The following is a 115,343-nucleotide window of genomic DNA, read 5'->3' as shown; positions in this document are numbered from 1 at the left end:
GCGGACGGCGTCCGGGACGAGCCGGGTCTCGTAGCCGCTGGTGCAGTCGGCGGCCACGATCGCCACCTCGGCCCCGCACGCGCAGACGTGGTTGGCCCCGGCCCGTCCGTGCGGTCCGCAGCAGCCGGTGAGGCGGCGCCCGTCGGGGTGCGGAACGACGTCCACGACGTCGTCCGGGTGCAGCACGTACGTGCCGCGCGGTCCCGCCGAGACCAGGAAGCCCCGCTCGTCGGACATCCACATGCCGCCGGGCACGATCCCGTCGTACTCCTCGTCGGGGGCGGCCGGCTCGAACGGCGCCCCGAAGGGCAGCGGGTCGACCGCGTACGTCCCGCGCGGCACGCTCGGCGGGCCGTGCCGCCGGCCGTCCGGGCCCGGGAGCCCGTCCCAGCCGGGGTACTCGGGCATCTCGTCGAGCCGGCGGACCGGCTCGGTCAGCCGTGTTCCGCAGGTGGCGCAGAGCAGTACGTTCACCCGTACGTTCTACCCGACGAGGGCCTTCGGCTGCTGCTGGGTGATGCAGTGGACGCCCCCGCCCCCCGCGAAGACGGCCCGCGCGTCCACCAGGGTCACCGTCCGTTCCGGGAACAGCCGCCGGAAGATCCCGGCCGCGGTCTCGTCGCGCGGGTCGTCGAAGCCGCAGAGCACCACACCGCCGTTGCAGAGGTAGTGGTTGATGTAGGAGTAGTCGGCCCAGTGCCCGTCGGCCTCCAGGACGGTCGGGGCGGGGACCTCGACGACCTCCAGGCGGCGGCCGCGCGCGTCCGTCTGCGACCTCAGCAGGCCGACGGTCTCCTTGGTGACCTCGTGGTCGGGGTGTGCCGGGTCGGGCTGCACATGGGCCACGACCACACCGGGGCGGGCGAAGGCCGCGACGATGTCCACATGACCGAGGGTGCCGAAGCCGTTGGGGGGATAGTCGCCGGTGAGGCCGCGCGGCAGCCAGATCGCCTTGCGGGTGCCGAGGTGGGCGTGGATCTCCGCCTCGACCCGCTCCCGGGACCAGCCGGGGTTGCGCTCCGGGCCGAGCTGGACCGTCTCCGTGAGCAGCACCGTCCCCTCGCCGTCGACGTGGATCGCGCCGCCCTCGTTGACCAGCGGCGAGGCGTACGTCCGGGCCCCCGCGAGGTCCGAGACGCACGCGGCGATCTTCGCGTCGTGCTCCCAGCGGGCCCACTCCTGGGCGCCCCAGCCGTTGAACGTCCAGTCGACGGCGGCCAGCCGGCCCGCGCCGTCGGTGAGGAACGTCGGCCCGATGTCCCGCATCCAGGCGTCGTCGAGGTCCCGCTCGACGGTGTCGACGCCGGGGCCGAGCAGTGCCCGCGCCCCGTCCGACTGCCCGGTGCCGCACACCACCGTCACCGGCTCGAAGCGGCGGACCGCGCGGGCCACCGCCGCCCAGGCGGCCCGGGCGGCGGCCAGCTCACCGGGTCCGGCGAAGGTGGGATTGGGGCCGGGCCAGGCCATCCAGGTGCGCTCGTGCGGGGTCCACTCGGCGGGCATGCGGAAGCCGTCGGACGCGGGCGTGTTCATGTGGGTCCTCAGAGGAAGTAGAGGCGGTTGAGGGAGACCGAGTCGGCGGGCCGGGAGCTGAGCGGTTCCCCGTCGAGGGTGACGAGGCCGGTGCGCCGGTCGACGTCGACGGCCCCGGTGCGGGAGTTGAGGCGCAGGTCCGCCGGGCCGATGCCGCGGGTGCCGCGCACGGCGACCCTGCGGCGCCGGGTCGGCATGGTGTCGCGGCCCTGGTCGAAGGCGGCTTGGGCGACGAAGGCGACCGAGAGGTCGGCGGGTGTGGCGCCGTACGCCCCGAACTGCGGTCCCAGGACGAGGGGTTCGCAGGTGTCGGTCGCCGCGTTGGGGTCGCCGACCACCCCGTACGCGGGGAAGCCGGCCTTGAGCACCAGCTGGGGTTTGGCGCCGAAGTACTCCGGCCGCCACAGCACGATGTCGGCGAGCTTGCCGGTCTCGATCGAGCCCACCTCGTGGGCGAGGCCGTGGGCGATCGCGGGGTTGACGGTCAGCTTGGCGATGTAGCGCAGGACCCGCTCGTTGTCGTGGTCCCCGGGCGCGCCGGACTCGGCCTTCATCTTCCCGGCCATGGCGAAGGTGCGGCGGACCGTCTCACCCGCGCGGCCCATGCCCTGCGCGTCGGAGGAGGTGATGCCGATGACGCCCAGGTCGTGCAGCACGTCCTCGGCGCCCATGGTTCCGGCGCGGATGCGGTCGCGGGCCAGGGCGGCGTCGCCGGGCAGGTCGGTCTTGAGGTCGTGGACGGAGACGATCATGCCGTAGTGCTCGGCGACCGCGTCCCGGCCGAAGGGCAGGGTGGGGTTGGTGGAGGAGCCGATGACGTTCGGCACGCCCGCCATCTTCAGCACGTTGGGGACGTGTCCGCCGCCGCAGCCCTCGATGTGGAAGGCGTGGACGGTGCGTCCCTCCAGCACCTTCAGGGTGTCCTCGACCGACAGGCACTCGTTCAGTCCGTCGCTGTGCAGGGCGACCTGGACGTCCTGCTCCTCGGCGACCCGCAGCGCCGTGTCCAGGGCCCGGGTGTGGGCGCCCATGTCCTCGTGCACCTTGAAGCCGGACGCGCCGCCCTCGGCGAGCGCCTCGATCAGCGGCGCCTCGTGGGACGAGGAACCCCGGCCCAGGAAGCCGATGTTGACCGGCCAGGCGTCGAAGGCGCCGAAGGCGTGCTTGAGCGCCCAGGGCGAGTTGACGCCGACGCCCCAGACCGGGCCGAACTCCTGCCCGATGACCGTGGTCACCCCCGAGGCCAGCGACGCCTCCATGACGCGCGGGGACAGCAGGTGGACGTGGGTGTCGACGGCCCCGGCGGTGGCGATCAGTCCCTCGCCGGACACGATCGAGGTGCCCGTGCCGACCACGACGTCCACGCCGTCGAGGGTGTCGGGGTTCCCGGCCCGCCCGATCGAGTGGATCCGCCCCTGCCTGATCCCGATGGAGACCTTCCGGATCCCCAGCACCGCGTCGATCACCACCACGTTGCTGATGACGACGTCACAGGTCTCCCGTACGGCGGCGGCCTTCAGATGCAGCCCGTCGCGGGCGGTCTTGCCGAAGCCGGCCAGGAACTCGTCGCCGTGGCGCTGCGCGTCGGACTCGACGCGGACGATCAGCCCGGAGTCGCCGAGCCGGACGCGGTCCCCGGCGCGCGGGCCGTGGGTGGCCGCGTAGGCGTGGGGGTCGATCCGGACGGACTCGCTGATCGCGCGTCCCTTCGAGCGGCTCACCGCCCACCTCCTTCGGGTGTGTCGTGGGCGGCACCGAGGTATCCGCAGGCCGCCGCGCGGCGCAGCGCCTCCTCCTTCGCCCCCGGCGCGTCCAGCGGTCCGTCGACCAGTCCGGCGAAGCCGACGGCGACCCGTGCGCCGCCCATCGGCACGAGTCCGACCTCACGGGTCTCGCCCGGTCCGAAGCGCACGGACGACCCGGCGGGCACGGCGAGCCGCATGCCGTAGGCGTCGGCGCGGCGGAAGTCCAGGCGCGGGTTGGCCTCGAAGAAGTGGAAGTGGGAGGTCACCGAGACGGGCACGCCGGCGGTGTTGGTGACCGTCAGCCGCACCGCCGCCCCGGGCTCGGTGTGCCGCGGGCCGGGCAGCAGTGCTCCCGGGGCCCGCTCCCCCAGCCCGCCGCCGATCGGGGCGGAGACGACCGCGAGCCGGGAGCCGTCGTCGAAGACCGCCTCGACGTGCACCTCGGTGACCACGTCCGCCACTCCGGGCAGCACGTCGTCGGGTCCGAGCACCGACCGGGCGCGTTCGACGGCCTCGGCGAGGCGCGCGCCGTCGCGGGCGGCCTCGCACACGGCGTCGGCGATCAGGGCCGTCGCCTCGGGGACGTTCAGCCGGAGCCCCCTGGCCCGGCGGGTCCGGGCCAGCTCGGCGGCCCCGAAGAGCAGCAGCCGGTCACGTTCCGTGGGGGTCAGTCTCACGACGCGGCACCTCCTCACCTTCCCTTGTTTAGAGCATCACTCTAAACGTGAAATTCCCGCAACGGAACCGTTGACGACGGCCGAGGTCAACCGTCAGATTGAACGTCGCTCTAACCCCAGGCGGCCGTTCGGAGGAGACCAGTCATGCCGATGGAACAGCGCGGAGTCGACACCGTCCCCGAGGCGGAACGCACCAGCGGGCCGCGGGACCTCGTCTCGATCCTGGTGGGGTCCAACCTCTGCCTGGGCGTGATCGTCTTCGGCTGGCTGCCGCCGTCCTTCGGGCTGGACTGGTGGTCGTCGGTCAGCTCGGTGATCGCGGGCACGGTCGCCGGCACGCTGTTCACCGCCCCGCTGGCGCTGGTCTCGCTGCGCACGGCGACCAACCTGTCCACCTCCTCCGGCGCCCAGTTCGGCGTGCGCGGGCGGCTGGTGGGCTCGGTGGTCGGACTGCTCCTGGCGCTCGGGTACACCGCGCTGACCGTGTGGATCGGCGGGGACGTGGTGGTGGGCGTGCTCGGGCGGCTGGTCGGACTGCCGTCCGGCGAGGCGTCGTACGCCGTCGTTTACGGGCTGCTCGTCGCGGCGACCGTGGCGGGCGCGGTCTACGGCTACCGGGTGCTCCTCGCGATGTCGCGGGTGCTGGCGTTCGGCATGACGGCCCTGCTGGTCCTGGGCGTGATCGCCTACGCGCCCGGCTTCACCACCGCCGCGCTGCCGGAGGCCGGCGGCTATCTGCTGGACGGGTACTGGCCGACCTGGCTGCTGTCCGCGGTGGCGGCCGGGCTGTCCGGGCCGATCGCCTTCATCACCCTGCTCGGCGACTACACCCGCTACGTCTCCCCCGCCCGCTCCTCCTCCCGCCGGGTGCTGCACGCGACCTGGCTGGGGCTGATGCTGGGTCTGCTGGTGCCGCAGCTCTTCGGCACCTTCACGGCGTACGCGGCGCGCGCCGCGCTGGACTACGCCGGTCCGCTGGTCGACGCCGCTCCCGGCTGGTACCTGGTGCCGCTGCTGCTGGCCGCCTCCGCGGGCTCGGTCGGCAACGCGGGTCTGATGCTCTACTCGATGGGTCTCGACCTGGACGCCATCGTGCCGCGCGCCTCCCGTGCGACGGCCACGTACGTCGTCGCCGCGGTCGCCACGGTCTGCGTGTTCACCGGGCACTACCTGTCGACGGCCCAGGACGCGATGACGTCGTTCGTGCTGCTGCTCACCGCGATCGGCACCCCGTGGGCCGTCATCACCCTCATCGGCTTCGTCCGCTGCGGCGGGGTGTACGACGCCGACGCGCTCCAGGTCTTCAACCGCCGTGCACGGGGCGGGATCTACTGGTACACCGCCGGCTGGAACGTCCCGGCCACGCTCTCCTGGGCGGCGGGCGCGGTGGTCGGCGTGCTGGCGGTGTCCCTGCCGTCGTACGAGGGTCCGCTGGTGGCGCTGACCGGCGGGGTGGACTGCAGCTTCCTGCTGTCGGGGCTGGTGGGAGGCGTGATGTACACGGTGTCGGCACCGGGTTCCGCCCGGCGGAACCCGGTGCCGGCGGACACGGCCCGCCCGGCGTTCGAAGACCGGGCCGTCTAGGCCGGAGCGGGGGCCGGGGGCGGCGGCCCCCAGCGACGCCCGCACGACGCCGGGGTGTGTCACCCCAGGCGGTGCATCCAGCCGTGCTTGTCCTCGGCCGTGCCGCGCTGGATGTCGAGGAGGGCCTGGCGCAGGCGGAGGGTGACCTCGCCGGGCTCGCCGCCGCTCTGCCGCCACTCGGCGCCGGCCCGCTTCACCGTGCCGACCGGGGTGATGACGGCCGCCGTACCGCAGGCGAAGACCTCGGTGAGGGTGCCGTCCTCCGAGTCGCGCTGCCACTGCTCGACGGAGACGCGCTCCTCGACGGCCTCGTAGCCGAGGTCGCGGGCGACGCCCAGCAGGGAGTCACGGGTGACGCCCTCCAGGATGGAGCCGCTGAGGGTGGGGGTGACGATCCTGTCCCCGTAGACGAAGTACAGGTTCATGCCGCCGAGTTCCTCGACCCACCGGTGCTCGACCGCGTCGAGGTAGCAGACCTGGTCGCAGCCCTTGGTGGCGGCCTCGGCCTGGGCGAGCAGGGAGGCGGCGTAGTTGCCGCCGGTCTTGGCGTCGCCCATGCCGCCGGGGACGGCGCGGACGCGGTCCTCGGAGACCCAGATGGAGACCGGCTTCACGCCGCCCGGGAAGTAGGCGCCGGCCGGGGAGGCGATGACCAGGAACAGGTACTCGTTGGCGGGCTTCACACCCAGCCCGACCTCGGTCGCGATCATGAACGGGCGCAGGTAGAGGGACTCCTCGCCGCCGTGCGCCGGCACCCACGCCTTGTCCTGCGTGACGAGGGCGTCGCACGCCTCGATGAAGGTCTCGACCGGCAGTTCGGGCATCGCGAGGCGCTTGGCGGAGCGCTGGAAGCGCTCGGCGTTCTTCTCGGGGCGGAAGGTGGCGACGGAACCGTCGGGCTGGCGGTAGGCCTTCAGGCCCTCGAAGATCTCCTGCGCGTAGTGCAGGACGGTGGTCGCGGGGTCGAGGGAGATCGGCGCGTACGGAACGAGCTGGCCGTCGTGCCAGCCGCGGCCCTCGGTCCACTTGATCGTCACCATGTGATCGGTGAAGTGGCGGCCGAACCCGGGGTTGGCCAGGATCGCCTCGCGCTCTGCGTCCGAGAGCGGGTGCGCCGAGGGCTTGAGCTCGATCGTGGGCGTCGTCATGAGTGGTTGTCCTTCACCGGTTGTAGTGACGGGCCGCGCACACGCCCGTACGGCCGGTGGCCAGTGCTGGGACGTCCGAGCATTCCCTCATTCCGCGGCTCCGCGTTCGATTATCGCCCGGAGGCGACGGCGGACGGAACAGGGTGGATGCGGCCCGGGGGTCGATGGTGGCACCCGGCGGGGGACAGGGGAAAGCCGCCGGGTGCGGATGCGACCCGGCGGCTTCGAGTGTTCTCGACGGAGCGCCGGGTCAGCCGGCTACTCGTGCGGCGAGCGCGTCGCCGATCTCCGAGGTGGAGCGGGCGGGCAGGCCGCCGCGCTCCGCGAGGTCGGCGGAGACGGCGTCCTCGATGCGGGCCGCCTCGGCGTCGTGGCCGAGGTGGCGCAGCAGGAGGGCGACGGACAGGACCGTGGCGCTGGGGTCGGCCTTGCCCTGGCCGGCGATGTCCGGGGCCGAGCCGTGCACGGGCTCGAACATGGACGGGTAGGCGCGGTCCGGGTTGATGTTGCCGGAGGCCGCGACGCCGATACCGCCGGAGACGGCCGCGGCGAGGTCGGTGATGATGTCGCCGAAGAGGTTGTCGGTGACGATGACGTCGAACCGGCCCGGGTCGGTGACCAGGTAGATCGTCGCGGCGTCGACGTGGATGTAGTCGGTGGTGACCTCGGGGTACTCCTCGGCCACCTTGTTGAAGACGTTCGTCCACAGGTGGCCGGCGAAGGTCAGCACGTTGTTCTTGTGGACCAGCGTGAGCTTCTTGCGCGGGCGGGCCTGGGCGCGGGCGAAGGCGTCGCGGACCACTCGCTCGACACCGAAGGCCGTGTTGACGGACACCTCGGTGGCGACCTCGTGCGGCGTGCCCTTGCGGATGGTGCCGCCGTTGCCCGTGTAGGGGCCCTCGGTGCCTTCGCGGACGACCACGAAGTCGATCTCGGGCTGCCCGGCGAGCGGCGTGGCGACACCCGGGAGGAGCCTGCTCGGCCGCAGGTTGACGTGGTGGTCGAAGGCGAAGCGGAGCTTGAGCAGGAAGCCGCGCTCCAGGACGCCGGAGGGGACCGACGGGTCACCGATGGCACCGAGCAGGATGGCGTCGTGCCGCTTCAGCTCGTCGAGGTCGGCGTCGGTGAGGGTCTCACCGGTGGCGTGGTAGCGCTTGGCGCCGAAGTCGTACTCCTTGGTCTCCAGCTTCACATCCTGCGGAAGGACGGCGGAGAGGACCTTCAGACCTTCGGCCACGACCTCCTGGCCGATGCCGTCACCGGGGATCACTGCGAGATTGAGGCTGCGAGACATGCGGGCACCCTACTCCTCGTCCCACGGGATGACATGCGGCGTCCGGCATACGGACGCCGTCGGCGTGTCAGTGGCCGGTCGAGCCGCCGTTGTCCCTGCGGTCGAGGGCGCGCTGGAGCGCCGCGGTGGCGTTCTTGCGGTCGGATTCACTGGTGCGGGAGGTGTGACGGACGCGGCGGCGGACGGTCGTCTCGGCCATGGGTCATCGACTCCTTCGGCGTACGGGAGTGCGGAAAGGGGTTGCGAGACGCCGAGTGGGGCGGGGAGCGGCGGGCCGCAGGGGTTGCCTGCGCGGGGCCCGGCTCACGACCGCCGTTCGCTTGATCGAGCGATTCGTTCGGCTCCTACAAAACTAGAGGAGCGGACTGCTTCTGTCTGCACAATTACTCGGACTTCCTACTATCTGAGACGGCAGCCCGGGTCACACCGCTCCCACCTGCGAAAACACCGAACGGGCCAGGTCGGGGGGTGACCTGGCCCGTCCGGGGTCGGGGTGGGCGTCAGCCCATGTGCGGGTAGCCGTAGTCGGTCGGCGGGACCAGCGTCTCCTTGATGGCGCGGGTCAGCGTCCAGCGCATCAGGTTCTGCGGGGCGCCGGCCTTGTCGTTGGTGCCGGAGGCACGGCCGCCGCCGAAGGGCTGCTGGCCGACGACGGCGCCGGTCGACTTGTCGTTGATGTAGAAGTTGCCGGCCGCGTAGCGCAGCTTCTCCATCGTGTACGCCGCCGCCGCGCGGTCGTTCGCGATGACCGAGCCGGTGAGGGCGTAGTCGGACACCGACTCCATCTGGGTCAGCATCTCGTCGTACTTCTCGTCGTCGTAGACGTGCACGGCGAGGATCGGGCCGAAGTACTCGGTGCGGAACACCTCGTTCTCCGGGTCGTCGCACTCGATGACGGTCGGGCGGACGAAGTAGCCGACCGAGTCGTCGTAAGAGCCGCCCGCGACGATCGTGCAGGAGGCGTCCTCCTCGGCGCGGTCGATGGCGGCCTTGTTCTTGGCGAAGGACCGCTCGTCGATGACGGCGCCGATGAAGTTGGACAGGTCGGTGACGTCACCCATCTTGATGCCGTCGACCTCGGCCGCGAACTCCTCCTTGAAGCCGGAGTTCCAGATCGACGCCGGGATGTACGCGCGGGAGGTCGCCGAGCACTTCTGACCCTGGTACTCGAAGGCGCCGCGGGTCAGCGCGGTCTTGAGGACCGCGGGGTCGGCGCTCGGGTGGGCGACGACGAAGTCCTTGCCGCCGGTCTCGCCGACCAGACGCGGGTAGGTGCGGTACTTCTCGATGTTCTGGCCGACCGTCTTCCACAGGTGCTGGAAGGTCTTGGTCGAGCCGGTGAAGTGGATGCCGGCCAGGTCGCGGTGGTTCAGGGCGACCTCGGAGACCTCCAGGCCGTCGCCGGTGACCAGGTTGATGACGCCCTTGGGCAGACCGGCCTCCTCGAGGAGCCGCATCAGCAGCACGGCGGCGTGGGTCTGCGTCGGGGACGGCTTCCAGACCACCACGTTGCCCATGAGGGCCGGCGCGGTGGGCAGGTTGGCGGCGATCGCGCTGAAGTTGAACGGCGTGATCGCGTAGACGAAGCCCTCCAGCGGGCGGTGGTCGAGGCGGTTCCACACGCCCGGGGAGTTGGCCGGGGGCTGCTCGGCGAGGATGCCGCGCGCGTAGTGGACGTTGAAGCGCCAGAAGTCGACCAGCTCGCAGGGGCTGTCGATCTCGGCCTGCTGGGCGGTCTTGGACTGGCCCAGCATGGTGGAGGCGGCGATGGTCTCGCGCCAGGGGCCGGCCAGCAGCTCGGCGGCGCGCAGGATGATCGCCGCGCGGTCGTCGAAGGACATCGCGCGCCAGGCGGGCGCGGCGGCGAGGGCCGCGTCGATCGCGTCCTGGGCGTCCGCCTGCGTGGCGTTGGCGTAGGTGCCCAGGCGGGCCTTGTGGTTGTGCGGCTGCACGACGTCGAAGCGCTCGCCGCCGCCCATCCGCTTCTCGCCGCCGATGGTGCAGGGGAGGTCGATCGGGTTGTCGGCCAGCTCCTTGAGCTTGGCCTCCAGCCGGGCGCGCTCGGGCGTCCCGGGGGCGTAGCCGTGCACCGGCTCGTTGACGGGGGTGGGGACCTGGGTCACAGCGTCCATGGGTGGCGTAACTCCTTGTCGTGAGCGGTGTGGTGTCAGCCCTTGGTGATCATGCTTCGGGCGAAGAACCGCAGGTTGGCGGGCTTCTCCGCGAGCCGTCGCATGAAGTAGCCGTACCAGTCGGTGCCGTAGGCCGTGTAGACGCGCATGCGGTGGCCCTCGGCGGCCAGTCGCAGGTGCTCGTCGCTGCGGATGCCGTAGAGCATCTGGAACTCGTACTCGTCGAGCTTGCGCCCGGCGGTGCGGGCCAGTTCCTGGGTGATGGAGATCAGGCGCGGGTCGTGGGACCCGATCATCGGGTAGCCCTCGCCCTCCATCAGCGTCCGCAGGATGCGCACGTACGCCTTGTCGATCTCGTGCTTCTGCTGGTAGGCGACCTCGGCGGGCTCCTTGTAGGCGCCCTTCACCAACCGTACGCGACTGCCGGCCGCGGCGAGGCGGCGCGCGTCCTCCTCGGTGCGGAAGAGGTAGGCCTGGATGACGCAGCCCGTCTGCGGGACGTCCTTCCGCAGCTCCTCGTGGATGGCGAACATCGAGTCGAGGGTGGTGTGGTCCTCCGCGTCCAGCGTGACCGTGGTGCCGATCTCGGCGGCGGCCTCGACGACCGGGCGGACGTTGGCGAGGGCCAGCTCGTGGCCGCCGTCCAGCGCCTGGCCGAACATCGACAGCTTGACGGACATCTCCGCGCGGGTGCCGAGCTCCAGCGGCCCCAGCCGGTCGATCAGCTCCAGGTAGGCGTCGCGGGCGGCGGCGGCCTGCTCGGGGGTGGTGATGTCCTCGCCGACGACGTCCATGGTGAGTTCCAGGCCGTTGCCGGTGAGTTCCCGGACGATCGGCAGGACCTCGTCGACGGTCTCCCCGGGGATGAAGCGGTCGACGACCTGCTTGGTCACCGGGGCCGCCGAGATCAGGCGTCGCATCCGGTCACTGCGCGACGCGGCGAGAATCACGGGACCCAGCACGGGGCACCTCCACAAGCTGCACGAGGCCGTCACCCGACGATTCGGATACGGCACGGAGAACCACCGTGAAACCTACGGATGCCCCCGATCGTGGGCCATCGACAGCTGTCACGCATCCGCGCCGAGGTTCTCAGACAGATGTATGAAGAGCCCGGGGCTTTGCGGCAGAATGCCCGTGTGACGTCGGAACACAGGGACGACTACCAGGAGCTGGTGGACGAGATCTCGGAGCTGCTCGGCGCTCCGGCGACCCTGGAGAACCGGGATTTCGAGCTGATCGCCTTCGGGGCGTACGACAGCGAGGGCGACCTCGATCCGTCCGCGCTGGACCCGGTGCGCACCCGCTCGATCCTGACCCGCCGTTCGACGGCCGCCGTCCGCGCCTGGTTCGAGGGCTTCGGCATCACCCGGGCGACCGGCCCGGTCCGCATCCCGCGCACTCCCGAGGCGGGTGTCCACCGGGGACGGATCTGTCTGCCGGTGCGCCATCGGGGAGTCGTCCTCGGCTACGTCTGGCTGCTCGACTACGACCCGGGCCCTTCCGAGCGGCAGCTGGGCGCGGCCATGGGGGTGACGGCCCGGATCGGGGCGCTGCTCGCGGACGAGGCGCAGCACGGCGCCGACCTCACGCGCGAGTTGCGGGCGGTGCTGACGGCGGAGCGGGACTGGCAGCGGGAGATGGCGGTCGCCGAGCTGCGCACCGCCCTCGGCAACCGCGCCGACGGTCCGTACACGGTGGTCTGTGTCGCCCCCTGGCCCGCCATCGATCCGGACGACGCCCCCTCGGTCCGTACGGTGCCGGGGGCGACGGCGCTGTGCACTCTGCCGTGGGGCGCCACCGCCCTGTCGCTGGCCCTGCTGCTGCGGCTGCGCTCGACGGACGTGCCGGCCCCGGCGACGACGGCGGCCTCACGGCTGCTGGAGCGGGTGGGTTCGAGTGGTCCGGGAGGGCGGAGCGGCCCTCCCGCGGCCGCCGGGATCGCCGCGCCCCGCGCGGGTCTCGCCGAACTGGGCGCGGCCTGGACGGAGGCGTCGGCGTCGGCGCGCGCGGCACTGGCCGAGCCACGGCTCGGGCCGGTCGCCCGGTGGGCGTCGATCGGCCCCTTCCGGCTGCTGACCGCACTGCCCCCGGGCGCCGCCCACGACCCCGCCGTCGGCCCTCTGCTCTCCCCCGCGCACACCGAACTGGCCCGCACCGCCGAGGTCTACCTCGACCGCGCGGGCCAGGCCGGCCGCACGGCGGCGGAGCTGGGCATCCACCGACAGACCCTCTACTACCGCCTGTCCCGCGTCGAACAGCTCACCGGCCTGGACCTGGACGACGGCGAGGACCGGCTGCTGCTGCACATGGCGCTCAAGGCGCACCGTCTGTAACGGCCTCGATCACCCGGCGGAGCCCGGCCGTCAACTGCTCGCCGTCGGGCGCCGACTTCGGATCGAAGGTCCACTGGGCGATGAGGCCCGTCATCAGGGTCACATAGAACTGGCCGAGGGTGTCCGCGTCCTCGTCGGACACGTCCTCCTCACGGCCGCCCATCAGCAGCGGGATCAGCCCCCGTCCGGCCTCGCGCTGCGCTGCCGCCAGCCGATCGCGCACCTCGGGGAGCCGGTCACCGAGGGCGAGCACCTCCATGCTGAGCCGCCAGACGGAGCCGGGGTCCTTCATGGTGCCGATGATGTTCGACCACACGCGCTCGAACCGCTCCAGGGAGCCCGGCGCGGCGGCGTCCACCGTCCCGTCGCCGTCGAAGGCGCCGCCCATCCCCTCGACCAGCGCGACGTAGGCCTGCGCGAGCAGGGCGTCCTTGGACCCGTAGTGGTAGCCGATGGACGCCAGGTTGGTCCCCGACTCCTTGACGATGTCGCGCGCCGTGGTGCGCACGAACCCCTTGGCGAGCAGGCAGCGCTTGGCGCCCTCGAGCAGATCCTCACGGTGTCCCATGGAGCCACCTTACCCACCTGTCCATACACGCGTATTATACAGTCGTTCTAGACAGTCGTATAAGACATGCGTACAGTCCCCGGCATGACACCGAATCCGCCCCGTGCCGGCCGCCGTGAGTGGACCGCGCTCGCCGTGCTGATGCTTCCGCTGCTGCTGGTCTCGATGGACGTCTCCGTCCTCTACTTCGCGGTCCCGGAGATCAGCGCGGACCTGGAACCGAGCGGCACCCAGCAGCTGTGGATCTTCGACATCTACGCCTTCGCCGTGGCCGGCCTCCTGATGACCATGGGCTCGGTGGGCGACCGGATCGGCCGCCGCAGGCTGCTGCTGATCGGCGCCGCCGCGTTCGGCGCCGCCTCCCTGGTGGCGGCGTACGCGCACAGCGCCGAGACCCTGATCGCGGCCCGCGCGCTGCTCGGCATCGGTGGTGCCACCCTGATGCCCTCCACACTGGCCCTGGTGCGCTCGCTCTTCATGGATCCCGCCCAGCGGGCGAAGGCGATCGCGATCTGGTCCGCCGTGATGACGGCGGGCGTGGCGCTCGGCTCGGTGCTGAGCGGGTTGCTGGTGGAGTTCTTCTGGTGGGGCTCGGTCTTCCTGGTGAACCTGCCGGCGATGGCTCTGCTGCTGGCCCTCGGCCCGGTCCTGCTGCCGGAGTCCAAGGACCCCGATCCGGGCCGCTTCGACTGGCCGAGCGTCCCGCTGTCCATGGCCGCCGTGCTGCCGGTCATCTACGGCTTGAAGGAGATCCCGTCCGAGGGATGGAACGTGCGGTACGTCATGTCGGTCACCGTCGGCCTGCTCTTCGCGGCCCTGTTCGTGTACCGGCAGCGGACGACCGCCTTCCCGATGATCTCCCCGGTCCTGTTCCGCGGTCGCGGCTTCGGCCCGGCCGCCGCCCTCAACCTGGTCACCATGTTCGGGATGATGGGTTCGGCGTTCTTCACCACGCAGTACATCCAGTCGGTGCTCGACAAGAGCGCTCTGGAGGCGGCCCTGTGGGCACTGGCGCCGTCGGTTCCCGTCGGCTTCGCGGCACCGTTCGCGACCCATCTGGTGCAGAAGGGCGTCAACCGCGCTCATGTGGTGACGGCGGGCTTCGCCACCGCCGTGTGCGGTTACGCGCTGTTGTCGTTCGTGGACACGGACGACCTGGTACTCGTCCTGGTCGCCTGCGGTGTGCTCGCCATGGGCGTCACCGCGGTGATGTCCCAGATCATGGACCTCGCGCTGAGCGCCGCTCCGGTGGAACGGGCGGGCTCCGCCTCCTCCCTGATGGAGACCGGAGCCGAGTTCGGCGGGGCGCTGGGCATGGCGTTCCTCGGCTCCATCGGCACCGCCGCCTACCGGAGCGGGATGCCGGACTCCGCTCCGGCGGCGGCCCACGAGACGCTGGGCGGCGCGCTCGCCGTCGCCGAGCGACTGCCGGGGCAGACGGGAGACGCCCTCGCGACGGCGGCTCGGGACGCCTTCACGCGAGGGATGAACGCGGCGGCGATCGCTGGTGCCGCGGTGTTCGCCGGGGCGGCGGTCCTGGCATCGGTGGCGCTGCGCCGGGTGCGGGTGCGGGAGGAAGCGGACGCGGAAAACGCCGGACGGGCTGATCGAGTCAGCCCGTCCGGCGTCTGAGAACGAGCCCGTTCGCGGCGAACGGGGGCCGGGGCGGAGCCCCGGAACAGGTCAGACCAGGTTCACCGACCGCGCCGACGTCGCCCCGATCTCCGCGGCGAGCTCACCGAGCACCCCGGCGGCCACCGTGTCGTCGACCGTCAGCACCGCGAGCGCCTCGCCGCCGACCGTCGCGCGGGCGACCTGCATGCCGGCGATGTTGATGCCCGCCTCGCCGAGGATGCGGCCCACTGTGCCGACGACACCCGGACGGTCCTCGTAGCGCAGGACGACCATGTGGTCGGCGAGCGCGAGGTCCACGTCGTAGTCGCCGACCGCGACGATCTTCTGGACGTGCTTGGGGCCGGCCAGCGTGCCGGAGACCGAGATCTCCTCGCCGCCGGAGAGGGTGCCGCGCACGGTGACGACGTTGCGGTGGTCGGCCGACTCCGAGCTGGTGGTCAGCCGTACCTCGACACCGCGCTCCTGGGCGAACAGCGGGGCGTTGACGTAGGACACCGTCTCGTCGACGACGTCCTCGAAGACGCCCTTGAGCGCGGACAGCTCCAGCACCTTCACGTCGTGCTGGGTGATCTCGCCGTACACCTCGACGTCGAGGCGGGCCGCGACCTCACCGGCGAGCGCGGTGAAGATCCGGCCGAGGCGCTCGGCGAGCGGCAGGCCCGGCTTGACGTCCTCGGCGATGACACCGCCCTGCACGTTCACCGCGTCCGGGACCAGCTCACCGGCGAGGGCGAGGCGCACCGAGCGGGCGACGGCGATACCGGCCTTCTCCTGCGCCTCGTCCGTGGAGGCGCCGAGGTGCGGGGTGCAGACGACCTGGTCGAACTCGAACAGCGGGGAGTCGGTGCACGGCTCCTTGGCGTACACGTCCAGGCCGGCGCCGGCGACGCGGCCCTCCTTGAGCGCCGAGTACAGCGCCTCCTCGTCGACGATGCCGCCGCGCGCGGCGTTGATGACGCGGACGCTCGGCTTGACCTTGCGCAGTGCCTCGTCGCCGATCAGGCCGAGGGTCTCGGGGGTCTTGGGCAGGTGGACGGTGATGAAGTCGGAGACCTCGAGCAGTTCGTCCAGCGAGAGCACCTTGACGCCCATCTGCGCGGCCCGCGCGGGCTGCACGTAGGGGTCGTAGGCGACGACCTTCATGCCGAAGGCGGACATGCGCTGCGCGACAAGGGCGCCGATCCGCCCCAGACCCACGACACCGAGGGTCTTCTCGGCGAGCTCGACGCCCGTGTACTTGCTCCGCTTCCACTCGCCGTTCTTCAGCGCGGCGTTGGCCTGCGGGATGTTGCGCGCGGTGGCGACGATCAGACCACAGGCGAGCTCGGCGGCGGTCACGATGTTCGAGGTGGGGGCGTTGACGACCATCACGCCGGCCTTGGTGGCGGCGGAGACGTCGACGTTGTCCAGGCCGACGCCGGCACGGGCGACGACCTTGAGCCTGTTCGCGGCGGCGATCGCCTCGGCGTCGACCTTGGTGGCCGAGCGGATCAGGATCGCGTCCACCTCGGCGATGGCCGGGAGCAGCTCGGCGCGGTCCGCACCGTTGCAGTGGCGGATCTCGAAGTCCGGGCCGAGTGCGTCGACGGTGGCGGGCGACAGCTCTTCAGCGATGAGTACGACGGGTTTCGAGCTCACGTGAGTCCTCACAAGTCCAATGCGGACGGCCGTCCCGACGGCCGCAGGCGGTGAAGAAGTGCTAGCCGCGTGGAAGACGCACGACACTGTGGGCCTGACGCGTTTGTTGTGCAGCAGTCTAGTGGCGCGGGGCGGGTCGTCTTGCGCCTCTGCGGAATGATCACCCGGAAGAGGCCGGGTCAGGGCCGGAGCCCCGCGGCGGTGCCGGCGAACGGCACCGCCGCGGGGCGCGAGGGCTTACGCCTCCTCGTCGACCCAGCTCATGAGCTTGCGCAGCTCCTTGCCGGTGGTCTCAAGCAGGTGCTCGGAGTCCTGCTGCTTGTACTCGTTGTACTTCTTCAGGCCGCCGTGGTACTCGTCCATCCAGTTCTTGGCGAAGGTGCCGTCCTGGATCTCGGCGAGGACCTTCTTCATCTCGGCCTTGGTGGCGTCGGTGATGATCCGCGGGCCGGTGACGTAGTCGCCCCACTCGGCGGTCTCGGAGATCGACCAGCGCATCTTCTCCAGGCCGCCCTCGTACATGAGGTCCACGATCAGCTTCAGCTCGTGCAGGCACTCGAAGTAGGCGATCTCCGGCTGGTAGCCCGCCTCGGTCAGCGTCTCGAAGCCCGCCTTGACCAGCGCCGCGGTGCCACCGCACAGGACGGCCTGCTCGCCGAACAGGTCGGTCTCGGTCTCCTCGGTGAAGGTCGTCTTGATGACGCCGGCGCGGGTGCCGCCGATGCCCTTCGCGTACGACAGGGCCAGCGCGAAGCCGTTGCCCGTGGCGTCCTGCTCGACGGCGGCGATGCAGGGAACGCCGCGGCCCTCCTCGTACTGACGGCGCACCAGGTGGCCCGGGCCCTTGGGGGCGACCATGCAGACGTCCACGCCGGCCGGGGGCTTGATGAAGCCGTAGCGGATGTTCAGGCCGTGGCCGAAGAACAGCGCGTCGCCGTCCTTCAGGTTGTCCTTGATGTGCTCCTCGTAGACCTGCGCCTGGATCGGGTCCGGGACCAGGATCATGATGACGTCGGCCTCGGCGGCGGCCTCGGACGGGCTCACCACGCGCAGGCCCTGCTCCTCGGCCTTGGCCTTGGACTTGGAGCCCTCGTGCAGACCGACACGGACGTCGACGCCCGAGTCACGGAGCGACAGGGCGTGGGCGTGGCCCTGGCTGCCGTAACCGATGACCGCGACCTTGCGGCCCTGGATGATGGACAGGTCGGCGTCGGCGTCGTAGAACAGCTCGGCCACTGGGTTCTCTCCTTGTGTGCGGGTGTTGCGTCCCACCGTATGCCGGTGAGGGGAAGGGAAGTTTCTCGGTCTCGGAATACGGGCGGCCGGGTCGTCGCCGGCCGCCCTCTCCGGGTCTTACGCCGACCGGTCCAGGGCGCGCAGCGACCGGTCCGTGATGGAACGGCCACCGCGTCCGATCGCGATCGTGCCGGACTGGACGAGCTCCTTGATGCCGAACGGCTCCAGCATCTTGAGCATGGCGGACAGCTTGTCGCTGCTGCCGGTGGCCTCGATGGTCACGGCCTCCGGGGAGACGTCCACGGTCTTGGCGCGGAACAGCTGGACGATCTCGACGATCTGGGAACGCGTCTCGTTGTCGGCGCGCACCTTCACCAGAACGAGTTCGCGCTGGACGGCCTGCCCGGGTTCGAGCTCGACGATCTTCAGCACGTTGACGAGCTTGTTGAGCTGCTTGGTGACCTGCTCCAGCGGGAACTCCTCGACGCTCACCACGATGGTGATGCGGGAGATGTCGGCGTGCTCGGTGACGCCGACGGCGAGCGAGTCGATGTTGAAGCCGCGGCGGGAGAACAGGGCGGCGATCCGGGCCAGGATGCCCGGGGTGTTCTCCACCAGGACGGAGAGCGTGTGCTTGGACATGATCTGCTTCCTCTGCTTGAAAGTCCTGACGGCTCTCAGTCGTCTTCGTTGTCGCCGAAGTCGGGGCGGACGTCCCGGGCGGCCATGATCTCGTCGTTGGAGGTGCCGGCGGCGACCATCGGCCACACCATCGCGTCCTCGTGGACGATGAAGTCCACGACGACCGGGCGGTCGTTGATGGAGTTCGCCTCCTCGATGACCTTGTCGAGGTCGGCCGGGTCCTCGCAGCGGATCGCGTAGCAGCCCATGGCCTCCGACAGCTTCACGAAGTCGGGGACGCGGGTGCCGGCGCTCTTCTCGGTGCCGTCCGCGCCGGGGCCGGAGTGCAGCACCGTGTTGGAGTACCGCTGGTTGTAGAAGAGGGTCTGCCACTGGCGGACCATCCCGAGGGCGCCGTTGTTGATGATGGCGACCTTGATCGGGATGTTGTTCAGGGCGCAGGTGGTGAGCTCCTGGTTGGTCATCTGGAAGCAGCCGTCGCCGTCGATCGCCCAGACGGCGCGGTCGGGGGCGCCGGCCTTGGCCCCCATGGCGGCCGGGACCGAGTAGCCCATGGTTCCGGCGCCGCCGGAGTTCAGCCAGGTGGCGGGCTTGTCGTACTGGATGAAGTGCGCGGCCCACATCTGGTGCTGGCCGACGCCGGCCGTGAAGATCGTGCCCTCGGGCGCCAGCTGCCCGATGCGCTCGATGACCTGCTGCGGGGAGAGCGAGCCGTCCTCGGGCTGGTCGTAGCCGAGCGGGTAGGTCTCGCGCCAGCGGTTCAGGTCCTTCCACCAGGCGGTGTAGTCGCCCTTGCCGCCCTCGGCGTGCTCCTTCTGGACGGCCTGGATGAGGTCGGCGAGGACCTCGCGGGCGTCACCGACGATCGGCACGTCGGCGGCGCGGTTCTTGCCGATCTCCGCCGGGTCGATGTCGGCGTGGACGATCTTGGCGTACGGGGCGAAGCTGTCCAGCTTGCCGGTGACGCGGTCGTCGAAGCGGGCTCCGAGGGCGACGATCAGGTCGGCCTTCTGCAGCGCGGTGACGGCGGTGACCGCACCGTGCATGCCCGGCATTCCCACGTGCAGCGGGTGGCTGTCGGGGAACGCGCCGAGCGCCATCAGGGTGGTGGTGACGGGCGCTCCGGTGAGTTCGGCGAGCATCTTCAGCTCGGCGGTGGCCCGCGCCTTGAGGACGCCGCCGCCGACGTAGAGGACCGGCCGCTTCGCGGTGGTGATCAGCTTGGCGGCCTCGCGGATCTGCTTGGCGTGCGGCTTGGTGACGGGCCGGTAGCCGGGCAGGTCCATGGTGGGCGGCCAGGAGAAGGTGGTCTTCGCCTGGAGGACATCCTTGGGGATGTCGACCAGGACCGGACCCGGGCGGCCGGTGGAGGCGATGTGGAACGCCTGGGCGATCGCCCTGGGGATGTCCTCCGCCTTGGTGACCAGGAAGCTGTGCTTGGTGATCGGCATGGTGATGCCGACGATGTCCGCCTCCTGGAAGGCGTCCGTGCCGATCGCCTTGGAGACGACCTGCCCGGTGATCGCGACCAGCGGCACGGAGTCCATGTGCGCGTCCGCGATCGGGGTGACCAGGTTGGTGGCGCCCGGACCGGACGTCGCCATGCACACCCCGACCTTGCCGGTGGCCTGGGCGTAACCGGTGGCCGCGTGGCCGGCGCCCTGCTCGTGGCGGACCAGCACGTGGCGCACCCGCGTGGAGTCCATCAGGGGGTCGTACGCCGGCAGGATGGTGCCGCCGGGAATGCCGAATACCGTGTCGGCGCCGACCTCCTCGAGAGAGCGAATGAGGGACTGTGCGCCCGTGACGTGCTCGACGGGGGCGGACTGTCCTCCGGATCGGGGCCGGGGCTGCGGGTGATGGGCCCCGGTGGCCTGCTCGGTCATCGGCATTCTCTTCTCGATGCTGAGGGTTTTTGCGAAGTTTGTACGGGTCACGCGTGCTGCTCGGCAGGTGCCTGTGCAACAAAAAACCCCTCGTGCCGTAAGGCAAGCGAGGGGAGCGCGCCGGGTGGTGGTCGCTGAGCGGTGGAGGCTCAGCGTCAGCCGACGCGCTTTCCAAGTACGAGAATTCGGGTGCGCATGGCACTGACCCTCCACCCGGCGCGCACCCAGTGTCAAGTGGGTGGGACGGGAGTCTCATTATGTGAGCGCAGCACCGGACCTCCCTGGAGTACGGCGGTCACCCCGGTGGAGTACACCCCGGAACCCCGGCCGACGAACACGGGTTCGGCCGGTCCCGGCGGCACCGGACAGTGCCCGGCGGCCAGCGCCCTGCGCAGCCGGTACTCGTCCAGCGGCCCGGAGAACGCCTTGCCCTGGCCGTGCGTGCAGCCCATCGCGCGCAGGGCCACGACCTGCTCGGGCAGATCCACGCCGTCGGCCACGGACTGCATCCCGAGGTCGGAGGCGATCCGCAGCAGACCACTGGTGATCTTGTGCAGCCGCGCGGACTCCGCCACGCCGTCGACCAGAGCCCGGTCGAGCTTCAGCACGTCGACGGGGAGCCGCCTCAGAGCCATGATCGTCCCGGGTCCGCTGCCGAAGCCGTCGAGCGCGATCCGGACGCCGAGCCGCTTGAGCACGGTCAGCCGGCGCTCCAGCTCGTCGAGCGACACCCTGGGGCCGGTGTCGGCCAGCTCGACGACCAGGGAGCCGGACGGCAGCCCGTACCGGGTCAGCAGGGCCTCGATCGAGCCCAGGGGCAGTGACCGGTCGAGGAGCCGGTGCGCGCTCAGCCGGACGGCCACCGGGACGGGCAGACCGGTCGCGTGCCGTTCGGCGGCCTGTTCCACGGCCTCCTCCAGCACCCAGCGGCCCAGCTCGGCGGTCTTCTCGCTGTCCTCGGCCACGCGCAGGAACTCCGCGGGAGTGAACAGCACGCCCTGGGAGGAGCGCCAGCGCGCCTGGGCGCAGACCGACGTGATCCGGCCGTCCTCCAGGGACACCACCGGCTGGTGCAGCAGGGCGAACTCGCCGTGGTGCAGCGCCGCGCGCAGCCGGGTGGCCAGCTCCGCCCTGCGCACCACGTCCTGCTGCATCTGCGGTTTGTACAGCTCCACGCGGCCCTTGCCGGCGGCCTTGGCCCGGTACATGGCGAGGTCGGCGTTGCGCAGCAGTTCGCCCGCGCCGAGGCCGGGTTCGGCGAAGGCCACGCCGATGGAGGCGTTGACCCGGACATCGTTGCCGTCGATGACGTAGGGCTGGGAGAGGGTCACTCTCAGACGGTCGGCGAGCTCCAGGATGTGCCGCTCGCGGGCGTCCCGGTCCCGGGCGCCGTCGCCGACGATCAGGGCCGCGAACTCGTCGCCGCCCAGCCGGGACGCGGTGTCGCCCTTGCGGACCGCGTCCTGGAGTCTGCGGGCGGCCTGGACGAGCAGCTCGTCCCCGGCCTGGTGCCCGATGGTGTCGTTGACGCCCTTGAAGCCGTCCAGGTCGATGAAGAGCACCGCCGTGCCCCTGAGGGCGGCCCCGCGGTCCGAGGCGCGGCGGCCGGACAGGGCCTGCTGGACGCGCCGGGTGAACAGGGCGCGGTTGGGCAGGTCGGTGAGCGGGTCGTGCTCCGCGTTGTGCTGGAGCTGCGCCTGGAGCCGCACGCGTTCGGTCACGTCGCGGCTGTTGAAGATCAGGCCGCCGTGGTGCCGGTTGACGGTCGACTCGACGTTCAGCCAGCCTCCCCCACCGCCGGAGCGGAAGCGGCACTCGATCCGGGTGGTGGGTTCCTCGACCGGGTCGGCGGCGAGGAAGCGGCGTACCTCGTGCACGACGCAGCCCAGGTCCTCCGGGTGGATGAGACTGGCCAGTTCGGTCCCCTCCAGCTCCTCCGCGGGCCTGCCGTACACCCCGGCGGCGGCCGGGGAGACGTAGCGGAGGATGCCGCTGGGGGCGGCGATCATGATGACGTCGCTGGAGCCCTGCACCAGGGAGCGGAAGTGGTTCTCCTGCCGCGCCAGTTCCTGGGTCAGGGTGATGTTGTCGAGCAGCATGATGCCCTGGCGCACGACGAGCGCGAGCACCACGGTGCCCCCGGTGAGCAGGACCACGCGGTCGACGCTGCGGCCGTTGAGGACGTTGTAGAGGATGCCCAGGGTGCACACGGCCGCGGCGAGGTACGGCGTGAGTGCGGCGAGGGAACCGGCGATGGGCCGGGAGAGCGGATACCGGGTGGGCCCGTCGGGCGGCGGCCCGTGGTGGTGGTCCGGCGGGCCGCACCGGCCGGGCAGGTGCTCGCGGACCACGCGTGTGTGCCCGTCCGGCTCGGGCCGTCCGCCGCGGGGCGCGGTCCAGGGGGCGTACGCCAGGAGCAGCGAGCCGGCGAACCAGCCCGCGTCGAGCAGCTGTCCGGAACGGTAACCGGCGTGCAGCAGCGGAGAGGTGAACAGGGCGTCGCACATCACGGTCAGCGCGAGCGCGCCGATCGCGGTGTTGACCGCGGACCGGTTGACCTCCGAGCGCCGGAAGTGCAGCGCGAGCACCATGCTGACCAGGGCGATGTCGAGCAGTGGGTACGCCAGTGACAGCGCGGTGTGCGCGACGTCCGGCCCCTCGGCCCGGGCGGCCTGGGCGAGTGCGAGGCTCCACGCGAGGGTGAGCAGGGAGCCGCCGATCAGCCAGGCGTCCAGGGAGAGACAGACCCAGCCGGCCTTGGTCACGGGCCGTTTGGCGAGCACCAGCAGTCCCACGATGGCGGGTGGCGCGAAGCACAGGAAGAACAGGTCGGCGTAGCTGGGGCTGGGCACGGGAAGCCCGAGGACGACCTCGTACCACCCCCAGACCAGGTTGCCCAGGGAGGCCATGGCCGAGGAGAGGCCGAACATCACCCAGGCGGGCCGGAACCGGGTGTGGGGGCTGCGTGCGTAGACGAAGCAGGACACGGCGGCGGCACCGGCCGCGGCGCTCAGTCCGAAGTCGCCCATGATCAGCGCGAGGCGCTCCGAGCCCCAGCCGAACGCGGCGCCGACGGCGTAGGCGGCGCAGACCAGGGCCAGGACGAGTTGGGCGGCCGGACCGGGCCGGCGGCCGGCGGCCGGTGCGCCGGACGGCGGCGCCGTCGGCGCGGGCTGCTGCCGCAGTGCTCCGTCGAGCGTGGGGGTGGGGGTCGGCGCGCTCACCGGCACCTCCCGGTCCGCTCCGCCCCCGGGCCCTTCGGTCCCCGGTGCACCAGGTGGGCGTGTCCGCGGCGGCCGCCGTGCCCGGGGCGGTGACGGCCGGGACCGTCGTGAGGGCCGCGGTGCCGGGTGTGGTGGCCGCTGTGGTGGCCGCGGCTGCGCGCGGCCGTGCGCAGCGGTCGTCGCCGACGGCTCCGCCGCGTCGGATCGCTCGTCCATGGGCCGTGCATCGTCCGTCGCCCCCCTCACTGTCCGCACTGTCCTGCCCCCCGCGCCGTCGGTCAGCGGCGCGGCCCCTGTCGGGACGATACACCAGTATCGTCACTCAGGGACATAGTTTCTCTACGCTCCGTAACGATCAACTGATATATGAGTACCCACCGCGCCCGGAGAAACGCGGACGGTACTCGAAGCGGACTACGGGGCCTCCGCTCCCGTCACCAGGATCACGTTGCCGAGCTCCTCCCGGTTCAGATAACGACGCAACTGACTGACCAGCAACCGCTCGGCGCGCGGCCGGAAGGCGGAGGTGGGTCCGCCGACGTGCGGGCTGATGAGGACGCCCGGCGCCCGCCACAGGGGATGTTCCGAGGGCAGTGGTTCGGGATCGGTGACGTCGAGGGCCGCGGTGATGCGGCCGCTCTCCACCTCGGTGAGCAGCGCCTTGGTGTCGACGACGCCGCCGCGGGCCACGTTCACCAGCAGGGCGCCGTCCTTCATCCGGGCCAGGAACGCGGCGTCCGCGAGGTGCCGGGTGGCCTCGGTCAGCGGCGTGGACAGGACGACGACGTCCGCCTCCGGGAGCAGGGCGGGCAGTTCGGTGAGCGGGTGCACCGGTCCGCGCTCCGTGGTGCGTGCGGAGCGCGCGACGCGCGCCACCCGCGCGAGCTCGAACGGAACGAGCCGGTCCTCGATGGCCGCGCCGATCGAGCCGTAGCCCACGATGAGCACGTTCTTGTCGGCGAGCGCGGGCCGGAACCCGCCGCGCCACTCCCCCTTGTCCTGCGCCCGCACGAAATCGGGGATGCCGCGCAGGGAGGCCAGGATCAGCGCGAGCGTGAGCTCGGCGGTGCTGGCCTCGTGCACACCGCGCGCGTTGCACAGCCGTACGCCGGCGGGCAGGTCCTTCAGGCCGGGCTCCACGTGGTCGGTGCCGGCCGACAGGGTCTGCACGACGCGGACGGAGCGCATCAGCGGCATCGGGCGCACGCCGATCCCGGCGGGCTTCATGTAGGGCACGACGTAGAAGGCGCAGTCGGCCGGGTCGGCGGGGAACTCCTCGGCGCCGTCCCAGAAACGGTAGTGCGGCCCCTCGGGAAGGCCCTCGATCTCGTCCGGCGGAATGGGAAGCCATACGTCAGCAGCAGTCATGGTCCGGAGGCTAGTTCAGGAGCGCGGGGACGCAGAGGTTAGGTTGGGGGGCCGGAGAGGGAGGGTCACGACCAGGTGGAGCGCAGGACGATCGGCGCGGGGGCGCTCGCGGTGGGGGCCGTCGGACTCGGGTGCATGCCGATGAGCTGGGCCTACAGCACGTCCCGGCAGCGCGGCGAGGAGTCGCTCAGGGCGGTGCACCGGGCGCTGGACGCGGGCTCGACGCTCCTCGACACCGCCGACATGTACGGCCCGTTCACCAACGAACTGCTGCTCGGGCGGGTGTTGAAGGAGCGGCGCGCCGACGCCTTCGTGTCCACGAAGGTCGGACTGCTGGTGGGTGATCAGCACATCGTGGCCAACGGCCGCCCCGGATACGTGAGAAGGGCCTGCGACGCGTCGCTGCGCCGGCTCCAGACCGACGTCATCGACCTCTACCAGCTGCACCGCGCCGACCCGGAGGTCCCGGTCGAGGAGACCTGGGGTGCGATGGCCGAGCTCGTGCAGGCGGGCAAGGTGAGGGCGTTGGGGCTGTGCGCGGTGGGGGCCCGCTCGGCGCGGCGGCAGGGGGCGCGGCTGCACGACACGACGATCCGGCAGCTGGAGCGGGTGCAGCAGGTCTTCCCGGTGAGCGCGGTGGAGGCAGAGCTGTCGGTGTGGTCGCCGGAGGCGCTCCGGGCGCTGCTGCCGTGGTGCGCGTCGCGGGGCATCGGTTTCCTGGCGGCGATGCCGCTGGGCAACGGCTTCCTGACCGGGACGCTGACGCCCGGCGTGGGCTTCGAGGCGGACGACCTGCGCGCCCGGCACCCCCGCTTCACGGCCGAGATGATGGCCGCGAACCAGCCGATCGTGGCCGGTCTGCGCCGCGTCGCCCGCCGGCACGGCGAGCACGTCACCCCGGCGCAGGTGGCGCTGGCCTGGGTGCTGAGCCGGGGCCGCCAGGTGATCCCGGTCCCCGGCGCCAAGCGGGAGCGGTGGGTCGCGGAGAACGCGGCCGCGGTGGACCTGCGCCTGACGGAGCGCGATCTCGCGGAGATCGCGGAACTGCCCGCGGCGCAGGGGTCGTGGGACTGAACGGCGGACCGGCGGCGGCGATCCCGCGGTTCGGGGGTCCGCGATCGGGAACTTCGGGAGCACGAGCGGTGTATGACAGGTAGGACCCCGCCGCGTCGAAGGGACGAGATCGTGCAACGACGAGCCGTGACGGCCGTACTGGCCGCCGCTGCGCTCCTGCTGACCGCCGGCTGCTCCTCCGACGACGGAGGACCGCCGGGCGGAGACGGCAGCGCCTCCCCGACCGGTACGGCGACGTCGCCGTCCTCGTCGCCGGAGGGGAGCGCGGAGGAGACACCGCCCGCGAAGGGCTCGGTGAAGGTGGTCCGCACGGTGACCACGGGCCTGAGCTCCCCCTGGGGCCTGGCCCCGCTGGCCGACGGCGACCTGCTGGTCTCCTCCCGGGACGAGGCGACGATCACCCGGGTCGACGGGAAGACCGGTGAGAAGACCGAGCTGGGCGAGGTGCCCGGGGTGTCGCCGTCCGGCGAGGGCGGCCTGCTCGGCATCGCCCTCTCCCCCGCGTACGCCTCGGACCGCATGATCTACGCGTACTTCACCTCGGCCTCCGACAACCGCATCGTCCGCATGATCTACGACGAGGGGAAACCGGCCGGTGAGCAGCTGGGAGCGCCGGACACCGTCTTCCGGGGCATCCCCAAGGGCGAGGTCCACAACGGCGGGCGGATCGCCTTCGGCCCGGACAGGATGCTGTACGCGGGCACGGGCGAGAGCGGTGACACGGGTCTGTCCCAGGACAAGGAGTCCCTGGGCGGCAAGATCCTGCGGCTGACCCCGGAGGGCGAGCCGGCCCCGGGCAATCCGTTCCCCGACTCCGCGGTGTACTCGTACGGCCACCGCAATGTGCAGGGCCTGGCGTGGGACGGCAAGCAGCGGCTGTTCGCCGCGGAGTTCGGCCAGAACACCTGGGACGAGCTGAACGCGATCAGGCCGGGCGACAACTACGGCTGGCCGGAGGCGGAGGGCGAGTCGGACGACGGCGGCTTCCACGACCCGGTCGACCAGTGGAGCACCGACGAGGCCTCCCCCAGCGGCATCGCGCACGCCGAGGGCTCGGTCTGGATGGCGGGCCTGCGCGGCGAGCGGCTGTGGCGCATCCCGCTGAAGGGCACGGAGGCGTCGGCGGCCCCGCAGGCGTTCCTGGAGGGCGAGTACGGCCGGCTGCGCACGGTGGCGGCGGCGGGCGGCAACAAGCTGTGGCTGGTCACCAGCAACACGGACGGGCACGGCAACCCGAAGGAGGGGGACGACCGGATCCTGGAGCTGGAGGTGAGCTAGTCGTTCAGTCCGCCTCGGGCTCCTCCTCCGGCGCCGTCGGCCGGCGCACGGTGACCTTTCCGGAGGCGAGGTCTATCGGTCCGCGTCCGGGGTCGGCGTCACCGACGTCCTCCCGGGTCAGTTCCAGGCGGTTCTGCTCGTCGCGGGTGTGTTTACGGCCAGGGGCGAACAGTTCCTCGAAGGCGTTGAACACCGCTCCCCTTCCCAAGGACGACTGGGTCGTACACCTATTGTCCCGCCACCAGCCGCTCATCCGTCTCCGCCGCGAACAGACCGAGCCGGTGCGCCACCGCCGCCGCCTCACCCCGTCCGGAGACGCCCAGCTTGGCGAGGATGTTGGAGACGTGGACGCTGGCCGTCTTCGGGGAGATGAACAGTTCCCCGGCGATACGGCGGTTGGTGTGGCCGGCGGCCACCAGGCGCAGCACGTCGCGCTCCCGGCTGGTGAGTCCGAGCGCCTCGGCCGGATCGGCCGGCCCGGGAGCCGCGTCCCGGACGGCGGGGGTCAGCGCGAGGCGTGCGCGCTGCGCCAGCAGGGCGGCGGAGCGGGCCAGCGGTGCGGCGCCGAGGTGGCCGGCGACGGCGTCGACCAGCCGCAGCAGTTCCGTGGCGCGGGCCCGCTCGTCGTCGCCCGCTCCGGTGGCGAGCAGCGCCTCGGCGAGCCGGAGCCGGACGCGTGCGAGGTCGTAGGGCCGCCCCAGTGGCTCCACCGCCTCGACGGCCGCGGACCACTCGTCCGGTTCGAACCTGGCCTCGGCGCGCAGCAACTCGGCACGCAGCCACTGGTCGTAGGCCTGCCACACGGGCACTCCGGTCGCCAGGTTCTTGGCCGCCCCGCGGATCCGTTCCAGGATCTCCGGGCGGCCCGGCTCGGCCGCCGGGTCACCGTGGGCGTCCGCCTCGGCGGTCGTGGCGGCGAGCAGCAGGGGCCAGCCGTAGCGCTGGGTGCCGGGCGGGAGGCCGGCGTCGAGCACGGCGAGCAGTTCGGCGCGGACGTCGGCCAGGCGGCCCTCGGCGGCGGCGATGCCGATGGCGACCCGCTTCATGGGAAGGGCGTACTGCGGCATCGGGTCGTGGGTGCCGAAGACGGTGCGGGCGTCGGCGAGCCGGCGGGCCGCCGTGGCCGTGTCCCCCCGGTCGTACGCGAGATACGCCAGGCGCATCGAGCCCCCGGCACGCTGCTTGGCGCTCTGTTCGAGACGCCGGGCGTCGGCCGCGGCGCGGGCCGCCTCGTCCCAGCGGCCGAGGGAGTGGAGGGACTCGGCGAGGTTGCCCCACACCCAGCTCTCGGAGTCCAGCAGCCCGAGCCTGCGGGTGACGTGGACACCCTCCTGGAGGAGGTCCGCGGCCTCCTGGGAGCGGCCGACGCCTTCGAGGACGGACGGGAGGTTGACATGGGCGCGGGCCACCACCATGTCCACGCCCAGTTCGGTCGCCCGGTCCTTGACCTCGTACATCTCGGCGAGCCCGGACTCGATGTCACCGGCGTCGACCATGAGGCCGCCGAGGGTGAGCCGGGCGTTGAGCTCGATGTCGTGGGCGCCGACCATACGGGCGTACTCGACGGCGCGTTCGGCGGCGGCCATGGCCTCCGGGCCGGGTTCGTGCAGCATCGACCAGCTGGCCGCGGAGGCGAGGACCTCGGCGTGCACCTCGGAGGGGGGCAGTCCGCGCACCAGGTCCTGTGCGGTGCCGAGTTCGGCCCAGCCGTCGCCGCGGGCGAGGGCCTGGGTGAGCCGGGAGCGCTGCACCCAGAACCAGGCGGCGCGCAGGGGATCGGGGTCCTCGTCGAGGAGGCGCAGCGCCCGCTTGGTGATCTTCATCGAGCGTTCGCGTTCCCCGCAGAGGCGGCCGGCGACGGCGGCCTCCGCCATCAGGTCGAGGTAGCGCAGCGGCGTCGTCCCGGGGTCGCAGCCGCTGGGGGTCACCCCACGCCCTTCAGGCAGTGGGGGAGGGTAGACCTCGGCGTAGTCGAGGGGGCGCAGGGTGGCCCGTACGGTGTCGGGGACGGTGTCCCACAGCTCCATCGCCCGTTCCAGCAGGCCCAGTTGCTCGGAGTAGGCGTGGCGCCGGCGGGCCTCGACGGAGGCGTCGAGGACGGCGGGCAGGGCCTTGGCCGCGTCGTGGGCGTGGTACCAGTAGCTGGCCAGGCGGGTCACCCGCTCGTCGGCGGGGACGAGGGTGGGGTCGGCCTCCAGGGCCTCGGCGTAGCGGCGGTTGAGGCGGGAGCGTTCGCCGGGCAGCAGGTCGTCGCTGACGGCCTCGCGGACCAGGGAGTGGCGGAAGCGGTAGCCGTCGCGGTCGGGTGCGGGGGCGAGGATGCTCGCGTTGACACCGGCCCGCAGGGCCTCGATGAGGTCGTCCTCGGTGAGCCGGGCGACCGCGGCGAGCAGTCGGTCCTCGACGGTGGAGCCGCCCTCGGCGACGATCCGGGCGACCCGCTGGGCGCTCTCCGGCAGTCCCTCGACGCGGACCAGGAGCAGGTCGCGCAGGGAGTCGGTGAGGCCGGTGCAGCAGCCCTCGTCGGCGGCGACGGCGAGTTCCTCGACGAAGAAGGCGTTGCCGTCGGAGCGTTCGAAGATGTCGTCGACGCGGTCGGGGTCGGGTTCGCGGGCGAGGATGCCGGCGATCTGCCGGTGCACCTCCTCGCGGTTGAAGCGGCCGAGTTCGACGCGCTGGACCGTGCGGAGCCGGTCGAGTTCGGCGAGGAGGGGGCGCAGGGGGTGGCGGCGGTGGATGTCGTCGGAGCGGTAGGTGGCGAGGACGACGAGGCGGCCGGTGTGCAGGGTGCGGAACAGGTAGGCGAGCAGGTGGCGGGTGGAGGCGTCGGCCCAGTGCAGGTCCTCCAGGGCGAGGACGACGGTGTGGTCGGCGGCGACGCGCTCCAGCAGCCGGGCGGTGAGTTCGAAGAGGCGGGCCACGCCCTGTTCGTCGCGGCGGGCCCCGCGGGCGGCGGCGGTGCCGATCTCGGGGAGCAGGCGGGCGAGTTCCTCCTCCTGTCCGGAGGCGGCGGCGGCGAGCTGGTCGGGCAGTTCGCGGCGGAGTTGGCGCAGGGCGGTGGAGAAGGGGGCGAAGGGAAGTCCGTCGGCGCCGATCTCGACGCAGCCGCCGAGGGCGATGATCGCGCCGCGGCGGCGGGCCGTGGCGGCGAACTCCTCGACGAGGCGGGTCTTCCCGACGCCGGCCTCGCCTCCGATGAGCAGTGCCTGGGGCTCGGCGGCGGCGCGGGTGAGGGCGGTGTTCAGTGTGTCGAGTTCGGTGCTGCGGCCCACGAACACGGGACTGACGGACTTGGTCTCCACGGTCCTGAGCATGTCATGCCCTTCCGGCAACGGGTCACCGGTTTTCCAGGTGCGCGGGAGTGGTCCTGCGGACCGGCGCTTGGGCGGTGCCCGGTGTGAGGGCTGGGCGGGGGGTGGTTGCGCGGCCCGGCGCTCGCGGGGTGCCGTCGCGCCCACCCGTGCCGCCCCAGCGGCACGACTGCCCGCGGGAGCGGCGGGAGCAGCGGCATGCGGCTGCCCGCGGAGGACGAGGGCGGCGGCCGACCCCCGTGCGGTCGCCGCCCCGCGGTTACGCGGCTCGGGCGAACCAGTGGCGGCGGGGATGGCTTTCCGCCTCGGTGTTTCGGGGGGCGGCGGTGCGGCGGAGGCGGAGGGCCTGCCGAACCTGGCGCTCGTGCTCCGCGCGGCGGAGGAGGTCGTCGTGACGGAGCTGGTGGAGTGCGTACTCGAACATGGTGGGGTCCTCCGGAGGAGTCGGTGTCGGTCATCGCTTTCCGCGATGCCTCCACCTTCGTCTCCGAGGCGGGCCCGCCACATCGGGAGGGTTCCGTATCTTCCGGCCGGGTCGGGGCCTTAGAAGGTACTTGGGTCTCCTAAGGCCTCAGTTGCTGCGCCACCAGCCCCGCCGCACCGGCGACCGCGAGCGCCATGGCCGCCGTACGCGTGTGCCGCGCGTTCAGCCGCCGGGTCAGCGGACCGGCGAGCAGCACGCCGGCGACCGCCGCCGGCGCGAGCAGCACCGTGTGCTGCAGGGTGTGTGCCCCGACCGCCCCCGCCGCCGCCAGCGCGACCAGGCTCATCAGCGAGCCGGCCAGGAAGAACGCGCTCATCGTGGCCCGCAGCCGCGGCCCGCTCAGCCGCTGCCACACCATCGCCATCGGCGGGCCCCCGATGGAGGTCGCCGTGCCCATCAGCCCCGACGCCATCCCGGCCAGGAACACCGAGGAGCGCCGCGCCCGGGGTGCGTACCCCGCCGCGCTCACCGCGACGCCGGTGAGCACCACCCCGGCGATGAGCAGTGCGAGGTGCTTCGCCGGCAGCACCACCACGAGCAGCGCGCCCGCGGCCGCGCCCGGTACCCGTCCGACGAGGGCCCAGCCGCAGCCGCGCAGGTCCGCCGCGTCCCGTTCCCGCGCCAGCACCGCCGCCGTCACCCCGGCGGCGAGCAGCAGCACGACCGGTGGTGCCAAGGTGGGGTCGACCAGGGAGAACACCGGCGCGGCGATCATGCCCAGGCCGAAGCCGACGGACACCTGGAGCACCGCGCCGACGCCGACCGTGAGGGAGAGCAGGGCGAACTCCGTGCCGGTCATGCCCACGCGGGCCGCGCCTCCAGGGGGAAGTGGCACAGGGCGGTGTGGTCGTCGCCGTCGCCCTCGGCCTTCCGGACGACGAGCGGGGGCACCTCGGTGGCGCACGTGTCCTCCGCGCGCCAGCAGCGGGTGCGGAAGCGGCAGCCGGAGGGGATGTCGAAGGGCGAGGGGATCTCGCCCTTGAGCCGGATCTCCTGGTCGTGGGCGGCTCGGGTGGCGTCCAGGACCGGGGCGGCCGACATCAGCGCGGCGGTGTAGGGGTGCCGGGGACGGTCGAAGACGTCCTCGGTCCCGCCGTGTTCGACGACCTTGCCCAGGTACATCACCGTCACCCGGTCGGAGATGTACCGCACCACGGACAGGTCGTGGGAGATGAACACGTACGCGACGCCGAGCCGGGACTGGAGTTCGGAGAGCACGTTGAGGACCTGGGCCTGTACCGACAGGTCCAGGGCGGAGACCGGTTCGTCGCACACGATGAGGTCGGGGTCCAGGGCCAGCGCGCGGGCGATGCCGATGCGCTGGCGCTGCCCGCCGGAGAACTCGTTGGGGTAGCGGTGGGCGTCGCTGTCCCGGAGCCCGACCAGGGAGAGCAGTTCGCGGATCCGCTTCTCGCGCGCCTTCGCGTCCGGGACGACGTCCTTGTGGGTGCGCCAGGGCTCACCGATCAGATCGGCGGCCGACATGCGGGCGTTGAGCGAGGCGAAGGGGTCCTGGAAGACCATCTGGACGCGGCGCCGCCAGTTGAGCAGTTCCTTGCCGCGCAGGGCGAACGGGTCGACTCCGTCGTACCGCACCGTGCCCGCGTCGGGGCGTTCCAGCCCGAGCAGCACCCGGGCGAGGGTGGACTTGCCGCAGCCGGACTCGCCGACGAGCCCGAGGGTCTCTCCCCGGCCGAGCCGCAGGTCCACCCCGTCCAGGGCGGTCAGCCGGCGGCGGCCGCTGCCGAAGCTCTTGGTGACACCGCGGACCTCCAGCAGCGGCGGGTGTCCGTCGGCCCGGGGCCCGGCGGTCTCGGTGGTGGTGCGGGACTCAGTCACGGTCGAGCTCCTCGGAGAAGTGACAGGCGGCCGACCGTCCGTCGCCGGTGGCGCGCAGGGACGGCCGTTCCCGTACGCAGCGCTCCCGCACCAGCGGGCAGCGGGCCTGGAAGACACAGCCGGACGGCACCGCGCTCAGCTCGGGCGGGCTGCCGGGGACGGCGGGCAGCGGCTGTCCGCGTTCGGCGTCCTCGGGGACGGAGTCGAGCAGTCCGCGGGTGTAGGGGTGGCGGGGTGCGGAGAAGACGTCGCGCACCGTGCCCTGTTCCACGACCGTTCCGGCGTACATCACGACGACGTCGTCGGCGCGTTGGGCGACCACGGCGAGGTCGTGGGTGATCAGGACGACGGCCATGTCCCGCTCGTCCTGGAGGTCCCGCAGCAGCCGCATGATCTGGGCCTGCACGGTGACGTCGAGGGCGGTGGTCGGCTCGTCGGCGATGAGCACGTCGGGGTCGAGGGCGACGGCCATCGCGATCAGCAGCCGCTGGCGCATGCCGCCGGAGAACTGGTGCGGGTAGGACTTGGCCCGCTGCCTCGGTTCGGGGATGCCGACGCGGGTCATCAGCTCGATCGCCTTCTCCCGGGCCTCGCGCCGGGAGAGTCCGCGGTGGATGCGGAACGGCTCGCCGATCTGCCGGCCCACCGGCTGCACCGGGTTGAGGGCGGTCAGGGCGTCCTGGAAGACGATGGACAGGACGGGTCCTGCCAGTCTGCGGCGCTCGGCCGGGCTCATCCGCAGGGTGTCCTCGCCCCTGACCCGTACGGCGCCTCCGGTCACCTCGGCCGCGGGGTCGAGCAGGCCCACGACCGACAGCGCGGTCATCGACTTGCCGCAGCCGGACTCGCCGAGGAGGGCCAGGGTGCGGCCGCGGTGGACGCTGAAGCTGACGCCGTCGACGGCGCGTACCGTCCCGGAGGCCGTGCTCAGGTCCACGCACAGCCCTTCGACGTCGAGGGCGGGGCCGGGGGCGGACGGGGCGGATGCGGATGCGGTCGTCACGGGATCATCTCCGGGGGAACGGCGGCGGAGGCTCCGCGGCGCTTGCGGGGCAGCGTCAGACGCCAGCGCTGGGCGGGGTCGGTGGCGATGCGGGCCCAGGCGGCGAGCACCGTGGCGGACACGGTGGTGAGCACGATGGCCAGCCCGGGCAGCACGGTGATCCACCAGGCGGTCTGGAGGTACTGCCGGCCCTGGGCGACCATCAGGCCCCAGCTGACGTCCGGGGGCTGGATGCCGATGCCGAGGAAGCTCAGCGAGGACTCGGTGAGCATCACGAAACAGAAGTCGAGGGTGGCGACCGTCAGCAGCGTCGGCAGGGCGATCGGCAGGATGTGCCGGTGGATGATGTGCCGGCCGGGGGTGCCGAAGGTGCGGGCCGCGTCGACGAACAGACGGCTCCTCAGCTCGGCCGCCTCCGCGCGGGAGGTGCGCAGATATACGGGGATGCGGGCCACGGCGAGGATCAGCACGATGTTGAGCGCGGAGGGCGAGAAGACGTACAGCACGACGACCGCGATGAGCAGGGAGGGGAAGCTGAGGATGACGTCGGCGACGCGCATCGCCACGCTTTCCCGGCGGCCCCCGTGGTAGCCGGCCCACAGGCCGATCGCCGATCCGATCACCAGGGAGCAGAGCACCGCGGGGACGGCCACGGACAGGGTCGTCGCGGCCGCGTCGATCAGCCGGGCCAGCACGCTGCGGCCGAGGACGTCGGTGCCGAGCAGTCCGTAGAAGCCGTCGCTCAGGGAGGGCGCCCGCAGGGAGGCGTCCAGGTCCTGGCGTTGTGCGCGGTCGCCGATGAACAGCCGGCCGAAGAGGGCGACCAGGACGACCACGGCGAGGACGACGGCTGCGACGGCGGCGGCGCGGTCCCGGCCGAGCAGCCGCCACCAGCGCGGCGGGCTCTTCCGGGCGGGGGCGGACTCGGGGGCGTCCGCACGGCCGTCCGCGGCCGCGGTCTCTTCTTCGGTCATGATGCCTCCTTCGCTCACGCCGGCACCGCCTGACGTACTCGGCGGTCGGTCAGCGCGTGGCAGACGTCGACGAGGATGTTCAGCGCGAAGATCGTCACGGCGGTCAGCAGGACGGCCGCCTGGAGGACCGCGAAGTCGCGCTGGAGGATGGAGTCGATCATGAGTTTGCCGATGCCGGGCCAGCCGAAGATCGTCTCCACGATGACGGCGCCGTTGACCAGGCCCACCGTCAGGTCACCGGCGACGGTCAGCACCGGCGTCACGGCGTTGCGCAGGGCGTGGCCGAAGATCACCCGCTGGGGCGTGGCGCCCTTGCTGCGGGCGATCTTGACGTAGGGCGCGGAGAGCGCGGAGACCATGCTGCCGCGCACCACCTGGACGAGCACGCCGAACGGGCGGATGAGCAGGGTCGCGACGGGCAGCACCCAGACCTCGGGTCCGCCCAGGGTGCCCGAGGTGGGCAGCCAGGCGAGGCTCACGCCGAAGACGAGGACGCCCATGACGGCGAACCAGAAGTCGGGGATGCTGGCGGCCGTCATCGACAGCAGGCTGGCGATCCGGTCGACCAGGGAGTTGGGCCGGTAGGCGGCCAGGCTGCCGATCAGCACCGCCCCGGTGATCGCCAGGAGCATGGTGACGCCGGCGAGCTGGAGGGTGACGGGGAAGGCGTCCAGCACCATCTCGGTGGCGGACTGCCCGGTCCGCAGTGAGGTGCCGAAGTCCAGGTGCGCGGCGTCGACGAGGTAGTTCCACAGCTGGGCCGGGACGGAGAGGTCGAAGCCCTGTGCGGCGGAGAACTCCGCGCGCTGTTCGGCGGTGGCGCTCAGCGGGAGGTAGAGGTCGACCGGGTTTCCGGTCATCCGGGCCAGGAAGAACACGCCCAGCACCACGCACACCAGGGGGACGGCGCTGGAGAGGATGCGTTTGCGCAGAAAGGTGACCATGTCAGTGCTGTCCCGCCTTCGCCGGGCCGACCTCTGCCAGCCGCATCTCGTCGCCGGTGGCGGAGTTCGGCTCGTACCGGATGGACGGTGACAGGCCGAGCAGTCCGCTCATGTGGGCCAGGTGGGCGTACTGGACGACCGACCTGTTCTGGTCCGCGAGCAGGCCGGCGAAGGCCTGCTGCCGCTGCTCGCCGGAGAGCGCGCCGGCGGCGGCGATGCGCCGGTCGAGTTCCCCGGTGCCGAAGGTGGACTGGGGGCCGTCGCTCAGCAGGTACTGGCTCGTGGTGAAGGCCGCGTCACCGGCCTGGTTGCCGTGCATGATCAGCAGGGCGATGGGGCCGACGTCCTCGGGCAGCGGCCGGAGCTGGTACTGGAGCTGGGTGGCGGTGTCCGCCATCCGGACCTTGACGTTCAGTCCGATCCGCTGCATCTGGTACTGGAGCGCCTCCGCCGTCTCCGACACCCCGGAGAACATGCCGTTGCGGGCGACCAGGGTGATCTGCCGGCCGACGGGTACGCCGTCGGCCTCGGCCTCCTCGATCAGGGCCTTGGCCTCCGCCACGTTCTGCGGGACCGGTTCGATCTCCTCGCTGTGTCCCACCACTCCGGGCGGGACCAGCTGGCCGGCCGGTTCGGCGAGTCCGCCGAGCAGGGCGTCGATGATGCCGTCCCGGTCCACCGCCAGGTCGACGGCGCGGCGTACCCGGATGTCGTCGAGCGGCGCCTCGCGGCCGTCCAACCGCAGCGCGGTGGTCTCGTTGTTGGGGTAGGCGACCGTGGTGTCCTTCTCCGCCTCGACGGGGTCGAGGGCCACGGCGATCTCCGCCTCGTCCTTGTCGATCATGGCGGCGCGGACACTGGCGTCGCTGCGCCACACGTAGCGGGCGCGAGGGAAGTCGGGTGCCTCGCCCCAGTAGCCGTCGTGGCGGCTGAGGTCGATGGCCGCTCCGGGCTGCCAGGAGCTGACGGCGTAGGGGCCGGTGCCTACGGGGACGCGGACCTTGGCCTCGGCGTCCGTCGTGCGCGGCACGATCTCCACGAAGCTCAGGCGCAGCGGCAGGATCGGGTCGGGCTGCTCGGTGGTGACGGTGAGCCGGGTGTCGCTCTCCGCCTTCACCTCCAGGTCCTCGTCGCCGAAGACATAGCCCTCGACGTTGCAGGCGAGGTCGGAGTTGACGGCCCGGTCGATGGAGAAGGCGGCGTCCCGCGCGGTGAACGGCTCGCCGTTCTGGAAGGTCACCCCCTCGCGCGTGTCGAAGGCCCAGGTGCGGTCGCCGGTCCGTTCCCAGCCGGTGGCGAGCAGCGGGTGCAGTTCGCCGGAGTCGGGGTCGCGTTCGACGAGGGGCTCGGTGATGTTGGACCGGACGACCACGCCGGTGCCGGTCAGCGACGCCTCGCAGGGTTCCAGGGTCGGTGGTTCCTGGGTGAGCACCACCCGCAGGGTGCGTCCGTCGGCACGGCCGGCGTCACCGGCGGCGCTGCCCGCCACGGCGCAGCCGCTGGACAGCAGCACCGTGCCCGCCAGGAGTGTCGCCGTCGGCGCGCGGCGGCGCCTTCGTCCGGTGGGCGGGAGGGAGGAAACGGAGAACTTCATCGTCGGCCTGTCTCCGGTGAGTGCTGGTGTGTCGCGTTCCACGTACGGCGACTGCGAGAGGCTGTCTACACTTGCGTACCCGGTCCGCATCTGTGAACGCCGAAGCTAAACCGGCACCGTGGCAGCGTCAAGACGTGCGCGGGAACGGATTCACCCCGCTCCACCCCCGCCCCCGGACCCTCCACCCCCGGTCCCGAGACCCTCCGGGCCCGGCCGGGCGCCCGCGCCGGCCCGTCGCGACGGCCACGAGATCCCGCCCCAGCGGGCGGAACACAGCATTCCGGAACCTCGCCGACGACAGGAGAACACCATGTCCAGCCCCGGCACCACCCCCGACGTCCCCGCCGGCCCGGCCACCCTGCTCCAGGTCTCCCCCTGCTCCCCCGCCTGGAGCAGGCCCTGGCCGAACGCCACCGCACGGTGCGGCTGCACGAGCTGCCCGATCCGGACGGCTTCCTGCGCGATCACGGCGGGGACGTGGTCGCCGCCGTCACCAGCTCACGGTTCGGGGTCGGCGACGCCCTGATGGACGCCCTGCCGAACCTCCGCGCGATCATGCACTTCGGTGTCGGCCACGAGACCACGGACGTGGTCCGCGCCCGGGCGCGCGGCATCGACGTCGGCAACACCCCGGACGTGCTCACCGACTGCGTGGCCGACCTCGCCGTCGGCGCGCTGATCGACGTCATGCGCCGGATGTCGGAGGCCGACCGGTACGTGCGGGCCGGCCACTGGAGCACCGCGCCCTTCCCGCTGGCCTCGCGGGTGAGCGGCAAGCGGGTCGGCGTCCTCGGGCTGGGCCGGATCGGCCGGGCCGTGGCGCGACGGCTCGAGGGGTTCGGCGTGGAGGTGGCGTACTGCTCGCGCGTCCCGGTGCCCGGTGTCGCGTACCGCCACCTGCCGACCGCCCTGGCGCTGGCCGAGGCGTGCGACGCGCTCGTCGTCACCGTCGCGGGCGGCGCGGGCACCGAGGGCCTGGTCTCGGCGGCGGTGCTGGAGGCGCTCGGCCCCGGGGGCCATCTGGTGAACGTCGCGCGGGGCAGTGTCGTCGACGAATCCGCCCTGGTCGCGGCGGTGGAGGCGGGACGGATCGCGGGAGCGGCGCTCGACGTCTTCGCCGACGAGCCGAACGTGCCGCGGGCGCTCCTGAATTCGGACCGGGTGGTCCTGCTCCCCCACATCGCCAGCGCCACCCACGAGACCCGCGAGGCCATGGGCGACCTGGTGCTGCGCAACGTGGAGCGGTTCATGACCGAGGGGGTGCTGCTCACCCCGGTACCGGAGTCCGCCCATTGACACCGCCCCATCCGGCTGTCTACAAATGAGAACGCCGACTACATATGAGGATGGCATTCATGGTTCGGACCGCAGAGCGGATCGCCGGCGTCACCGTGACCCCCGTGGCCTTCCGGGACCACCCCCTGCTGAACACGGTCGGGGTGCACGAGCCCTACGCACTGCGCACCGTCGTGGAGATCACCACCGAGTCGGGTGTCAGCGGCGTCGGTGAGACCTACGGCGGCACGGTGCACCTGGAGCGGCTGCGCCGCACCGCCGACGAACTGGCCGGCATGGACGTGTGGAGCCTGAACGAGCTGACCGCCCGCACCACCCGCGCGCTGGGGGCCGACACCACGGGCGGCGACGGCATGTCCGGCATGGTCACGGGCAGCAGCACCGTGGACCGGGTGATGTCCCCGTTCGACGTCGCCTGCCTGGACGTCCAGGGCAAGCTGGTGGGCCGGCCGGTCAGCGACCTGCTGGGCGGAGCGGTGCGCGACTCGGTGCCCTACAGCGCGTACCTCTTCTACAAGTGGGCCGGACACCCGGGCCGGGAGGACGACGACTGGGGCCCCGCCCTCGACCCGGCGGGACTGGTCGAACAGGCCCGCCGCATGATCGGCACGTACGGCTTCACCTCGATCAAGCTCAAGGGCGGTGTCTTCCCGCCCGACGAGGAGGTCGCGGCGGTCAGGGCGCTGCGGAAGGCGTTCCCCGACCTCCCGCTGCGACTCGACCCCAACGCGGCATGGAGTACGGAAACGTCCCTGCACGTCGCCCGGGAGCTGGACGGCGTCCTGCAGTACCTGGAGGACCCGACCGAGGGCATCGGGGGCATGGCCGCCGTCGCCCGCGAGACCCCCACCCCGCTGGCCACCAACATGTGCGTGGTCTCCTTCGACGACCTCGCCCCGGCGGTGGCGCAGGGAGCCGTGGACATCGTCCTGTCCGACCACCACTTCTGGGGCGGTCTGCGGCGCTGCGGACAGCTCGCCGCGATCTGCGAGACCTTCGGCCTCGGCCTGTCCATGCACTCCAACTCGCACCTCGGCATCAGCCTCGCGGCGATGACCCACCTGGCCGCCGCGACCCCGCGGCTGACCTACGCCTGTGACACGCACTGGCCCTGGAAGCGGCCCGACGAGGACGTGGTCGACCCCACCCCGCTGCGGTTCCGCGAGGGCCGGCTCGCCGTGCCGACGGCCCCCGGACTCGGCGTGGAACTGGACCGGGACGCCCTCGCCCGGCTGCACCGGCAGTACCTCGACTGCGGACTGCGCGACCGCGACGACACCGGCTACATGCGCCGCTTCGAGCCGTCCTTCTCCGCCAAGACCCCCCGGTGGTGAGCGGCTGATGCGCATCATGCTCAACCACCGCATCCTCAGCCGCTTCCACGACCGGCTCAAGGCGTCCACTCGGGGCGAGCACGACTGGCTCGAAGCCTTCGACCTGGCCCCCGCACGGCTCTCCGAGGCCATCGGCGACATCGACGTCTACGTCGGCTCGAGGCTGAGCCCCGAGGACGCCCGGCGCGCGCGGCGGCTGCGGCTCGTCCATGTCGTCGGCGCCGGCTACGACGGCATCCCGCTGGACGCGCTCCACCCCTCGGTGACCGTCGCCACCACCCACCACCACGGCCGCTCCATCGCCGAGCACGTGCTCATGTCGGTACTGATGCTCTCCCGCGACGTCCTGGGCGCCGACCGCGCGCTGCGCGCCGGACGGTGGCGCAACGTGGCGGTCGATCCCGGACTGCCCTTCGGGACCACGCTGCGGGGCCGCCGGGTCGGCATCGTCGGCTTCGGCGAGACCGGCACCGAGGTCGCCCGGCTGTGCCAGGCGGTCGGCCTGCGCGTCCGCGCCGTACGACGTGACCCCTCGGCCCCGTTCCCCGCGGACCTGCGGCCCGACTGGATCGGCGGCGACGACCGGCTGCCGGAACTCCTCGCCGACTCCGACGTCGTGGTGGTCACCGTCCCGCTGAGCCCCGCGACCCGCGGACTGATCGGCCCCGCCGAACTGAGGGCCATGGGCCCCGAGGCCCTGCTGGTCAACGTGGCGCGGGGGCCGGTGGTGCAGGAGGAGGCGCTCCACGAGGCACTCCGCTCCGGCACCATCGCGGGCGCCGCGCTGGACGTGTGGTGGTCGGGACCGCCCGACGCGCCGAGCCGGCTGCCCTTCCACGACCTGCCGAACGTGCTGATGACCCCGCACCACTCGGGCCACACGGCCGACACCTTCGCCGCTCGCGCGACCGAGATCGCCGGGAACATCGACCGGCTGGAGCGGGGTGAGGCGCTCACCCACGTGGTCCGCGCCGGTGCCCCCTCCCCCGACCACTGACCACACCGCTCCCGCCCCTCACCCAGAGTAGGAAAACACCCATGCTCGAAGGCGTTCTGTTCTTCCCCGTCACCCCGTTCACCGCGGCCGGTGACGTCGACCTCGACGCCCTGCGCCGGCACGTCGCGGCCGGGGTCGACGCCGGCCCGGGCGGGGTCTTCGTCGCCTGCGGCACCGGCGAGTTCCACGCCCTGGACCACGAGGAGTACGACGCGGTCGTGCGCACCGCCGTCGAGGCGGTGGCCGGACGCGTCCCGGTGTACGCCGGGGCAGGCGGCGCCGTCGGCCAGGCCCGCCGGCTCGCACGGGCGGCCGATCGGGCCGGTGCGGACGGTCTGCTGCTCATGCCGCCGTACCTGGTCGAGGCCCCCGCCGACGGGCTCGTCGCCTACACCCGCGACGTGGCCGGGGAGACCGCCCTGCCGCTGATCGTCTACAACCGGGCGAACGCCCGCTTCGACGAGCGCTCGGCGGCCGCGGTCGCCCAGCTTCCCACCTGCGTGGGCTTCAAGGACGGCACCGGTGACCTCGATCTGCTCGCCCGGATCGTCCCCGCCGTGCGGGAGGCGCTCGACGGGACCGGCAAGGAGTTCCAGTTCTTCAACGGCATGCCCACGGCCGAGGCGAGCCAGCTCGCGTACCGGGCGCTGGGCGTGGAGCTGTACTCGTCGGCCGCCTTCGCCTTCGCGCCCGATGTCTCCCTCGCCTTCCACCGCGCGGTGGAGGAGGGCGACCAGAAGCGGATCGACGCGCTGCAGCGCACCTTCTTCCACCCGCTGGTCCGGCTGCGCAAGCGGGTTCCGGGGTACGCGGTGGCGCTGGTGAAGGCCGGGGTGACCCTGGAGGGCCTGGAGGCCGGCCCGGTCCGCCCGCCGCTGACGCCCCTCACCGCGTCCGAGACCGAGGAACTGGCGGCCATCATCGCCGAGGCGCGCGCCGTACTCGCCTCCTGAACACGCCTGAGGGGTCCCCGGGCACCCGGGGACCCCTCACGGCACGACTCAACCGGCCGCCGGCAGGCCCAGGAGCACGTCGGTGTACTTGAGGACCGCCAGCAGCAGCCCGATGACGCCGAGCGACACGCCCGCCCAGGCGACCGACTTGATCCAGGGCGCCTGTACCGTCCGGCCGGGCGTCCCGAACGCGGGCCTCGCCAGCACCACCACGCCCACGATCAGCGCGGTCAGCGCGAACAGGCCGCCCCACAGCGCGCTGGTGTGCCAGGCGTCGCCGTAGACCTCCTTGACCTGGGTGGCGACGCCGGCGTCCGCGGCCGTCTCCAGCTGGCCCACGAGGGTCTCCCGCGCGGCGGCCACCGTGCCCAGCCAGCTGCCGGTGAGCGAGACGAGGCCGAGGGCCGCCGAGACGACCGCGGCGGCGCCCTGTCCGACACCGGACGGGGCCCGGTCCTCGCTCTCGGGCGCGTCCTGCGCTGCTTCCGGTTCCGTCTCCGTGACGTCGACATCGGTGGACTCGGTGGCGTCCACCGCCGTCTCGTCGCGCTCGGTGTCGGCTCCGGTCTCGTCCACTGTCCTGGTTCCCATGCCCCGCACCGTACGGACGCTGTCTGAGAGTCCGCTTAATGATCGTCGTGCGCGCGCCACTCCGGGGCCAGGACGGACCAGACCTCCAGGTCGTGGCGTACCCCGTGGTGGAGGTGGGCCTCGCGGCGGACGCCGTCCCGGGTCATGCCGAGCCGGCGGGCGACGTCGATGCTCGGCCCGTTGCCGGCCGCCGCGACCCATTCGACCCGGTGGATGCCGCGCTGCTCGACCGCCCAGTCGATGAGCACCCGCATCGCGCGGGTGACGAGCCCGCGCCCGGTGGCGGCGGGCTCCAGCCAGCAGCCCACCTCGCAGGTGCCGTTCCCGGCGTCGAAGTTCAGGGTGAGCACCCCGCCCACGAGCGTGCCGTCCAGCCACAGCCCGTGCAGCGAGGCCGTGTCGGCGGCGCGCCAGTCGGCGTAACGCTGCAGCACCTCCCGGGCGCCGGCCACGTCCGTGGCCTTGGAGCCGAAGGGAATGTACTGGTTGATGAACTCCCGGCCCCGGTCCAGATGGGCCAGGAACTCCTCGGCGTGCCAGGGCTCCAGCGGGCGCAGTTCGGCTCCGTCGTCACCCAGTCGTATCGCGTACATCCCGCTGCTGCTCCTCCTCGGCCAGCACGTCCGCCACCTCGGCGTCCGTGGCGGCGGCCAGCCTCTCATGAGCGGCCCGGGCCTCGGGCGGCTCGATGCTGATCCGCGGCAGGATCCGGTCCAGCCGGCGCGGCAGCCACCAGTTGGCGCCGCCGAGGAGGTGCATGAGGGCGGGGACGAGCAGGGTGCGCAGGACGAAGGCGTCGAGGGCGACGGCCGCGGCGAGCGCGATGCCGAACATGGCGATCACGCGGTCACCGGTGAGGACGAAGGCGAGGAAGACCGAGATCATGATCACGGCGGCGGAGTTGATCACCCGGCTGGTCTCGGCGAGGCCGACGCGGACGGCACGCCGGTTGTCGCCGGTCTCCAGCCACTCCTCGTACATCCGGCTGACCAGGAAGACCTGGTAGTCCATGGAGAGCCCGAAGAGGACCGACACCATGATCACGGGCAGGAAGGGCTCGATGGGGCCCGCGCTGCCGAGGCCGAGCAGTTCGCTGCCCCAGCCCCACTGGAAGATCGCGACGACGACGCCGAAGGCGGCGGCGACGGCGGCCACGTTCATCGCGGCGGCCTTGAGCGGGATGCCTATGGAGCGGAAGGCGAGCAGGAGCAGCAGACAGCCCAGGCCGATCACGACACCGACGAAGAGCGGCAGCTTGGCGACGATGACGTCGGCGAAGTCGTCGTACCCGGCCGTCACGCCGCCGACCTGCACGTCGAGCGAGGTGCCCGACTCGGCGCGCGGCAGCACGTCGTCGCGCAGCCGGTCGACCAGGTCGCTGGTCCGCTTCGACTGCGGGGAGGACTCCGGTACGACGGTGAGGTGGGCGGTGTCGCCGCCCTGTCCGTAGGTCACCGGCGACGCCGACGCCACACCGTCGGTGGCGCGCAGGGTGGTGCCGAGGTTGTCCAGGGCGAGCCGGTCCTCGGCGCCGTCGACCTCGGTGACGAGGGTGAGGGGGCCGTTCACACCGGGGCCGAAGCCGTCGGCGAGGAGGTCGTAGGCCTGGCGGGTGGTGGACGTCCTGGGGTCGTTGCCCTGGTCGGAGGTGCCCAGGTGCAGCGAGAGGGTGGGCAGCGCGAGGACGGCCATGACGACGATCGCGACCGCGCCGAGCAGCTTGGGGTGGCGCTCCACCAACGCCGACCAGCGGGCGGCGAACCCGGTCGGCAGCTCCGGCTCGGGCCCGTGCTCCGCCAGCCGGCGCCGTTCGCGGCGGCTGAGCGCGCGCATGCCGATGAACGACAGCAGGGCGGGCAGCAGGGTGACGGAGGCGGCGACGGTCAGGACGACGGTGAGCGAGGCCGCTACGGCGACGCCGTTGAGGAAGTTCAGCCGGAGGATCAGCATGCCCAGCAGGGCGATGCACACGGTGGCGCCCGCGAAGACGACCGCCCGTCCGGTGGTGGCGACGGCGTGGGTGGCGGCCTCGGTGACGGTGAGGCCGCGCTTCAGTCCGCGCCGGTGCCGGGTCACGATGAACAGCGCGTAGTCGATGCCGACGCCGAGCCCGATGAGCATGCCGAGCATGGGGGCGAAGTCGGCGACGGTCATGGCGTGCCCGAGGAGCACGATCCCGGCGTAGGCGGTGCCGACGCCGACCAGGGCGGTGGCGATGGGCAGCAGCGAGGCGGCGAGCGAGCCGAAGGCGAGGAACAGGACGACGGCGGCGACCAGCACGCCGACGATCTCGGCGGTGTGCTGGTCGCCGCCGGGGGACTCGCCGAGCTCGACGGCGCTGCCGCTCAGCTCGACCCGGAGTCCGTCGGTCTCGGCGGTCTTGGCCGTCTCCACCACGGCGGCGGCCTCGCCCGCGTCGATGTCCTTGGCCTGGTCGTCGAAGGTGACCGTGGCGTAGGCGGTACGGCCGTCCGCGCTGATCCGGCCGGCGCCCTGCTCGTCGTACGGACCGCTCACGGCGGTCACGCCGGGCAGGTCCCCGATCCGGTCCAGGGTGCGGGTCATGGCCTGCTCGACGCCGGGGTCCCGGACGGTGCCGGACGAGGTGTGCCAGACCACGTTGTCGCTGTCGCCGCCGAGGTCCGGGAAGCCCTCCGCCAGCAGCTGGGCGGCCCGCCCGGACTCGGTGCCGGGCACCTCGTAGTCGTTCGAGTAGGCGGAGCCGGCGGCGAAGGCGCCGGCGGAGACCCCGCCGAGGGCGAGGAGCCAGAGCAGAACGGTGATCAGACGGCGTTGGACACACCAGCGTGCGAGGGCTGCCACGAGACGTGCTCCCGGAGTGACTGAGGTGTGGATCTTTGACCGGGAACAGCCGAAAATGGACCGAACATCCCGCAAAGAACGCATGAGCAATGCACTGACCACTGTTGCAGGCAGGAGTGATCACTTGTCGGCTTCGTGTACTAATTCACATTTCTTGAACAACTGACCACGGGCCGCTGACCTCTGGCCTCTGGCCTCTGACCTCTGACCGCCGACCGCCGACCGCCGACCGCCGACCGCCGACCGCTCAGTCGAACTGGTCCCCCAGCGCCATGACCATGAGCCCCGCGACCAGCAGCCACAGCGCCCTGCGGGTCCGCCCCCGGGAACCCAGCACCGCGGCCAGGGCACAGACGGCGGCCCCGCAGGCGTACGCGACCGGGACGAGGACCGGGGCGGGGCCGGTGAGGCGGAGGAGGGCGGCGGCCGCCCCGGCCGGCGCGAGTACGGCACCGGCGCCCGCCGCGGCCCAGCGGGCCCGGCGCGCCTCCCGCGAGGCGTCTTCGGTGTGAGCGTCCGGGAGCGGTTCGGAATCGGAACGTCCACTCATGGCGCGCGAGCGTAGTACCCATGGCCCGGAAACCCGGATGCGGGGGTGCGGGTCCGGCTGCTAGCGTCCGTCGGTCCGACGTTCCGCGGCAGTCCGCCGCCGGCCGAAGCAGGTGCTTTGATGTCTGTCCGCCCGATCTCCGACGCGACCCTTTCCCTCTTCACGGCCCCAAGGAGCCCGTTCACCGATGTCGGACATCACATCGAACACCCCGCACGACGACCTCGCTAGCCGCCTCACCCTGCCCCGGTACCCCCGCAGCAGCGCCTACGACGCCCGCTGGACCATCGAGAACGGGATGGGCCCGCACGCGCTGTGGCTGCTGGAGTGGCTCGCCCCGGCCCTCGGCCTCGACACCCTGCGCCCCGGCGCACGCGTGCTCGACCTGGGCTGCGGACGCGCCATGACGTCGGTCTTCCTGGCCAGGGAGTACGACGTCCAGGTCACCGCGGCCGACCTGTGGATCAAGCCGGACGACAACGCGCGCCGCATCGCCGAGGCGGGCGTCGCCGACCGGGTGTTCCCGGTCCTCGCCGAGGCGCACGACCTGCCCTTCGGGGAGGAGAGCTTCGACGCGATCGTCTCCGTCGACGCGTACCAGTACTTCGGCACCGACGACCTCTACCTGCCGACGCTGACCCGGCTGCTGAAGCCCGGCGGGCGGATCGGGGTCGTCGTTCCCGCGCTGCCCGAGGAGATCGAGGGCACCGAACCGCCGGAGCACCTGAAGCCCTTCTGGGACCCCGCGTTCTGGTGCTTCCACAGCCCCGCCTGGTGGCGCCGCCACTGGACCCGCAGCGGGGCCGTGGAGGTCGAGACGGCCGACTGGCTGGAGGACGGCTGGCGGGAGTGGCTGCTCTGGTGCGACGTCGTCGCCGAGGAGAGCGCGGAGGAGTTCCACGTGCGGATGAGCCGGGAGAGCGCGCGGATGCTGCGCGCGGACCGGGGCCGCACGCTGGGCTTCGCACGCGTGGTGGGCCGCCGTCCCTGACCGCGTGACGGCATGACCGCATGAGGGAGGGGGCGCATCGAACCCGATGCGCCCCCTCCCTCCGTCTTCGGGGATCAGCCCTCGTCGACGCCCAGCTTCTGAAGGATCAGCTCCTTCACACGGGCCGCGTCCGCCTGCCCGCGCGTGGCCTTCATGACCGCGCCGACCAGGGCGCCGGCCGCGGCCACCTTGCCACCGCGGATCTTGTCCGCGATGCCCGGGTTGCCGGCGATGGCCTCGTCGACGGCGGTGCCCAGGGCACCCTCGTCGGAGACGACCTTCAGACCGCGCTTGTCGACCACCTCGTCCGGGGTGCCCTCACCGGCGAGGACGCCCTCGATGACCTGGCGGGCCAGCTTGTCGTTCAGGTCGCCCTTGACGACCAGCTCGGCCACCCGGGCGACCTGCTCCGGGGTGATCGCCAGCTCGTCGAGCCCCTTGCCGGACTCGTTGGCGGCGCGGGCCAGCTCGCCCATCCACCACTTGCGGGCGGAGGCCGCGTCGGCACCGGCGTCGATCGTGGCGACGATCGGGTCCAGCGCACCGGCGTTGAGGATGGCCTGCATGTCGGTGCCGGAGACGCCCCACTCCTCGCGGAGCCGGTTGCGGCGCACCAGCGGCAGCTCGGGCAGGGCGGCGCGGATCTCCTCGACCCACTCGCGGGACGGGGCGACCGGCACCAGGTCGGGCTCCGGGAAGTACCGGTAGTCCTCGGCCTCCTCCTTCACGCGGCCCGAGGTCGTGGACCCCGTGTCCTCGTGGAAGTGCCGGGTCTCCTGGATGATCGTCCCGCCGCCGCTCAGCACGGCGGCGTGCCGCTGGATCTCGAACCGGGCCGCGCGCTCCACGGACCGCAGCGAGTTCACGTTCTTGGTCTCGCTGCGGGTGCCGAACTTCTCGGTGCCGTGGGGGCGCAGCGACAGGTTCACGTCGCAGCGCATCTGGCCCATCTCCATGCGGGCCTCGGACACGCCGAGCGCCCGGATGAGCTCGCGCAGCTCACGGACGTACGCCCGCGCGACCTCGGGGGCGCGCTCGCCCGCTCCCTCGATCGGCTTGGTGACGATCTCGATCAGCGGGATGCCGGCGCGGTTGTAGTCCAGCAGGGAGTGGGACGCGCCGTGGATACGGCCGGTGGCACCGCCGACGTGCGTCGACTTGCCGGTGTCCTCCTCCATGTGGGCGCGCTCGATCAGGACGCGGAAGGTCTCGCCGTCCTCCAGCTGCACGTCGAGGTAGCCGTCGAAGGCGATCGGCTCGTCGTACTGGGAGGTCTGGAAGTTCTTCGGCATGTCCGGATAGAAGTAGTTCTTCCGGGCGAAGCGGCACCACTCGGCGATCTCGCAGTTCAGCGCGAGACCGATCTTGATCGCCGACTCGACGCCGGTCGCGTTGACGACCGGGAGCGCGCCGGGCATGCCGAGGCAGACGGGGCAGGTCTGGGTGTTCGGGTCGGCGCCCAGCGCCGTCGAACAGCCGCAGAACATCTTGGTCCGGGTGCCGAGTTCGACATGGACCTCGAGGCCCATGACGGGGTCGTACGACGCCAGCGCGTCCTCGTACGACACCAGGTCAGTCGTGGTGGTCACGGTGAAACTTCCCTCTCAGCCCAGCAGGACGTCGTCGTCGCCGAGGCGCTTCAGCTCGCGGTAGAGGATGGCGAGGTTGGTGACGACCGCGGCACCGGTGACGACGGCGTCGAGCAGCCGCAGCGTGTCGCTCTCGCCACGCGCCTTCTTGATCTGCTTGTACACACCGACGGCGCCGAACGCCGAGGTGGCCATGGAGACGTACAGACCGGACTTGGAGCTCTTGAAGCCCTTGGCCTTGGACAGTGCGCTCACAGCGACGGTGCCTCCTCGATCAGCGGGTGGCCCCACTTTTCCACGAAGGCGGCCTCGACGGCGGCGCCGACCTTGTAGAGCCGGTCGTCCTTCATGGCGGGGGCGATGATCTGCAGTCCCACCGGCAGGTTGTCCTCGGGGGCGAGGCCGCAGGGCAGCGACATGGCCGCGTTGCCCGCCAGGTTGGTGGGGATGGTGCACAGGTCGGCGAGGTACATCGCCATCGGGTCGTCGGCGCGCTCGCCGATCGGGAAGGCGGTGGTCGGGGTCGTCGGGGAGACGATCACGTCGACCTGCTCGAACGCCCGCTCGAACTCCTGCTTGATCAGGGTGCGGACCTTCTGGGCGCTGCCGTAGTACGCGTCGTAGTAGCCGGAGCTGAGCGCGTACGTGCCGAGCATGATGCGGCGCTTGACCTCGTCGCCGAAGCCGGCCTCACGGGTCAGCGAGGTGACCTCCTCGGCGGAGTGCGAGCCGTCGTCACCGGTCCGCAGGCCGTAGCGCAGGCCGTCGAAGCGGGCGAGGTTGGAGGAGCACTCGGAGGGCGCGATCAGGTAGTACGCGGAGAGCGCCAGGTCGAAGGACGGGCAGTCCAGCTCGACGACCTCGGCGCCCAGCTCCTTCAGCAGCTCGACGGACTCGTCGAACCGCTGGACGACACCGGCCTGGTACCCCTCGCCGCGGAACTGCTTGACGACGCCGACGCGCATGCCGGCGACGCTGCCGTTGCGGGCGGCCTCGACGACCGGCGGGACCGGGGCGTCGATGGAGGTGGAGTCCATCGGGTCGTGCCCGGCGATCACCTCGTGCAGCAGGGCGGCGTCCAGGACCGTACGGGCGCAGGGCCCGCCCTGGTCGAGCGAGGACGAGAAGGCGACCATGCCGTACCGGGACACGGCGCCGTACGTCGGCTTCACGCCGACGGTGCCGGTGACGGCGGCCGGCTGGCGGATGGAACCGCCGGTGTCGGTGCCGATGGCGAGGGGCGCCTGGAAGGAGGCGAGCGCGGCGGACGAACCACCGCCGGACCCTCCCGGGATCCTGGTGAGGTCCCACGGGTTGCCGGTCGGCCCGTAGGCGCTGTTCTCGGTGCTGGACCCCATGGCGAACTCGTCCATGTTGGTCTTGCCGAGGATGACGACGTCGGCGGCCTTCAGCCGCTTGGTGAGCGTCGCGTCGTACGGCGGGATCCAGCCCTCGAGGATCTTGGAACCGACGGTGGTCGGGATGCCCTCGGTGGTGAAGATGTCCTTGAGCGCGAGCGGAACGCCGGCCAGCGGCCCGAGCTTCTCGCCCCGGGCCCGCTTCTCGTCGACGGCGCGCGCCTGCGCCAGGGCGCCTTCACGGTCGACGTACAGGAAGGCGTGCACCTTCTCGTCGACGGCCTCGATCCGGGCCAGGTGCGCCTCGGTGACCTCCACGGCCGTGAGCTCACCGGAGGCGATCTTCTCGGCGGTCTCGGCGGCGGTGAGCCTGATGATGTGATCGCTCATGGCGGGTTACTCCTCCCCCAGGATCTGCGGCACCTTGAAACGCTGCTGCTCCTGGGCCGGGGCGCCGGAGAGCGCCTGCTCGGGGGTGAGCGAGGGACGGACCTCGTCCGCGCGCATGACGTTCGTCAGCGGGAGCGGGTGCGAGGTCGGCGGTACGTCTTGGTCGGCGACCTCGCTGACGCGGGCGACCGCGCCGATGATGTCGTCGAGCTGGCCTGCGAAGTGGTCGAGCTCTTCGGGCTTCAGCTCCAGACGCGCCAGCCGGGCGAGGTGGGCGACCTCCTCGCGCGTGATGCCAGGCATGCAGCGATCCTCTGGGGTGAGTGTGTGTGTTTTGGGGCCAATCCTATGGGGCGGGGGCCCGTGCCCGTGAAACCCTTCCCGCGGGCCCGCCCTGTCGGACGCCGTGCGGCGTTTCCCCGCCTGCGGCGGAAGGGCGGGGGCGCCCCTCGTTGCCGCCGAACGGGGGCTTCGCGGCCCGGTGCCTTACGGGGTGCCTTGCGTCGGTGCGGGCCGGGGATGTTCGCGCGGCCCGGCGCCGGCGGGGTGCCTCCCCCGCTCTCGGCTTCTCCCCCACTCTCGGCTTCGCTCGAGCGGGGGGAGGCACGACCGCCCGCGGTTACGCCGCACACGGCACCGGCCCACCCACCCGGCGCGGGCTATTCGTCGACCGTGGTCGTCGCCGCCGGGAGCACGGCGGCCGGCCGCTGCCAACCGCGGGAGCCGCGGGCGAGGAGCCAGGCCGTCGTCTCCTCGGGCGGCATCGCCGCGGCGACCAGCCAGCCCTGGACCGCGTCGCAGCGAAGGTCGCGCAGCCGCTCCCACGTCTCGTCGTCCTCCACCCCCTCCGCGACGACGAGCAGCCCCAGCGAATGCGCCAGATCGACGGTGCACCGCACGATCTCCGCGTCCTCGGCGTCCACGGCCAGCCGGGCCACGAACGACCGGTCGATCTTCAGCTCACTGACCGGCAGCCGCCGCAGATGCACCAACGACGAGTACCCCGTACCGAAGTCGTCCAGGGACATCTTCACGCCGTGCCCGGTCAGGGCGTTCAGGGTGTCGGCGGCGCGCTGCGGGTCCTCCAGGAGGACGTGCTCGGTGATCTCCAGCTGGAGGGCTCCCGCCGGGACGCCGTGCCGGGCCAGCCGGGCCGCGACGGAGCCGGCGAAGCCGGCGGTGTGGACGTCGCGCGGGGAGACGTTGACCGCGACCGGCACGAACAGCCCCTGGGCCCGCCACTTGGCGACCTGCCCCAGCGCGGTCTCCAGCACGTACTCGGTGAGGTGCGGCATCAGCCCGGACGACTCAGCGATCGCTATGAACTCGTCCGGCGGCACCTTCCCCCGCTCCGGATGCACCCACCGCACCAGCGCCTCGAGCCCCGCGACCTGCCCGTCGAAGCGGACCTTGGGCTGGTAGTGCAGCTCGACCTCCCGGGCGTCCAGCGCCCGCCGCAGGTCCCCCAGCAGCCCCAGCCGGTCGGGAGTGTTGGAGTCCCGCTTGGACTCGTACGCCTCGACCCCCGTACGGTCCCGCTTGGCCTGGTACATCGCCACGTCCGCCCGCCGCAGCAGCCCCTCCGCGTCGTCCGCGTGGTCGGGAAAGACGGCGACTCCCGCACTCGCCTCCAGGACGAGGGTGAGCCCGTCGAGGTCGAGCGGGGAGCTGAGGGCGGCGACGAGGCCGCGGGCGACGCGGGTCGCGGACGTCGTGGAGTCGGCGACGGGCAGTAAGACGGCGAACTCGTCACCGCCGAGCCGCGCGGCCTCCGCCCCGCGCGGCAGGGCGAGTCTGAGCCGGTCGGCTATCTGCAGCAGCAGCCGGTCACCGGCGAGATGCCCGAGGGTGTCGTTGACCGACCGGAACCGGTCCAGGTCGATCAGCATGAGCGCGGCACGGGCACCGATCCGCTCGGCGTCGTCCAGCGCAGTCCAGATGCGTTCCAGCAGCCACTGCCGGTTGGGCAGTCCGGTCAGCGGATCGCGCAGCTGCTCCTCGGCCCGCGCGCGGGCTATCCACAGGGTGGAGTCGAGGGCGATCAGCGGAATGGAGAAGAGCGGCAGCAGCACCGGCTTGGCGACCGCGACCACGCACACCAGGGGCGCTATACCGAGCAGGGCGACCGCGACGAGCCCCTGCCGGACCAGAGCGGTCCGGGCCACGGTCGGCAGCCCCGCGCGCGGGGTGTGCAGATACCAGAGCAGCGTGCGCGTGACCACGAGGTACGTGACGGCGACCAGCACCACTCCCGGCGCGGTGTACGGCGTCCAGGTGTCCGGAGTCGACGGCGACTCGACGGACGGCACCCAGCCGAACGCGGCCAGCACCAGCGCCCCGGCGCCGATGCCGAGCAGGTCCACCGCGCCGTGCAGCACGCCCTGCCGCCAGCGGCCCCGCCGGGCCACGCCGACGAGCACGACGACGGTGAGGCTGATCATCCCGGCCGCGACCCAGCCGTAGAGCAGCAGCACGGCAAGGGTGAGGGCGGCGCCCGAGCCGGTGCCTCCCCACCAGCGGGAGCGGCCCAGCATCACCAGATGACCGACGATGATTCCGGTCAGCACGGCCAGGGACCAGCCGACGGTGCCGGACGGGAAGAGCGCGTGACCTCCGGTGAACGCCCGCAGGAAGCCGACGCCCAGCACGAAACCGGCGGCGGCGACGACCGCCGTGGGCAACGCGGGCCAGGACGGGTGCCGTTCCGCGTCCGACTCGGACAACTCGGCCAGCCCGGGACCGTGTCCGTGGCCGTGTCCGGTAACCGACTGCCCGGCACCACGCACGTCCGCCCCGCGCGCATCCGCACCACGCACGTCCGCACCACGCACGTCCGCCCCGCGCGTGTCCGCGGTACGCGCCCCGGTGCGCCCCATTGCGCCCGGTCGCCCCGCGGGCCGCCCGTCCTCACGGCCGCGCAGCCATGCGACCGCCATGCGGCGCAGACGCAGCCGTGAGCCCGGGGCGGCGCTCTCGGTCGGTTCCATTCCCGTCCCTCTCCCAGCCGGCGGTGCCCACGCCACGCGGCCCGATGCCCGACGACCCTCAGCGGCTCCGCGGTGGAAAGCCCTTACCCCGGACCCCTCACGAGTACGGGGTTGCCCCGACCGCAGCTGGGCACGGCAGGCGCACATCTCAACAGTAGGCCGCGCAGGGCCTGTACGGGCACCGGTCGCCGACGGTTGCCCGAATGCGCCCCAGCCACCCGTATGCATCTGGTATGCGCCGATCGGGTGGTCTTCAACCGCTACTCCTCGGCCGAAAGAGCGACGTCCGCCGCGGCCTCCGGGCCTTGTTCGAGGAGGACGGCGAACCCGTCCTCGTTCAGAACCGGCACCTTGAGCTGCATCGCCTTGTCATATTTCGTACCGGGGTTGTCACCCACGATGACGAACGACGTCTTCTTGGAGACGGATCCGGTCACCTTCGCCCCCTGGTCCTGCAGCGCCTCCTTCGCGCCGTCCCGGGTGAAGTTCTCCAGCGTTCCGGTCACCACGACGGTGAGTCCTTCCAGCGGGCGGGGCCCCTCGTCCTCCCCGGCCCCCTCGTCCTCCATACGGACACCGGCCGCCTTCCACTTGCGGATGATCTCCCGGTGCCAGTCCTCGGCGAACCACTCCTTCACGGAGGCGGCGATGATGCCGCCGACCCCCGCGGTCTCCGCCAGCTCCTTCTCGGTGGCCTGCTCGATGCGGTCGACGGAGCGGAACTCACGGGCCAGCGCCTCCGCCGCGACCGGGCCGACGTGACGGATCGACAGACTGGTCAGCACGCGCGCCAGCGGACGCTCCTTCGCCGCCGCGATGTTCGCCAGCATCGCGACCGCGTTCTTCCTCGGCTCGCCCTCCTGGTTGGCGAAGACGGTGGCGACCTTCTCCTCGCCGGTCTTCGGGTCCCGCTTGGGCAGCCCACTGTCCTGGTCGAGGACGTACGCCTTGATGGGCAGCAACTGCTCGATGGTGAGGTCGAACAGGTCGCCCTCGTCCCGCAGCGGCGGGTCCTCCGGCTCCAGCGGCCTGGTCAGCGCCGCCGCGGCGACATAGCCGAAGTGCTCGATGTCCAGCGCCTTGCGCCCGGCGAGGTAGAACAGCCGCTCCCGCAACTGGGCCGGGCACGTACGGGCGTTGGGGCAGCGCAGGTCGACGTCGCCCTCCTTCATCGCCTTCAGCGGCGTACCGCACTCCGGGCACTCGGCCGGCATCACGAACTCGCGCTCGCTGCCGTCACGCTTGTCGACGACCGGGCTGAGGATCTCGGGGATGACGTCACCGGCCTTGCGCAGCACCACCGTGTCGCCGATGAGGACGCCCTTGGCCTTGACCACGTCCTGGTTGTGCAGCGTGGCGAACTCGACCTCGGACCCGGCCACCGTGACCGGTTCGACCTGGGCGTACGGCGTGACCCTGCCCGTACGGCCCACACCCACGCGGATGTCGACCAGCTTGGTGTTGACCTCCTCGGGCGCGTACTTGTACGCGATGGCCCAGCGCGGGGCGCGCGAGGTGGTGCCGAGGCGGCCCTGCAGGGAGATCTCGTCGAGCTTGACGACGACCCCGTCGATCTCGTGCGCCACGGAGTGCCGGTTCTCGCCGTAGTGGGCGATGAACTCCCGCACGCCGGCGAGGTCGTCGACCACCCTGTTGTGCTCGGAGGTGGGCAGGCCCCAGGTCCTGAGCAGGTCGTAGCCCTGGGAGAGGCGGGTCATGCCCTTGAACCCCTCCAGGACGCCGATGCCGTGGACCACCATGTGCAGCGGGCGGGAGGCGGTGACCCGGGGGTCCTTCTGGCGCAGCGAACCGGCCGCCGCATTGCGCGGGTTGGCGAAGGGTTTGTCGCCGGCCGCGTTCAGCCGCGTGTTGAGCTCCTGGAACTTCTCCATCGGGAAGTAGACCTCGCCCCGGATCTCCACCAGATCCGGAACCTCGTCGCCCTTCAGCCGGTCCGGGATCTCGGCGATGGTGCGCACGTTGGGCGTGATGTCCTCGCCGGTGCGGCCGTCGCCGCGGGTCGCCGCGCGGACGAGCCGGCCCTTCTCGTAGGTGAGGTTGACGGCGAGGCCGTCGACCTTCAGCTCGCACAGGAAGTGGTACTTCTGCGTGCCCAGTTCCCGGTGGATGCGCTCCACCCAGGCGGCGAGGTCGTCGTCGTTGAACGTGTTGTCGAGGGAGAGCATGCGCGAGCGGTGCTCGACGGAGGTGAACTCCGTCTCGTACGCCCCGGCGACCTTCTGGGTCGGCGAGTCGGGGGTGCGCAGCTCGGGGTGCTCCTCCTCCAGCACCTCCAGTTCGCGCAGCAGCCGGTCGAAGTCGGCGTCGCTGATGACGGGGGCGTCGTTCACGTAGTACCGGAAGCGGTGCTCCTCGATCTGCTCAGCGAGCCTGGCGTGCTTCTCCCGTGCCTCGGCGGGCACGCTCGTCGTCTCCGCTTGCTTGTCGCCGGCCACCGTGTGTCCTCCCGTCACTCTGGGTTGTCCGCGAGGGATCTCGCCGCCCGGACGCAATGGGCGAGGGCCCTGCGCGCGTACTCCGGGGAAGCCCCCGCGAGTCCGCACGCCGGAGTGAGCGTGACCGCCTCCGGGAGGAGTCCCGGCCGCAGCCCCAACCTGCGCCAGAGCGTCCTGACACCCATGACGCTACCGCCAGGGTCCGACAACGGGCCGTCCGTGCCCGGAACGACGCCGGCGAACAGCCGGGTCCCGCTCTCCACCGCTTCCCCGATCGCTTCGTCGTCACGCTCGGTGAGAAGGGAGAAGTCGAAGGAGATCGCCGCCGCGCCCGCCCGGCGCAGCAGGGCGAACGGGACGTCCGGTGCGCACGAGTGCACGACGACGGGCCCCTCGTCGTGCACCCCGACGACGTCCCGCAGCGTGGCCTCGACGATCTGCCGGTCCACCGCGCGGTGGGTGCGGTAGCCGCTGGCGCTCCTCACCTGTCCGCGCAGTACGGCGGTGAGGGAGGGTTCGTCGAGCTGCAGGACGAGCCGCGCGCCGGGTACGCGCCGCCGCACCTCGGCGAGGTGGAGGCGCAGTCCCTCGGCGAGGGAGGCGGCGAGGTCGCGGCAGGCGCCGGGGTCGGAGAGGGCGGCCTCGCCGTTGCGCAGCTCAAGTGCGGCGGCGAGCGTCCACGGGCCGACCGCCTGGACCTTCAGGGACCCCTGGTACTCCTGGGTGAACTCCTCCAGGGCGTCGAGGTCCTCACCGAGCCAGGAGCGGGCGCGCTTGGTGTCGCGGCCCGGGCGGTCGCCGATGCGCCAGCCGCTGGGCTCCACGCGGGCGTACAGCTCCACGAGCATGCCCGCGGTGCGGCCGATCATGTCCGCGCCGGGGCCGCGGGCGGGGAGCTCGGGGAGGTGCGGGAAGGTCTCGAAGCTGCCGGTGACGGTTCTGGCGGCCTCTCGGGCGTCCCCGCCCGGCATGGAGCCGATGCCGGTGGCGGGGCCGAAGGGGGGCTGGCTGTTTTCGCTCACCCGTAGAGCGTACGGAGGTTTTCCGCCCCCGCCGCCCCTGCCCTCCCCGTACCCGGGGGCGCCGCCCCCGGATCCCCGCTCCTCGAACTCCCCCACTGCCTTGAAGGCGCGGGGGGAACCCCCCAGAAGGGCTGAACGACGCCCGACGAGCTGAACCGTGCCGGGCGTCGCGCTACCGTCCCGGTCTCACCGTCAGGTCGTTGATCTCCGCGTCCCTCGGCAGGTCCAGGGCCGTGATGATCGTCGTGGCGACCGACTCCGGGTCGATCCACCGCGCGGGGTCGTACTCCTTGCCCTCCTGCTGGTGGACCTTGGCCTGCATCGGGCTGGCCGTGCGGCCGGGGTAGACCGAGGTGACGCGGACGCCGGCCGCGTGCTCCTCGTGGCGCAGGGAGTCGGCGAGGGCCTTGAGGCCGTGCTTGGAGGCCGCGTACGCGGACCAGTCGGCGTGGGCGGCCAGACCGGCGCCGGAGTTGACGAAGACCACGTGGCCCCGGCTCGCGCGGAGCTGGGGCAGGAAGTGACGGGTCAGCTCGGCGGGGGCGATCAGGTTGACGTTGAGCTGGTGCCGCCAGGTCTTCGGGGTCAGCTCGCCGACCGGGCCGAGGTCGACCACGCCGGCGATGTGCAGGAGGGAGTCCACCCGGTCCGGGAGCGACTGGTGGGAGAAGGCCCAGGAGAGCTTGTCCGGGTCCGCCAGGTCGCCGACGAGGGTGCGGGCACCGGGGAACCGGGCCGCCAGTTCCTTCGCCCGGCCCGCGTCGCGCGCGTGCAGTACGAGGTCGTCGCCGCGCGCGTGCAGACGGCGGGTGACGGCCGCGCCGATGCCGGAGCCCGCTCCGGTGATCACATGTGTAGCCATGCCCGCCATGCTCGCATCACCGCGCGGTCACTCCACGCCCAGGCTCTCCTCCAGGTACGCCAGCGCGCCCACCGGCTCCTCGGCGAAGAACACCAGGTCGGTCAGCGGGCGGGGCAGGAAGCCCTCGTCCTCCATGCGGCGGAACTGCTCCTTGAGGCCGTCGTAGAAGCCCGCGGTGTTGAGCAGGACCACCGGCTTCTCGGTGTGCCCGTGCTTCTTCAGCTCCAGGATCTCGGTCGCCTCGTCGAGGGTGCCGGTGCCGCCGACCATGATGACCACCGCGTCGGCCTTCTCCAGCAGCAGCCGCTTGCGCTCGGCGAGGTCACGCGCGATCACCATCTCGTCGACGCCGGCCCGGGCCTTCGCCGCGAGGAACTCCACGGAGACGCCGAGGAGTCGGCCGCCCGCCTCCTCCACGCCGTCGGCGACGACCTTCATCAGGCCGACGTCGGAGCCGCCCCACACCAGCGTGTGCCCGCCCTTGCCGAGCAGCCGCGCGAACTCCCGCGCGGGGCGTGTGTAGCGTTCGTCGAGGTCGGCGGCGGAGAGAAAGACGCAGATGTTCACGGACCCACAGTACGGGCCCGGTCGGACATCGCGGTCAGCCGCATCTTCGACTGCCGGTGCGGCAGCTCCTCCCAGTCGTCCATGAACCGGGCCGCGAGGCCGTACCCGGCGGCCAGGTCCACGAGCGTCTCCGTCCGGTAGTAGAAGTCCTCGTGCAGCACCTGGTGCTCCTCGCCCTCCGTGCGGTCGAAGGTGAAGTCGAAGAACCCGCCGGGCGCCAGCACCCTGCCGACGTGCGCGAAGCACTCCTCGATGACGTGCCGGGGCGAGTGCGAGAAGACGCTGTGCGCGTGGACGACGTCGAAGTGCCCGTCGGGCAGGAAGGCGAAGGTGAGGTCGTCCGCGAGGGTGAGGTACGGCATCCTGGCCTGGAGTCCGTCGCGTACGAGGGTGTCCTGGGCGGCGAGCAGGATGTGCGGCGAGATGTCGATGCCGTAGTAGTGGCCGGGTTCCAGGTGGCCGATGAACAGGCGTCCCGCGCGGAGGTTGCCGCAGCCGATCTCCAGCATCCGGTGGTGCGGCTCCAGGCCGTGCCGCAGCAGGTAGTCGAACTGCATCCGGCCGATGCGCGCCCACTGCTCGCGCGAGGGGTTGTGGCCGACCGCCGCCTCGGCGCCGCGGGCCGTGTCGGAGGCCATCACCGCGCGGTAGTAGGCGATGTGGTCGCGGTTGCGCAGCCGCAGCCAGGTGTCGCGCAGCGCGCGCCGCGCGTGGGCGGGGACGCGCCGCGGGTGGCGCAGTGCGTAGCGGGCCCGGTGGGCGAGGGTGCCGCGGTTCCGGCCGGTGTCCTCGGCTCCCATGGGTACCTCCTGCGGATCCTCCTCGGGAAGAAGTCCGCTTCAGCGTGCGCTGTACTCACGGAGTCGGCCACCCGAGGAGGGACGATCGTGACCACAGGCCACCGCATCACCATCGAGGCCAGTGACCGGCACGTGCGCGTGGTGCGCGGCGGGCAGGTGCTGGCGGAGAGCGACGGGGCACTGCTGCTGAAGGAGACGGGCTGTCCGGACCGGTACTACATCCCGCCGGCGGACGTACGGCTGGACCTGCTGACGCCCTCGGAGACGCACACGCGCTGCCCCTTCAAGGGCACCGCCTCCTACTGGTCGCTGCCGGACGCGGCGGACCTGGCCTGGGCGTACCCGGAGCCGAAGCCGGACGTCGCGCGGATCAAGGACCACCTCTGCTTCTACGAGGTCGAAGTCGGCTGATCACGTAAACGGGTTGTGCTGGGCGAACGCGCCGCCCGCCTCACCGACGAACGCCGCCCCGTGCGGCAGTCTGGCGTGACATGGACAAGAACATCTCTTCGCGTGACGGCACCTCCCTGGCGTACGAGAGCGCCGGGCGGGGCGCCACGATCGTTCTCGTCAGCGGCGCGATGTCGACGGGCGGGACGGTGGCCCCGCTGGCGGCGCCCCTCTCGGAGCGGTTCCGGGTGGTCGTGTACGACCGCCGGGGCCGGGGCGGCAGCGGGGACACGGCGCCGTACGCGGTGGAGCGCGAGGTCGAGGACCTGGCGGCGCTGATCGGGGCGGTGGGCGGCGAGGCCGCGCTGTACGGCGTCTCCTCGGGCGGCGCGCTGGCGCTCAGGGCGGCGGCGAGCGGACTGCCGGTGCACCACGTCGCCGTGTACGAGACGCCGTACGCGATGTCCGAGGAGGAGCTCGGGGAACGGGCGCGTTACACCGAGCGGCTGACGGCGGCGCTCGCCGAGGGGCGGCGCGGGGACGCGGTGGAGCTGTTCCTGCGGCTGACCGGACTCGGCGAGGACGTCATCCGGGGCGCGCGGCAGTCACCGATGTGGGCCGGCATGGAGTCCATCGCGCCGAGCCTCGCGTACGACGACGCCGTGATGGGCGACGGGAGCGTCCCGCGCGAGCTGCTGGCGTCGATCCGGGTGCCGGTGCTGTCGATCGCGGGCGACGCGAGCCCGGCGTGGATGCGCGAGGCCGCGCGGGCGATCGCGGAGTCCGTCCCCCGGGGCACGTACCGCACCCTGGAGGGCCAGACCCATATGGTCGAACCGGACGTCCTGGCCCCGGTCCTGGCGGAGTTCTTCACGCGGTGAGCCCCGCCGGACCCGGAGGAGCGCCTTCAGGCCGCGCCGGCCGTCGCCCGCACGGTCGAGGCGATCGTGGCCGAGCCGACCACGCGGGTGCCGTCGTACAGGACGACCGCCTGGCCGGGGGCCACGCCGCGGACGGGCTCGGTGAAGCGCACGCGCAGGTCGCCGTCGACGAGTTCCGCCGTCACCTCGGTCTCGCCGCCGTGGGCGCGCAGCTGGGCCGTGTAGGTGCCGGGGCCGGTGGGGGCGGCGCCGCACCAGCGGGGCTTGACCGCGGTGAGGGCGGTGACGTCGAGGGCGGCCGCGGGGCCGACGGTGACCGTGTTGGTCACCGGGGAGATGTCGAGGACGTAGCGGGGCTTGCCGTCGGGGGCGGGGGTGCCGATCCGCAGGCCCTTGCGCTGGCCGATGGTGAAGCCGTACGCGCCCTCGTGGCTGCCGATCCTGGTGCCGGACTCGTCGACGATGTCGCCCTCGGCCCTGCCGAGGCGGCTCGCGAGGAAGCCCTGGGTGTCGCCGTCGGCGATGAAGCAGATGTCGTGCGAGTCGGGCTTCTTGGCGACGGCCAGTCCCCTGCGCTCGGCCTCCGCGCGGATCTCCTCCTTGGTGGTGACCGTGTCGCCGAGGGGGAACATCGCGTGGGCGAGCTGGCGGTCGTCGAGCACGCCGAGGACGTAGCTCTGGTCCTTGGCCATGTCGGAGGCGCGGTGCAGTTCGCGGGTGCCGTCCTCGCGCAGGATCACCTGGGCGTAGTGGCCGGTGCAGACCGCGTCGAAGCCGAGGGCGAGCGCCTTGTCGAGCAGGGCGGCGAACTTGATCTTCTCGTTGCAGCGCAGGCAGGGGTTGGGGGTGCGGCCGGCCTCGTACTCGGCGACGAAGTCCTCGACGACGTCCTCGCGGAAGCGGTCGGCGAGGTCCCACACGTAGAACGGGATGCCGATGACGTCGGCGGCGCGGCGGGCGTCGCGCGAGTCCTCGATGGTGCAGCAGCCCCGTGCGCCGGTGCGGAACGACTGCGGGTTCGCGGAGAGCGCGAGGTGGACGCCGGTCACGTCGTGGCCCGCTTCGGCCGCACGGGCGGCGGCGACGGCGGAGTCGACTCCGCCGGACATGGCGGCCAGGACGCGGAGGGGGCGGGAGCGCTGCGAGGTGTCAGTCATAACCCCTCCAGGGTACGGGGGTGCGGGAACCAAGGCCGTCGAGTATGCGTTCACGATCACATGGGGGCAAGAAGAGCATCCGAGGACGGGGACCGGCGCATCGGGCGGCGGGCCCTGATCGTGGGCGGGGCGGCGGCCGCGGCGGGCACCGCGGTGCTGGCGCGCGACGAGCTGGCGCGGCTGTGGTGGCGCGTCCCGGGCGTCGAGAAGCCGCGCGAGCAGGGTGCGGTGGACTACGCGGGCGCCCGCTGGGTGGCGGCCTCGGACGCCAACTGGCGCCGCGCGGACCGGCCGGACGACTTCGGCGTCGACATGGTGATCGTCCACGTCACCCAGGGCAGCTTCGACAGCGCGGTACAGGCGTTCAAGAACCCGGAGCACAAGGCCGCCTCCCACTACATCGTGGGCCAGGACGGCCGTGTCACCCAGATGATCCGCGAGCTGGACGTGGCGTACCACGCGGGCAACCGCGACTACAACGAGCGCAGTGTCGGCATCGAGCACGCGGGCTTCGTGGACCGCCCCGAGGACTTCACGGACGAGATGTACGAGGCGTCGGCCCGCCTCACGGCCCGCATATGCGCCCGCTACGACATCCCGGTCGACCGCGACCACATCATCGGCCACGTCGAGGTGCCGGGCACGGACCACACCGACCCGGGCCCGCACTGGGACTGGGACCGCTACATGAAGCTGGTCAGCCGGGCCCGCACGGCGCGGGCGGACACCGGCCCCTCCGGCTCCCCGTCGGCCGCGGCGGGCTAGGTCAGTCCCGCCGCCCGGGCCCGTTCCACCGCCGGGCCGATGGCCTTGGCCACGGCCTCCACGTCGGCCTCCGTGGAGGTGTGGCCCAGGGAGAAGCGGAGGGTGCCGCGGGCCAGGTCGGGGTCGGTGCCGGTGGCCAGGAGGACGTGGCTGGGCTGGGCGACCCCGGCGGTGCAGGCGGAGCCGGTGGAGCACTCGATGCCCTGGGCGTCCAGGAGGAGCAGCAGTGAGTCGCCCTCGCAGCCGGGGAAGGTGAAGTGCGCGTTGGCCGGAAGGCGCCCCCCGGGGGCGGGGTCGCCGCCGAGGATCGCGTCCGGCACGGCCTCGTGGACCGCGGCGACCAGGTCGTCGCGCAGCCTCCCGATCTCGCGGGCGAACCATTCCTGCTGCTCGGCGGCGAGCCGCCCGGCCGCCGCGAAGGAGGCGATGGCGGGGACGTCGAGGGTGCCGGAGCGGACATGGCGTTCCTGGCCGCCGCCGTGCAGGACGGGTACGGGCGTGTGCTCGCGGCCCAGGAGCAGCGCGCCGATGCCGTACGGCCCGCCGATCTTGTGGCCGGACACGGTCATCGCGGCGAGCCCCGACGCGGCGAAGTCCACCGGGACCTGCCCGAAGGCCTGGACCGCGTCGGAGTGCATCGGCACGCCGAACTCGGCGGCAGCCTCGGCGAGTTCGCGGACCGGCAGGATCGTCCCGATCTCGTTGTTGGCCCACATGACCGTGGCGAGGGCGACGTCGTCGGGGTTGCGGGCGATGGCCTCGCGCAGGGTGTCCGGGTGGACCCGACCGTGGGAGTCGACCGGCAGGTACTCGACGGTGGCGCCCTCGTGCTCGGCCAGCCAGTGGACGGCGTCGAGGACTGCGTGGTGCTCGACGGGGCTGGCGAGGACCCGGGTGCGGGCCGGGTCCGCGTCGCGGCGGGACCAGTAGAGCCCCTTCACGGCGAGGTTGTCGGCCTCGGTCCCGCCGGAGGTGAACACGATCTCGCTGGGCCGGGCACCGAGGGCCTCGGCGAGGGTCTCGCGGGCCTCCTCGACGGTGCGCCGGGCACGGCGGCCGGCCGCGTGGAGGGAGGAGGCGTTGCCGGTGACGCCCAGGTGCGCGGCGAGTGCCTCGACTGCCTCGGGAAGCATCGGGGTGGTCGCGGCGTGGTCGAGGTAAGCCATGGTGGGGCCGATTCTACGGGGCTCCGTGCGGCGGCCACGGGTCGCGGTCGGCCGGGGCGGGGCGGGTGGGTGAGGTCTGTCGCGCCCCCGCCGCCCCTGCCCGTCCCGTACCCGGGGGCGCCGCCCCCCGGCCCCCCGCTCCTCGAACTCCTCCAAAGGGGGCACCCCCAGAAGGGCTGGCCGGTGCCGGGCGGGCTGACGAAAGTCAGGACAGGCGGGCTCGGGCCAGTTGGCGGGACTGGGCCACCAGACGGTCGGTGCTGTCCCAGACCTCGGCGTCCTCCTCCAGGAAGCCGCCGGCGAGGTTGCGGGTGGTGACCGAGACCCGCAGGGGGCCCGGAGCGGGGCGGCAGCGGACGTGGACGGTCAGCTCCACCGTCGGGACCCAGCCGGTCAGGCCCAGCTCGAAGGCGGTCGGAGGCAGGGCGTCCACCGCGAGGAGCAGCGCGAACGGGTCGGGGTCCCGGCCGTCGGCGAGACCGAACCAGGCCCGCATCTCCCCCTTGCCGGACGGCTGCCCGAGCGCCCACCCCAGGGTCGAGGGGTCGAGCTTGAGCATCAGGCGCTCGGCGATGGCGGAGCTGCCGTCGACCGGGGTGGGGCCGTCCTCCGGGCCGAGGCACTGCTCCATCGGCGGTATCGCGGGCGGCGCGGCCGTCGTACGGACGTCGTCGGGGAGGGAGTCCAGATCGCCGTAGGAGGCGAGGACGCGGATGCGCTCCACCTCACGGCCCTGCTCGTCGAGCTGGAACAGGGAGGCCTGACCGGTCGACAGGGTCCGCCCGGTGCGCACGGTCTCGGTGCGGACGACCGCCGGTCCCGGCCGGGAGGCGGTCAGGTAGTGCGCGGAGATGGTGAACGGGTCGGAGTGCGGCAGGGCGTCCGCGAGCGCGCGGCCCAGGACGGCCAGCAGATAACCGCCGTTGACGGCGTTGATGATCGTCCAACCGGCGGAGAGGTCGATGTCGTAGACGCCGGGCGCGCGCGGGGTGAGCGCGGTGTCGCGGTCGAACTCACTGGCGCCGATGGCGGCCCGGGTGGACTGGACGAAGGCTGCTTCTGGCATGGTTGAACAGTACAAGAAGACAATACTAAGCAGTAGCTTTTTCCGTGTGCCCCGGGGAGCTACTCCTCCTGGACCGTCGAACGGCGGTGCCACGCGCGAGGAGCCCGCCAGTGGTAGCGCATCGCGAGCAGCCGCAGCACGAAGGCCGTGACCACGGCGAGGCCGCTGGTGCCCGCGTTCAGCACGTCGTAGCGGATGCACAACGCGGTCAGGGCGGCGCCGACGACGGCGGGGACGGCGTACAGGTCGCGGTCCCAGCGCAGCAGCGACGGCACCTCGTTGGCGAGCACGTCCCGCAGCACACCGCCGCCGACCGCGGTGGCCAGGCCCAGGCAGGCGGAGGCGGTCAGGCCGAGGCCGTGGTCGTACGCCTTGGTCGTGCCGACGACACAGAACAGGCCGAGGCCGGCCGCGTCGAAGACGTTGACGCCGGCCTGGATGCGCTCCACGTGCGGGTGCAGGAAGAACACCAGGACCGTGGCGAGCAGCGGGGTGACGAAGTACCCCAGGTCCGTGAAGGCGGCGGGCGGTACGGCGCCGATGACCAGGTCGCGGAAGAGTCCGCCGCCGAGCGCGGTGACCTCGGCGAGTACGGCGATGCCGAAGACGTCGAAGTTCTTGCGGACGGCCAGCAGGGCGCCGGAGATCGCGAAGACGAAGATGCCGATCAGGTCGAGCGTATGCAGGACGGACGGACTGAACAGTTGCTGGAGCACCCTCACATTCTCACCCAACAAGAACCCCTCGCCTTGCAAACCAAGGCGAGGGGCGGTGTGAACTTGCTGTCCGCAACCTTTCAGCGGAGCCGCGCGAGGCCCCGGGAAGGACGGCGGTCCGTCAGCCGGTCTTGTCCTGCTTCTTCTCCTTGCCGGACGCGTCCGGTCCCGCGGCGCCGCTGTCCTTCGCGAGGGCGTCGCCGTCCTTCGCGAGGGCGTCGGCCGTCCGGTCGCCCGGGGCCTCGGCCGCCGACGGCACCTTCTCCTCGGTGGCCGACGGCACCTTCTCCTTGACCGCCGACGGCACCTTCTCCTTGACCGCCGTGGCGTCCGGCTTGGTCGTCGAGTCGGCCGGCAGGAGTGCGGCGGGAACCTCCGCCTCCTCCTCGGTCCGCTCGACCACCACGCCTTCGCTCTCCTTGACGGCCTCGATGCCGGTGGGCCGGGTCAGCGCCAGCTTCCCCGACTCGATCTCGTCGGCGAAGTGGCAGGCCACCCGGTGACCGCCGCCGACGTCCCGCAGTTCCGGCCGCTCGGTCGCGCACCGCTCGGCCTGGGCCCAGGGGCAGCGCGTGTGGAAGCGGCAGCCGCTGGGCGGGTTCGCCGGGGAGGGCAGGTCACCGGTGAGCAGGATGCGCTCGCGCCGGTCCTCCACCTCCGGGTCCGGCACCGGCACGGCCGACATCAGGGCCTTGGTGTACGGGTGCTTCGGCTCGGCGTACAGCGCGTCGCTCGGCGCCTCCTCGACCAGCGAGCCCAGGTACATCACGCCGATCGTGTCGGAGATGTGCCGGACCACGGCGAGGTCGTGGGCGATCACCACGTAGGTCAGGCCGAGTTCCTCCTGGAGCTCGTCCAGCAGGTTGATGACCTGGGCCTGGACCGACACGTCGAGCGCGGAGACCGGCTCGTCGCAGATGATCACGTCGGGTTCGAGGACGAGGGCGCGGGCGATGCCGATGCGCTGGCGCTGGCCGCCGGAGAACTCGTGCGGGTAGCGGGAGAGCGCGTTGGAGGGCAGGCCGACCTTGTCCAGGATCGACTTGATCTTCTCCCGGCGCTCCTCCTGGTCCTTGCCGATGCCGTGGGCGATCATGCCCTCGGACAGGATCGACTCGATGTTCTGCCGGGGGTTGAGCGAGCCCAGCGGGTCCTGGAAGACCATCTGGAGCCGGCGCCGGAAGCGGCGCATCTCCTCGCCGGGCAGCTTCGCCAGGTCGGTGCCGTCGAGGACGACGGACCCCTCGGTGATGTCCACCAGCCGCAGCACCGACCGCCCGAGGGTGGTCTTGCCGCAGCCGGACTCGCCGACCAGACCGTAGGTCTCGCCGGCCTCGACCTTCAGGGACACCCCGTCCACGGCGTAGACGTGGCCGACCGTGCGGTCGACGAAGACGCCCTTCTTGATGGGGAAGTGGACCTTGACGCCGTCCAGTTCGAGCAGGCTCATGCGGTGACCTCCTCGGCCTTCGCGTCGTCGAGTACGGGGTTGACGCACCGCACCTGGTGGCCGGCCGCGCGCGGCTCGGTGAGCTGCGGGGTGCCGGTCAGGCAGCCCATCTCGTACCGGTCGCAGCGGGGCGCGAAGGCGCAGCCGTCGGCCCAGGCGATGCGGTCGTTGATGGAGCCCCGGATGGGCTTGAGGGGTTCGCCCCGGGGTGCGTCCAGACGCGGGATGGAGCCCAGCAGTCCGTGCGCGTAGGGGTGGGTGGGGTGGCCGAACAGCTCGCGGCGCCCGGCGGACTCCACGGTCTTGCCCGCGTAGAGCACGTTGACCTGGTCGCAGAGTCCTGCGACCACGCCGAGGTCGTGGGTGATCATCAGCAGGGCGGTGCCCTCCTGGTCCACCAGTTCCTTGAGCAGCTCCAGGATCTGGGCCTGGATGGTCACGTCGAGGGCCGTGGTGGGCTCGTCGGCGATGAGCATGCGCGGGGCGCAGGCCACCGCCATGGCGATCAGCGCGCGCTGGCGCATGCCGCCGGAGAGCTGGTGCGGGTACTCCTTGAGGCGCCGGGTCGGGTCGGGGATGCCGACCCGGTCCAGCAGGTGGGCGGCCTCCTTGCGGGCGGCCTCGCCCTTCAGTCCGCGGTGGCGCTCCAGGATCTCGGTGACCTGCACGCCGACCGGCACGACCGGGTTGAGCGAGGACAGCGGGTCCTGGAAGATCATCGCCATTTCGCTGCCGCGCAGGTCGCGGCGGGCGGACGGGCTCATCGTGAACAGGTCCGTGCCGTCGAACTCGGCACGGCCGCCGATGGTGACGCCCTTGCTCGGGAGCAGGCCCATCAGGGCCAGGGAGGTGACGGACTTTCCGCAGCCGGACTCGCCGACCAGGCCCACGACCTGGCCCTGGTCGACCTCGAAGGAGACGCCGTCGACCGCCCGGGACTCCTTGCGGCCGCGACCGCCGAAGGTGATGGTCAGTTCGTCGACATTGAGCAGAGACATGGTGGTTCAGCCCCTCAGCTTCGGGTCGAGGGCTTCCCGCATGGCCTCGCCGAGGAGGGTGAAGCCGAGGGCGGTGATGATGATGCCGACGGCGGGGTAGACCGCCATCATCGGCGCGTTGTCGAAGAACCGCTGCGCCTGGGTGAGCATGACGCCCCACTCGGGGATGGCCGGGTCGGGGTTGCCGAGGCCCAGGTAGGACAGGGCGGCGGCCTCGATGATCGCGGTGGCCAGGGAGAGCGTGGCCTGCACGATCACCGGGCTGAGCGAGTTGGGGATGATCTGCGAGAGGACGATGCGCCGCTTGCGCACACCGAGGGACTTGGCGGCGAGCACGTAGTCCGCGCTGCCCTGGGCCAGCATGGAGCCGCGCAGCAGCCGGGCGAACACCGGGATCTGGACGACACCCACGGCGATCATCACGGTGGTCAGTGACTGCCCCATGACCGCGGCGATGGACACGGCCAGCAGCAGCGAGGGCATCGCCAGCATGATGTCGATGAAGCGCATGACGACGGAGTCGACGCGCTTGCCGGTGTCGCCGCCGAGGGTGGCGAAGGCGCCGGCGAGGCCGCCGATCAGGAAGCCGATGATCAGGCCGATCAGCGTGGCGACGACGCCGACGAGCAGCGTCTGGCGGGCGCCGACCAGCATGCGGGAGAACATGTCCCGGCCGAGGTGGTCGAGCCCGAACCAGTTCTCGCCGCGCATGCCGACGAACTCGCCGCGGTTGGGGAAGACCTCGTTCCGCCAGGTCTGGGCGGTCGGGGAGAACGGGGCGATGTAGGGCCCGACGATCGCGAGGACGACGAAGAGGGCGATGACGACCGCGCCGATGATCGCCATCTTGCTGCGCTTGAGGCGTCGGAACGCCTCCCGCCACAGGCTGGCGCCGGTGCTGGTCTCCTTGGTCGCGGCCAGTTCCGCGAGGCGCTGGATCTTGTCGGTCTTGGTGGCGACACTCATGTCAGTGCACCCGCACTCTCGGGTCGATGAGGCTGTACGCGAGGTCCACCAGCAGGTTGATCAGGACGTATATCAGCGCGATGAACATGATGAAACCGACGAGCACGGGGTAGTCGCGGCCGTCGATCGCGGTCCGGATGAAGGAGCCGATGCCGCCGAAGGAGAAGACGGACTCGGTCAGGACCGCGCCGGAGAGCAGGGAGCCCGTGAGCAGGCCGACCGCGGTCACCACGGGGAGCATCGCGTTGCGCAGCACGTGCCGGCTCCGGATGACGTTCCGCTTGAGGCCCTTGGCCTCGGCGGTGCGGACGTAGTCCTCGTCCTGCACTTCGAGAACGCTGGCGCGGGTCATGCGCACGATCACGGCGAGCGGGATGGAGGCCAGGGCGATGGAGGGCAGCACCAGGTGCATGATCGCGTCCCAGGAGGCGTCGAACTCCCCGGTGAGGATGCCGTCCAGGACGGCGAAACCGGTCACGTCCGTGGCGTTGATGCCGGTGTCCTGGCGTCCGTAGCTGGGGAAGATGCCGAGTTCGACGGCGAAGACGCCCTTGAGGATCAGGGCCAGGAAGAAGACCGGGATACAGATGCCGACGAGCGATCCGGAGACCGCGCTGACGTCGAGCCAGCCGCCGCGGTTGCGGGCCGCGAAGTAGCCGAGCGGGACGCCGACGACTACGGCGATGAGGATCGCGAGGAGGGACAGCTCCACGGTCGCGGGGAAGCGCAGGACGAACTCGTCCCACACCGGCTGTCCGGTCTGGGTGGAGGTGCCCAGGTCGAGTTCGGCGATGCGCTTCAGGAAACGCCAGTACTGGACGTAGACGGGCTGATCCAGCCCGAGCGCGCGGTTGATGCGCGCCACTTCGGCCTCGGTGGCCTTCTCCCCCAGGATCGCTGAGGCGGGTCCACCGGGCAGACGGTCGAGCCACAGGAAGAGCAGAACCGACAGGCCGAGCAGCGTGGGTATGAGCTGGAGCAGTCTTCGTACGACGAGACGCAGCACCCCGCATGCCCCTTTCTTGCGTGATGTCTTACATGAATGGACCCGCCCGGCCGCCGAGTTGCGACGACCGGGCGGACCCCCCGTTTTGGTTTCCTACCGCTGCTCGCCTACTTGAAGGACGTCTCGGCGAAGACTTCCTGCGTCAGCGGGGAGACGTTCGGCGGGTTCACGTTCTTGGCGAAGGCGATGGCCGGCGGGGAGGACGAGACCGGAACACCCGGGAGGTACTCCATGATGGCCTCGTTGGCCTTCTGGTACGCGGCGACGCGCTCCTCGGCCTTGCCCAGCTTCGAGCCGGCGTTCACGGCGTCGAAGACCTTCTTGTCCTTGAAGCCCCACTGCTTGTCGTACCCGGCGAACCAGGTGCCGATGAAGTTGTAGCCGTCGTTGAAGTCACCGGTCCAGCCGAGCATGTGCAGGTCGCAGGAGCCCGCCTCGGTGGCGTCGAGGTAGTCCGGGGCCCACTTCATGGCCTTCGGCGTGACGGTGATGCCGGCCTTCTCCAGGTCGGCCTTCATCAGCTCGAACAGGTCCTGCGGGGCAGGCATGTACGGGCGGGTGACCTCGGTCGGGTAGCAGAACTCGACCTTGAGCTTCTCCTCACCGGCCTTCTTGAGGAGCGACTTGGCCGCCGCGGTGTCGTACGGGTACTTCTTGACGTTCTTGGAGTAGCCCGCGATGGTGTCCGGCACGAACTGGTCGGCGACCTTGCCGCCCTCGGGCAGCTGGGTCTTGACCAGGTTCTCCTTGTCGATCGCCTGAGCGATCGCCTGGCGGACTTCCTTCTTCTTGAGGGCCTTGTTGGCCCCCTGGCTCATGCCCACGTAGAAGAGGTTGAAGACGCCACGGGTCGGGACGACGTAGCCCTCGTCCTCGAGGGTCTTGACGTCGGCCGGGGCGACGAGGTCGTAGCCGTCGATGTCACCGGCCTGGAGCGCCTGGCGGCGGCCCTCTTCGGTGTCGATGGTGCGGAAGACCAGGTTCTTGATCTTGGCCTTGTCGCCCCAGTAGTCGTCGAAGCGCTCAAGGGTGACTTCCTTGTTGCCCTTGTTCCACTTCGTGATCTTGTACGGGCCGGTACCGGCGACCGTGCCGGCCTCCTGGCTGTACTTGGGGTACGTGATGGCGTCGCCCTTGGCGGTCGCCTCCTCCTTCGCGTACTCCTTGAGGGCCTTCGGCGAGTGGATCGCCAGGGCCTGGAGGGAGAAGCCGCCGGGGAGGTTGGCGGAGGGCTTCTTGACCTCGATGACGGCGGTGTTCTCGTCCTTCGCGGTGCAGGACTTGTAGTTCGCCTCGGGCGTCTCCTTGTCCTCGTTCTTCGCGAAGCCGCCCATGATGGTCTGCCAGTAGTAGGAGACCGCGCTGGACTGGTAGGTGCCCGTCCAGTTGAACCAGTGGTCGTAGTTGGCGCAGACCGCCGCGGCGTTGAACGCCTCGCCGTCGTGGAACTTCACGCCCTTGCGGAGGTTGAAGGTCCAGACCGTGCCCTTGTCGTTGCTCGACCAGGTCTCGGCGAGGCCACCGACCAGCTTGGTGCCGCCGGACTCGTGCTCGAGCAGGGCCTCGAACGCCTGACGCGTCACGCGGAAGGTTTCACCGTCGCTCGCGAGGGCAGGGTCCAGGGAACCCGGGTCACCTGCGCCGGCGAACACGAAGGTGTCCTTCTTGCCGCCGCCGCTTTCGTTGTCAGCGTCCCGTTCGCTGGAGCAGCCCGTGGCGATCAGACCGACCGCCACCGCGGCCGTGATCGCCCGAGCGGCTCGGGACTTGAATATGCGCATACTGGGGCCACTCCGGGTCCGCTATGTGGATGCATCTTGACCGGCCGAACACTACAGACGATCGAAGGGTGTCAGGAACAGTCCGGATAGCGGTGATACCTACCTGAGATCTGAACAGTTGACATAAGGGACGGTTCAGGCGTCCCCCCGTCAGGATTTAACCCGCCGGACACAGAAGTGCCTTTCCGACGGTTGCCCAGGTGGCGCCGGACGGCGTGAAGAACGGGTGAAACCGCAGGTGACAGGCGGTCAACAGGCTGTCGCTAAGCGCGCATGGCCGAAAATCTGGCGCGAAGGCAGCGGTACGCGACGGGCCGAGCGGACGCGCCGGTTCCGGCCCGCGCGCCTGTCCACTTCGTGGACGGTGACACCCCGTCAGCACGCCGACGTCCGGGCCGGTCAGCCTCAGTGCGCGGGCGATTCAGCCCCGATGCGCGGGCCGGTTCAGCCCCGGTGCGCCGGCGGATAGCCGTAGGCCGCGGCGGGGGGCGCCGCGGCACCGTGGGCCTCGCGGTCGTAGAACGGGCGGGAGTTGGCGCGCAGCCACATCGCGACCGGGTCGTGCTCGTCGGACATCGCGACGGTCGACACGGGCAGTCCGTCCGGGACCGCGCCGAGGGACTGCTGCATCATCGCGCGTACGGCGTCCACGGCGGGCGGGGAGGCGTCGTACACGTCCAGGCCGATGGCGAGGTACGGGGCGCCCAGCGCGGGCTGCACCCAGGCGCGGCGCAGGGAGCGGACGGCCGGGGTGCGGTGGGCGTTCTGCGCGAGGAGGGCGTAGAACTGAGGGATCTCGATGGCCGGTTCGGACAGCCGCAGCGGTCCGGCGGGCCGGTGGTCCAGGCCGCCGGCGATCCGGCGCAGGTCCAGCCAGGGGATGCCGACGCCGCCGCCGGGGGCGTGCGGATTGAGCCAGAGCCCGTAGTGGTCGGGGTAGAGCGCGCGGGCCACCTCGAGGCCGTCGACCACCTCGTACGACCGGTTCCAGCCGCTGGCGGACAGCTCCTGGGCGGAGGTGACGCAGGGCGCGTAGCCGAAGCCGTCGACCTCCATGTTTCCGTACTGGGCGTCCGGGGAGCCGGCCTGGCCGTGCCAGAGCAGCATCCAGACCTGGCCGGATGCGGGGGTCGCGAGAGCGCGCAGCAACGCCTCGTACGCGTCGTAACGCCCGGGCGTCACCTGGCGCAGCATGTGCTCGACCTGCCCGGCCGCCGCGGTGCCAGCGCTCACTTGTATCGCCCCTCCGTACCTCGCCAGCGGATGGACCTAGCTTAAGCCGACGCCGTGCGGCGGGCTGCCTGGCTGCATTGCGGAGAACTCGCGGAAGAGCTCGGGGCCGCGCGTCGTCCGGCGGGTGCGGGTGCGTTGTGGTTGTTCGCGCAGTTCCCCGCGCCCCTAGGGGGTTGGTCGCGCCCGCGCGGCGGAGCCGCACATCGCTACAGCCCCGCGCCCCCGGGGGTTACAGCGCGCGCTGATAGAAGGGGCTGACCTTGGTGCGGAGCCAGTCGCCGACCGGGTCCTGGGCGATGTCCAGGACGATGAGGTTGACCGGCCAGGGGGCGGGGGCCCGGCCGAGGGCCCGGCCCAGGGCGTTCAGGGGGAGGGTGCGGGCGTCGCCCTCCCACCGGGAGAGCTCCACGCCGACGAAGAGGACCGGGTCGGCCGTCTCGATCGCGGCGAGGCAGCGGCGGGCGGTGGTCACCACGCCGATGGAGTCGAACTCCGCCGAGGCGGCGGCGAGGAAGTCCAGCGGGTCGTCCTGCCAGTCGGGCTCGAACAGCCGGACCCGGCCGCCTGCCGCCGGGCCGTCCAGCAGGGTGCGTCCGGCCCGGCACAGTTCGGCGACGGCCGGCGGCGGCAGCGGGATGCCGACCACGCCGCCGGGGTTCACCGCGATCCCGGCCTGCGGCGGCAGGCCGCGGGCGAACTCCACGGCGGGCGCGACCGTGTACGACAGGTGAGGGCCGACGACCTGGCGGAACTGCTCCTCGGAGCTGAAGACGGGGACGTAGGCCTGGCCGTCGATCTCCAGGGTGGGCAGGTCCAGCGGGCCGCTGTCCGGGCCGCCGCCGTTCGGCAGCGGTACCCAGACGAAGCTGCGGCCCAGCACCTCGATGATCCTGCCGCCCGCCGAGGGGACGCCCAGGGAGGCGGAGAGCACCTCCTCCAGCTCGTTGCCGGGCCATCCGCCGTGCGGGTGGGGGTGCGCCTGTGCCGGGAAGTCCGCCGGGAAGTCCATCTGCCTACCGCCTGCTGCCTGAAGCCACTGCTGTGGCTGGAAAGGCTATCCGGTCAGCCCGTGAAGCCGACCCGGTGCAGCGCGTCCGCCGCGTCCCGGTCGATCAGGACCGCCGAACCGCAGCCCGCCGGCAGTGCGCCCCGCTCCACCGCGCGCAGCAGCCGCTCGCTCGCCGCGCGGTGCCGCAGGAACGCGTAGCGCGAGACGCCGCGCCCGCGTTCGCGCTGGCCAGCCAGGGCCTGCTGCGGGGTGACGTCGAGCAGCAGCAGGTGCAGGCTCGCGCCCCGGCGGCGGGCCTCGCGGGCCAGCCAGCGGCGCACCCAGGCCTGCGTACCGCAGTCGTGCACGACGGCCGGTCCGCCGGCGCGCAGCACGCGGCGCAGCCCGGCGTAGTGGGCGAGGCGGACCAGCGGGCGGTACATCGCGTACGGCAGCAGGCGCGGCATGCGGCGGTCCCAGCGGTCCCGGGTGTCCTGGGAGTCGACGCGGGTGCCGCGCACCGTGCGCCGCATCAGCGTGGACTTGCCGCTGCCGGGCAGCCCGGTGACCACGACGAGGTCCCGGGGCCCGAAGAGCAGGGCGCGCGGGCTGCGGCCGGCCCGCGCGCGCAGATCGCGGACGACGGGCGCCGGCAGCGCGCCGCGGGCCCCCCGGGCCCGGGCGGCCGGCTGCTGGGGCAGCGCGACGCCCGTGGTGGTGGCGCACGCCGTGGTCCTGTTCACCGTGATCGTCCTCCCCTGGGGCCGGGTACGAGTACCGATCCCCGCCGAGTGTAAAGAGAAGGTAATGCCGGATGTCTGTCGTTTCCGTCCGTTTCTCGAAACAGGCGTGTCACGGCCCTCCGTGACGGCGCCCGCACACCCTGTGCACCCCCTGTGAAGGGTCCCCCTGCCGCGGCCCCGCGATGCGTGCAATGATGTGCGCGCCAACTGCATACCGGCCGTTTGAATCCGCGCGGGAGAGTCCCCGGCACCGTTTGCCGCCGGGGCGCCGAAGGAGCAAGTCCCTCCCTTGAATCTCTCAGGCCCCGTTACCGCGCGGGCGAGGCACATCTGAAAAGCGGGCCGCCGAAGGACATCCAGCAGTGCTCCGGTGGCTCCACCCAAGGTGCAAGCCAGGACGCCCCCTGCGTGGGCGGTCATGGCGAACCTCTCAGGTTCCGATGACAGATGGGGAGGAAACGACCTCGCCTGTCATGCCTTGGGAGACCGACCGATGAGCAGTACCGAACCCCGTCGGACCGCGCTCGACGCCCTGCACCGTTCGCTCGGCGCGACGATGACCGACTTCGCCGGCTGGGACATGCCCCTGCGCTACGGCTCCGAGCGCGACGAGCACAACGCCGTGCGCACGAGGGCCGGCCTGTTCGACCTCTCGCACATGGGCGAGATCACCGTCACCGGCCCGGAGGCCGCCGCGCTCCTCGACCACGCCCTGGTCGGCGACATCGGGGGCGTCAGGCCCGGCCGCGCCCGCTACACCATGATCTGCCGCGAGGACGGCGGCATCCTGGACGACCTGATCGTCTACCGGCTGGACGACACCGAGTACCTGGTGGTCGCCAACGCCTCCAACGCGCAGACGGTGCTCGACGCGCTCGTCGAGCGCTCGGCCGGCTTCGACGCCGAGGTCCGCGACGACCGCGACGCGTACGCGCTGCTGGCCGTGCAGGGTCCCGAGTCCCCGGGGATCCTCGCGTCGCTCACCGACGCCGACCTGGACGGCCTGAAGTACTACGCCGGTCTGCCCGGCACGGTCGCCGGTGTGCCCGCGCTCATCGCCCGTACCGGCTACACCGGCGAGGACGGCTTCGAGCTGTTCGTGAGGCCCGAGCACGCGGTCGAGCTGTGGCAGGCGCTGACCAAGGCGGGCGAGGGCGCCGGCCTGGTCCCCTGCGGGCTGTCCTGCCGGGACACGCTCCGCCTGGAGGCCGGCATGCCGCTGTACGGGCACGAGCTCACCACCGGCCTCACGCCCTTCGACGCCGGTCTCGGCCGGGTGGTGAAGTTCGAGAAGGAGGGCGACTTCGTGGGCCGCGCCGCGCTGGCCGAGGCCGCCGCCCGCGCCGGGCAGAACCCGCCGCGCGTCCTGGTCGGCCTGGTCGCCGAGGGCCGCCGGGTCCCGCGCGCCGGGTACGCGGTCGTGGCCGGCGGCGAGGTGATCGGCGAGGTCACCTCCGGCGCGCCCTCCCCCACGCTGGGCAAGCCGATCGCGATGGCGTACGTCGACGCGGCGCACGCGGCGCCCGGCACCGAGGGCGTCGGCGTGGACGTCCGCGGCAGCCACGAGCCGTACGAGGTCGTGGCGCTGCCGTTCTACAAGCGGCGGAAGTGACACCGTCGCAGACGGCTTCCACACGCACCGGTGAGCACGTCGTGCCTGCTCACCGGCGCGCCGCACGCAGTCCCCTCAGTCATCAGCAGTCCCCCCGTACAGGAGAATCCAGACCATGAGCAACCCCACGCAGCTGCGTTACAGCAAGGAGCACGAGTGGCTGTCGGCCGCCGAGGACGGCGTGTCGACGGTCGGCATCACGGAGCACGCGGCCAACGCGCTCGGCGACGTGGTCTTCGTCCAGCTCCCCGAGGTCGGTGACAGCGTGACCGCGGGCGAGACCTGCGGCGAGCTGGAGTCCACCAAGTCGGTCAGCGACCTGTACTCCCCGGTCAGCGGTGAGATCACCGAGGTGAACGAGGACGTCGTGAACGACCCCTCGCTGGTGAACTCCGCACCCTTCGAGGGCGGCTGGCTGTTCAAGGTGCGGGTCACCGACGAGCCGGCCGACCTGCTCTCCGCCGCCGAGTACGACGCCGAAATCGCCGGCTGAGGAGTCCGTAGCCGCATGTCCGTTCTGAACACGCCCCTGCACGAGCTCGACCCCGCCGTGGCCGCCGCGGTCGACGCCGAGCTGCACCGCCAGCAGTCCACCCTCGAGATGATCGCCTCGGAGAACTTCGCCCCGGTCGCGGTCATGGAGGCCCAGGGCTCGGTCCTCACCAACAAGTACGCCGAGGGCTACCCCGGCCGCCGCTACTACGGCGGCTGCGAGCACGTCGACGTGATCGAGCAGATCGCCATCGACCGGGTCAAGGAGCTCTTCGGCGCCGAGCACGCCAACGTGCAGCCGCACTCGGGCGCGCAGGCCAACGCCGCCGCGATGTTCGCGCTGCTCAAGCCCGGCGACACGATCATGGGCCTGAACCTCGCGCACGGCGGGCACCTGACCCACGGCATGAAGATCAACTTCTCCGGCAAGCTCTACGACGTGGTCGCCTACCACGTCGGCGACGACGGCCAGGTCGACATGGCCGAGGTCGAGCGCCTCGCCAAGGAGAAGAAGCCGAAGCTGATCGTCGCCGGCTGGTCGGCGTACCCGCGTCAGCTGGACTTCGCCGCGTTCCGCCGGATCGCGGACGAGGTCGGCGCGTACCTCATGGTCGACATGGCGCACTTCGCCGGTCTGGTCGCCGCGGGCCTGCACCCGAACCCGGTGCCGCACGCCCACGTCGTGACGACGACCACGCACAAGACCCTCGGCGGCCCGCGCGGCGGTGTGATCCTCTCCACGGCCGAGCTGGCCAAGAAGATCAACTCCGCGGTCTTCCCGGGTCAGCAGGGCGGCCCGCTGGAGCACGTGATCGCCGCCAAGGCGGTCGCCTTCAAGGTGTGCGCCTCCGAGGACTTCAAGGAGCGCCAGCGCCGTACCCTGGAGGGCGCCCGCATCCTGGCCGAGCGCCTGGTCAAGGACGACGTCAGGGCCGTGGGCGTGGACGTGCTGTCCGGCGGCACGGACGTGCACCTGGTCCTGGTCGACCTGCGCGACTCGGAGCTGGACGGACAGCAGGCCGAGGACCGGCTCCACGAGGTCGGCATCACCGTCAACCGCAACGCGATCCCGAACGACCCGCGTCCGCCGATGGTCACCTCGGGTCTGCGCATCGGCACGCCCGCCCTGGCCACCCGCGGTTTCACCGCCGAGGACTTCGCCGAGGTCGCGGACGTGATCGCCGAGGCGCTGAAGCCGTCCTTCGACGTGGAGGCGCTCCGGGCCCGGGTGACGGCACTCGCCGCGAAGCACCCGCTGTACCCCGGTCTGAAGTAATTTCGTACGCTTTCATACATACGGGCATCAGGGGCATCGCGCACACTGGGTCAGTGGGCGCGGTGCCCCGCACCATGCACCGCATGAACGATTCGTCACCCTTGCTCTTCTGAACCACCCCCTTCCCGGTGGACAGCGTCGTCCGCCGAACCCTTAGGAGTCCTCCCGTGGCCATCTCGGTCTTCGATCTCTTCTCGATCGGCATCGGCCCGTCCAGTTCGCACACGGTCGGCCCGATGCGGGCGGCCCGGATGTTCGCCCGGCGGCTGCGCAACGAGGACCTGCTGGACTCCGTCGTCTCGGTGCGGGCCGAGCTGTACGGCTCCCTGGGCGCCACCGGCCACGGCCACGGCACGCCCAAGGCGGTGCTGCTCGGCCTGGAGGGCGACTCGCCGCGCACGGTGGACGTGGAGTCGGCCGACGAGCGGGTGGAGAAGATCAAGGACGGCGGCCGGATCCGGCTGCTCGGCGAGCACGAGATCGCGTTCTCCTTCGACGACGACATGGTGCTGCACCGCCGCAAGGCGCTCCCGTACCACGCCAACGGCATGACCCTGTGGGCGTACGACGCCTCCGGCGCGCAGCTGCTGACCAAGACGTACTACTCGGTCGGCGGCGGCTTCGTCGTCGACGAGGAGGCGGTGGGCGCGGACCGCATCGTGCTGGACGACACGGTCCTGAAGTACCCCTTCCGCACGGGTGACGAGCTGCTGCGCCTGACGCGGGAGACCGGCCTGTCCATCTCCGCCCTGATGCTGGAGAACGAGCGCGCCTGGCGGAGCGAGGAGGAGATCCGCGCGGGCCTGCTGGAGATCTGGCGGGTGATGCGGGCGTGCGTCGACCGCGGCATGTCCCGCGAGGGCATCCTGCCGGGCGGTCTGAAGGTGCGCCGCCGGGCCGCGCACACCGCGCGCAAGCTCCGCTCCGAGGGCGACCCGCAGGCCCTGGCCATGGAGTGGATCACCCTCTACGCCATGGCCGTGAACGAGGAGAACGCGGCCGGCGGCCGGGTCGTCACGGCGCCGACGAACGGCGCGGCGGGGATCATCCCGGCCGTCCTGCACTACTACATGAACTTCGTCCCCGGTGCCGACGAGGAGGGCGTGGTCCGCTTCCTGCTCGCCGCCGGCGCGATCGGCATGCTCTTCAAGGAGAACGCCTCGATCTCCGGCGCCGAGGTCGGCTGCCAGGGCGAGGTCGGCTCCGCCTGCTCGATGGCGGCGGGTGCCCTCGCGGAGGTGCTGGGCGGCTCCCCCGAGCAGGTGGAGAACGCCGCCGAGATCGGCATGGAGCACAACCTCGGTCTGACCTGCGACCCCGTCGGCGGCCTGGTGCAGATCCCGTGCATCGAGCGCAACGGCATGGCCGCGGTGAAGGCGGTCACGGCGGCCCGGATGGCGATGCGCGGCGACGGCTCGCACAAGGTGTCCCTGGACAAGGTCATCAAGACGATGAAGGACACCGGCGCGGACATGTCGGTCAAGTACAAGGAGACGGCCCGGGGCGGGCTGGCGGTCAACATCATCGAGTGTTAGGGGAACGGGCCCTGACCAGCGCGTTCGTGTCTCAGGCTGTGTCTTCGCCGTGACCGCAGTTACGCCACTCGGCAGGAATTCACCCGCTGGACACCGTACTTGGCGAAAACGCGGCTGACTCCGGCTCGTTAAGGACGACGATCGAGGACTCGGCGAGTCGGCTGCCTCGTCCGCGCCTTGCTCCCCGGTTGCCCGTAGGCGGGGCTTTCGCGTCTCTGCCGACCAGGAGCCACGGGCTACTGGTCAAGCCTCACTGCAGGTGCCGCCCGGGCGGGGCCCGGGCGGAAGCCGGGTGACCCTCGGTCGTGAGGTTCCCCAAAGGGATACGGCACCGGTTTGCTGGAGGTGTACGGCGAGACGGGGGTGAGGGTGATGGACGTCAACGGTGCGGGTGCGCTGATCGTGGCGGTCGTCGGGGTGATCGGGACCTTGCTGTCGGCCCTGCTCACCCAGCGTGTGGCCGAGCGCGGCCGGCGGCACGAGCAGGAGCGGGCCGAGCGAGCACAGGCACGGGCACGGGAGGTCGAGGAGCGGCGTGCCTGTTACGTCGCCCTCAACACCGCCTCCCGGCAGTATCTGGCCGCCCTCACCGACCAGTTGCACGCCCTGATCCGCACGGAGGATCCGCGCGCGGTGCGGCAGCGCCTCACCGAGGCCCGGGATCTGCACCGGGACGTGTATGCGGAGGCCCAGATGCGGCTGCCCGACCCCGTACTCGCCCTGGCCGGCGAGGTCACCCACGCGCTCGGCATCGTCTACGGCCGGCTACGGCGCCTGGACGACGGTGTCCCCCGCCCGGGCGACTCACTCGACGCCGCTCAGGGGGAGATCGACGCGCTGTGGGAACGGCTGCGGAAACTGCGGCGCGGGATGCGGGCGGATCTGGGGGCTTCGGGGGTCTCCCTGCCGGCCCCGTCCGACCCCGGTCCGCACCGCCCCCGAACTCATCGGGGCGCATCCCGGGCGAGTTCCGGGCGTTGATCGGGTGTGGGCCGGGAAAGCTCGGTGATCGGGCGTCGTGGTGACGGAGATCTCGTCATCATGGAGACCGGGACGGTCTGTCGAAGTCCTCGGGACGTGAGGAGTGCCGGTGGGGGAAGAAGAGGAGACCGGTGGTGTCCAGGCGTTGCGGGCCTGGGCCGGCGAGGCCATCGGGCGGGCGAAGGCGTTGCTGCCCGCGCCGGACAGGGTCGTCAGACCCACCCGCGCCCATGACGACTCGGTCACCGAACTCGACGCGCTCTCCCGCCTGTTGGACCACGATCCACAGCTGCGCAGCTCAGTGATCTCATGGCTCGGCGGTGCCCTCACCCTGCGCCACGCCGCCGGGGGCGGGACGCCCGAGGACCGGGAGCGGGCGCACGCTCTGCTGCGGGACGTACGGGACCCGGCGACAAGCACCGGAGCCGCGGCCTCCGCCGAGGACCGGCGGTGGGCCGCGCTGTTCCTGCTGACGCACGCGATGCCGTTGCAGGAGATGCTGGGCGGACTCTCGCCGGAGCCGGACGCGACCGCCGTGTTCGACATGATCATGCGGGAGGGACCGAGCGGGATGGCCGCCTTCGCGGCCGAGCTGCAGGAGCTGGTGACCGACGCGGCCGAGCTCCCGCTGCCGCCGGAGAGCTTGAGGCACCTGCGCCAGGTGCGCGACCTGTACGCCCGTCCCTCGGCCGCCGGGATCACCGACCTGTTCACGAGCCTCATACCCGACGACGGTTTTCCGGGGACCGATCAGCTGCGGCAGATGATGACGAGCTGGCTGGCGACAATGGGTGGTGGCGCGGGCCGGCGGAGCGGCTCGGGCAAGGGACCGGGTACCGGCTCGCACACGGCGCCGGGTACCGGCTCGGACACGAGTGACCCGCGCGTCGACCCGGTCCCCTCCGGCAAGGCCGCCGCCGGCACTTCCGACCGCTCGGACGCGCCCCCCACCGACGCCGACGCCCCGGCCACGCCCCGCACCCCCGACGACTTCCGCCGGCTCCTCACCGCCTTGCAGGCCGTCAACACCACGTCCGTGGACTTCGTGAACCACGTCGGCGGCGGCGACCCCGCCGCCCTCGATCAGCAGCTCGGGCGGCTGCGCGAGGCGCTGGACGGGCTGCCGGACGGCATGGTGGACAAAGGCGCTCTCGAAGGTCTGATGGCGATGCTGCTCAACGTGAGCGACGGCGCCGGCGGCACGCTTCAGGACCAGGCACTCGGTCTCGCGCAGGCCCGGACGATCACCGACTATCTGCGGCGCAAGTCGGAAAGCGCGATCCCCATGGCCGACGGCTTCGCGATCATGGCGGAGGTGATGAGCCTGATCACCGACGTCCGTACCGCAGGGCAGGCCGAGGACGTGGAGGGGCTTCGCGCCCTCCTGCCCAAGGCCGAGGCCCTGGCCGACGCCGTCCCCGAGGACCACCTCTTCCGCCACGTGGCCCTCACCACCCGCTCCATGGCCCGCCTCATGCTCGGCCGGTTCACCCTGGACAGGCAGCTGCTCCTGCGCGGTCTCGAGGACGTCGAGGCCGCCAGGACGGCCGCGGGGAACAGCAGCCTCCCGATCGGGGACCAGGAACTCGCGGCCGTGATCCCCGACCTCGCGGCCCTGCGTTCCTACCTCACCGACGACACGACGCACCTCCCGGACCGCGAGGTGCCCCCGCCCGACGCCCCCGCCGACCAGCTGCACTCCGCCGCGAACCGCCTCGGCATGCGCTACGGCCTCACCGGGGACCCGGCGGACCTCGAGGCCGGCATCGACACGCTGGAACGGCTCCGCGAGCACATCCGGCAGGGCCGGGCGCCGCGCGTCGCCGCCGCGTCCCTGTGGTCGCTCGCCGAGTCCTACCGCGCCCGCTGGCACCGGGAGCAGCGTGAGTCCGACGCGGACGCCGCCACCGACGCGGCGAACGAGGCCCTGGCCACCCTCGCCGCCGACGTGCTCCTCCAGCACGGCGCCGAACACCGCCTGACGACCGCACGCAACGGCGCCTCCCTCGGCGTACGGGCCGCCCTGTGGGCCGCCGCGCACGAGAGGGTGGACGACGCGGTCGCCGCCCTGGAGCTGGGCCGGGCGCTGGTGCTGCAGGCGGCGGCCACCTCCCGGGCCGTACCGGACCTGCTGGAGGAACGCGGACGCCCCGAACTGGCCGCCGCCTGGCGGGAGTCCGGCGCCACCGACAGCACCGAGCTGCCCGCCGAGCTGCCCAGCACCCTGCGCCGGCAGGCCCTGGAGGCCCTGGGTTACCGGGAGCGGGGAGGCCTGCTCAGCACCCCCACCCCACGCGAACTGGCGGACGGCGTGGGCGAGGCCGGCGCGGACGCGCTGATCTACCTGGTCCCCGGCAGCGACGGCGATGCCCCCGGCATGGTGCTGGCCATAGGCCCCGAGATCGGCATCGGGGTGGGCGCGCTGCCCGTGCTCTCCGAAGCGGCCGCCGGTCCTCTGGAGCGGTACCTGGACGCGGCCAATGCCCGCTCCAGCGACCCGAACCACGTCGACGTGCAGGCGGAACGGGCCTGGGAGGAGGCCCTGTCCGGCCTGTGCGACTGGGCGTACGAGGTGTTCGTCCATGTCCTCGCCGGGCTGGAGGAACACCTCCCGGGCGACGCGGCCGACCGCCGTACGCCCCGGGTCGTCCTGGTCCCCTGCGGCCGCCTCGGCATCGTCCCCTGGCACGCGGCCCGCTTCCCCGCGGGCGCCCCGTACGACCACCTCTGCCAGGCCCTGGTGATCAGCTACGCGTCCTCGGGCAGCCAGTTCCTGCGGACGATCCGACGCGCACCGCGCGATCCGGTCTCCGCCCCCGCCATGGTGGCCGACCCGAGCCTCGAGCTGACCTATGCCGAGCTGGAGGTCCTGGAACTGCGCAACGCCTTCTATCCGGGGGCGCGGCTGTACGGCGACTTCGCGTCCTTCCCGGAAGGCTCGGTACCGACCGGCACACCCGACCAGCTGCTGGCCCTGCTCGCCCAGGACCACTCGATGGTCCATCTGACCACGCACGGCATGGCGGGCGTACGACCGACGGAGTCGGCGCTGCACCTCGCGCACCCCGACGGCGGCGAGGGGGTCGGCCGGCTCACCGTGACCCGGCTCCTCGACCGGCCGCAGCCCGCCGAGCAGGAGGACGGCCCGTTGATCGTCCTGAGCGCCTGCGAGACCGACCTCAGCACCCGCGACCACGACGAGGCCCTGACCCTCACCACGGCGTTCGTCTCGGGTGGCGCACGCGATGTCGTGGGGTCGCGGTGGAAGGTCCGGGACAGCGCGTCGATGCTGCTGATGGCGGTTTTCCACCACCATCTGCGGGCCGGGCTCAGCCCCGTCGACGCGCTGCGGGCCGCGCAGTTGTGGATGCTCGACCCGGACCGGAAGGATCCGGGCTGTCTGAGCGAACAGCTGCGGCCGGACATCCGCCGCCCCGACCTCCAGCGTCCCTTCCTCTGGGCCGCGTTCATCCATCAGGGCCACCCCGGACGGGGGAAGGAGACCGTATGACCCGTATGACCCCTGGTGAGGGCAGCGGGACGAGGGTGCTCGGCCTCATCGACGAACACCTCGACAGCATCCGCGCCCAGCTGACCGACGAGCAGTACCAGCTCCTGCTCACCCGCCTGCGCGCGCTCGCCGACACTCCGCCGGACGACTCCAGGGCCGTACGCCGGGCCCTGCAGGCCGTGCGTCTCTGCCTGGTGGCGCTGCCGTACGGCCATCCGGTCCGGGAGGCACTGGACTCCGTCCGGTACGCCGGTACGGCGACCGCCGGCCGGCCGGTCGTGCTGCGGACGCGGCATCTGCTGGCCCGGCTCACGGCCGATCCGCCACCACCCCCCGACACCGCGGCCATCATCGCCGCCGTCGAGCGCAGACTGCTCTCGGCGCCCGCCCTCTCAGCCGCCGAGGTCCGCGCCCGGTACGGCGGTTCGGCGCCACCGCCCGAGCTGATCCGGCTCGCCGACCCCGACCTGGGCGACCGCTTTCCGGAGTTCCAGTTCCGGCCGGGGGACGGGGCGCCGTACGAGGTCGTCCTGGAGGTCAACCGGGTGCTGCTCGCCGACGCGGACCCGTGGGGAGCCGCCGACTGGTGGCTGAGCGGCAACGCGTGGCTGGGCGGGGGATCACCCTCCGCGCTCCTGGGTGTCCGGCCGGACCGCGACCTGGTGGGCGCGGCCGTCGCGTTGGTGGAGGGGGACTGATGCACGAGGCAACCGTGTCGCCCTCCGCGTTCCGCTTCCGGCCGCACTGGGAGGTGCTGCCGGCCGGTACCCAGCTGTGGCGGATGCACAAGTCCCAGTACGCGGCTGAGGAGTTCAAGCCGTTCGATCCGGACGACCGCGCGCCCGGCCGCTTCCACGGCACGGCGGAGGACCCGTACCCGTGTCTGTACGCGGCCACGGACCCGGAAACCGCGCTCGCCGAGACACTGCTGCGCTCGGTCCCCTTCGACCCGGAGACCGGTAAGCGGCTGGTCCTCTGGCGCCAGGTGCGGGGCAGGTCGCTGAACGGGGTGCGGACCCGGTGCGAGCTGAAACTGGTCTCGCTGTGCTCCGGAGCAGCCCTCGCCGCCGTCTGCCAGGACAACCGTCTGCTGGAGAACGAGGGGGAGGAGCACTACAGGAACACGCGGCGCTGGGCGCGGGAGATCCGGGCCCAGGCACCGGAAGCCGCGGGGATGATCTGGGATTCGAAACGCAACCCGTCGACGCGGGCGCTGGTGCTCTTCGGAGACCGCCTCGCGGACTGCGCGGGCGGACCACTCGAACCACTGCCGTACCGCAGCATCCCGGACCTCGGCTCCCCGGACGGCATCAAGGAGGTCAACCAGTTGCTGGAACCCCTCCGCTCGGCGATCAAGGAGCCGCTGCACCGGCCCTGAGCCCGGCACCCCGCCCGCCGCCCGCTTGTCCCCGTGTGACACGTGGTGTCATCGTTGGGGCATGCCACGGCCTTCCCTTGATCATGCGTCACTTCTCGCGGAGTTACAGGCGGTCCGGCGGGCGGGGCTACTGAGACTGCGCGGCCGCGAGCTGCCCGCCCTGGAGGCGGCCGCGGCCTCCCTGACCAGCGCGCGCACCCGCGAGGGCGCCGTGGAGGCGCTGCTGCGCCGCGCGGTGGAGCGGCTCGACGCGGGCACGCTGCGGACCGCCGCCGAGTACACCCTGGGCTTGGCCCAGGGCACCCGGGACTGGCCGCCGTCCTCCCGCCGGGCCCGCGCGGCCGAGGTGTACCGGGTGAGCGAGGAGCGCTTCCGCAAGCACCACGAGGTGATGGTGCTCGGGCAGGTGGCCGAGCACGTCGTGGAACTGGTGGAAGGCGGCGGCGACGAGCCGGGTGAGGGCGACTGGGCGAGCGGCACCCACCGGTCCGTGGACGTCGTGGCGGGCGACCGGACGGTACGCCTCACCCTCCACATCCACCCCGTCGACCTGCTGCGGGACGTGGATGTGGTGGTCTCCCCGGCCAACACCTACTTCGCGCTGCCCGAGCCGTACAAGTCCTCGGTACCCGCCTCGCTGCGCCGGGCGGCCTCCGTGCGCGGGGTGACCGGCGACCTGCTGGACGACCCGGTCCACGACGAGCTGCGCACGTGGGCGGCCCGGCACGGCACCGCGGGGCGCCCGGTGGTCCCGGGCACGGTGGCGGCGACCGGTTCGGGATCCATGGCCGAGTACGGCGTACGGCGGATCTACCACGCGGCGGTGGCCGTACCCCGGGCCGGCACCAACGACTACGACGTGCTGCCCGCCGACATCACCCGCGCCACAGCGCGCGCGTTCGCGGTGCTGGCCGAGGAGCACGACCGCTACGCCCCGCCACTGCGCTCGGTGTGCTTCCCGCTGCTCGGCTCCGGGCGCGGCGGGCTTCCGTACCGGGTGAGCGCGGCCGCCGTATGGAGCGCCGTCGAGGCGGAGCTGGCGCGCGGGGCGCGCTGGGACGTGCACTTCGTGGTGCACACCCCGGAGGCGGCCCGCGTGGTGGAGCGGCTCCCGGCCGGGCTCCGCCCGGGGCGCGACCGGTCGGCGCCCGGCCGGTCCGGTTGACTGGAGGGGCGGGTCGCTCAGGTGGGTGCCTGGGGGGAGCCTTCCCCCTGGGCGGCCCGCACCCCGGGAGCCTCTGATTCACCGGCGGAGTGTCAATTGCGGCAAGCAGAAGGCGAGTTTCCGCCGATGCCGCATACCGCGGCCGGATGAGCGTGCACGGCATCGAGTGCTGAGGGGCCGGGCGCCGCCCCGCGCGTTCCGCTCACACGCCGGCGCCGGCGCTCCGTCGCAGGGCGCGTCCGATGCGGCGTACCGCGGTGGTGGGTTCCAGCCCGCGTTCGACGCGCAGGAGGAAGCTGACCGGGGATGCGGCGAGTGCTTCGTCGCGCTGTCTCCGGGCTCCGCCGAGGATGCCCACGGCTGTCGCGCCGACGCCGGCCACGATGCCCGCCGCGCTGCCCGCCACGGTGCCGCCGACCGTGCCGATCAGTCCGCTCGCCAGGGCCGCCGAGGTGGGGGTGTCGAACGTGGTGCTGACGGAGGTGGTGATCGTCTGGAGGCCGACGCCCTTCATGGCCTCGCGCAGCTTCACCAGCTCGACTTCGAAGTCCCTGTGCACCGCCTGTCGCACGTACATGTCCAGTGCCTGCGCGCTGCGGATGCCGGCCAGTTCCTCGCGCAGGTCCGCCGCCGTCCGGGCGATGGCGTCCAGGTAGGCGAAGAACTCCGGCTCGTGCTTCCTGCGGAGTTCCACGATCTTCTCGACGGGCACCTCGGCGAGCCGGGCGGGGAGCACGCACCGCACCGACAGCACCCCGATCCGCCCCGCCAGGTCGCCGGTTCCGGCCGGGGCGGGGGCACCGCCCAGGAGGACCGCCGCCATCCGTTCGGCGTCCCAGGGGTCGACGGCCGTGTGGGCGGCCTCCTGGTCGGTGACGGGGAGGAAGGCGGTGCGGCCCGCGAGTTCGGCGGTCAGCGCGCACTTGTAGACCCAGGCGAGCGCCGGGTCCGTCCCCACCCACGCGTGGTGCGCGCCGTGGCTGACCGCGTTGCGCGTCCGCCGCACCGCCAGTCCGGTACCGAACAGGGTCTCCCTCAGCTCCGGTGACATCTCCTGCGGGTACAGGCCCGCCAACGGCCGGCCCCGGAGCGAGGAGAAGCGCGTGCGGTCGCCCGCGGGTGCCGGTGCGCCGGGCGGCGCGGGTTCGGCGTTCACCACGTCCACGGCGTCCGGGGCGCCGGCGCCGCGGACACCGAAGCGGCTCCGCAGCTCCTCACCGCGCTCGTCCACGAGGCGCAGCAGCTGCCGTGACGCCACCTCGACGGCCCCGGCGGGGTCGATGTCCCGGACGAAGCCGAGGTCGTCCCGCAGGACACGGACGTGGTCCGGGTCCGAGACGCGGAAGCCCTCGGGCACCACGCGGGCCATCTCCGGCAGGTACAGCGCGGCGGCTTTGATCCACGCCGGATCACGGAAGTGGACGTACGGGTAGTACAGGCCGGTGCGCTGCACGGACACGCTCCTTCGCGGAAGTCCCCGGGCCCTGTGGGCCGCCACCCGATGATGTCAGGAGGACCGGGTGCCGTCCGGCCGTGTTCCGTCCGCGATCGTCTCCGCGAGCTGTTCGGCCTCCAGCACGCTGCCCACCGGGCCGGCCGGGTTGACGTAGAGCGCGTGGCCGGGGGGCAGGCGGTCCAGGAGGGCCGGGACGGTGACGCGTTCGAAGGCGAAGCCGCCGACGCTGTCGAGGTGGGGCGAGGCGGTGAAGACCGGGACCACGAGCCCGCCGTCCTCCACCGCGGCGGTCACCAGGGATCCGTCCGGCAGGATCAGCACCGCCACCTCGGCGGTGGCCAGTGCGCGCAGGACGTCCTCGGCCGGTCCGTAACCGGTGACGGCGAGCTGGAGGGCCTTGTCGACGTCGTCGGTGGGCTCGGGCCAGCCGAGCGATTCCGGGGAGGGGCGGTACGCCTCGTTGTCCTCCCACTCCTCGATCTCGCCGGTCGCCCCCGTGCGCCAGCGGCCGACCACGACCCGGTCGGGCGGCACGCCCTCGCCGTCCCAGCCGGGGTCGACCATGCTGATCCAGTGGTCCGGCGCGAGCCGTGCGGCCTCGACGATGTCGTCGGGGGGCGTGGGCATCGCCGTCCCGCTCCGCTCACTCATCTCATTCACCCCTGTTCGCTTTCACCCGTGTTCACCGTCCCGAGGGGCGGCAGTCCGAGGATCTCCCGGAACCGGGCGGCGAGGCGCGCGACCGTCCGGGGGTCCGTCCCTTCCGCCGCCAGCAGCTCGGCGAGCCGGCGCACCGCGTCGCGGTACGCCTCCGCCGCGTACCGCCAGTCCGCGAGCACGGAGTCCGCATCGCCCGGCAGGAGCAGCCCGAGGGCCTTCTCCCACACCCGGGCGGCGTCCGTGTGCGCGGTCGTGTTCTCGAAGTCCGTGAAGGCCGCGTGCCAGATCCGGCGCGACACGGCGGCCGCGACGGCGTCGAGGGCGTCCGGCCACGGGCCGGGGCGGGCCAGCAGCAGCCGCACCTGGTCCAGCGGCGCCAGTCCGCTGCCCCGTACGCCTCCGCCGAGTTGCGCCTCGACGTCCATTCCGGGGGTGATCCCGACGCCCGCGTCCCTCAGTTCGGCCAGGGTGACGAGCTCGGTGCCGGTGAACCCCGGCGGGGTGCCGGGCAGGTCCTCCGCGCTCACCCGGCCGGCGATCCACCGGCGCCGGGCCTCCTCGGACGGCGGCGCCTGGAGCGGGGTGTCGTCGCCGGCCGTGATGACGTCGGGGGCGGGTCCGGAGGGTTGGGCCGGGGGTTCGGGCATGGGCGCGGACTCGGGCACGGGCACGGACTCGGGCACGGGCACGGACTCGGGCACCGGCGCGGGCGCGGGCGCGGACTCGGGCGCGGGCGCGGGCGGACGGGTCTGTGACCAGTGGGCTCCCGTGTCGTCCTGGGGTGAGGTCAGCACGAGGAGGCTCTCGTTCACCGCCGGTCGCCGGTCGAGGAGCCGGAGGGGCCGCGTCGGCAGCCACACCGTCCGGGCGGCCCCCGTCCGGGCGGCGATCGCCCCGGCCAGGTCGGCGTCCCCCGTGCCCGCTCCGACGGGGACGACCGTGACGTCCCGGTCCAGCCGCGCCAGGACGGGGTCGTGGGAGAGCAGTTCGGCGATCTCCTCGTAGGGCACCGGGCGGGTGGTGCCGTCCGGCCAGGGCATGTCGACCTGTCCCGGGGTGGTGCCGCTCATGTCCAGTACGTATCCGCCGGGGTGGTCGCTCTTCCCGGCGCCCTTGCGGTACCAGGGCGCCAGGGCGCCGCGGCTGTTGTTCAGGCCGCCGTCGGGGGAGATCACGTAGCGGTCCGCCCACACGCGGCTCGGGGCGGGCCTCCCCGTCCAGCTGCGGCCGGCCTTCGTCCCGTTCACGGAGGTGATGAGGGTGCGGTCGTCCAGCGCGCCGTGGCGTTCGAGGTCGTACGCGGCGAGCGCGGTGGGGTCGTAGGCGTCGCGGCCGAGGGCCGCCGCCGTGGCCGCCGTGCGGAGGAGGTCCGTCCGCAGGGACTCGTCCCGCGGGTCCTCGCCGGTGGGCAGGTGGAGCGCCTTCGTCGTCAGGGCGTCGGGGTCGGGGTGGTTCTCCACGCTCTCCACGGCCTTGACCGTGGCCCACAGCGCGTTCTGCCGGTCGGCCGCGGTGACCTGCGCCGACGGGCGCAGTCCCAGCACCTGGCGGGTCCATCCGTCCGGATCGTGTCGGCCGATCAGTGCGCGGGCCTGGTCCACGGAGGGCAGGGCGACGAAGCCGGACAGTGCGGAGCCGGGATCGGCGGACAGCCGCGCCGACGCGGCCTCCAGCATCGTCCGTACGTCGTCGGGGTGCGGCGGCGCGGGCCGGGTGCCGGGGGCGGTCGTCAGGCCGTGGTGCGCGCGGGTGACCCGGTCGAGCAGGTCGAGCGTCAGCTCGCCGTGCTCCCGCAGGGCCTCGTCCCCGCGGCGCATGACCTCCAGGGCGCCGATGCCCCGCAGCAGCCGGTGGTACGTGCCGGGCGGGACGTCCCTGTCGTCCTCCACGTCGACGCCGAACGTCATGCGCAGGGCGCGGACCAGGCGCAGTGCCGTGTCCCGGGCCATGGCCGGGGTGAAGTCCGCGGACACCTCCAGGCCGGCCCGCGCGGCCAGGGCGTCGAGCTCGTCCGGGGTCGGTTCGGGGCGCACCTTCACCATGTCCACCGGGGCGTTCGCCGGGGTGGTGGGGATGCCCTGGTCGTACAGCTTCCCGTTCACGTGGCGGCTCCAGTGCTCCCTGTCCGGGGAGTAGACGTCGCGCCGTGTCCTGTTGGAGACGTCCTGGGCCACCGAAGAGACGGCGAGCGGGTCGGGGACGAACGGAAGGCTCCGCTTCAGGGCGTCGGCGGTGTGTCCCTCGGGTCCGCTCCCCCAGCAGGACAAGAACACGATGGGGGTGTCCCGGTCCAGCCGGGTCACGCTGCGGCGCCGCCGGAGGTAGCCGCCGGTTTCCGTGCCCCGGACCGGAACGTTGTTCTGGAACATCCGCTCGACCATGAGGGTCTGCCCCGGCAGGCCGTGGACCACGAAGAAGTAGGGCTTGCGGCCCTTCCACGGCACCGGCCGGGGACTGCCGACCGGCTCGCCGGTGACCGGGTCGTAGGCGAACCACTCCGTCGAGCGGACCAGGTCCTGGAGCCACGGCTCGCGCCGGATCAGGTCCGAGCCGTTGACCACCGCGCGGCCGACGGGCCGGCCCTCGTCGGTGAGGGTGACCGACGTGACGTCCGCGTCCCGGAGGGTCTTCCCGTCGATCGTGCGCAGGACGGCCTCCCCGGGTTCCGGCCGTCCCTCGTCCGGCCCCAGGTCGCCGGGGTCACTGGCGATCCACTCGCCCAACGGCTCGCCCAACAGCTCGTCCGTCGCCCCGCCCGTCGACTCGTCGCCGAGGGCCCGGTCGTCGGTCACCTCGATGCGGTGCCGGCCGGTGTCGGGGTGCGGCTTCAGGGCGACCTCGCCGCTGTGCGACCACAGCGTCCGGTCCGTCCGGGCCGCGGCCACGCGGGGCAGGTCCAGCCCCATGGCGCCGGCGTTCGGCGAGACGAGCACCATCTCGGCGGTGTCCTCACGGCCCGCCAGTTCCCCGTCCTGCGCCAGCAGTTCGGCGAACTCCTCCGGCGACAGCCGCCACCGCCTGCCGCCGTCCGGCAGGGCCAGCCCGACCTTCGTGTGGTCGCCGTCCTTCGTCCCGATCACGTACGGGAGGGGAGCGCCGGGCCAGCGTGCCCACGGCGACGGCCGGGGGTCCCGGTCGCCGCCGTCCACCACGTCGTAGGAGGAGGGGTCCAGGTCCTGGGCGGGCCGGCCCGTCCAGTTGCGGCCCAGCGGGGTGCCGTCCGGTGCGGTCAGACGGGTGGCGTCGGACAGCAGGCCCTGCTTGCCGAGGTGGTAGGCGGTCAGTGCCTCCCGGCTGGTCGCCCGGCCGGCGGTCATCGCCTCGGCCGTCAGCTCGTACAGCCTGCGCACGCGGTGCGACAGGTCGTCGGCGTCGAAGCGCACCGGGGCGGGAGCGGAGGCCGTGGACTCACCGTCCGAGTCGCTGCCCGAGTCGTCGTCCGAGTCGCTGTCCGAGTCGGGGTCGTCCCCGGGGTTGTCGTCGAGGTGCAGGACCTTCCCGGCCAGCCGGTCCGGGCCGGTGAAGTAGTCCGCCCGGCCGAAGTCCTCAGGACTCAGTTCCGCCAGCCGGGCGACGGCCTCCGACAGGGGGGAGCGGTCGACCGTGACGACCGCCTGCCGCCGCGCCGCCCGCCCGGTGGCGCCGTCGACCGGGCCGACGGCGCCGATGTCCCGGCCGCCGCTCTCCGTGGTGACCGTGAAGTCCTCGGCCCGGACCGTGCCGCCGCGTACGTCCGCGACGTCGCGCACGGCCTGCTCGTTGAGCTCCAACTGACGCCGGATCTCGTCGAGGAGGAGGTCGCGCACGGCCTCCGCCCGCTGCCGGCCGACCGTCTCGGTGTGCTCGACGGCGTCACCGGCCAGTGCGAAGCGCGGGCCGTTGCCGTAGCCGGTGACCGTGATCGTGGGGAGCCGCAGACCCGCCCTGAGGTCCCGCAGGCCGGACAGCACGATCTGCTCGGCCAGCTCGGCGAGTCGCCGGCGCTGGTCCGGATCGTTGATGTCCCGGTGGCGGTACTCGAAGGCGGCCCGGAACCGGGAGGAGGGCGGCGCCGGGGCGGGCTCGGCGGGTCCGGCGTCGCCCGGCACCGCCACGCTCCCGGCCTCCTCGTGGTCGGCATCGAGGTCGGGGCCGGGGCCGGGGCCCGACAGCGACACCGTGTCCGTCGGGGCCGGCGGTGCGGCGGGGGCGGTGGGGTCCGCGGCGTCGGAGGGCCGCAGCCGGCCGGCGCGGGCGGCGTACAGCAGGTGTGCCAGGGAGCCGGCGGTCAGCGACCGGTCCCAGCCCTGCCGGGCGGCGTACTGGCCGACGATGTGCCGGAGCCCGCCCCAGGTGAGCAGGCCGGGTTCGGTGTTGCCGGCCGCCTGGAACCGCAGCCCCTCGAGGGCGCCGAAGCCCTCGATCAGCTCGTGGAACTCCGCCTCGCGGGCCGGGTCGGAGTCGATGCGCACGCCGTGGGTCTGGCGCAGGGCCCGCACCCAGTGCCGGGCACGGTCGGCGCGGTCCGGCAGCCGTTCGGGCAGTCCGCCCAGGTCGGCGAGCGCGTCGAGGGCGACGGTCCGGGGCTCGGGAAGGAACTCCTCGATGTGGCCCACGGGGTTGTCGGGGTCGTCGTCCACGACCAGGCGCGGCGGCAGGACGCCCTCGGCCTCGCTCGGCGAGATCTGCCGGTCCACGGTGAAGGTGGTGCGGCGGGTCTCGTTGGCGACGTACTGGGCGGAGGAGGGATGGGCGAGCAGGTCCTGATCGGCGCGCGTCATGGACATCTCGCAGATCAGCAACCACACCGGCTGCTCGGGAGGCAGCGCCTGCAGGCTCCTGCGCCGCGCCAGCATCCGGCCCAGCTGCCGGGGGTGGACCGCCTGGTTGGCGCGGGTGCTGCGGCGGGGCACGGTCGTGCGTCCGCTGTCGCCGTGGCCGACGAAGATGTAGGCGTCGGCCAGGCCCCGCGGCAGGGGCAGCAGGCCGCCCTGCCGCGCCGCGTACACCCCCGGCAGCCCCTCCACTTCGTTGGTGTAGTGGTGGATGGCGGACACCACCCGCAGGGCCTCCTCCCGCATCGCCATGTCGTGCGCGTTGAGGAACGCCCGCCCGGTCAGCGTCTGCCCGTCGACCGTGACCAGCGGGTAGGAGTGGACGTCGGCGTCGGGGAAGACGGTGCCGTTCGTGGCCCTGATGGTGGCCGACGGGTCCGCCGGGACCAGCCCCGGGTCGGCTGGGATCCAGGTCCCCACCGGATCGCTCCCGGAGGCCGGCGCGGCCAGGACCGGGACCCGGCGGCCGTCCGGAGCTTTTTCGAGCCGCAGGTCGCCGTAGGTGAACCAGACGCGGGCGCCGGTGCGGTCGGCGATCACCCGTGCGAGGGCCTCGTTGCGGCCGTCCTCCTCCCCGATCAGGAGCACCACGGGCTCATCCGGCCGCCGCTCGGGGTCGTGCAGCACCAGTTCGGCGAACTCCTCGTCCGACACCGGTCGTCCGCCCGCCAGCACCGCTCCCTCGGCGTCCCGTTCGGCCACCACCGTGTGGGCGGCGGGTCCCCAGGGCGCGGGGTGGACGCCCCGGGGATCGGCGACCATGGTCGTGTGCAGCTGGACGCCGGAACGTCCGGTCCAGTTCCTGCCGTGCGGCGTGCCGTCGTCCCCGGTGAGCACGGACTGCTCCGGGTGACCCTGCCGGGTCAGCCCGTAGGCGGCGATGGCGGCCAGGCTGCCGCTCCGGCCCCGGCGGTGGGCACTGCTCACGAGGGTGAGGGCGTCGTAGTGCCGGGCGGCGTCCACCGGTTCGTCCGGCGCCAGGTGCAGCAGCATCCGGGTGATGCCGTCGAGGTCCAGGGCGGCGCCGAAGCGGGGGTGCCCGGCGCGCGCCGCCTCGATCACGCGCAGGGAGTTGAAGAGCCCGTTGCGCAGTTCCTGCGGGAGCGGCTGGGAGCCGAAGGTGGCGTCGACGAGTGCCCACAGTTCCTGGAGACGCTGCTGGACCGCGCTGTCGGTGGGCGGCGGTGCGGCGGCGGACCCCACCGCCGGCAGCGGAGTGGGGTGCGGCAGCGGCAGCGGGGCGGGCGTGTGTGGCTGCGGCGCGTGCGCGCCGGTGGTGCCGTCCCACAGGGCGCGCACGGCCACGTAGGAGTCACTGCCGTCGTCCGGGCCGCCCTCGGCGACGTCCCACAGGGCACGGGCGCGGGCCAGCGCCTCGTTCTCGGTGTCGGTGGCCTCGACGGGGTTGACGTCCGCGGGGCGCGTCCCGCGGGGTCGGGCCGGTTCGACGCTGCGCGGATGGCGGGGCTCCGGCCGGGGGCCCTCGCCGTACAGCCGGCGCAGCAGGGGGTACAGGGCGGGCTGGTGGGTGCGCACCCACTCCGGTCCCGCGTTGTTGCGGGGCAGCCCGGTGTAGGGGTCGGTGCCGCCGTTGGCCATGAGGTAGACGTTGCTCAGCTGGGCGAAGAACTCGAGTTCGTCACGGCTGCTGTAGTTGGGGGCGCTGCGGCGGCCGTCGGCGTCGTAGCCGTGGAGGGGGCCGTCGGGCCAGTTGCCCGCCTCGCCGGCCCGTGTGGTGGTGCGGAAGGTGTTGGTGATGCGCTGCCGGTCGACGGGGCCCAGACCGTGCAGGTGGATGGTGTGGGCGAACTCGTGCAGGGTGGTCGAGTAGCCGTCGGGATATGCGGACTTGCCGGTGCCGACGGTGGTGCGCTCGCCGAGCAGGTTCTCCTCGGTGACGGCCGCGGTGCGCGTGCCGACTCCGCGGACGTCGTCCCAGGGGCGGCCGTCGCCGGTGACGGCGCCCCGCAGGAAGCGGAAGGCGTCCAGGGAGGTCAGGGCCTCACCCCTGGGCACCACCAGGACCCGCGAACCGCCCTTGAGCAACCGGGCCGCGACGTCGGGGTCCCGCAGCATCCGGGCGATCTGGGCACGGGCCCGGTCACCGGCGGAGACGGGTTGCTCGACCCCGTCGGGCACCTGCGTCATGAGGCGCGCCGCGATCGAGGCGAACTCGGCCGGGGTGATCCCGGTCGGGGTGACCCCGACCGGGGTCACCCTGGCGCGCAGGGCGTCCACGAGCGCGGGGTCGGAGGCCAGCCGTTCGCGGTGCGCGGGCGGCAGTGACGCCAGCGCCGCGTCACGGTCGGCGGCGGACAGGCCGGGCAGCCGCGCGGCGAGTGCCCGGACCGGGTCCGCGGTCACCTCCGGGAGGAGCCGCAGCCCGTCGGCGAGCGCGGTCAGTTCGGCGTGCAGCGCGGGCAGGTCGGCGTCGGTGACGCCGAGGGCGCGCCAGGTCTCCTCGTGGCGGGCGAGGGCGTCGGGGTCCAGGGCGGCGGAGTCGAGCAGTTCGCTGAGCCGTACGGCGAGGGAGTCGGCGGCGCCGGCGGGCCGCGCGGCACGGTAGGCGTCCTCGCGCGCGAGGGCCGGCGCAACCGTACGAGGGCCGTCCGCGGGGGTGCGGTGCAGTGCCCACAGCAGGTCGAGGAGGTCGCGTCCGCGCAGCTCCGGATCGGTCCCGGTGGCCAGGGCGAGGGCGGCGTCGGCCAGGGAGTCCTCGGGCTGCGGCACGGTGAAGCCGTCGACCACGACCGTGCCGGGGGCCGGCCGGTCCACCGCCGTGACCGTGATGTCGACGCCGTCCACCGACAGGCCGAGCACCCGGCCGCCGCCCGTGCCGGGCCGGAGCCGCACCGACGCCCCGGGCAGTTCCCGCTCCAGCGCCGCACGGATCCCGGCGGCGGGCGGCAGGGTGGCCGCGGAAAGCTGGAACTCCACCGCCCCCAGTGGCCGGGACTGGCCGAACTGCACCCGGCCGCGGGCGGCTCCGGCCAGCACCACCGGGTGGCCGAGGCCGTGCAGCACGGCGCCGGCCCGGCGGGCGACGTCCAGTTTGCCGGTGTCGTCGCCGGACGGCGTGGCCGCACCGGCCCCCCGCGAGGGGCCCTGGCCACCGCGGCCGGCCGGGGTGGCGGTGGGGGCCGACGGCGGAGGCGGGGGCGCGGGCTTCGGCGGAGGCGCGGGGACGGCCGCGGCGGTCTTCACCTGATCGGTGCGGACGACGACGCCCAGCCGGTCGCTGAACAGGGCCGCCACGTTGGTCAGCCAGTCGGCGGCCTCCGCGGCGTCCAGACCCGGACGCACCGACTCGCTCATGTAGCGGCCCGACTTGTCGTTCACCACCCAGGAGCGCAGCTTCTCACTCCAGCGGAACTCGCCGGACACCCGGCTGCGGCCCGGCAACGTCCGGCCGGTGCCCTCCCCGTCGTCGACGAAGCCGGCGGCGATGCCGGTGTGGCCCAGCCCGTCCAGCGTCCCGCGCAGCGCCTCCGCCGTCAGGTCGGGGTCCTTCTCCCGCATCCCCGCCAGCAGCGCGTCGAACTGCTCGGGCGTGACGATCCCGCTCAGGTCCTCCGTGCCGAGGATCACCCGCCCGTCATCGGTGACCGTGTACAGCCATACGGCGTCGCGGTTGCCGGTGATCAGCAGGTCCGGGTCGACCTCGTCCAACGGCACCCACAGGGGGTTGAGCCGTACGTCGCCGTCCTGGTCGCGTTCCTCGTCCTTGACGCGCTTCGGGAGGACCGGGTCGCCGAACCGGTCGCGGGCTGCGGCGTCGCTGCCGTCGTAGTGGTCGACGCCGTTGTAGTAGACCTCCGTCTGCCGCGTGGCGTTGTCGGGCCCGGCCTCACCGACCCGCCGGGCGCCCGACGGGAGCGACCGCACCACATCGACCCGCAGGTCGAACGCGTGCGCGAGGAGGGGCAGGAAGACCTCCCCCGCCGGTGTCCCCCAGCGGCGTTCCCAGTTGACGACGGCGTCCACGAGCCTAGGCAGCTCCGTGTCGTCCAGCGGCGCGGTGCTCTGCGTGTAGGCGGTGCTGAGCAGACGGCCCAGTGCCGTGTCGTCGAGGTCTCGGGGCGTCGGCAGCAGGCCGTGCCGCTCGAGGTACTCGAACATCCGGCGCGGGCCCAGGTCCTCGGCCTCCGCCTCCACGGCGGCCCGGACGTCCTGCGGGGAGACGGCCGGATCGGCGGGCTGCGACGCCGTGCGGGCGTCGACGTACCGCCTGAGCAGATCGGCGGGGTCGAGGGCCTCGGGAACGGTGACGCGCCGGACGCCGTGGTGGTCGAGGAGGGAGAGCATCCCGGCCCGGTCCGTTCCCCGGACGCGGGCGGCGAACGCGTCGGCGACCGTCTGCCGGAACTGGCCGACGATCTGCGGATGCAGCCGCCCCGCGCTGCGGGCCACGTGGTCCTCCACATGGGACCGCATCGCCCGGAGCACGGTCCGCGACGGCCCGGTCGTGACGCCGGTCGCGGCCTGACGGCGCAGGTCGTCGCGGACCGTGTCGGGGTCCCCCAGCCAGTCGTACGCGGCGCGGTCGGTGGCGGCGAGGCCGGGCAGACGGCTGCGGATGTGCACGGGGTCGCCAGCCATGAAGGAGTACAGGAGGCACTCCCCCGTGCCGGGCACCGGCACCCGGCGGCCCCTCGCCCGACCGCTGTCGCTCTCCGGCTCGGATCCCTTCTTGCCGTCCCCTTGGGACGGGTCCGGCTCCGGCTCCGGAGCAGGCAGCTTCGGCTCCGGAACAGACGGCTTCAGCTCCGGCTCCGGAACAGGGTTGGTCGGCACGGCCAGTTGGTAGTGGCGGTCGTCGAGGCTCAGGACCACGTGCGCGCCGGAGTGGGCGGAGGTGCCGACGAGTGCCTGGAGGTCGCCGGCCCCCGCCGGGTCCCCGGGCGTGAAGTCCTGGAAGCCGCCGTCGCTCCCGACCACCGTGACGCGCACGCCGAAGGTCCGTGCGGCGAGCAGCGGGAGCAGGTCGGACGCGGCGTGGTTCCAGCCGGCCTCGGACGGGGCGTCGCCCCGGCGGAGGAGCTGGGTGATCGCCAGTTCGGCCCGTACCCCGGGGGGCAGATCCGCGGCGTGCGGGATCAGACCGCCGAGGCCGTCGAACTCGCGGCGTTCGGGGGTGTCCGTTCCGAGGTCCAGGCCCGCCGCGGCGATCTCCTCCGCGCTGAAGGCGTCGGTGTGGTCGGGGGCGACGGCGGCCAGCAGGTCCTCGTCGGCGTGGTCGGTGAGCCAGGTGGCCATCCTCCTGCGCAGGTCGGACATCGCCCGTGGATCGGCGGGGTCGATGCCCTGCGCGGCCAGCAGTCCCGGGGCGGCGCGTTCGAGGCCGAGGGCGAGCGCGCGGAAGAAGGCGTCACCGTCCCTCGGCACGTCCTGGAGCGTGTACGTCTCGCCGGCGGGTGACGTGAGGACGGTGTCCGGTGCCGTACCGGTCCTGGTGTAGCGGGGCGGGGCCGGGGGCTTGGCCACGGGTTCCCTGGGCGGAGCCTGATAGGTCACCGCGGGCGGCTCGGCGAGACCGTCCAGCTCCTCCCGGCCCTCCGCGGTGGCCGCGAGCCGGTGCCAGCGGGTGAGCTGGTCCGCGCCGGCCCGTACCCGGTGGTACTCCGCCGCGGCCTTCTCCGCCGTGTCCCTGAGCGCGTCCAGCTCGGCGCGCCGGGTGTCGAAGGCGTCGCGTGCCGCGTCCCGGCGGGCGGTGGCCTCGTCGAGGGCCCGGCCGGGCGCCCTCGCGGACAGCAGGGCCGCGTCGAGCCGCGCGTCGGCCGACGCCTTCCCGGTGCGCGCGGTCTCCAGCCGCAGGTCGGCCGCCTTCCGCAGTTTCCCGGCGGCCTCTTCCGCGTCGGCCAGGCGGGCCAGTGCGGCGTCCTCCTCCTCCCGCAGGACCTCCGCCCAGCCGTCGTGCTCGGGTGCGGCACCGTACGCGTTCTCGGCGAACGCGTCGACTTCGGCCTGCGCGGCGGCCACGGACCTGTCCGCGAACTCGTGGTCGCGGCGCGCGTCGCTCTCGGCCTGCCGCAGCGCGGTGTCCGCGGCGTCGACGTCGGCCCGGGCCAGGTCGACCGGGCGCGCGGCCGCGCGGGCGACCCCGGCGGCCTTGTCGAGGGCGGCCTGCGCGGCGTCGAGGTCCGCGCGCAGCCCGCCGGAGGCGCGCCGCTTCTTCCAGTAGGCCTTGTCCGCGTCGACCCACGCCTTGCTGGCCTTCTCGACCGCGTCCCACGCCTTCGAGACGCGCTCGGGGAAGTTCGTGTCGGTGATGATCCGCAGGTCGCGGGCGACGTCCTCTCGGATCCAGGTGACGACGTACGCCTCGGACCTCATCGCCTGCGGACCCGATCTGGCCTTGGCGAGGGTCCCGCCCCGGACCCGGTTCGCGAGCTTCGAGTCCAGGATGTTGCGGTGCACGTCGCCGACGCCGATCCAGGTGGCCGGTACGGCGAAGAGGAAGGACCGGCCTGTCGCGGGCTTGAGGTTGCGCGAGGTCAGGTGGTCGTCCCCGACCGGCATGCCGTCACCGTCGAGGTCGTTGGGGCCGGGCCCGAAGGCTCCGATCTGGTTGAGTCCGGCGTTGGGAGAGTCGTACAGGAAGCCGCCGCCGAAGCTCGAGGCCTGGCCGTGCTCGACGGACGACGAGGTGCCGGTGTTGTCCCCGTACCGTCTGAGCACCTCCAGCTTCTTGCCGTCGGCGACCGTCAGCAGCCGCGCGCGGCTGAAGTCGGGTGCCGAGCGCAGCGTCAGCTGTCCGGTGTCGGTGCCCAGGAGGGACTTCTCGGTCAGCCCCGCCACCTGGTAGCCGCCCGGTTCGGTGGTGCGCGGGAAGAACGCCGTGACCGCCGTGGAGCTGGTGCCGTCCTCCAGTGCCTGCGCCGAGCCGGTGCCGAGGCGGGTCAGTCCGGTCTGCCTGGTCCTGCGGAGCAGTGCGGTGAGTGCGGTGGCGTCGGGACCGTCCGCGGCCTCCAGGGTCTGGAGGGGGAAGCCGACGTCGTACGCCTTCGTGAGGAGGAGCTCACCGGCCGTGCGGATGTTCTCGACGCCGATGATCCCGCGGGGGTGCATGCCGTTCTCGGGGAAGGTGAACGGCCGTACGACACCGTCCCCGTCCCGGACCGTCAGTTCCTCCACCGCCCTGGAGAGGGGTATCGGCCGGGGCGGACCGGCCAGGGCGGGGTCGGCCGCCGGGTCGGGAGCGGGCAGCAGCCGGCCGGTCCCCTCGTCCTCCCCCGACCGCACCGGTTCCATCAGGCTGAGCGGCACGTGCTCGCGCAGCTCACCGACGTCGCCCTCCTCGACGATCCGCAGCCGGCCCCGGAAGCGGCCGAGGGCCGTGGACTTCGCCTCCGCCGGCTCCGGGCCGGCCGGCGCGCCGGTGTTCGGGGTGTCGTCGGCCTCCAGGGTGATCCGCATCCGGTACGGGGTGACGACCTCCGCGTGCGGTTCGGTGGACGCCGCCCGGTAGATCGTGACGGTGGTGACCGTGTGACTGGAGGAGACCGTCTTCCGGTTCGAGCCGCCCTCGGTGTACGTGGGCCCGGCGGCCGGGACCTGCGTGTTGCCGGTGTACACCAGCTGGCTGGTCAGCAGGCCCAGGTCCGCCCCGGAGGAGGCCTCCGAGTTCTCCTGGGCGGTCTCGATGGCCCGCCGGTTCTCCTCCAGCTCCGCGCTGTGGTCGAGTCCTTCGAACACCGGCGTCCCGGGGATCAGCTCGACGCGCGCCCGCACCTGCCGGCTGCCGATCCGGATGCTGTCCCAGCCCCAGCCGCTGGCCTTGACCAGCGTCGACGGGGCGGTGGTCGTCATCTCCCCCTTCAGCGCCCGCGTGGCGCGGGCCGTCACCAGCTGCCGGATCCGCTCCCGGCTCTCGTCGTCGAGCCCCAGTCTCCCGATCCGCCTGTCGAACGCGAGCAGTACGTCGGTGGGGTCCAGCGGGCTTACCGCGTACGTGCCGAAGGCGGCGCCGCGCATCCAGGGCTGCGGCGTCCAGACCCGGCTCGTGTAGCGGGGGACGTCGCCCATCCCGTCGTCGATCAGCCCCATCCGGTGGGCGCTCTTCTCCGGCAGGTGCCCCAGCAGTCCGCCCCGGCTGGTCAGCTCGGTCCCCGCCGCTCCGGCGAGGAGGCTCGGCACGAAGGTCCTGGCCGCCGCGGCCGTTCCGATCCGGCCCGTGCCCAGCCGGCTGGTGAACAGCGCGAACCAGTGCTGCACGTCGCCGGCCACCAGCACCTGGTGGGTGAAGCCCTTGCGGTTCATGTCCGCGACGACCGTGCGTACGACGCTGCGGCTGCGCGTGTGGGACGTCGACACGGGGTTGGCGACGATGCCGTACGCGCTCATGAGTCCGTGTCCGGGATTCCGGGCGGCGGAGTAGACCAGCTGGCCGCCGAAGACGAAGCTGGTGCTGTTGCTGACCTTGCCGGCCGCCTGCCGGGTGCCGCCGAGCATCATCTCGGTGTCCATGGACATCGACGGGGTGAGGGCCCGCAGGTTCCCGGCCGCCGTGGCGTACCGGAAGGTTCCCCACAGCTCGCCGTAGGGCCCCTTGCCCAGCAGGCCGGTGCCCACCAGGCCCAGCGGCCCCGAGCTCTGGTCGAAGCCCGACGCCAGGGACTGGGGGGTGAAGGAGCGGACGATCGCGTCCCGGGTGGCGGCGCCCTCCTTCACCAGCTGCCAGGCGTCGCCCGACGCCGCCCCCAGGACCCGGTCCACCTCCGCGAGGAGGACGGGTGACACCACCATGTTCACGATGACGAACGGGTGCTGCCGGAAGTCCTTGAACTGCTCCGTCCCGCGGTCGGCGAGCCGTCCCGCGGGCCGGCCCGCACCGGGGTCCGCGGGCAGCACGAGGTCGCCCCTGGCCAGGGCGAGGGCCCGCTCGGTGGTCATGTGCGCGGGTGCGGGCTCGTCGGACAGATAGGGGTTGAGCGCCCCGTCCGCGTGCGGGTCCGCGTCGGGGGTGTGCTGTACGGGGACGCCGATGAGCACCTGCCCGGTCCTCGGGCCGCCGCCCCGCAGGTGGCCTAGCGGCGTCCGGCCGAAGAGCACGTTGACCGGCTCGTCCAGGACCAGCAGACCCGGCAGCCCGAGTCCGAGACCGCGGATCAGGCCGCGGGGCCGCCAGTAGCCGCTCATGGCCGCGGTGAGGGACAGGTCGTAGCGGTACAGGTGGGTGGGCTGGTTGCTCACCGACATCGGCTCGTTGGTGACGGTCGAGCCGAAGCCCGTCTCCGTCTCCCACTGCCAGCCCCCGCGCAGGCCCAGGGTCAGCCCGAGCGTGTTCCGGGGCAGGCCCGCGAGGTCGTCGACGGTGTTGTCACGGCCCGAGAACGTGCCCTCGAAGCCCAGCTCCAGGCTGCGTTTCGCACTTGTCTGGCCGTCGATCCGGTCGACGCCCTGGGCGCTGAAGCGCATGCCCTCGCTGTCGTCCCTGCCCTCGTACCGCCGCCCGGTCAGCGTCCCGTGCACCCGGACGGTGTAGTAGGTCTGCCCGACGGAGTCGGGGTCGGTGAGTCTGATCGGCAGGCCGACCGTGGTCAGCCCCTCCAGGGTCGCGGCGACGTTCTGCTGGGACAGCACGCCGAGGACCTGCAGGGTGTTCTGGAGCGCGATCCGGTACTTGACGGGATCGGTCCACCGGGGTGGCACGGGCAGGCTCCGGACCGCCCGGAACACCCGGTCGGGATCGCGCTTGAGCAGCTCGCCCAGGCCGGCGCGCCAGCCCTTCGGCAGGTTCGGCGGCAGCAGCTGGTCGAGGGGCACCACCATGCCTTGGCGCAGGTGGGAGATGGCGTCGACCACGTCGTCGGCGAACGCGTCCAGCAGGGTGCGGCCGATGCCGTCCGCCGCGTCCGGGGTGACGCGGGTACGCCGGCCGTCGTCGAAGGCGAACTCCTTCACCCGGTGCATGCCCAGGGTGCGCGGCCGGTCCACGGTCAGGTAGGCGGGCGCGAACGGCGGGGCGACGCCGTTGCGCAGGGCGAGTGTGGTCCCGTCGTCCCATCCGGCCAGCCGCCGTGCCTCGGAGCTGGTCATCCGGTCCAGGCTCCAGGTGAGGAAGCGCGTCGGCGGCCCGTCGTCTCCGGACCGGCGCACCCGCACCGACTTCACGACCAGGTAGAGGGCGGTCCTGGGGCCCTTCACCTGGCCGGCCGACTTGAGGGTGCCGGCCCCGCCGAGTCCGGCCGACCAGGTCTTCGCGAACGAGGCCTGGAGGGTCGGTCCGAGCTGGAGCCGCAGGTCGAAGGGGGCCGTGCCGGGGTCGTGGAAGTTGAAGGCGGGTCCGGCCACGGCCTGCAGCAGCAGGCTCCTGCCGTGGGCCCGGCTCCGCTCGCTGCGGACCGTCGAGGTGTTGATGTCCCGCATCTCGGCCTGGTCGGTCTCCCCGACGAGCACCGCCGAGAGCGGAATCAGCTCCTCCACCGCGAAGGCGCCCAGCGGTGACTTCTTCTTGTCGTCGGCGAACAGCTGCGGGGTGGTGACGCGGCCGCGCGCCATCGTGCCGCCGTGCCGCTGGAAGCTGTCGCCGGAGAAGAAGCTGTCCAGCTCGTTGTAGGCCGAGCTGCCGGGCAGGGCTCCGATCCGGGCGGCCGCCCAGTCGCGGATCGCGGCGACCGGGCCGAAGCCCTCGATGCGGACGAAGCGGTACTGGGAGTCACGGTCCAGGGTCATCGTCCGGGGGATGCGGCCCGGCTCCGGGATCTTCGTCACGCTGTCGGGCAGGCGCACGCGCAGGCCGCCCCGGATGCCGAAGGCGAACCGGGCGGGCGCGGCCGGTTCGGTGTCGCTGCCGGTTCCCGTGATGTCCCGTCCGGCGGCGTCGGTGACGCTCATCTCGTAGTGGATGTCGTCCAGGTACGCCCGCGACTTGTCCAGCGTGCGGGTCTCCATCTGGTTCATGCGCTGGTCGGTCAGGGTGTAGCCGACCTTGTCGATGAAGCCGAACCGCACGGCGAGCCGGCCGAAGCCGCCGAACGCCGCGCTGCCCGCCGGGCCGATCGGTCCGCCGAGACCGTACTGGGAGTTGGCCTGCATGTTCTTGGTCAGTCCGAAGGCCGCGGCCGCCCGGTGCATGCTGTCGATCTTCGTCGAGTCGCCGACGCCGTCGTCGAACGGGGTCCAGTTGCCGTAGTGCCGCGCCCTGACCCACAGGACGCGCTCCTTTCCGTCCGCGGTGACGTACGGGAAGGGGCGCCCCTTGCCGTCCGCCAGCGTCTTCGGCTTGTCCCGGAGCGTCTGCCGGACGGCGTCCAGCAGTGGTGCGCCGTCCGCGGGCCGGGCCTCCGGCCGGCTCCCCAGTTCGCGGCCGATGGCGTCCAGGGCCTGTTCGTAGCCCCGCAGGACGACCGTGCTCTGACCGAACGTGCTCGGATTGGCGAGGAGTTGTTCGAGCTCGGCGGCGGTCAGGCCGGACGGCAGCAGCGACCGGAGGTCGTCGACGTACGCGGGCATCCGCCTGCCGTCCTCGAACCGGGCCGGGGTGCGGCGTACCGGCGGGGGCGTCATGGCGGGGTCGAGGCGCGGGGCGTTCGGGGACGGCGGGTCCGGGGGCGGACCGGAAGGGGCCACGGTTCCGCTCCCGGCCGTGGCCGTGGTGGGTGACAGGCCGGTGTCCGCCGGGGACGCGGAGGCCGGCCGGACGTCCGACCAGTCGTCGGCCTTCTGACGCCGGCCGTCCGCCATGGGCAACAGGGAGAGGACGTACGGTCTCGACGGATCCCTCTGTGGGAGCAGGCCGGTGGGCCCGGGTGAGGTCCACACGCCGCGGCCGGTCCTGGCACCGACGAGGGTCCGCCGGTCGGTGACCCGCGGGTCCGTCGGGGTCGTGGAGGCCAGGACGATGTCGGCCGTGCGCGGGAAGTCGTTCAGCGCCGGGTCCACCGCGAGCAGTTCGGCGATCTCCTCGTAGGGGACCTCGACGCGGAATCCGCCGGGCAGGGTCATGGTGAGGTGGTCCGGCCCGGCCTCGCCCCGCACCAGGAACGGGGCGGGCTTGGTGGTGTCGGTGGTCCACGGCATCCTCGCCTGGCGCAGCGGACGGTGGCCGCCGTCCGGTGTCGCCGCCATGACGAGGGCGGCGCCCACGTCCACCGCCGCACCCGGCGGGTCCGGCGTCCAGCTCCGGCCGGCCGGGGCGCCCGAGTCGTCGAGCAGCAGGGTGTCCGGCGCGAGGGCGCCCAGGGACTCCAGGTGGAACGCGCCCAGCGCGACCGGGTCGTCCACGTCGATGCCGACGGCCGCCGCCTGGGCGACCAGGTCCAGGAGGTCGGGCAGCCGGGACGCGTCGGGCCGGCCCAGGTGCAGCACCCTGCCGGTGAGGGCGACCGGGTCGGGTGTCCGGCTCTCCCACTCCAGGGCCTTCACGGTCGCCCAGAACAGCCGGGCCCGCTCGGGTGCCCCGACGACCGTCCGGTCCGGGTCCAGCCCCAGGAACCGGGCGGCCTCGTCGTTCACCTCCTCGTCCGTGAGACCGTCCAGTCCTTCGGCCACGGTGGTCACGTGCGGCAGGGTCACGAAGTCGGTGAGCACCGCGCCGGGGTCCCGGCGCACGGCGTCGGCGGCCCTGGCCAGCAGGTCCCGGTAGGCGTCGGGCCCCAACGCGCCGTCCGGGTCGCCGTGCTCCGTCGCCCGGATCTCGCGGGCCGCGCGCTCGAACAGGTCCAGGCTGAACGGAATGACGTCGCGCAGCACCGGGTCGGCGGCGCGCATGGACTCCAGCGCACCGATGCCCGCGAGGAGTTCGCCGTAGCCGCTGTCGTCCTCGATCGCCGCCCCGAACGTCTGCCGCAACGCGCGCACCAGCCGCATCGTCCGCTCACGGACCTCCTCCGAAGCCGGTCCCACCGGGTCGGGGTGCAGGCCCGCCGCGCGGGCGCGGTCGTCGAGCGCGGCGTCACCGGGCTCCGGCCGGTGCTCCACCCACTTCCCGCGCCGGCCCCGCGAATCCGTGAGGATGTAGTGGGCGACCCGGCCGTCCTTCTCGAACTTGAAGCCGATCTCCTGGGTGGCGCCGTAGACGGTCAGGCCGGTCTCGCTGGCGACGTGCTGGCTCTGGCTGACGTCGGCCAGCGGGTCGGGGACGAACGTGTCCGTGACCAGCTTGCGCATGCGGTTGATGCTCGGCGGTGTCGCGGCGAAGCAGTCCTGCATCACGATGGCGTGGTCCTTGGGGAGCCGCGCCACGCTCGGACGGCGCCTGAGCATGCCGCCCACCGCCCGGTCCCGCTTCTGGTGGCGGGGGTTCGCCCGGGTCGGCAGCGCCGTCTCGCCGGGGTAGCCGTGGCCGGCGAAGACGTACACCGGCTTGCCGGCGAACGGGACCGGCTCGTCGTCCTTGACCCAGGTCCCGTCCTGCCGGTTGATGTGGTAGAGCTCGGTCGCCGTCGCCGCGTGCCGGATCCCCGGCAGCAGCCGCACGCGTTCGCCGTCCTGGAACACGGCCCTGCCGATCGGCCCCTGGTCGGTGACGATGGTGTGGGACTGCAGGTCCTGTTCCCAGAAGGGGGCGCGGGCGGACTCCGCGGGGTCGGGCAGCAGGCCGGGGGAGCTGCGGATCCAGTCGGTGCGGTCACTGCCCCCGCCGCTCCGCAGGGGCACGACGTACGGGTGGGAGGCGCTTCCGTCCGGCCCTTCGGCGACGTCCACGACCCCGTTGGCCGCCCAGACGTCCCTGCCGATCCGGTCCGCCGCCCGCCGCGGCAGCTCCAAGCCGCCCCCGCCGGCGTCGGAGACGAGCAGCAGCACCGGCACGTCCGCCGGGAGTCCGCTCAGCTCGGCGTCCAGGGCGAGCAGTTCGGCGAACACGTCGAGGGGCACCTCGCGCGGGGCGCCGTCGTGGCCACGGACGACGACCTGGTCACGGTCGCCGTCCGCCCGTACGACGTAGGGGTCCGGACCGCCGGGCCGGTGCCAGGGCGCGGGCCCCACCTCGTCGCGTGACAGGCTGCCGTCGGCCCGGGGCCCGGTCCTTCCGGTACGGGTGAGGTCCAGGTCGTCGAGCCCGTCCTTGCCCCGGGTCCAGTCGCGGCCGCGGGGGCGCCCGTCGAGGCCGGTGGTCATGGCGTGGGTGGGCGACAACACGCCCTGGCGCTGGAGGTGGAGCGCGGCGAGGGCGGCCAGACTGCCCGCCGCCTGTGCCTCCTGTGCCGTGGCCAGCCCCAGCAGTCGGCTGCGCTGCACGTTGCTCACCGGATCGGCGTAGTCCAGGAGCAGGACCCGGCGGGCCACGGCGTCCAGGTCGAGCGGGCCGGAGTCCAGCAGGGGGTCGGCCCGGCGGAGCCGGTCGAGGCGCGCGAGCCCGTCGCGGATGTCCGGGTACAGGGGGCTCGACAGGACGTCGGGGCCGTAGACGTCCGCCAGCAGTCCCCGGTGCCGGAGCTCCTCCGGGGTCGGCTCCTCCTCCCGGTCCCCGTCCGTGTCGTCGTCCTGGTGGTCCGCCAACGGGGTGTCGAGGCCGTCCAGCACACCGTCCAGGCTCGGCAACGGGGTGTCGAGGCCGTCCAGCACACCGTCCAGGCTCGGCAACGGGGTGTCGAGGCCCCCGACCGGTCCGGGATCGAGAAGGCCGGCGAGGGCGGCGGGCGGCTCGGACGGGGTCCCGGGATCCCCGCGGTCCGCGAAGGTGACGTCGTCCACTTCGGTGTCGCCGGCGCCGGACGCGGTGAGGTCGCCGGGCCGCACGGCCCCCCAGTCGGCCGCCGCGGGACGCCCCGGCCCGCTGGGCAGCAGGGAGGGGACGTACGGCCGTGAGGGTCCGGTCGGGGCCAGGCTCACACTGCCCTGCGAGGCCCATACGGTACGGCCGGTCCCGGCGCTGACGACGGCCCGCGGATCGGTGTCCGGGGTGCCGCCGCCGACCGGTGCGGTGGACGGCCTCGGGGCCGCCTTCGGGACGGCCAGGACGATGTCCGTGGTGCCCTGCGGCCGGGTGTTGAGCACCGGGTCGCGGGCCAGCAGCTCGGCGACCTCGTCGTAGGGGACCCGAGCGCGGAAGCCGCCGGGCAGGGTCATGAGGAGGTGGTCCCGGCCGCCGCCCGCCCACACCAGGTAGCCCGGCGTTCTGCCGGGGGCGCTCCACGGCGGGCGTTCCTGGCCCACGGCCTGGTAGCCACCGCCCTGTTGCGGGGCGGCGACGACGACGCGGTCGGTGAGCGTGGTCGTGGCCGCGTCCGGCGGGGTCGGGGACCAGCGCCGCCCGGTCGGCACGCCGCCCGGGCCGAGCAGCTGGGTCCGGGGCGAGAGGGCGCCCAGGGTCTCCAGGTGGAACGCGCCCAGCTCGGTCGGGTTGTCCACGTCGACGCCGACGGCCGCCGCCTGGGCGACCAGGGTGAGCAGTTCGGGCCGCCGGGCCGGGTCGGGCCGGTCCAGGTGCAGGACCCGGCCGGTGAGGGCGTCCGGGTCGGGTGTCCGGCTCTCCCACTCCAGGGCCTTGACCGTCGCCCAGAACAGCCGGGCCCGCTCGGGTTCCCCGACGGCCGCGGGGCCGCCGTCGAGCCGCAGGACGCGGGCGGCCTCGGCGTCCAGGTCCTGGTCCGTCAGACCGCCCAGCCGCTGTGCGGCGGCGGTGACGTGGGGCAGGGCGACGAAGTCGGAGAGCACGGCGCCCGGTCGCCTGCGCACGGCGTCGGCGGCCCGGTCGAGCAGTTCCCGGTAGGCGTCGGTCCCCCGGTCGTCCGGCCGGCCCGCGTGGGCGGCGCGTTCGAACAGGTCCATGGTGAACGGGGCGAGGTCGCGCAGGGCCGGGTCGGCCGCCCGCAGGGACTCCAGCGCGCCGATCCCGGCGAGGAGGTCGCCGTACCGGCTGTGGTCCTCGATCGCCGCGCCGAAGGCCAGCCGCAGCGCGCGCACCAGCCGCAGGGTCCGCTCGCGGGTGGCGTCCGTGACCGGCTGCTCGGGGTCCGTGTGCAGGCCCGCCGCACGGGCGCGGTCGTCGAGCAGCTCGCCGACGGGTTCCGGCCGGTGCTCCACCCACTTACCGCGCCGCCCCCGCGAGTCCGTGTAGAGGCGGTGGACGAACGTCCCGCCCGGTCGCATCGCGAAGCTGACCATGTGGGTGCCGCCGTACGCCGTGTGCCCGGTCTCGTTGGCGACGTGCTGGCTCTCGCTGACGACCGCCAGCGGGTCGGGGACGAAGGTGTCGTCGATGCCCCTGCGGGTGCGGACGATCCCCGGCGGTTCGGCGCTCGAGCACGCCTCCATCAGGATGGCGTGGTCCTTGGGGAGCTGCGCCACGCTCGGACGCCGCCTGAGCATCCCGCCGGTCTCCCGCCCGCGGGTGTGGTGCCTCGGGTCCTTCGTGGTCGGCACCCGGGTCGCGCCCGGCCGGGCGTGGCCGCTGAAGACGTACACCGGCTTGCCGGCGAACGGGACCGGCTCGTCGTCCTTGGCCTCCTCCTGGGTGACCGGGTTGTAGTGCCACAGCTCCGACGACTGCGTCGCGAGCTTCAGCACCGCCATCCGGCGCGGGGCCTCGGAGTCCTCGAACACGCCCCTGCCGATGGTCGCGCCCCCGTCGTCGACGACGCTGTGCGACAGCATCTCGCGCTCCCACTCCGGCGCGTCCTCGCGCTCCGCCGGGTCGAGCACCTGACCGGGGGTGCTGCGGATCCAGTCGGCGCGCGGCAGTCCCTCCCCGAACAGCAGGGAGACGACGTGCGGCTGCGACGGGTCCCGCTGCGGGGACACCTTCACGGTGCCGTTGGCCGACCAGACCTCCCTGCCGATCCGGTCCGCCGCCTGGCGCGGCAGGTCCAGGCCGCGGGCACCGGCGTCGGGGACCAGCAGCACCACGGGGGTGCCCGGGGGCAGCGCCGCGAGCCGGGGGTCGCGGGCCAGCAGTTCGGCGAACACGTCGATCGGCACCTGGCGCGGGGCGCCGTCGTAGCCGCGTACGACGATCCGCCGGTGGTCGCCCTCCGCCATGACGACGTACGGCTCCGGCTCACCGGGCCGGTGCCAGGGCGCGGGGCGCACGTCGCCGCGGCCCAGGGTGCCGTCGGGCTGCCGGACCACCTTCCCCACCTCGGTGAGGTCGAGGCCGGGGATCGTGGCGTTCGTCCAGTTGCGGCCCAGGACGCCGCTGTCGCCGGTCAGCGCCTGGGTGGAGGACAGGACGCCGCGGAGCTCCAGGTGGAAGGCGGCCAGGGCGGCCAGGCTGCCCGCCGACTCCACCGCCGGGTCCATCGCCACCCGGAACAGTTCGCCGCGCTGCGCGTCGGTCACCGGGTGGGCGGTGTCCAGGAGCAGCACGTGACGGGTCACGGCGTCCAGGTCGAGCGGGCCGCCGCGGAGCGCGGGAACGGACTGCCGGAGCTGGTCGAGGTGCGCGAGGGTGTCGCGGAGAGCGGGGTGGAGGGGGTTCGCCGCGATGCCGGCACCGAACACGTCCGTCAGCAGCCGGTCGTACAGCGCCTCGGTGGCGGGAGCCGACTCGACGTCCGACTCGGACGCGTCCTGGTCCTCCTCCCAGTCCATGATCATGTCGATCGAGTCCGGGGAGCCCGGCGCGGAGGACTCCCCGGTCGGGACCTCGGCCGGTGCCCGGGAGCTGAGCGGTGTCTCGTCGACGGTGACGGGCTGGGTGTGCGGCGCCTCGCGGGAGACGACCTGGGTGGGCTCGGCCGTGGAGCCGGTGGTGGCCGGCAGTTCCTCGGACTCGGTCCGCACCGGCCGGTAGGGCTGCGGGTCGTCGGACGTGGTCCGGGTCTCGGTCTTCGGCACCGCGGAGGACGGGCGGGACTGCCCGGACTCCTCGGACGCGGGGGTACGGACGTCGTCCGGGGCAACCGGGGCCGGGTCCGACGGCTCGGCGGTGACCAGCGGTTCGCCGGACGGGGTGGGCTGGGGCCGTGTCTGCGGGGTGGCGTTCGACGAGGCCTGGCCCGGGGGCGTGGTGGTCGACGGGGCGGGCGCGGTGGGGGGCGCGAGGGGCGCCTGTGCGTTCGGCTGTTGCTGTTGCCGTCCCTGTGGCCCGTCGGAGGTGGACCGGGTCGTGTCGTCGTCCGTCGACCGCTGCCGTTCGGTCCCGTCCGGCGTGAAGGTGTCGCCGCCCGTCCGGGTCGACGGCAGGTCCGGGGCGGGGGAGCCGGCGGTGGCGGGCCTGTCGACCGGCGGGGTGTCGTCCGTGCCGGCGGTCCAGCCGGTCCCCGGGGTCCCGGTCACCGACGGGTTGAGGGTGGAGAAGACGGTGTCGGTGTCCGGGTCGTCCACGGGGGAGTCCCCGTAGGGATCCTCGTACGTGTTCGGCGAGGGAGTGGAGAACGACGGCTTCACCGCGCCCGCCGCCCCCGGGAGTCCGTGCGCGTCGACGCCGTTGCCGACACCGTGGATCGTGCCGTGGTCCGGGAGGGACGAGGAGGAGGAGACGGAGGAGACCGACGAGACGTCGCTGGTGTCGCTGAAGACCGACGCGGTGTCGCTGAAGACCGACGCGGTGTCGCTGACGTCGCTGGTGTCGGTGAGGACCGACGGGACGTCGCTGGTGTCGCTGAAGACCGACGTGGTGTCGCTGACGGAGGAGACGGAGTCGTCGTCGTACGTGTCGTCGTAGGGGTTCCGGTACGTGCCGCTGCTCGTGTACGGGGCGTTGTACGTGCCGCTGCCCGTGTACGGGTCGCCGGACGTGTCGCCGTGGAGGTCCTGGTACGTGCTCGTGCCGTCGTACCGGTTCTCGTACTCGTACCGGTCGCCGCTCGCGTTCGTGCCGCCGTTCCCGCTGCCGCCGCCCGGCAGGTCGTTGACGTCGCCGGAGCCGAAGCCGGTGTCCTGGAAGTAGTTCTTGTAGACGAACTTCCCGCCGAACTCCGCCCCGGTGGAGGCCGCTTCGAAGACCAGGCCGCTGAGACCGGCGCTCAGGAACGTGCCGGGGTTGAGGGTGAACGTACCCAGGAAGATCAGGCCGGTGAACGCTTCGGCGAAGGTCTCCGCCTGCCCCTCGTTGATGAAGCTGAACGGGAGCTCGGAGGCCTCCTTCCAGAAGTTGTGGTTCTTGAAGTACTTGTTGATGAACTTGCCGCCGACCTCGCCGAGGATGCCTCCGAAGAATCCCGCGAACGCGCCGGCGACCGCCGACTGGCCGATGTCCTTCCAGTCGAACTTGGTGCGCCTGCGCTCCGGGTCGTCCGGCGCGGTCATGGAGATCAGCTGCGAGGCGAACGCGACGAACGCCTCCTGGATCGCCTCCAGCAGTACCGACAGCGGCGTGGGGATGGCGCGTCCCAGCCGCTGGAGGATCAGCAGGATGGTGAGCGCGGTGCGTGCCTTCTGGATGGCGATCTCGGTGAGCGACGTACCGCCGGTGAAGACCGCCAGCGCGGCGATCAGGGCCAGCTCGATGTTCATCAGGATGAACTCGATGAGGATCTGGTACTTCGCCTCGGACAGCTTGATCGAACGGTCGATCTGCCGGGAGCCGAGCTCCCGGAGTTCGTCGGAGAACTTCTGCAGGTGGTTCTGGCCGTTGTCGTCGACGAAGAGCTTCATCGCGGCGATGAACTCGTCGGCGATCCGCGGCGGGAGCGAGTTCCCGGCGGTGGAGATCGCTCCCTTCATCGCGTCGGACAGGTCCCTGACGTCGTCGGCCAGCCGCTTGTAGGGGTTACGGCTGTCGAAGCCCAGGTCCTCGTTGCCGGTGGCGACGTTCGCGCCCACCCAGACCTCGATGAACTCCCGCAGGCCGGGCGGGAACATGATGGCCATTCAGCGCCTGTTCCCGCTCTCCGAGCCGTGCGCCTCGATGTCCTCCACCGCCTGGGTCTGCGGCCGCTGCACGTGGTCGGCCTCCGCGGCGACCGCGTCGACCAGCGCCATGAACCCGCTGGTGATGGCCAGGACCGTGTCCGCCACCTGCTGCTGTTCGCGCCGGACCTGCTCGCCGACCGCGTTGGCGAACTCGTCGTCGCCGCCCTCCTCGCCCCACCAGCCCGCGTACTGGGCGTTGCCGGTCTCGAACCGGGGCAGCATCTCGTCGCCGTAGCGCACGGCGTCGGCGAGGTGCCTGGAACCCTGCAGAATCGCCTGGATGTCGGCGGAGTAGTTGCCGGCCATGGTTACGCGCCCTCCTACCGTTCCCGTCGTCCGTCGCCTGCGCCCCGGGGCGGGGCGACGGGTTCCTCGTCGTCCTCGACGATCTCGTCGCGGAGCCTGCTCATCGCCGTGGGCCCCTTCGCCACTTCGGTCTCGCTGAGCAGCGTTCCGAAGAGGGACTCCCAGTCGACGCCCATCCGTTCCGGGGCGGCGCCGCGCGCGGTCATCCTGGTGAGCGGGTCGAGTGTGGCGACGACCCGGCGGGCCATCTCGGCCCGCGCCTTGTTCGCGGCCTCCAGCACCGCCGCTGAGAGCTGGGCTGCGGCCATGCTCCGGTACTTGCCGTCGAGGAACTCCAGGCTGGTCAGCTCACCCTTCGCCCCGACCGAGACCCGGACCGACCGGTCCGTCGAGCGTGCGGTGACCGAGGCCGCGTCCAGTTCGGCGCGTGCCGAGGCCGCGGCCTGCTCCGCCGCCTTGAGGTGGGCCATCGCCTGGGCCACCCGGTCCTCCATCGGCCGGCTCATCCCGGTCCCCTTCCTCTCAACGTCCCAGGGCCTGCGGCGCGCCGCCCTCGTCGGTGCCCCAGACGTCCTCGTCCTCGGCCAGCCACGTGGTCCGTTCCCTGTCCCCGCTCTCCGTCTGCGGCCTGTCTCCCGCCCCCGCCCCGCCCATGGGTCCCATCGGCGGCATGAAGGGCGTGCTGCTGCTGGTCTGCGTGGTCCTGGGGACGACGCGGTGCTCCTCGTCGTCGACGGTCTGCGCGGCGACCGGCCGGCCGGAGCGGCCGACCCCGGGCTCGATGACGGTCCTGGTGCGCTCGCCGGAGTTGCCGCCGGCCTCACCGCCCACGCCGCGCGCCATCGGCGGGTACATCCCCGGCGACCCCGATCCCGTGCCGGTGCCGCCGGAGGAGGCGCCCGCCAGGGCGTCGCCGCCCTGCGGACGGCCGAGCGCCGAGGCGAGGTCGTCCTGGTTGTAGAGGTTGTCGTCGAACGCGGAGGAATAGGCGGAGCCCGCCGATCCCGCGGAGCCGCCCGGGTTGTAGGCGGAGAGGTCGGGGGGCTCGGGGAGGTCGGCGATGCGCTGCCGGATCAGCTCGTCGATGTTCTTCTGATCGGCGTTGATCCTGTCGTACTCGGCCTGGATGCCGCGCATGCGCTGGTCGTAGTCGGCCTTGGCGTCCTTGCGCGCCTGTTCGGCCTCGGTGCGCGCCTCTTCCCGTTCCGCCCGGGCGTCGGCCTTCGCCTGGTCGTACTCGCTCCTGGCCTGGGCCTCGGCGGCGTCCGCCCGTTCGAGGGCCTCCCGTTCGGCGGCGTCGATCTCCTCGATCCGCCGGTCGTACTCCTCGCGGGCCTCTTTCTCGTCGGTGCCGGCGGCGATGTCCCGCTCGTACTCCCGGCGTGCCTCGGCACGTTCCTGTTCGGCGTCCTGGCGCGCCTGGTCCCGCTGCTCCTGGGCCTCGGCCTTCTCCTGCTCGTACTCCTGTCGCGCCGCCGCCTCCTGGCGGTCGGCCTCCTGGAGGGCGGCGTCGCGCTCGGCGCGGGCCTCGGCCTTCTGCTGCTCGTAGTCGGCCTGCGCCTCGGCCTTGGCGTTCTCGGCATCCAGCCTGGCCTGCTGCTGCTCCCGCAGGGCCTCGCGGCGGGCCTCCTCCTGCTGGGCCTCCGCCCTGGACTGCGCGTCGGACTGTTCCCGCTTGGCGGCTTCCCGCTCGGCGTCGGCCTCCGCCTTCGCGGCCTCCTGCTCGGCCTTGGCCGCGGCCTTCTCCTGCGCCGCCTCGGCCCTGGCGGCCGCCTGCTCCTGCTTCGCCTCGGCCCTGGCGGCCGCCTGCTCCTGCTTCGCCTCGGCCTTCGCGGCCTCCTGCTCGGCCTTGGCCGCGGCCTTCTCCTTCTCGGCCTCTTCCCTGGCGGCGGCCTGCTCGGCCTTCGCTTCGGCCTTCTCCTTCTCCTGCTCGGCCTTGGCCTCCGCTTTCTCCTTCTCGGCCTCCGCCTTGGCCGCCTCCTGCTCGGCCTTGGCCTCGGTCTTCGCGGCCTCCTGCTCGGCCTTGGCCGCGGCCTTCTCCTTCGCCGCCTCTTCCTTGGCGGCCTCCTGCTCCGCCTTGGCCTCGGCGCGGTCGGCTTCGGCCTGGGCCGCGGCCCGTTCCCGTTCCTTCTTCGCCTCGTCCTGAGCCTTCTGGTTCTGCGCGAGGACGAACGCCTGCTGTTGCTGGGCCTCCGCCTTGGCGGCGGCCTGCTCGGCCTTGGCCTCCGCCTTCTCCTTCTCCTGTTCGGCCTTGGCTTCGGCCTTCTCCTTCTCGGCCTCCGCCTTGGCGGCGGCCTGCTCCGCCTTGGCCTCCGCCTTCTCCTTCTCCTGTTCGGCCTTGGCTTCGGCCTTCTCCTTCTCGGCCTCCGCCTTGGCGGCGGCCTGCTCCGCCTTGGCC

General features: G+C 72.6%; 77 protein-coding genes, 1 pseudogene and 1 riboswitch (1 of these 79 only partly in view). Of the genes and pseudogenes, 22 read left to right on the top strand and 56 right to left on the bottom strand.

Features of this window, described 5'->3' with window-relative positions; all coding sequences use genetic code 11:
• The 4 genes in view from AB0A94_RS04765 to ureA are tightly spaced (at most 9 nt apart) and all read right to left on the bottom strand, a layout consistent with a single transcriptional unit that may run on beyond the window.
• Nucleotides 1-474, bottom strand: the 5' portion of a protein-coding gene (locus tag AB0A94_RS04765) for a hypothetical protein (protein WP_361738875.1). Its footprint begins 18 nt before the window's first position; only the first 474 of its 492 coding nucleotides appear in the window; it begins with the start codon at nt 472-474; the stop codon falls past the left edge of the window.
• 9 nt (nt 475-483) lie between these two features.
• Nucleotides 484-1,533 (bottom strand): agmatine deiminase family protein, encoded by a 1,050-nt coding sequence (locus AB0A94_RS04760; RefSeq protein WP_361738872.1) that lies wholly within the window; start codon nt 1,531-1,533, stop codon nt 484-486.
• 8 nt (nt 1,534-1,541) lie between these two features.
• Nucleotides 1,542-3,254, bottom strand: coding sequence for an urease subunit alpha (locus AB0A94_RS04755; protein WP_361738869.1), 1,713 nt, complete (start codon nt 3,252-3,254; stop codon nt 1,542-1,544).
• On the bottom strand, nt 3,251-3,955 hold the full coding sequence (ureA, locus tag AB0A94_RS04750; protein ID WP_361738866.1) for an urease subunit gamma: 705 nt from the start codon (nt 3,953-3,955) through the stop codon (nt 3,251-3,253). Before ureA ends, AB0A94_RS04755 begins: the two co-directional genes overlap by 4 nt.
• Before the next feature lie 144 nt (nt 3,956-4,099).
• On the opposite strand from ureA, the gene AB0A94_RS04745 reads away from it, so the two are divergent.
• Nucleotides 4,100-5,539, top strand: coding sequence for a cytosine permease (locus AB0A94_RS04745; RefSeq protein ID WP_361738864.1), 1,440 nt, complete (start codon nt 4,100-4,102; stop codon nt 5,537-5,539).
• 59 nt (nt 5,540-5,598) lie between these two features.
• Here AB0A94_RS04745 and AB0A94_RS04740 read toward each other — a convergent pair whose 3' ends face one another.
• From AB0A94_RS04740 to AB0A94_RS04720, 5 genes are all read right to left on the bottom strand, one after another.
• Nucleotides 5,599-6,687, bottom strand: a complete 1,089-nt coding sequence (locus AB0A94_RS04740; RefSeq protein WP_361738861.1) for a branched-chain amino acid aminotransferase — start codon at nt 6,685-6,687, stop codon at nt 5,599-5,601.
• 250 nt (nt 6,688-6,937) lie between these two features.
• A complete protein-coding gene (locus tag AB0A94_RS04735; protein ID WP_361738858.1) occupies nt 6,938-7,981 on the bottom strand; it encodes a 3-isopropylmalate dehydrogenase in 1,044 nt (347 codons plus the stop codon).
• 67 nt (nt 7,982-8,048) lie between these two features.
• Entirely contained in the window at nt 8,049-8,180 is a 132-nt protein-coding gene (locus tag AB0A94_RS04730; protein ID WP_361738856.1) for a hypothetical protein, read from the bottom strand.
• 301 nt (nt 8,181-8,481) lie between these two features.
• Nucleotides 8,482-10,113, bottom strand: a complete 1,632-nt coding sequence (gene pruA, locus AB0A94_RS04725; protein ID WP_361738853.1) for an L-glutamate gamma-semialdehyde dehydrogenase — start codon at nt 10,111-10,113, stop codon at nt 8,482-8,484.
• Between the two features lie 35 nt (nt 10,114-10,148).
• Nucleotides 10,149-11,075 (bottom strand): proline dehydrogenase family protein, encoded by a 927-nt coding sequence (locus tag AB0A94_RS04720; RefSeq protein ID WP_361738850.1) that lies wholly within the window; start codon nt 11,073-11,075, stop codon nt 10,149-10,151.
• A 138-nt stretch (nt 11,076-11,213) separates the two neighbouring features.
• Here AB0A94_RS04720 and AB0A94_RS04715 point away from each other — a divergent pair, with 138 nt between their 5' ends.
• Nucleotides 11,214-12,449, top strand: a complete 1,236-nt coding sequence (locus AB0A94_RS04715; RefSeq protein ID WP_361738847.1) for a helix-turn-helix domain-containing protein — start codon at nt 11,214-11,216, stop codon at nt 12,447-12,449.
• Here the strand turns inward: AB0A94_RS04715 and AB0A94_RS04710 are convergent.
• Nucleotides 12,430-13,017 (bottom strand): TetR/AcrR family transcriptional regulator, encoded by a 588-nt coding sequence (locus AB0A94_RS04710; RefSeq protein ID WP_361738844.1) that lies wholly within the window; start codon nt 13,015-13,017, stop codon nt 12,430-12,432. The two genes, AB0A94_RS04715 and AB0A94_RS04710, sit on opposite strands and share 20 nt — an antisense overlap.
• Nucleotides 13,018-13,101: 84 nt before the next feature.
• Here AB0A94_RS04710 and AB0A94_RS04705 point away from each other — a divergent pair, with 84 nt between their 5' ends.
• A complete protein-coding gene (locus AB0A94_RS04705) occupies nt 13,102-14,649 on the top strand; it encodes an MFS transporter (protein ID WP_361738841.1) in 1,548 nt (515 codons plus the stop codon).
• A 51-nt stretch (nt 14,650-14,700) separates the two neighbouring features.
• Here the strand turns inward: AB0A94_RS04705 and serA are convergent, their stop codons facing one another.
• The 6 genes from serA to AB0A94_RS04675 form a co-directional block, all read right to left on the bottom strand.
• Entirely contained in the window at nt 14,701-16,290 is a 1,590-nt protein-coding gene (gene serA / locus AB0A94_RS04700; protein WP_361738838.1) for a phosphoglycerate dehydrogenase, read from the bottom strand.
• Between the two features lie 237 nt (nt 16,291-16,527).
• Nucleotides 16,528-17,526: a ketol-acid reductoisomerase gene (ilvC, locus tag AB0A94_RS04695; protein ID WP_073936415.1), complete on the bottom strand. Its 999-nt coding sequence runs from the start codon at nt 17,524-17,526 to the stop codon at nt 16,528-16,530.
• 117 nt (nt 17,527-17,643) lie between these two features.
• On the bottom strand, nt 17,644-18,168 hold the full coding sequence (gene ilvN / locus AB0A94_RS04690) for an acetolactate synthase small subunit (protein ID WP_030866294.1): 525 nt from the start codon (nt 18,166-18,168) through the stop codon (nt 17,644-17,646).
• A 35-nt stretch (nt 18,169-18,203) separates the two neighbouring features.
• Nucleotides 18,204-20,054: an acetolactate synthase large subunit gene (locus tag AB0A94_RS04685; RefSeq protein ID WP_361738834.1), complete on the bottom strand. Its 1,851-nt coding sequence runs from the start codon at nt 20,052-20,054 to the stop codon at nt 18,204-18,206.
• 230 nt (nt 20,055-20,284) lie between these two features.
• On the bottom strand, nt 20,285-23,278 hold the full coding sequence (locus AB0A94_RS04680; protein ID WP_361738831.1) for an EAL domain-containing protein: 2,994 nt from the start codon (nt 23,276-23,278) through the stop codon (nt 20,285-20,287).
• A gap of 414 nt (nt 23,279-23,692) precedes the next feature.
• Complete coding sequence (locus tag AB0A94_RS04675) at nt 23,693-24,646, bottom strand: 2-hydroxyacid dehydrogenase (protein ID WP_361738828.1); 954 nt, start codon at nt 24,644-24,646, stop codon at nt 23,693-23,695.
• Between the two features lie 75 nt (nt 24,647-24,721).
• On the opposite strand from AB0A94_RS04675, the gene AB0A94_RS04670 reads away from it, so the two are divergent.
• Nucleotides 24,722-25,720 carry an aldo/keto reductase gene (locus tag AB0A94_RS04670; RefSeq protein WP_361738825.1) on the top strand — a complete coding sequence of 333 codons (999 nt, stop codon included), beginning with the start codon at nt 24,722-24,724 and terminating at the stop codon, nt 25,718-25,720.
• Between the two features lie 72 nt (nt 25,721-25,792).
• On the top strand, nt 25,793-26,998 hold the full coding sequence (locus tag AB0A94_RS04665; protein WP_361738822.1) for a PQQ-dependent sugar dehydrogenase: 1,206 nt from the start codon (nt 25,793-25,795) through the stop codon (nt 26,996-26,998).
• 4 nt (nt 26,999-27,002) lie between these two features.
• Here AB0A94_RS04665 and AB0A94_RS04660 read toward each other — a convergent pair whose 3' ends face one another.
• From AB0A94_RS04660 to AB0A94_RS04625, 8 genes are all read right to left on the bottom strand, one after another.
• On the bottom strand, nt 27,003-27,191 hold the full coding sequence (locus tag AB0A94_RS04660) for a DUF6191 domain-containing protein (protein ID WP_361738819.1): 189 nt from the start codon (nt 27,189-27,191) through the stop codon (nt 27,003-27,005).
• Nucleotides 27,192-27,225: 34 nt separating this feature from the next.
• Nucleotides 27,226-30,312: an AAA family ATPase gene (locus AB0A94_RS04655; protein WP_361738816.1), complete on the bottom strand. Its 3,087-nt coding sequence runs from the start codon at nt 30,310-30,312 to the stop codon at nt 27,226-27,228.
• 560 nt (nt 30,313-30,872) lie between these two features.
• On the bottom strand, nt 30,873-31,592 hold the full coding sequence (locus tag AB0A94_RS04650) for a sulfite exporter TauE/SafE family protein (RefSeq protein ID WP_361738813.1): 720 nt from the start codon (nt 31,590-31,592) through the stop codon (nt 30,873-30,875).
• Nucleotides 31,589-32,632 carry an oligopeptide/dipeptide ABC transporter ATP-binding protein gene (locus AB0A94_RS04645; RefSeq protein WP_361738810.1) on the bottom strand — a complete coding sequence of 348 codons (1,044 nt, stop codon included), beginning with the start codon at nt 32,630-32,632 and terminating at the stop codon, nt 31,589-31,591. The genes AB0A94_RS04650 and AB0A94_RS04645 overlap by 4 nt, the downstream gene beginning before the upstream one ends.
• Entirely contained in the window at nt 32,625-33,635 is a 1,011-nt protein-coding gene (locus tag AB0A94_RS04640) for an ABC transporter ATP-binding protein (RefSeq protein WP_361738807.1), read from the bottom strand. The genes AB0A94_RS04645 and AB0A94_RS04640 overlap by 8 nt, the downstream gene beginning before the upstream one ends.
• Complete coding sequence (locus tag AB0A94_RS04635) at nt 33,632-34,609, bottom strand: ABC transporter permease (RefSeq protein WP_361738804.1); 978 nt, start codon at nt 34,607-34,609, stop codon at nt 33,632-33,634. Before AB0A94_RS04635 ends, AB0A94_RS04640 begins: the two co-directional genes overlap by 4 nt.
• A 14-nt stretch (nt 34,610-34,623) precedes the next feature.
• The gene (locus AB0A94_RS04630) at nt 34,624-35,553 is read right to left on the bottom strand and encodes an ABC transporter permease (RefSeq protein WP_361738801.1); all 930 of its coding nucleotides are present in this window, start codon (nt 35,551-35,553) and stop codon (nt 34,624-34,626) included.
• 1 nt (nt 35,554) lies between these two features.
• On the bottom strand, nt 35,555-37,147 hold the full coding sequence (locus AB0A94_RS04625) for an ABC transporter substrate-binding protein (RefSeq protein WP_361738798.1): 1,593 nt from the start codon (nt 37,145-37,147) through the stop codon (nt 35,555-35,557).
• Nucleotides 37,148-37,567: 420 nt separating this feature from the next.
• On the opposite strand from AB0A94_RS04625, the gene AB0A94_RS04620 reads away from it, so the two are divergent.
• Genes AB0A94_RS04620 through AB0A94_RS04605 form a run of 4 tightly spaced genes read left to right on the top strand, consistent with a single transcriptional unit; the run spans nt 37,568 to nt 41,727 of the window.
• The gene (locus tag AB0A94_RS04620; protein ID WP_361738795.1) at nt 37,568-38,443 is read left to right on the top strand and encodes a 2-hydroxyacid dehydrogenase; all 876 of its coding nucleotides are present in this window, start codon (nt 37,568-37,570) and stop codon (nt 38,441-38,443) included.
• Between the two features lie 59 nt (nt 38,444-38,502).
• Nucleotides 38,503-39,777 (top strand): glucarate dehydratase family protein, encoded by a 1,275-nt coding sequence (locus AB0A94_RS04615; protein WP_361738792.1) that lies wholly within the window; start codon nt 38,503-38,505, stop codon nt 39,775-39,777.
• Between the two features lie 7 nt (nt 39,778-39,784).
• On the top strand, nt 39,785-40,774 hold the full coding sequence (locus tag AB0A94_RS04610; protein WP_361738789.1) for a 2-hydroxyacid dehydrogenase: 990 nt from the start codon (nt 39,785-39,787) through the stop codon (nt 40,772-40,774).
• Entirely contained in the window at nt 40,771-41,727 is a 957-nt protein-coding gene (locus tag AB0A94_RS04605) for a 5-dehydro-4-deoxyglucarate dehydratase (protein ID WP_361739185.1), read from the top strand. The genes AB0A94_RS04610 and AB0A94_RS04605 overlap by 4 nt, the downstream gene beginning before the upstream one ends.
• Before the next feature lie 48 nt (nt 41,728-41,775).
• Here the strand turns inward: AB0A94_RS04605 and AB0A94_RS04600 are convergent, their stop codons facing one another.
• The 4 genes from AB0A94_RS04600 to AB0A94_RS04585 all read right to left on the bottom strand — a co-directional run bounded on the left by AB0A94_RS04600 (nt 41,776) and on the right by AB0A94_RS04585 (nt 45,691).
• Entirely contained in the window at nt 41,776-42,318 is a 543-nt protein-coding gene (locus AB0A94_RS04600; RefSeq protein ID WP_361738786.1) for a hypothetical protein, read from the bottom strand.
• Between the two features lie 35 nt (nt 42,319-42,353).
• Nucleotides 42,354-42,911 carry a GNAT family protein gene (locus tag AB0A94_RS04595; protein ID WP_361738783.1) on the bottom strand — a complete coding sequence of 186 codons (558 nt, stop codon included), beginning with the start codon at nt 42,909-42,911 and terminating at the stop codon, nt 42,354-42,356.
• Entirely contained in the window at nt 42,889-45,141 is a 2,253-nt protein-coding gene (locus AB0A94_RS04590; RefSeq protein ID WP_361738781.1) for an MMPL family transporter, read from the bottom strand. Before AB0A94_RS04590 ends, AB0A94_RS04595 begins: the two co-directional genes overlap by 23 nt.
• Before the next feature lie 247 nt (nt 45,142-45,388).
• Nucleotides 45,389-45,691, bottom strand: a complete 303-nt coding sequence (locus AB0A94_RS04585; RefSeq protein ID WP_361738778.1) for a hypothetical protein — start codon at nt 45,689-45,691, stop codon at nt 45,389-45,391.
• 187 nt (nt 45,692-45,878) lie between these two features.
• Between AB0A94_RS04585 and AB0A94_RS04580 the strand changes: the two genes are divergently transcribed.
• Nucleotides 45,879-46,682 (top strand): methyltransferase domain-containing protein, encoded by an 804-nt coding sequence (locus AB0A94_RS04580; RefSeq protein WP_361738775.1) that lies wholly within the window; start codon nt 45,879-45,881, stop codon nt 46,680-46,682.
• A 74-nt stretch (nt 46,683-46,756) separates the two neighbouring features.
• On the opposite strand, the gene gatB is transcribed toward AB0A94_RS04580, so the two are convergent.
• The 10 genes from gatB to AB0A94_RS04530 all read right to left on the bottom strand — a co-directional run bounded on the left by gatB (nt 46,757) and on the right by AB0A94_RS04530 (nt 58,713).
• Nucleotides 46,757-48,271: an Asp-tRNA(Asn)/Glu-tRNA(Gln) amidotransferase subunit GatB gene (gene gatB / locus AB0A94_RS04575; protein WP_361738773.1), complete on the bottom strand. Its 1,515-nt coding sequence runs from the start codon at nt 48,269-48,271 to the stop codon at nt 46,757-46,759.
• A gap of 15 nt (nt 48,272-48,286) precedes the next feature.
• Nucleotides 48,287-48,526 carry a hypothetical protein gene (locus AB0A94_RS04570; RefSeq protein WP_361738770.1) on the bottom strand — a complete coding sequence of 80 codons (240 nt, stop codon included), beginning with the start codon at nt 48,524-48,526 and terminating at the stop codon, nt 48,287-48,289.
• The gene (gene gatA / locus AB0A94_RS04565) at nt 48,523-50,019 is read right to left on the bottom strand and encodes an Asp-tRNA(Asn)/Glu-tRNA(Gln) amidotransferase subunit GatA (protein WP_361738767.1); all 1,497 of its coding nucleotides are present in this window, start codon (nt 50,017-50,019) and stop codon (nt 48,523-48,525) included. Before gatA ends, AB0A94_RS04570 begins: the two co-directional genes overlap by 4 nt.
• Before the next feature lie 6 nt (nt 50,020-50,025).
• The gene (gatC, locus tag AB0A94_RS04560) at nt 50,026-50,322 is read right to left on the bottom strand and encodes an Asp-tRNA(Asn)/Glu-tRNA(Gln) amidotransferase subunit GatC (RefSeq protein WP_006130840.1); all 297 of its coding nucleotides are present in this window, start codon (nt 50,320-50,322) and stop codon (nt 50,026-50,028) included.
• Nucleotides 50,323-50,678: 356 nt separating this feature from the next.
• A complete protein-coding gene (locus AB0A94_RS04555) occupies nt 50,679-53,006 on the bottom strand; it encodes a bifunctional diguanylate cyclase/phosphodiesterase (protein ID WP_361738764.1) in 2,328 nt (775 codons plus the stop codon).
• A gap of 260 nt (nt 53,007-53,266) precedes the next feature.
• A complete protein-coding gene (gene ligA / locus AB0A94_RS04550) occupies nt 53,267-55,462 on the bottom strand; it encodes an NAD-dependent DNA ligase LigA (RefSeq protein ID WP_361738761.1) in 2,196 nt (731 codons plus the stop codon).
• 14 nt (nt 55,463-55,476) lie between these two features.
• Nucleotides 55,477-56,484 (bottom strand): methionine synthase, encoded by a 1,008-nt coding sequence (locus AB0A94_RS04545; RefSeq protein WP_361738758.1) that lies wholly within the window; start codon nt 56,482-56,484, stop codon nt 55,477-55,479.
• Nucleotides 56,485-56,656: 172 nt separating this feature from the next.
• Nucleotides 56,657-57,355: an SDR family oxidoreductase gene (locus AB0A94_RS04540; RefSeq protein ID WP_361738755.1), complete on the bottom strand. Its 699-nt coding sequence runs from the start codon at nt 57,353-57,355 to the stop codon at nt 56,657-56,659.
• An 18-nt stretch (nt 57,356-57,373) separates the two neighbouring features.
• A complete protein-coding gene (locus tag AB0A94_RS04535) occupies nt 57,374-57,913 on the bottom strand; it encodes a TIGR00730 family Rossman fold protein (RefSeq protein WP_361738752.1) in 540 nt (179 codons plus the stop codon).
• Nucleotides 57,910-58,713, bottom strand: coding sequence for a class I SAM-dependent methyltransferase (locus AB0A94_RS04530; protein ID WP_361738749.1), 804 nt, complete (start codon nt 58,711-58,713; stop codon nt 57,910-57,912). Before AB0A94_RS04530 ends, AB0A94_RS04535 begins: the two co-directional genes overlap by 4 nt.
• 87 nt (nt 58,714-58,800) lie before the next feature.
• Here AB0A94_RS04530 and AB0A94_RS04525 point away from each other — a divergent pair, with 87 nt between their 5' ends.
• Both AB0A94_RS04525 and AB0A94_RS04520 read left to right on the top strand, forming a co-directional pair.
• The gene (locus tag AB0A94_RS04525; RefSeq protein ID WP_361738746.1) at nt 58,801-59,124 is read left to right on the top strand and encodes a DUF427 domain-containing protein; all 324 of its coding nucleotides are present in this window, start codon (nt 58,801-58,803) and stop codon (nt 59,122-59,124) included.
• Nucleotides 59,125-59,204: 80 nt separating this feature from the next.
• The gene (locus AB0A94_RS04520) at nt 59,205-59,984 is read left to right on the top strand and encodes an alpha/beta hydrolase (protein WP_361738743.1); all 780 of its coding nucleotides are present in this window, start codon (nt 59,205-59,207) and stop codon (nt 59,982-59,984) included.
• A 26-nt stretch (nt 59,985-60,010) separates the two neighbouring features.
• On the opposite strand, the gene mnmA is transcribed toward AB0A94_RS04520, so the two are convergent.
• Entirely contained in the window at nt 60,011-61,141 is a 1,131-nt protein-coding gene (gene mnmA / locus AB0A94_RS04515; protein ID WP_361738740.1) for a tRNA 2-thiouridine(34) synthase MnmA, read from the bottom strand.
• Nucleotides 61,142-61,201: 60 nt separating this feature from the next.
• Between mnmA and AB0A94_RS04510 the strand changes: the two genes are divergently transcribed.
• Entirely contained in the window at nt 61,202-61,906 is a 705-nt protein-coding gene (locus tag AB0A94_RS04510; protein WP_361738737.1) for a peptidoglycan recognition family protein, read from the top strand.
• On the opposite strand, the gene AB0A94_RS04505 is transcribed toward AB0A94_RS04510, so the two are convergent.
• The 11 genes from AB0A94_RS04505 to AB0A94_RS04455 all read right to left on the bottom strand — a co-directional run bounded on the left by AB0A94_RS04505 (nt 61,903) and on the right by AB0A94_RS04455 (nt 74,019).
• Nucleotides 61,903-63,072 carry a cysteine desulfurase family protein gene (locus tag AB0A94_RS04505; RefSeq protein WP_361738734.1) on the bottom strand — a complete coding sequence of 390 codons (1,170 nt, stop codon included), beginning with the start codon at nt 63,070-63,072 and terminating at the stop codon, nt 61,903-61,905. The genes AB0A94_RS04510 and AB0A94_RS04505 overlap by 4 nt on opposite strands.
• Nucleotides 63,073-63,277: 205 nt before the next feature.
• The gene (locus AB0A94_RS04500; RefSeq protein WP_361738731.1) at nt 63,278-64,138 is read right to left on the bottom strand and encodes a thioesterase family protein; all 861 of its coding nucleotides are present in this window, start codon (nt 64,136-64,138) and stop codon (nt 63,278-63,280) included.
• 59 nt (nt 64,139-64,197) lie between these two features.
• Nucleotides 64,198-64,854, bottom strand: coding sequence for a trimeric intracellular cation channel family protein (locus AB0A94_RS04495; protein WP_361738728.1), 657 nt, complete (start codon nt 64,852-64,854; stop codon nt 64,198-64,200).
• A 121-nt stretch (nt 64,855-64,975) separates the two neighbouring features.
• Nucleotides 64,976-66,304, bottom strand: a complete 1,329-nt coding sequence (locus AB0A94_RS04490) for an oligopeptide/dipeptide ABC transporter ATP-binding protein (RefSeq protein ID WP_361738725.1) — start codon at nt 66,302-66,304, stop codon at nt 64,976-64,978.
• Nucleotides 66,301-67,302, bottom strand: a complete 1,002-nt coding sequence (locus AB0A94_RS04485; protein ID WP_217136813.1) for an ABC transporter ATP-binding protein — start codon at nt 67,300-67,302, stop codon at nt 66,301-66,303. The genes AB0A94_RS04490 and AB0A94_RS04485 overlap by 4 nt, the downstream gene beginning before the upstream one ends.
• A gap of 6 nt (nt 67,303-67,308) precedes the next feature.
• Nucleotides 67,309-68,268 (bottom strand): ABC transporter permease, encoded by a 960-nt coding sequence (locus AB0A94_RS04480; RefSeq protein WP_361738722.1) that lies wholly within the window; start codon nt 68,266-68,268, stop codon nt 67,309-67,311.
• Between the two features lies 1 nt (nt 68,269).
• The gene (locus tag AB0A94_RS04475) at nt 68,270-69,274 is read right to left on the bottom strand and encodes an ABC transporter permease (RefSeq protein WP_361738719.1); all 1,005 of its coding nucleotides are present in this window, start codon (nt 69,272-69,274) and stop codon (nt 68,270-68,272) included.
• A gap of 107 nt (nt 69,275-69,381) precedes the next feature.
• Nucleotides 69,382-71,055, bottom strand: a complete 1,674-nt coding sequence (locus AB0A94_RS04470) for an ABC transporter substrate-binding protein (protein ID WP_361738716.1) — start codon at nt 71,053-71,055, stop codon at nt 69,382-69,384.
• Nucleotides 71,056-71,499: 444 nt separating this feature from the next.
• A complete protein-coding gene (locus AB0A94_RS04465; protein ID WP_361739183.1) occupies nt 71,500-72,249 on the bottom strand; it encodes an enhanced serine sensitivity protein SseB C-terminal domain-containing protein in 750 nt (249 codons plus the stop codon).
• 268 nt (nt 72,250-72,517) lie between these two features.
• Complete coding sequence (locus AB0A94_RS04460) at nt 72,518-73,297, bottom strand: enhanced serine sensitivity protein SseB (RefSeq protein ID WP_361738713.1); 780 nt, start codon at nt 73,295-73,297, stop codon at nt 72,518-72,520.
• A gap of 53 nt (nt 73,298-73,350) precedes the next feature.
• Nucleotides 73,351-74,019 carry an AAA family ATPase gene (locus AB0A94_RS04455; protein ID WP_361738710.1) on the bottom strand — a complete coding sequence of 223 codons (669 nt, stop codon included), beginning with the start codon at nt 74,017-74,019 and terminating at the stop codon, nt 73,351-73,353.
• Between the two features lie 223 nt (nt 74,020-74,242).
• A riboswitch (glycine riboswitch) is annotated at nt 74,243-74,343 on the top strand.
• A gap of 169 nt (nt 74,344-74,512) precedes the next feature.
• Here AB0A94_RS04455 and gcvT point away from each other — a divergent pair.
• The 9 genes from gcvT to AB0A94_RS04410 all read left to right on the top strand — a co-directional run bounded on the left by gcvT (nt 74,513) and on the right by AB0A94_RS04410 (nt 85,969).
• A complete protein-coding gene (gcvT, locus tag AB0A94_RS04450) occupies nt 74,513-75,631 on the top strand; it encodes a glycine cleavage system aminomethyltransferase GcvT (protein WP_361738707.1) in 1,119 nt (372 codons plus the stop codon).
• A 115-nt stretch (nt 75,632-75,746) separates the two neighbouring features.
• Nucleotides 75,747-76,124: a glycine cleavage system protein GcvH gene (gcvH, locus tag AB0A94_RS04445; protein ID WP_217136820.1), complete on the top strand. Its 378-nt coding sequence runs from the start codon at nt 75,747-75,749 to the stop codon at nt 76,122-76,124.
• 15 nt (nt 76,125-76,139) lie between these two features.
• On the top strand, nt 76,140-77,399 hold the full coding sequence (glyA, locus tag AB0A94_RS04440; RefSeq protein ID WP_361738704.1) for a serine hydroxymethyltransferase: 1,260 nt from the start codon (nt 76,140-76,142) through the stop codon (nt 77,397-77,399).
• Nucleotides 77,400-77,566: 167 nt separating this feature from the next.
• Nucleotides 77,567-78,934 (top strand): L-serine ammonia-lyase, encoded by a 1,368-nt coding sequence (locus AB0A94_RS04435; protein WP_361738701.1) that lies wholly within the window; start codon nt 77,567-77,569, stop codon nt 78,932-78,934.
• Nucleotides 78,935-79,306: 372 nt separating this feature from the next.
• A complete protein-coding gene (locus tag AB0A94_RS04430; RefSeq protein ID WP_361739181.1) occupies nt 79,307-79,915 on the top strand; it encodes a hypothetical protein in 609 nt (202 codons plus the stop codon).
• 109 nt (nt 79,916-80,024) lie between these two features.
• Nucleotides 80,025-83,426: a CHAT domain-containing protein gene (locus AB0A94_RS04425; RefSeq protein WP_361738698.1), complete on the top strand. Its 3,402-nt coding sequence runs from the start codon at nt 80,025-80,027 to the stop codon at nt 83,424-83,426.
• Nucleotides 83,423-84,124: a hypothetical protein gene (locus AB0A94_RS04420; RefSeq protein ID WP_361738695.1), complete on the top strand. Its 702-nt coding sequence runs from the start codon at nt 83,423-83,425 to the stop codon at nt 84,122-84,124. Before AB0A94_RS04425 ends, AB0A94_RS04420 begins: the two co-directional genes overlap by 4 nt.
• The gene (locus AB0A94_RS04415) at nt 84,124-84,804 is read left to right on the top strand and encodes an RES family NAD+ phosphorylase (protein ID WP_361738692.1); all 681 of its coding nucleotides are present in this window, start codon (nt 84,124-84,126) and stop codon (nt 84,802-84,804) included. Before AB0A94_RS04420 ends, AB0A94_RS04415 begins: the two co-directional genes overlap by 1 nt.
• 61 nt (nt 84,805-84,865) lie before the next feature.
• Nucleotides 84,866-85,969, top strand: coding sequence for a hypothetical protein (locus tag AB0A94_RS04410; RefSeq protein ID WP_361738689.1), 1,104 nt, complete (start codon nt 84,866-84,868; stop codon nt 85,967-85,969).
• A gap of 202 nt (nt 85,970-86,171) precedes the next feature.
• Here the strand turns inward: AB0A94_RS04410 and AB0A94_RS04405 are convergent, their stop codons facing one another.
• The 6 genes and pseudogenes from AB0A94_RS04405 to AB0A94_RS04380 form a co-directional block, all read right to left on the bottom strand.
• Nucleotides 86,172-87,422, bottom strand: a complete 1,251-nt coding sequence (locus AB0A94_RS04405) for a DUF6236 family protein (RefSeq protein WP_361738687.1) — start codon at nt 87,420-87,422, stop codon at nt 86,172-86,174.
• Nucleotides 87,423-87,476: 54 nt separating this feature from the next.
• On the bottom strand, nt 87,477-88,076 hold the full coding sequence (locus tag AB0A94_RS04400; protein ID WP_361738684.1) for a type VII secretion system-associated protein: 600 nt from the start codon (nt 88,074-88,076) through the stop codon (nt 87,477-87,479).
• Nucleotides 88,077-88,081: 5 nt separating this feature from the next.
• Nucleotides 88,082-112,597: a lonely Cys domain-containing protein gene (locus tag AB0A94_RS04395; protein ID WP_361738681.1), complete on the bottom strand. Its 24,516-nt coding sequence runs from the start codon at nt 112,595-112,597 to the stop codon at nt 88,082-88,084.
• Entirely contained in the window at nt 112,598-112,945 is a 348-nt protein-coding gene (locus AB0A94_RS04390) for a hypothetical protein (RefSeq protein ID WP_361738678.1), read from the bottom strand.
• Nucleotides 112,946-112,959: 14 nt separating this feature from the next.
• Entirely contained in the window at nt 112,960-113,451 is a 492-nt protein-coding gene (locus tag AB0A94_RS04385) for a YbaB/EbfC family nucleoid-associated protein (RefSeq protein ID WP_361738675.1), read from the bottom strand.
• A gap of 16 nt (nt 113,452-113,467) precedes the next feature.
• Nucleotides 113,468-115,343 (bottom strand): annotated as a pseudogene (locus AB0A94_RS04380) (hypothetical protein); the annotation flags it as partial.

Source organism: Streptomyces sp. NPDC044984, assembly GCF_040646935.1.
Taxonomy (GTDB): domain Bacteria; phylum Actinomycetota; class Actinomycetes; order Streptomycetales; family Streptomycetaceae; genus Streptomyces.
The sequence above is the reverse complement of the archived record's forward strand: the minus strand, read 5'-3'. Positions and strand labels throughout refer to the sequence as shown.

What these genes read in the sequence shown, in the direction of transcription:
- AB0A94_RS04760 (WP_361738872.1), bottom strand. Translation starts at nt 1,533, where the DNA reads ATGAACACGCCCGCGTCCGACGGCTTCCGCATGCCCGCCGAGTGGACC.
- AB0A94_RS04745 (WP_361738864.1), top strand. Translation starts at nt 4,100, where the DNA reads ATGCCGATGGAACAGCGCGGAGTCGACACCGTCCCCGAGGCGGAACGC.
- AB0A94_RS04740 (WP_361738861.1), bottom strand. Translation starts at nt 6,687, where the DNA reads ATGACGACGCCCACGATCGAGCTCAAGCCCTCGGCGCACCCGCTCTCG.
- AB0A94_RS04735 (WP_361738858.1), bottom strand. Translation starts at nt 7,981, where the DNA reads ATGTCTCGCAGCCTCAATCTCGCAGTGATCCCCGGTGACGGCATCGGC.
- AB0A94_RS04730 (WP_361738856.1), bottom strand. Translation starts at nt 8,180, where the DNA reads ATGGCCGAGACGACCGTCCGCCGCCGCGTCCGTCACACCTCCCGCACC.
- pruA (WP_361738853.1), bottom strand. Translation starts at nt 10,113, where the DNA reads ATGGACGCTGTGACCCAGGTCCCCACCCCCGTCAACGAGCCGGTGCAC.
- AB0A94_RS04715 (WP_361738847.1), top strand. Translation starts at nt 11,214, where the DNA reads ATGTATGAAGAGCCCGGGGCTTTGCGGCAGAATGCCCGTGTGACGTCG.
- AB0A94_RS04710 (WP_361738844.1), bottom strand. Translation starts at nt 13,017, where the DNA reads ATGGGACACCGTGAGGATCTGCTCGAGGGCGCCAAGCGCTGCCTGCTC.
- AB0A94_RS04705 (WP_361738841.1), top strand. Translation starts at nt 13,102, where the DNA reads ATGACACCGAATCCGCCCCGTGCCGGCCGCCGTGAGTGGACCGCGCTC.
- ilvN (WP_030866294.1), bottom strand. Translation starts at nt 18,168, where the DNA reads ATGTCCAAGCACACGCTCTCCGTCCTGGTGGAGAACACCCCGGGCATC.
- AB0A94_RS04685 (WP_361738834.1), bottom strand. Translation starts at nt 20,054, where the DNA reads ATGACCGAGCAGGCCACCGGGGCCCATCACCCGCAGCCCCGGCCCCGA.
- AB0A94_RS04675 (WP_361738828.1), bottom strand. Translation starts at nt 24,646, where the DNA reads ATGACTGCTGCTGACGTATGGCTTCCCATTCCGCCGGACGAGATCGAG.
- AB0A94_RS04665 (WP_361738822.1), top strand. Translation starts at nt 25,793, where the DNA reads ATGACAGGTAGGACCCCGCCGCGTCGAAGGGACGAGATCGTGCAACGA.
- AB0A94_RS04655 (WP_361738816.1), bottom strand. Translation starts at nt 30,312, where the DNA reads ATGCTCAGGACCGTGGAGACCAAGTCCGTCAGTCCCGTGTTCGTGGGC.
- AB0A94_RS04650 (WP_361738813.1), bottom strand. Translation starts at nt 31,592, where the DNA reads ATGACCGGCACGGAGTTCGCCCTGCTCTCCCTCACGGTCGGCGTCGGC.
- AB0A94_RS04635 (WP_361738804.1), bottom strand. Translation starts at nt 34,609, where the DNA reads ATGACCGAAGAAGAGACCGCGGCCGCGGACGGCCGTGCGGACGCCCCC.
- AB0A94_RS04630 (WP_361738801.1), bottom strand. Translation starts at nt 35,553, where the DNA reads ATGGTCACCTTTCTGCGCAAACGCATCCTCTCCAGCGCCGTCCCCCTG.
- AB0A94_RS04625 (WP_361738798.1), bottom strand. Translation starts at nt 37,147, where the DNA reads ATGAAGTTCTCCGTTTCCTCCCTCCCGCCCACCGGACGAAGGCGCCGC.
- AB0A94_RS04615 (WP_361738792.1), top strand. Translation starts at nt 38,503, where the DNA reads ATGGTTCGGACCGCAGAGCGGATCGCCGGCGTCACCGTGACCCCCGTG.
- AB0A94_RS04610 (WP_361738789.1), top strand. Translation starts at nt 39,785, where the DNA reads ATGCGCATCATGCTCAACCACCGCATCCTCAGCCGCTTCCACGACCGG.
- AB0A94_RS04600 (WP_361738786.1), bottom strand. Translation starts at nt 42,318, where the DNA reads ATGGGAACCAGGACAGTGGACGAGACCGGAGCCGACACCGAGCGCGAC.
- AB0A94_RS04595 (WP_361738783.1), bottom strand. Translation starts at nt 42,911, where the DNA reads ATGTACGCGATACGACTGGGTGACGACGGAGCCGAACTGCGCCCGCTG.
- AB0A94_RS04585 (WP_361738778.1), bottom strand. Translation starts at nt 45,691, where the DNA reads ATGAGTGGACGTTCCGATTCCGAACCGCTCCCGGACGCTCACACCGAA.
- AB0A94_RS04580 (WP_361738775.1), top strand. Translation starts at nt 45,879, where the DNA reads ATGTCGGACATCACATCGAACACCCCGCACGACGACCTCGCTAGCCGC.
- gatA (WP_361738767.1), bottom strand. Translation starts at nt 50,019, where the DNA reads ATGAGCGATCACATCATCAGGCTCACCGCCGCCGAGACCGCCGAGAAG.
- gatC (WP_006130840.1), bottom strand. Translation starts at nt 50,322, where the DNA reads ATGCCTGGCATCACGCGCGAGGAGGTCGCCCACCTCGCCCGGCTGGCG.
- AB0A94_RS04555 (WP_361738764.1), bottom strand. Translation starts at nt 53,006, where the DNA reads ATGGAACCGACCGAGAGCGCCGCCCCGGGCTCACGGCTGCGTCTGCGC.
- AB0A94_RS04540 (WP_361738755.1), bottom strand. Translation starts at nt 57,355, where the DNA reads ATGGCGGGCATGGCTACACATGTGATCACCGGAGCGGGCTCCGGCATC.
- AB0A94_RS04530 (WP_361738749.1), bottom strand. Translation starts at nt 58,713, where the DNA reads ATGGGAGCCGAGGACACCGGCCGGAACCGCGGCACCCTCGCCCACCGG.
- AB0A94_RS04520 (WP_361738743.1), top strand. Translation starts at nt 59,205, where the DNA reads ATGGACAAGAACATCTCTTCGCGTGACGGCACCTCCCTGGCGTACGAG.
- mnmA (WP_361738740.1), bottom strand. Translation starts at nt 61,141, where the DNA reads ATGACTGACACCTCGCAGCGCTCCCGCCCCCTCCGCGTCCTGGCCGCC.
- AB0A94_RS04510 (WP_361738737.1), top strand. Translation starts at nt 61,202, where the DNA reads ATGGGGGCAAGAAGAGCATCCGAGGACGGGGACCGGCGCATCGGGCGG.
- AB0A94_RS04505 (WP_361738734.1), bottom strand. Translation starts at nt 63,072, where the DNA reads ATGGCTTACCTCGACCACGCCGCGACCACCCCGATGCTTCCCGAGGCA.
- AB0A94_RS04500 (WP_361738731.1), bottom strand. Translation starts at nt 64,138, where the DNA reads ATGCCAGAAGCAGCCTTCGTCCAGTCCACCCGGGCCGCCATCGGCGCC.
- AB0A94_RS04490 (WP_361738725.1), bottom strand. Translation starts at nt 66,304, where the DNA reads ATGAGCCTGCTCGAACTGGACGGCGTCAAGGTCCACTTCCCCATCAAG.
- AB0A94_RS04485 (WP_217136813.1), bottom strand. Translation starts at nt 67,302, where the DNA reads ATGTCTCTGCTCAATGTCGACGAACTGACCATCACCTTCGGCGGTCGC.
- AB0A94_RS04480 (WP_361738722.1), bottom strand. Translation starts at nt 68,268, where the DNA reads ATGAGTGTCGCCACCAAGACCGACAAGATCCAGCGCCTCGCGGAACTG.
- AB0A94_RS04470 (WP_361738716.1), bottom strand. Translation starts at nt 71,055, where the DNA reads ATGCGCATATTCAAGTCCCGAGCCGCTCGGGCGATCACGGCCGCGGTG.
- AB0A94_RS04465 (WP_361739183.1), bottom strand. Translation starts at nt 72,249, where the DNA reads ATGCTGCGCCAGGTGACGCCCGGGCGTTACGACGCGTACGAGGCGTTG.
- AB0A94_RS04460 (WP_361738713.1), bottom strand. Translation starts at nt 73,297, where the DNA reads ATGGACTTCCCGGCGGACTTCCCGGCACAGGCGCACCCCCACCCGCAC.
- gcvT (WP_361738707.1), top strand. Translation starts at nt 74,513, where the DNA reads ATGAGCAGTACCGAACCCCGTCGGACCGCGCTCGACGCCCTGCACCGT.
- gcvH (WP_217136820.1), top strand. Translation starts at nt 75,747, where the DNA reads ATGAGCAACCCCACGCAGCTGCGTTACAGCAAGGAGCACGAGTGGCTG.
- glyA (WP_361738704.1), top strand. Translation starts at nt 76,140, where the DNA reads ATGTCCGTTCTGAACACGCCCCTGCACGAGCTCGACCCCGCCGTGGCC.
- AB0A94_RS04430 (WP_361739181.1), top strand. Translation starts at nt 79,307, where the DNA reads ATGGACGTCAACGGTGCGGGTGCGCTGATCGTGGCGGTCGTCGGGGTG.
- AB0A94_RS04420 (WP_361738695.1), top strand. Translation starts at nt 83,423, where the DNA reads ATGACCCGTATGACCCCTGGTGAGGGCAGCGGGACGAGGGTGCTCGGC.
- AB0A94_RS04415 (WP_361738692.1), top strand. Translation starts at nt 84,124, where the DNA reads ATGCACGAGGCAACCGTGTCGCCCTCCGCGTTCCGCTTCCGGCCGCAC.
- AB0A94_RS04410 (WP_361738689.1), top strand. Translation starts at nt 84,866, where the DNA reads ATGCCACGGCCTTCCCTTGATCATGCGTCACTTCTCGCGGAGTTACAG.
- AB0A94_RS04400 (WP_361738684.1), bottom strand. Translation starts at nt 88,076, where the DNA reads ATGAGTGAGCGGAGCGGGACGGCGATGCCCACGCCCCCCGACGACATC.
- AB0A94_RS04395 (WP_361738681.1), bottom strand. Translation starts at nt 112,597, where the DNA reads ATGGCCATCATGTTCCCGCCCGGCCTGCGGGAGTTCATCGAGGTCTGG.
- AB0A94_RS04390 (WP_361738678.1), bottom strand. Translation starts at nt 112,945, where the DNA reads ATGGCCGGCAACTACTCCGCCGACATCCAGGCGATTCTGCAGGGTTCC.
- AB0A94_RS04385 (WP_361738675.1), bottom strand. Translation starts at nt 113,451, where the DNA reads ATGAGCCGGCCGATGGAGGACCGGGTGGCCCAGGCGATGGCCCACCTC.